Raw genomic sequence first — 112,679 nt, 5'->3', positions numbered from 1 at the left:
CGAAACCGCCGCCGCGGCCCGCGATATCGCCGCCGAGCACGGTCTGCGCACCGTCGTGCACCCGCATGTCGGTACCCAGATCGAAGCCGAGGCGGAGGTGGAGCGCTTCCTGGCCGACTCGGATCTGGACCTGTGCCTGGACACCGGGCACATGCTGATCGGCGGGACCGACCCGCTGGGCCTGGTGCGCCGCCATCCCGGGCGGATCGGGCACATCCACCTCAAGGACGTGCGCGCGGACCTGGCCGGTGAAATCCGGCGCGGGACTCTCGAATACAGCCAAGCGGTGCGCCGGGGGCTGTATGTTCCGCTGGGTGAGGGCGATGTCGATATCGCGGCGCTGGTCCGCGGCCTGCGCGAAAGCGGTTACCGCGGTTGGTATGTCATCGAACAGGACACCGCCCTGGCAGCCACCGGTCCGGCCGATCAGCCGCGCCGGGACACCGAACACAGTCTGCGCCATCTCGCGGGTATCGCGGCGGCGCCGGGTGGAAATCTAGTTGGGAAGTGATGACAACGATGTCGATACAGCGCATACGACGGCTGGTGCCGTGGATCGCCGCGGCGACGATTCTGGCGGCCTGCAGCGGGCCCGGCTCCGACGAGCCCGCCAAGACCGAATCGCCGGGCGCCCAGGGCAAGCTGGAGTCGGTCGCCGTCGTCACCCACGGCAGCGCCGGCGACGCGTTCTGGAATGTCGTCAAGAACGGCGCGGAACAGGCGGGCAAGGATCTCGGCGTCCGCGTCGACTACAACTCCTCCGGCGACCCGGGCCAGCAGGCGAAGCTGATCGACAACGCGGTCGCCCAGGGGGTCGGCGGCCTGGTGGTCTCCATGGCCAACCCCGACGCGCTGCGCACCTCCATCGAAAAGGCGGTGGCGGCGGGGATTCCGGTGGTCACCATCAACTCTGGCGAGAGCGACAGCGCGAAGTTCGGCGCCATCACCCACGTCGGGCAGAGCGAGACCCTGGCCGGTACCAACGCGGGCAAGCGCCTGGCCGACGCCGGAAAGAAGAAGTTGCTCTGCGTGATCCACGAGGCGGGCAATATCGGCGCGAACCAGCGCTGCGACGGCGCCACCAAGGCGTTCGGCACCGGCAGCACGTTGCAGGTCGACATCAACAACCCGACCGACGCCCAGGCCCGGATCAAGGGCGCGGTGGAGGCCGACCGCTCCATCGACGCGGTGCTGACGCTCAATTCGCAGGTGGCCGCGCGCGCCGTCGACGCCGTCAAGGAGGCGAGCTCGGCCGCGACCGTGGCCACCTTCGACCTGAACGCCGATGTGGTGGAGGCGATCAAGGCGAACAAGCTGCTCTTCGCGGTGGACCAGCAGCAGTACGAGCAGGGGTATCTGCCGGTCGTGCTGCTGAAGCTCTACCAGACCAACCGCAACACCCTCGGCGGCGGCGCCCCGGTGCAGACCGGCCCTGCCTTCGTCGACAAGAACAACGTGGAAGCCGTCGCCGCGCTCGTGCAACGCGGCACCCGCTGATCCGAGAGAGGCGATGACATGACCGTTGCCACCCCGGCTTCGGATGACGAGTCCAGCGCGGTGGCAGCCGGTCCCACCCTGCTGCACCGGCTGCTGGTGCGCCCGGAGGTCGGCGCCGCGCTGGGCGCGCTGCTGGTGTTCGTGTTCTTCTCGATCATCACCGAGCGCTTCCTCAGCCCGATGGGCATCGCGAACTGGCTCGACGACGCCTCCACCCTCGGCATCATGGCGGTGGCGGTGGCGCTGTTGATGATCGGCGGCGAGTTCGACCTGTCAGCCGGTGTGATGACGGCCTCCACCGCCCTGGTCACGGCGTTGCTCGCGGTGCACGCGGGCTGGAATGTGTGGGCGGCGCTGCTGGTTTCGCTGCTGTTCGCGCTGGCGGTCGGCGCCTTCAACGGCTGGCTCGTGATGCGCACGGGCATGCCGAGTTTCATCGTCACCCTCGGCACCTTCCTGGCGTTGCAGGGCCTGAACCTCGGCGTCACCCGGCTGGTGACGGGAACCGTTCAGGTGGCGGGCATCCGGAGCGCTCCCGGATACGAGTCCGCGGGCTCGGTGTTCGCCTCGACGCTGAAGATCGGCGGCACCAGCGTGCAGGCGTCGGTGCTGTGGTGGATCGTGCTGACCGTGCTGGCGTCGTTCGTGCTGACCCGCAGCAAGTTCGGCAACTGGATCTTCGCCGTCGGCGGTTCGCTGCCCAGCGCCCGCGCGGTCGGCGTCCCCGCCGACCGCACGAAGATCATCCTGTTCATGACCACGGCCTTCGCGGGGTGGGTCGTCGGATCCTGCATGATTCTGCGGTTCTCCAGCGTGCAGGCCAATCAGGGCATCGGACTGGAACTGCACTACATCATCGCGGCCGTCGTCGGCGGCTGCCTGCTCACCGGCGGATTCGGCTCCGCGGTGGGCGCCGCGATCGGCGCGCTCATCTTCGGCATGGCCCGGCAGGGCATCGTGTTCGCGCGCTGGGACAGCGATTGGTTCATGCTGTTCCTCGGGGTGCTGCTGCTGGCCGCGGTGCTGGTGAACAATCGTTTTCAGAAGCGAGCCGAAAGGGTCAGACGGTGACAGCATCGCGCGGCGATTCGATGGGGGGTGGTGGTCGGGCGGCGGGCGGGCTGAGCGTGCCCCTGATCGAGACGGTCGGCATCGGCAAGAGTTACGGCGGAGTCGTTGCGCTGCACGATGTTTCGATGACGGTGCGGGCCGGCGAGGTGACCTGCGTGCTCGGTGACAACGGCGCGGGTAAATCGACGCTGATCAAGGTTCTCGCGGGTGTGCACCAGCACGACCGGGGCGAGTTGCGGCTCGACGGCGAGGCGACCCGGCTGGCCTCGCCGCGGACGGCGCTGGATCACGGCATCGCGACGGTCTACCAGGACCTCGCGGTGGTCCCGCTGATGAGCGTGTGGCGCAACTTCGTGCTCGGGTCGGAGCCGACCGTCGGCGTCGGCCCGTTCCAGATGCTCGACATCCGCAAGGGCCGCGAGATAGCCCGGAAAGGGCTGTCGGACATGGGGATCGAGATCCGCGACATGGAACAGCCGGTGGGCACGCTCTCCGGCGGGCAGCGGCAGTGCGTCGCCATCGCCCGGGCGGTGCACTACGGGGCGAAGGTGCTGATCCTGGACGAGCCGACGGCCGCGCTCGGAGTCAAGCAGGCCGGTGTCGTGCTGCGCTATGTCGTCCAGGCCCGCGACCGCGGCCTCGGCGTGGTGCTGATCACCCACAATCCGCACCACGCCTACCCCGTCGGCGACCATTTTCTGCTGCTGAAACGCGGTGCGGTGCTGGGCTCCTACGACAAGGCCGAGATCGATGTCGCCGATCTGACCCGCCAGATGGCGGGCGGCGCGGAACTCGACGCGCTCGAACACGAGCTGCGGCGGGTGGTGGACCAGCCGTGAGCGCGCTCGAGGTGCTGACCATCGGCCGGGTCGGGGTCGACCTGTATCCGCAGCAGAGCGGGGTGCCGCTGGCCGAGGTGGCGACGTTCTCGAAGTTCCTGGGCGGCACCGCGACCAACGTGGCGGTGGCCGCGGCCCGGCTCGGCCGCCGCAGCGCGGTGCTCACCAAGGTCGGCGCCGACGGCTTCGGCGACTATGTGCGGTCCGCGCTGGAGCGATTCGGCGTCACCGCTGAATACGTCGCCACCGCCCGGAATCTGCAGACGCCCGTGGTGTTCTGCTCGCTCGACCCGCCCGAGGATCCGCCGCTGGTGTTCTATCGCGCGCCCCTCGCGCCCGACCTGACCCTCGAATCCCGCGACGTCCCCTGGGACGTGGTGGACGATGTGCCGCTGCTCTGGGTGACCGGCACCGGCGTCAGCGCCGAGAACAGCCGCAGCACCCAGCGCGCAATCCTGCGCCGCCGCGCCCGGCGTGGTCACACCGTGCTGGACCTGGACTACCGGCCGATGTTCTGGCCCGACCCCGCCCTGGCGCGGCCGGAGATCGCCTGGATGCTGGATCACGTCACCGTGGTCGTGGGCAATCGCGCCGAAACCGAAGTGGCCGTGGGCACTTCCGATCCGGACACGGCCGCGGACCGGATCCTCGCCCGGGGGGTGCGGCTCGCGATCGTCAAGCAGGGCGCCGAGGGTGTGCTGATCGCCACCGAGGCCGGGCGGTGGACGGTGCCGCCGTGCCCGGTCGAAGTGGTGTGCGGGCTGGGCGCGGGTGACGGTTTCGGCGGCGCGCTGATCCACGGATTGCTCGCGGGCTGGGAGCCGGAACGCCTCGCCGTGTACGCGAACGCCGCCGGGGCGCTGGTCGCCGCCCGGCTGGCCTGCGCGGACGCGATGCCGACGCACGAGGAGATCGAAGCGCTGGCCGCGCGGTGAGCGCCCACAGTTCAGGAGGCGTGATGTATCTGACCGATGCCCGCTGGCGGGAACTGCTGCGCATCCGCGCCACCGACCCCGGCGCGGTCGAGCGGGCCTACGCGCGCCGCGTCCGGCGGCCGACCCTGATGCCGGACAAGCGCACCCTGTTCCTGGTGGCCGCCGACCACCCGGCCCGGGGCGCGCTCGGCGTCGGCGCGGACCGCACCGCCATGGCCGATCGCCGCACGCTGCTCGAGCGCCTGCTCATCGCGCTGTCCAACGACGAGGTCGACGGCGTGCTCGGGTCGCCGGACGTCGTCGAGGAATTGCTGCTGCTGGGCGCGTTGAACGGCAAGGTCGTCATCGGCTCGATGAACCGCGGCGGGCTGGCCGGGGCGGAGTGGGAGATCGACGACAGATTCACCGGCTACGACGCGGACTCCCTGGTGCGGTATCGCCTCGACGGCGGCAAAATGCTGCTGCGACTGGTGGATTCGGATCCGGGAACGGTGCCGACACTGCACGCGTGCGCGCAGGCGGTCTCCGAGCTCGCCGCCCACGGGCTGCTGGCGATGGTCGAACCGCTGCCGTACCACCGGGACGATTCCGGGGCGCTGGTGATGAGCAAGGACGCGCCCGCGCTGTCGCGCGCCATCACCGTCGCCTCCGGGCTCGGCGTCACCTCGGCCTACACCTGGCTGAAAATACCCGCGCCCGAGAACAATTCGGTGCTCGACGCGACGACGCTGCCGGTGGTCGTCCTCGGCGGCATCCCCTCCGGCGACCCGGCCGCCGACGTCGCGGCCTGGGGCGGGGCGCTGACCCACGAGGTGGTGCGCGGCCTCGTGGTCGGGCGCTCGCTGCTCTACCCGCCCGACGGTGATGTGGCCGCGGCCGTCGATGCCGCGGCGCGGGTGCTGAAGGCGGCGCGATGAGCGCCCGGAATCCGCTCGCACCCGCGAGGCCGCGCGCCCGGAAACGGCTGACCCGCGGTCATCCCGCCGATCGGTCGGGACGGCAAACGCGCGATCTGGAGGTACCGCGATGACGCTGCATCATTCCGCCGGGACGCTCGCCGACGGCGCCGATCCCGTGCTGCTCACCCCGGAACAGGCGCACTGGAACTTCACCGGGTTGCGGGTGCTGACCGTGCCCGCCGGGACCCGGCGTACGGTGCACACCGGCGAGTTCGAGGCGTTCGTCCTGCCGCTCGCCGGTTCCGGCGCGGTGCGGGTCGACGGTCAGAGCTTCGAACTGCGCGGCCGGGATTCGGTTTTCACCCGGGTCACCGACTTCGCCTACGTTCCGCGCGATGCCGAGGTCGAACTGTCCAGCCGCGACGGCTGGGAGGTGGCGCTGCCGATGGCGCGCTGCACCCGGCGGCTGACGCCGAAATACGGCCCGGCCGAGGATGTTCCGGTCGAGCTGCGCGGCGCGGGCCAGGCGACCCGGCAGGTCACCAACTTCGGGGTGCCCGGGGTGTGGGACCACGCCGACAAGCTCATCGCCTGTGAGCTGCTCACGCCGGCGGGCAACTGGTCCTCCTATCCGCCGCACAAGCACGACGAGGCCACCGGCTGTGAGGTGGTGAACGAGGAGATCTACTACTTCCGGATCGCCGATCGGGACGGAATCACCCCGTCCCGCAACGGCTTCGGGTTGCATCGCACCTACGCCGGCACCTTCGAGGAGAACGTCGCCGTCCGCGACGGTGACGTCTTCCTGATCCCGCGCGGTTATCACGGCCCGTGCGTCGCCGCGCCGGGCTATCCGATGTACTACCTGAACGTGCTCGCGGGCCCCGCCGAACAGCGCTCCATGGCGTTCTGCGACGACCCCGCGCACAGCTGGGTCCGCGAGAGCTGGACCACCGAACCCCGCGACCCCCGCTGCCCCGTGACCACCCACGAGGGCCGCCTGTAGAGGACGGTTCCGATGAAGTCGACCACCGCGCAAGCCCTCGTCTCCTGGTTGATCGCCCAGCGCTCGGAGACCCTCGACGGCGCCGAAGTCCCCCTGTTCCCGGCAGTTTTCGCGATCTTCGGGCACGGCAACGTGCTCGGTCTCGGCACCGCGCTGCAGGAGCGGCGCGCGGAATTGCCCACCTGGCGCGGGCACACCGAGCAGGGGATGGCGCTCGCGGCGGTCGGCTACGCCAAGGCCACGCAGCGCCGGCAGGTGGGTGTGGCCACCTCCTCGATCGGGCCCGGCGCGCTGAACATGATCACCGCCGCCGGAGTCGCGCACGCGAACCGGCTGCCGCTGCTGTTGCTGCCCGGCGACACCTTCACCAGCCGGGCGCCCGACCCGGTGCTGCAGCAGGTCGAGCACTTCCACGACGCCACCGCCACCGTGAACGACGCCTTCCGCGCGGTCAGCCGCTATTTCGATCGCCTCACCCGGCCCGAGCAACTGCTGGCCACCCTGCCGCAGGTGGCACGGGTACTCACCGATCCCGCCGACACGGGGCCGGTCACCCTGGCGCTGCCGCAGGACGTGCAGGCGGAGGTCTTCGACTTCCCCGACGCCCTGTTCGAGCCGGTGCTGCACCGGATCATCCGGCCGCGCCCCGACATCCGGGTGCTGGCCGAGGCGGCGGCGGCGATCCGCGCCGCCCGCCGCCCACTCCTCGTGCTCGGCGGCGGAGTCCGCTATTCGGGCGCGATTTCCCAGATCCTGGAATTCGCTGAGCGCCACGGCATTCCGGTCACCGAAACCACCGCGGGCCGGACCCTGGTCGCGCACGAGCACCCGCTGCACGCGGGCCCGCTGGGCATCACGGGATCGGCATCGGCGAACGCCCTTGCGGCCGAGGCGGATCTGGTGCTGGCCGTGGGAACGCGGCTGCAGGACTTCACCACGGCGTCCTGGACGGTCTTCGCCCCGGGGGTCCGGCTGGTCACGGTCAACACCGCCCGCTTCGACGCCGTCAAGCACGGCGCGCTGGCCGTGGTCGGCGACGCCCGCGCCACGATCGAAGACCTCGCGCGGCACGTGCAGCAGGACTGGCGGGTCGAGCCGGCGTGGACGCGGCGGGCCGCCGATCTGCGCGCGGCCTGGGACGCCCGGATCGACGAACTCCGTGCGCCGAGCGCCGGTGCGCCCAGCTACGCCCAGATCGTCGGCGTGGTCAACGAGCTGAGCGAATCCGGGGACTACGTCTTGACCGCTTCCGGCGGCCTGCCCGGCGAACTGGTCGGCGGCTGGCGGGCGCACGGGACCGTGCCGACGATGGACGTCGAGTACGGCTTCTCCTGCATGGGCTACGAGATCGCCGGGGCGTGGGGCGCCGCCATGGCCCACACCGGCGGCCTGGTCACCACGCTGCTCGGTGACGGCTCCTATCTGATGGCCAATTCCGAGTTGTTCTCCGCGGCGTTCGCGGGGCATCGGTTCGTCGCGGTCGTGTGCGATAACGACGGCTATGCGGTCATCGCGCGCCTGCAAGAAGGGCAGGGCGGAGTTTCGTTCAATAATTTCTACGCGGATTGCCGGAGCACACTCGCCGACCCGCCCCGGGTGAATTTCGCCGCGCATGCCCAGGCCCTGGGTTGCACGGTGTATACCGCCACTGACCTGGCAGAATTCCGCGCCGCGTACGCGCGCGCCCGGAAAGCCGCCGGGCCGGTGGTGGTGGTGGTCCGCACCCTGCCCGCAACCTGGACCGAGGCCGGGGCCTGGTGGGAAGTCGGTGTGCCGCAACACCTTTCCGGCCGGTCCGACTACGAGCCGGGCAAGGCTGCCCAGCTCCGCTACCTCGATCCGGCGGACTGAGATCTGCTCAGCTGCGCCATCGGCCTGCTCGGGCATAATTTCCGGATGGAAATGGCCGCTGAGCGGCGGAAATGCCCGGTTGGAGGTCGTCACCACAGCCTGGGACCAGGGTTGGTTACCTCACAGTCCACCCCTTCGGATGTGGCCGAATTCGTCGGATCATGGCATCGTTGATCACGAGACCAGGGCATTCCGTTTGCCAGAATCTGGCTCGTCTACAGAAAGTATGAAATGGCTCAGGGTGTAGTTAAGTGGTTCAACAGCGAGAAGGGCTTCGGCTTCATCGCGCAAGACGGCGGAGGCCCCGACGTCTTCGTGCATTACTCGGCTGTTAGCGGCTCGGGTTTCCGGTCCCTCGACGAGGGGCAGCGCGTGGAGTTCGAGATCGGCCAGGGCCAGAAGGGCCCGCAGGCGCAGGACGTCCGCGTTCTCTGATCTCGCGATCTAAGCTTCGGCAGCCCCCGCACCGGCAACGGTGCGGGGGCTGTCTCATGTTCGGGCCCCTCTAGGATGGGCAGCGTGGCGCACGGCACTGTGAAGTGGTTCGACACGAAGAAGGGTTTCGGGTTCATCGCCCAGGACGGCGATGGTCCGGATGTCTTCGTCGACTATCTGGAGCTCGACGGCTCCGGTTTCCGGCATCTCACTGAGGGGCAGCGCGTGGAGTTCGAGATCCGCACCGCCAAGGCCGGGCCGGAAGCCCTCGGCGTACGCCTCATCGACTGAGCACCGCGGCCCGGAAGAACTCCGTCGTCAGCTCCCGGACCCGCGCCGGGTCCGTCGGCGGGCGCTTCGGGAAAGCGGCTGCCGCGCCGTCGAATTCGGCCTCGATGAAGGCCGCGATCGGTGCGGGCACCGCACCGCTGCCCATCTCCCGGGTCCGTGCCTTGAGCTCGGTGAGCTCTCCGATCGAGGACACCAGGGCGGCGGGCAGTTCGCACTCGGCCAACAGGGTCGGCAGGTGCATCGGCGCCACGGCCGCCGCCGGATGCTCGCGCAACCAGCGCAGCGCCAGGGCGGGCCGCAGCGAATAGAACACCTTCTTCAGCGACCGGTTGCTCTCGAAGAGCGCCCACTGCTTGCTGCCCAGGTGCAGATAGTGCCGCGCCACGCGGTCACGGTCGGCGACCTGTGCGGCCAGGGTGCGCAACTCGTCGCGGAAGCCGGCGTCGCCGCGATAGACGATCGGTGACATGAGCCACTCGATCAGGACGGCGTTGCCCGCCACCAGCAGCCGCAGCGCCTTGGCGAGATCCCAGCCGTTCACGTCGAGCAGGCCGACCAGCGGCGTCTCGATGACATCGCGGGCGGGCCACGGCGTCAGGTAGGTGTCGAGCGCGCCGACGTAGACGAACCGGCAGTCGTAGTCCGAATCGGGGGAGGGGAAGCCCCAGGCGCGGCTGCCGCTCTCCACCGCGAGCCGCACGGTGACGCGGTGCTCGCGCTGCACCCGATCCAGCTCGGCGTCGATCTGCCCGACGACGGTCGGGTCCATCGCGGCGGGAATCGTGCGCAGGGTCATGGACGCCGATGCTAGTGAGGGCGGTGTTCGATCGGCCACATCTTTTCGGTCCTCCGGCGCGGGCCCGGACGGTGGCCGGTGGCGGGTGCCCGGTGTGCGATCGGTTTGTTCCCCGACCACGTCACCCGTTGCCTGTTCCGGTCTATATGTCCGAATTCAGCGAGGGTTCGAAGTAGTGGCATCCGATGCTGCCGGAAGTTTGCGGATGCACCCCTCGTGAACGATTACGTGCGTATCACGGGTGCATCTCCCGGAGTTTTCGGCAATGCGTTCCGGGGAGCCACAACGGCCGGTAATCAGCCTGCCGATTGCCTATTCAACACTGCCGACCTACATTTCTTAAGGCGCTGCCAGAGTTCTCACAGGGATAGCCAACAGGATTCGAGTTGGTCGACCGACCAGCCCGCATTCACAGCGTTCTCCCAGGTAGCGCCCCTGATTTTGGGGGCATTGCGCCGATTTTCCAGTGACGGGAGCCACGTGAAAGCGCAAAATGTGTCCTGCGTCACTATTGTTCGCAATTCCGTAACCGCATTCGATCCGGCCCCGATGTGCCATGTGCAAGCCAGTTCACTGGAAATACTTCGACCGAAGAGGTTCTCAAATGATCCCCGTTATCATCGACACCGGTTCCGCTGCCCTCAACGGCCTGTTCAGCACCTTCGGCGCTGCCTTCCGCGGCATTGTCGACACCCTGTGGACCGGCTCCTTCGGCGGCTGAGTCGAAATTCCGATCGAATAATACGATCGGACCCGCGCCGCCCGATCGGCGCGAAATGTGGGAAGGCCTCTCGCCCCTGTGGCGCGGGGCCTTCCGCCGTCTCCGGGCCCGCCCGCGGAGTGTCACACTGACGGCGGCCGCCTACCGGGGGGTAAGGGTGGCCGGAATCGATCCCACTAAGCTAGGCGGCGGTAAATGCCGACCACCATTCCCCAGGAGTACTCCATCGTGAGCCAAGCAGGCCGTCCCGTTGTCCTGATCGCCGACAAGCTCGCCCAGTCGACCGTCGACGCGCTCGGTGATGGAGTCGAGGTTCGTTGGGTCGACGGCCCGAACCGTCCCGAACTACTCGCCGCGGTCCCGGAGGCCGACGCGCTGCTCGTGCGCTCCGCGACCACCGTCGACGCCGAGGTGCTCGAAGCCGGCAAGAACCTGAAGATCGTCGCCCGCGCCGGCGTCGGCCTGGACAACGTCGACGTGCCCGCGGCCACCGAGCGCGGCGTCATGGTCGTGAACGCCCCGACCTCCAACATCCACACCGCCGCCGAGCACGCCGTCACGCTGCTGCTCGCCGCCGCCCGCCAGATCCCCGCCGCCGACGCCACCCTGCGCGAGCACACCTGGCAGCGCAGCAAGTTCAACGGTGTCGAGATCTTCGGCAAGACCGTCGGCGTCATCGGCCTGGGCCGCATCGGCCAGCTCTTCGCCCAGCGCCTGGCCGCCTTCGAGACCAAGCTCATCGCCTACGACCCCTACACCTCCCCGGCCCGTGCCGCCCAGCTCGGCATCGAGCTGGTGACCTTGGACGAGGTGCTCGAGCGCGCCGACTTCATCTCGATCCACCTGCCCAAGACGCCCGAGACCAAGGGCATGATCAACGCCGAGACGATCGCCAAGACCAAGAAGGGCGTCATCATCGTCAACGCGGCGCGCGGCGGTCTGATCGACGAGCAGGCGCTCGCCGACGCGATCACCTCCGGTCACGTGCGCGCCGCCGGCATCGACGTGTTCGAGACCGAGCCCAGCACCGACAGCCCGCTGTTCGAGCTGCCGCAGGTCGTGGTGACCCCGCACCTGGGCGCCTCCACCGCCGAGGCCCAGGACCGCGCCGGCACCGATGTCGCCAAGTCCGTGCAGCTGGCCCTGGCCGGCGAGTTCGTCCCGGGTGCGGTCAACGTCACCGGCGGGTCGGTCACCGACGAGGTCGCCCCGTGGCTGGAACTGGTCCGCAAGCAGGGCGCGCTGCTCGGCGCGCTGGCCTCGGAGCTGCCGGTCAGCCTGGAGGTGCAGGTGCGCGGCGAGCTGTCGGCCAGCGAGGTCGCGGTGCTGGAGCTCTCGGCGCTGCGCGGGGTCTTCTCCGCGCTCATCGAGGACGCGGTCACCTTCGTCAACGCGCCGTCGCTGGCCAAGGATCGCGGCCTCGAGGCCACGGTCACCACGCACACCGAGAGCCCGACCCACCGCAGCCTGGTCGACCTGCGCGCCGTGTTCGGCGACGGCCGCACCCTGAACGTGGCCGGCGCGCTGACCGAGCCGCACCAGGTGCAGAAGATCGTCAACATCAACGGCCGCAACTACGACATGCGGGCCGAGGGCCTGAACCTGGCCGTGCTCAACTACGAGGACAAGCCGGGCGCGCTGGGCAAGATCGGCACCAAGCTCGGCGAGGCCGGCATCGACATCCTGGCCGCGCAGCTGAGCCAGGACGTGGACCAGGACGGCGCCACCGTGGTGCTGCGCGTCAACCAGGACGTGGCGGCCGAGGTGCAGGCCGCGATCGCCGAGGCCGTGGGCGCGGCCAAGGTCGTGCTGGTCGACCTGGCCTGATCGCTTTGTCGCCGCGCCCCTTCCGCTGCCTGCGGAAAGGGCGCGGTGCTGTTCAGGGCCGGTTGCGCTCTCTGGCCTCGACCGCGTCCTTCGCCTCCACCAGGCTCGCCCACGGGTGCAGATCGCGATACGCCTTGATGGCCTGGATCTTCTTGCCGCGCGCCAGCAGGGCGTCGATCTCGCCGAAGTCGACGGCCAGGCTCGGGTCGTCGATGCCGAGGTGCTGGATGATCAGGTCGAGTTTCTGTTCGAGGCGGTTGAGTTTGAGCTCGAGGCGATCGTTGACGAACATGGCCCCGAACATACGGGTGCGCGGTCCGTCCCACTGTGTGAGAGCGATTCGCCCTGGTGGCGGGGGTGATCCGGACACCGGATAGGGTGGCTGCCGGACTCTTCGCAGGGCTACATCCGAACGGAGCTTGCTTACATGAAACTCGCTGTCATCCCCGGCGACGGTATCGGTCCCGAGGTCATCGCCGAGGCGCTCAAGGTGCTCGACGTGGTGCTGCCCGGCGTCGAGAAGACCGAATACGACCTGGGCGCCAAGCGGTTCCATGCCACCGGCGAGATCCTTCCGGACAACGTGCTCCCGGAGCTCAAGGAACACGACGCCATCCTGCTCGGCGCGATCGGCGATCCCTCGGTGCCCAGCGGCGTGCTGGAGCGGGGGCTGCTGCTGCGCACCCGTTTCGCGCTGGACCACCACGTGAATCTGCGCCCGTCCAAGCTGTTCACAGGGGTCACCAGCCCGCTGGCCGGCAACCCCGAGATCGATTTCGTCGTCGTCCGCGAAGGCACCGAGGGGCCCTACACCGGCACCGGCGGCGCGATTCGCGTCGACACCCCGCACGAAGTCGCCACCGAGGTCAGCACCAACACTCGCTTCGGCATCGAGCGGGTCGTGCGCTATGCCTTCGAGACCGCGCGGTCCCGGCGCAAGCACCTCACCCTGGTGCACAAGAACAACGTGCTCACCTTCGCGGGGTCGCTGTGGCAGCGCACCGTCGACGAGGTCGCCGCCGAATACCCGGATGTGACAACGGCTTACCAGCACATCGACGCCGCCACCATCCACATGGTCAACGACCCGGGCCGGTTCGACGTCATCGTCACCGACAACCTGTTCGGCGACATCATCACCGATCTCGCCGCCGCCGTCTCCGGCGGCATCGGCCTGGCCGCCTCCGGCAATATCGACGCCTCGGGCGCCAACCCGTCGATGTTCGAGCCCGTGCACGGCAGCGCCCCGGACATCGCGGGCCAGTCCAAGGCCGATCCGACCGCCGCCATCCTGTCGGTCTCGCTGCTGCTGAACCACCTCGGTCACACCGAGGCGGCGGCGCGGATCGAGGCGGCCGTGGCCAAGGATCTCGCCTCCCGCTCGGGAGCGTCCTCCACCGTCGAGATCGGCGACCGGATCGCCGCCGCCGTCTGAGTGTTCGACCCACCGTGAATCCCCGGCCGGTTCGGCCGGGGATTCACGTTTTTGTGGCGACTCCTGTGCGCGATGCCGTGGCGGGGACTACCTTGGCGTGCGGATTCGAATGAGCGGGAGGTGAGATGGCACGGCAGAAGCCGCTGACCCGGCCGGCCCGCGGCCCGTACTCCGTCGCGGATCTGCACGGGCTGCGCGACGGCAAGGGTTTCGAGCTGGAAGACGGCTGGCTGATCGAGGTCGACTACGGCGCCCGGCACAATTTCGTCGCGCAACGGCTCTCGCGTCTCATCGATGTCGCGGTCGGCACGCGGGAGATGCACGTCTGCCTGTGCGGCGGCTGGGAAATCGCCACGGCCAGCGGTATCCGCAAACCCGACATCATCGTGCTGCCCCGGGATGTGGTGCGCCAGGCCGTCGTCGCGGATTCCAACCTCGTGCCCGCCGAGCAGGTGCTGCTCGCCGTCGAGGTCCTCGCCCCCGGCACCGACAGCGAGCGCACCGACCGGGTGCGCAAGGTCCGCGAATACGCGGCGATCGGCATCCCGCAGTACTGGATCGTCGAACACCACCCCGAACCGCGAATCCACCGGCTCGTTCTGGTCGAGGGCGGCTATCGTGCCGATCCGGCCGTCGGCCCGGGCGCTGTCTTCGACGCGGAAGTTGCGGCGGAACAGGGATTTCGCGTCCGGTTCGACCCGGCCGCCCTGCTGGAGATCTGACCCGCGAGGCCGGCCGGCCGTCGAACGTGTTGCGACGCGGAATAATTCGGGCGATGTAATCAGCGTCGATGTACCGGAATCGGCAAGACTTCGGCCACCTGCATCCGGTCGGCGTCGAAGGTTGTCGTCAGCGGTGGTCCGCCGCTCGACTCCATGACGCTGATCGTGTCACCGCCCGTGAACGACGCCCGCGCCTCGCAGGGCCCGTTGAACACCTCCCACACCAGGGCCTGTCTGCTGAACGGGCCGCCGCGTTCCCGAAGCATGATGCGGCACCGAGTGTCGATCGTCCAGAACGACTCCAAGACGGCTTCGAATCGCCCGTCCGGACTCACCTCGACCGACACCACCTTGCGGTCCTCGGCGAAATACCGCTCCAGAACCAGCGCGGCACCCCAGCAGATCATCGTCGCCGAGGCCCAGACGGCGACCAGGATCAGTCGCACCCATCGGTGGCGGGGCGGGGCCGCGTGGAACGCCAGGGTGATCAGAGCGCCCGTCCAGCACAGCGGTAGAGCCCACGACGGAATCCAGGCGAACTGATAGAAGCGATCCGAGTGCCACCACGCGGCCACCGCCGCGACACCGAGCACCGACAGCACGAGCGTCGCGGCCTGCCACCGCCGGCTCGGTTCACGCCGCCGCGTGTGTGCGCTGGAAAGCCCGCCCGCGGTCGTCTGCATCTGTGCAGGATAGGTGCACGGCGGAGTTCGTCGGAACGGTTCGCCGCCGACGATCTCGGGTCGGCCGCGATGGGTGTCCTAATCCTGGCCGGGTTCGTGATCGACTGGCGGAGCGGGTCTTTCGTGCCGAGGGTGCGTCCGCCACGAAGTATCCGGCCGTCGTTCCGCTGAATTCGGGTGCGGCGGAGGAACATGCCGCTGATCAGGTCGGAATCCCGGGCTGTGCGGCGGCGGAGGCCACGGTGCGCCCGGCGGTGGCGGTGGGTGGGGTGGTCGGCCGATCGGGGCATCGGGTTCGGTGGACATCCTGCTCTCCTTGTCGCGCGGTGAGATTCAGAACGGGTGGTCTGGATGGGGCGGGGGCGGGGGAGTGATGCGGTCGGGTGTTTGCGGGTGCGGGGGCGAGGACTGCGCAGGTCGTTCCGGGGTGCCGGGTGGGCGCTCCGGGGGTGGGGGAGTGCGGAAGGGGGGTGCTCCCGGCGGGCCGGGCGGGGGTGGTGGCGAGGGGAAGTGTCCGGGCGGGCCCGGCGGGAAAGGCGGCCGCGGTGGGTGCGGGAGCGGGCCGAGTGGCGGCATGGGGCCGCTGAAGCGCTGGAAGGCGGCTTGGCGGGTGGTGCCGAGGATGTCGCCGAGCTCGGCCCAGGTGTGGCCGTCTTCGCGAGCCTGGCGGGCCAGGGTGTGCAGGATGTCGTCGACGAGGCGGCTCAGGTTGCGGGTGGCGGTGAGGGCGGCCAGGACCGGGACCCTGGGTTCGCCGGCCGCGGGGCGGAGGACCTCGACCACCAGATCCGCGTTGGCGGACAACAGCATTCCGAGGGTCGCCCGCTCGTCCTGCGGGTCGACGCGTTGTTCTTCGGTCATATGTCAAGGCTGCCTTGACATCGAGCCTGTGTCAAGGCAGCCTTGACGCAACGAAGCGACGGCCCGCGGGCCGTCGCTTCGGATGCGGGGTGCTCAACCCACCAGTGCCGCAGCGAAATCGAAGTCCTGCGGATCACCCGCCCAGGCGATGTACCCGTCGGGCCGGACCAGCAGCGCCTCGCGCCGCGGTTCGGCGGGCGTGACCACCCGCACCCGCTCCGCCGAATCGCCGAGCGGGACGGGCGTATTCGTCACCAGCACGAACTGCCCCGTGCGCAGCGCCGCGTAGAGGCGGTCGCCCCCGGCGAGCGCCAGGTCGGTGGCGCGGGTGCCGACCGCGTGGTGCGCGCCGTGCGGGCGCGGATAGGTGAAGCCGATGCCCGAGATCGACCCGGCGATCTTGTGCGCCACCGGCGGCAGCGAAAGCGCCCCGCCGGCAACGGCGTTGCGGGCCAGCCGCCCGGCCCGCGATTCCAGCATGGCGGCGCGGATGATCGCGCCGCTGCTGCGCAGCACCTCGCGGCCGACCGGATGCCGCTCGGCGTGGTAGGTGTCGAGCAGCCGTTCCGGCGCCCAGCCCTGCACCACCGCGGCGAGTTTCCAGCCGAGGTTGGCCGCGTCCTGCAAGCCGGTGTTCATGCCCTGGCCGCCGGCCGGCGAGTGGACGTGCGCCGCGTCGCCGGCCAGGAACACCCGGCCCACCCGGTACTGCTCGACCTGACGCTCGTCGCTGTGGAAGCGCGAGAGCCAGCGCGGATCGTGCATCCCGAAATCGGTGCCGAGCGCGCGCCGCACCACCTCGCGCAATTCGGCCAGCTCCACCGGTGCCGAATCCGGCACCTGGTTGCGCCGGTTCCAGGCGAAGATCCGGTACCAGCCGTCGCCGAAGGGGGCGACGAAGGCGAACGCGTCGCCGACGCCGTTGACCGCCAGCACGTCCTGCGGCGGCTCGCTGAGCCGCACGTCCGCCAGCATGATCGACTTCAGCACCGACTTTCCGGGGAAGTCCAGGCCGAGGACCTCGCGCACCCGGCTGTGATACCCGTCCGCGCCCACCAGGTAGCGAGCGCGGATCGTGCGCGTCGAATCCTCGTGCCGCACGCGGGCTTCGACCTCCGTGCCGGTGTCGGTGAACCCGATCAGCTCGGCCGCCGGGACCAGATTCACCCCCAGTTCCACGGCCCGCTTGCGGAGCACGGTTTCGACGTGGGTCTGCGGTGTGATGAGCAGGAACGGGAACCGGCCGTCGAGCAGCTTGCCGAGGGCGAGGTGGACGCCGCCGAACAAGCGCAGTTCGTCGATGGTGGCTCCGCCCTCGAGCACCTGCTCGGCGATGCCGCGCGCGTCGAACTGCTCCAGGGTGCGGGCGTGCACGCCGAACGCCCGGGTGAGCTGGGAGCCGGTCGCGTGCTTCTCCACCAGCGTCACTGTGACGCCGGCCCGGGCGAGATCGCCGGCCAGCAGCATTCCGGTCGGTCCGCCGCCGATCACGAGCACGTCGGTCTGTTCGGGAATCATGGTGTTCTCCAAGCTCTTTCCGGGTCAACAACTGTTGGCCAACGCTTGTTGACGAGAATAGAGCTGGGCGCCGCCGGAAGTCAACAGTTGTTGGCTTCCGGCGGCGAGCCGGTGCGGACGGCGGTCGGTCTAGCTCCCGTGGAACGGGTAGCGATCCGCGAGCCGGGTGCGGTCCCGGTAGCCGAAGTTGACCACCAGATCGTCGGCGACCTGCAGGATCACGTCCCGTCCCTCGACCTCGGCGACCCAGTCCAGCGGCAGGGCGTTGAGCCCGTGCACGGCGCCGAGCAGGTTGCCCGCGACCGCTCCGGTCGAATCGGAATCCCCGGAGTGGTTCACCGACAGCAGCAGAGCGGCGCGCACGTCCTTGGTCTCGCCGGCGCGCAGCGCGCAGTAGACGGCGATCGCGAGGCATTCCTCCGCGATCCAGCCCGCGCCCACCCGCTCGACGGTCTCGGCCGACGAGTCCCCGGAATCGGCCAGCTGGACAGCGTTTTCCAGCGCAGCGACGGTTTCCTCCCCGCCGGACACGCCGCCGAGCTGCTCGATGGTCTGCCGCAGGGCGGTGCGCAGATCCAGTCCGCCCAGGATCCGGTCGAGCAGGGCGGCGAACGCGCCCGCCGCCAGATAGCCCGTGGGATGACCGTGGGTCAGCTGCGCGGCCTGCGCCGCCACGGTGAACGCGGTATCCGGGCCCAGGCCGGACAGGCCGAAGGGCGCCGAACGCATCACCGTCCCACAGCCTTTGGACTCGCTGTTGACCTCGCCGGGCCGGCCCAGCGGCGCGGGCGGCACGTACTGCTTGCGCTGGGTGCGCAGTCCGCTCATGCACGCGTTGCCGGGTGCGCGCGCGGCATAGAGGAACTGCTGGGCCGCCAGCCAGCCGTCGGGCTCGGGGCCGGGCCCGGCATCGTGCTGGGTGACCAGCCAGCGCAGGTAGGCCCGGCGCAACTCCGGGACGGGATCGGCGCCGGCGGGGCTGCGCAGCAGGCCCTCGGCGGTGAACAGCGTCATCTGGGTGTCGTCGGTGATCCGGTGCGGCAGCGGCTGCCCGGGCGGGAACCCGGTGACGCCGGCCTCGCCGTGCTCCGCGCGAATCTGGTCCAGCGTCTGGAATTCGATCGGCCACCCGAGCGCATCCCCTACGGCCCCGCCCAGCAGTGCGCCCCGGACCTTGTCGACGATTTCTGCGTACTCCTCCACCCCGCCGATCCTGTCAGCTGACCGGACTCCCGGCCAGCCGCGTGTGCGGCCGGCCGGGGGGAACCTCAGCGGTGCGGCCGATCGGCGGGCACCAGCGGCACCGCCGCCACGGCCAGCGCCGCCGCCGCCAGATAGGCCGCCGGGAACCCGCTGACGGTGATCAGAGCGCCGAAAACCGGTGGGACGGCCGCGATCATCAGATTCTGGCCGGTGTTCTGGACACCCAGGCCGCGGCCGCTCCAATACGGCCCCGCGATCTCCGCGACCGCGGTGAACGCCAGCCCGTTGTCGGAGACGGTGATGACCGAGGCGATCACCAGCAGCGGGACGGCGGCCCACCACCAGTGCGTCCAGGCGGTGAATCCCAGTGCGGCCATCGAGATCACGGCCGCGATCGCCACCGTGCGCAACGGGCCCATCCGGCTGCCGACCCGGTCCGACCACGCGCCCGCGCCGATGCGCCCGAACGCGCCCAGGATCTGGGTGAACGTCACCAGCAGGCCGGCCGCCGCCAGCGACCAGCCCAGGTCCCGGTGCAGCCACAGCAGCGCGAAGGTCCACACCGTGGCCTGCGGCACGACCAGCAGCACCGACACCGCGTGGATGCGCCACAGCGTGGAGTCGCCGCGATAAGGGTTGGCGCGCAACGCCGGATCGGCGTCGGCGATCTTGGGGCGCGGCGGGTCCACGATGCCGGCCAGGCACCCGATCGCGGCGATTCCGGCCATCACGGCCGGCACCAGGATCGCCGCCGCGACGCCGTACGCCGCGGCGATCGGCGGAATGGTCAGCGCGCCGACGCCGACCCCCAGTGGCTGCGCGGTCTGCCGGATTCCCATCGCCAGCCCGCGCCGCTCCGGCGGGAACCAGCCGACGATCACCCGCCCGCTGGCGCCGTTGGTGCTCGCCGCGCCGACGCCGCCGGCGAACAGCAGTGCGCCCAGGGCGATGTCGCTGTGTGTGGCCGCCGCCGCGCAGCCGGCGGCGAACATCAGCAGCGGGCCGCCGATCAGGACCTTGCGTTCGCCGATCCGGTCGACCACGTAGCCCCAGGCGATCAGGGTGCAGACCAGGCCGACGGTCGGCATGGCCACCAGCAGGCCCGCCGTCGGAAGCGTCATGCCGCGCGCGGTCAGCGCGGGCAGCAGGAATGGGACGCCGTGGATGAAGACCGAGCTCGACGCCTGGGCGAAGACGCCGAGGCCCAGCATGGACCACCGCCGGACCTCGCGGATCTCCGTCGTGGTAGCCATCGGCCTCACCTCTTCATCTCATAATTTGGGATGCAATTCCCACTTTGTGAACTCGTAGGAGGGACGTTACACCGCCGGGTCCGGATTCGTTCCCGCGGCCGGCTGTCGGACTTGTCACAGCACCCGCGCGGCCGGCCCGGTGCCGGTCCGGGTGGGGAACAGGTTCGGCCGCACCCGGATTCGCAGCGCCCGGCCGAGCCCCGCCCGCCCCGGTCTCGGCCGCATTCGAGCAGGTCGAAGCCGGTGGATAGACTGCCGGACATGCGCCTAGGTCGAGTTGCAAGTCCCGATGGGGTCGCGTTCGTCGGCATCGACGGGCAAGGAAGCGACACCATCGCGAAGGAAATCGCGGAACACCCGTTCGGAACCCCCACTTTCACCGGGCGGAGCTGGCCGCTGGCCGACGTCCGCCTGCTGGCCCCGATCCTGGCCAGCAAGGTGATCTGCGTCGGCAAGAACTACGCCGCGCACGCCGCGGAAATGGGCGGCCCCGCGCCGGAGGAGCCGGTCATCTTCATGAAGCCGAGCACCGCCATCATCGGGCCGAACGCCCCGATCATCCTGCCGCCCAGCTCTTCTCAGGTCGACTACGAGGGCGAACTCGCCGTCGTCATCGGCCGCCCGTGCAAGGACGTGCCCGCCGCCCGAGCCAAAGACGTCATCCTCGGCTACACCGTCGCCAACGACGTCACCGCCCGCGATCAGCAGCGCAAGGACGGCCAGTGGACCCGGGGCAAGGGCTACGACAGCTTCTGCCCGATCGGTCCCTGGATCGAAACCTCGCTGGACGCAACGGATGTCGAAATCGTCACCGAGCTCGACGGCGAGGTGCGGCAGCGGAGCCGGACATCGCTTCTGCTGCACGACATTCCGAAACTCATCGAATGGATATCCACGGTGATGACCCTGCTGCCGGGTGATGTCATCCTGACCGGCACCCCCGAGGGCGTCGGGCCGATGCAGGACGGACAGCAGGTGTCCGTCACCGTCGAGGGTCTGGGCACCCTCACCAATCCCGTTGCCGCCAAGCGCTGATCGCGAAAGAGAGCCATGAACGACGTCCGCGTCCGTTTCTGCCCGTCCCCGACCGGAACGCCGCATGTCGGCCTGATCCGGACGGCACTGTTCAACTGGGCCTACGCCCGCCACACCGGCGGTAAGTTCGTCTTCCGGATCGAAGACACCGACGCCGCACGCGATTCCGAGGAGTCCTACCAGTCGCTGCTGGACGCGCTGCGCTGGCTCGGCCTCACCTGGGACGAGGGCCCCGAGGTCGGCGGCCCGTACGAGCCCTACCGGCAGTCGCTGCGCAAGGATCTGCACCGCGAGGTGGTGCGCAAGCTGCTCGAGGCGGGGGAGGCCTACGAATCCTTCTCCACGCCTGAGGAAGTGGAGGCGCGCCACAAGGCGGCCGGCCGCGATCCCAAGCTCGGCTACGACAACTTCGACCGGGATCTCACCCCCGAGCAGATCCAGGCCCACCGCGACGCCGGCCGCCCCGCGGTGATCCGGCTGCGCATGCCCGACGCGGACCTCACCTGGCACGACCTGGTCCGCGGCGAGACCACGTTCAAGGCGGGCACCGTGCCCGACTTCGCGCTCACCCGCGGCAGCGGCGACCCGCTCTACACCCTGGTCAACCCGGTCGACGACGCGCTGATGAAGATCACCCATGTTTTGCGGGGCGAGGATTTGCTGTCCTCCACGCCGCGGCAACTCGCGCTTTACGCGGCGCTGCAGCGCGTCGGCGTCGCCGACTTCACGCCCGAGTTCGGCCATCTGCCGTTCGTGATGGGAGCGGGGAACAAGAAGCTCTCCAAGCGCGATCCGGAATCGAATCTGTTCGCCCATCGGGATCGCGGATTCATCCCTGAAGGTTTGCTGAATTACCTCGCGCTTCTCGGCTGGGGTATCTCCGATGATCACGACGTGTTTTCTATGACGGAGATGGTCGAGGCATTCGATATTTCGAAGGTCAATTCCAATCCGGCGCGTTTCGACCAGAAGAAGGCGGACGCGATCAACGCCGAGCACATCCGATTGCTGGAAAGCGGCGATTTCGCGCGCCGGCTCCGGGAGTTCCTCACGGCGGCCGGTCATATTGGCGCAGATGTCGACGAGAAGATCTTCGCGGCAGCCGCCGAACTGGTGCAGACCCGCATCGTCGTCCTGGGTGACGCGTGGGATCTGCTGCGATTCCTGTTCGTGCCGCAGGCCGAATTCGCGATCGATCCCGCGGCGGGTGCGAAGAATCTCGGTGGCGACGCCGTGCCGGTGCTGGACGCCGCCATTGCCGCGCTGGAGCCGCTGACCGAGTGGACCACCCCCGCCATCGAGGAGGCGCTCAAAACCGCGCTTATCGAGGATTTGGGCCTGAAACCGCGCAAGGCCTTCGCGCCGGTGCGGGTCGCGGTGACCGGGTCGCACATCAGCCCGCCGCTCTACGAGTCGATGGAGCTGCTGGGCCGGGGCGTCACGCTGGACCGGCTGCGGGCCGGCCGGGAGTGGACCACAACGGCGTAATTAGCCCGAAAACGGGCCTCTGACCAGGCGATTTGTAGTTTACCGGGAGTGGTGCGGTACTCTTCTTCTCGTTCGGAACACGGCCTCACAGTCACCCAGACGGTGGGGTCGAGAGTTCTGGTCATTGGGGTATGGTGTAATTGGCAACACAGCTGATTCTGGTTCAGCCATTCTAGGTTCGAGTCCTGGTACCCCAGCTGGAGAATGTTGTTCGTCTCTCGGTTCGCGACCGAAAGTTGTTCAGCAACCGGCGATTTGGTCGCCGGGCTTCGGTCAGCTAAGCTAACCGAGCTCCTCCCGATCACCAGATTGAACCTCTGGAGATCACACGGATGATCCACACGGAAACGTGGGAGATCAGTCCTGGCCCCGTCGTCTAGCGGCCTAGGACGCCGCCCTCTCAAGGCGGTAGCGCGGGTTCGAATCCCGTCGGGGCTACACAAGATGGAAGGCCCGTGCTCGCGAAGAGCGCGGGCCTTTTCTTGTTCCGCATATCTTGTGGGGGCGAAGCCCCCACGCCCCACCCGGAGGGGCGGAGCCCCCCGGACCCCCGATGGTGCGGGGTGCGTCACAATGTCAGGTTCGGGTCCGGTTTGGTTTCATCGTGGGCGATGGATGTCGGGTCACCTATATGGGTGGGCTTGGGTTTGGTTTCGAGGTTTTGTGTATAAAAGGCCCTCCCGGCTTGTTGCTGGGAGGGCCTTTTGGTGGTTGCGGGGTTGTTTTTTAGCCGCTCTTGCGGCGGAATTCGCGCTTGTGGCTGGCGTTGCTGTGGGCGCCGGTGGCCTTGGAGTGGCCGTCCAGGTGGGCGCTGGACTTGGCTTGCTGGGTCTTCTTGCGTTCCAGGGCCTCGCGGAACTTGCGCTTCACCTCTTCGGCGCTGCTGGCTGAACTATCCGAATCCGTCATCGCCTGCTCCTCGTCGTCGCGGCCGGAGGCCGCCGCGCCGCGGCGATGCTCCGGCCCATCCATGTCGAACTACATGACGCTAACGTGCGCGGTGGGCCGTGTCATTCCGCTTTCAGTCCAGCGGGTCGGCGGTGGTGCCGCCGACGGGCAGGGCGGGGAGGCCGAGCTTGCGGTGGTCCCAGGAGCGGACGCGGTCGGGGACGACGCGCACGGCGACGCGCTTGTGCAGCATCTGCTCGACGAAGGGGCGCATTTCCTCGCTGTAGGGGCCGGTGTAGCGCTCCCAGACGCTCACGCCGACGGCGAACAGCTTGTCCGCGTCGTCGATGATCTCGGCGGTGCCCTCGAACGAGACGCCGCGCAACTGGTCGTAGGTGTCGCCGGCCTCGATCATCACGGTGACTCGGGGATCGCGGCGCAGGTTCACCGCCTTCTGCGACTTGGCCTTGGTCTCGAACCAGATCTCGCCGTCGATCAGGGCGTACCACATGGCGGTGAGGTGGGGTGCGCCCTGCGCGCCGAGGGTGGCCAGGGTCGCCACCCGGCTGCGCCGCAGGAACTCGGTGATCTCGGTCTCGGACATGACGATGGCTGCCCGCTGATTGACTCCCATTCGCCCACTCTAAGGCCGCCGACCTAGAACGCGTTACAGACGTTTGTGCAAGGCTTCCGCGGCGGCGACGAGATCGGCGGCCCAGCGGGCGCCGGGGCGGCGGCCCATGCGGTCGATGGGTCCGGATACCGAGACGGCCGCGATGATGGTGCCGCCGCCGTCGCGCACGGGCGCGGACACGCTCGCCACACCGGCGGCGCGTTCGGCCGCGCTCTGGGCCCAGCCGCGCTTGCGGACCTCGGCCAGGGCCCGCTCGCCGAAGACGGCGTCGGCCAGGACGGTGCGCTGCAACTCCGGGTCGGCCCAGGCGAGCAACACTTTGGCGGCGGACCCGGCGGTGAGCGGTAGCCGGGCGCCGACGGGCACGGTGTCGCGCAGGCCGACGGGCGGCTCCATGGAGGCGATGCAGACCCGGGAGTGGCCGTCGCGCACGTAGATCTGCACGCTCTCGCCGGTGATCTCGCGCAGCCGCGGCAGAATGGCCGACGCTGCCTCCTGGAGCGGATCGGAGGCGCCCGCGGCGAGCTCGGCCAGGGCCGGGCCCGGACGCCAGAGGCCGTTGCTGTCACGGGCCAGCAAACGGTGCACCTCCAGCCCGACCGCCAGCCGGTGCGCGGTGGCCCGGGGCAGGCCGGTGCGGGTGCAGAGCTCGTTGAGACCACAGGGGTGCTCGGCGACGGCGTAGAGCACCGCCACTGCTTTGTCGAGAACGCCGATACCGCTATGCTGTCTCATAGAACGATATTAGCGTCTCGGATGTTGAGATGGTCAACCCTGGGGTGATCACGGACTCCGGTGTCGCGGCTATGCAAACTCTCGGCGGCCGCCGTTCGCGTACTCAGCCCTGGAACGCGGGCGGGCCGGTCGCTCGTCGGAAAGGTGATCGAACATGGCCGACCGCCCACGCACACTGGCCGAAAAGGTGTGGGAACAGCACGTCGTCGCCCGCGGAGAAGGCGAAGGCGCCGCGCGGGAACCCGATCTGATCTATATCGACCTGCATCTGGTGCACGAGGTGACCAGCCCCCAGGCCTTCGACGGCCTGCGCGCCGCCGGCCGCCCGGTGCGCCGCCCCGATCTCACCATCGCCACCGAGGACCACAACGTCCCCACCGTGGATATCGATAAGCCGATCTCGGATCCGATTTCGCGCACCCAGGTGGAAACGCTGCGCCGCAATTGCGCGGAATTCGGCGTGCGGCTGCACCCGATGGGCGATCTCGATCAGGGCATCGTGCACGTGGTCGGCCCGCAGCTGGGCCTGACCCAGCCGGGCATGACGGTGGTCTGCGGCGACAGCCACACCTCCACCCACGGCGCGTTCGGCGCGCTGGCCATGGGTATCGGCACCTCCGAGGTGGAGCACGTGCTGGCCACCCAGACCCTGTCGCTGCGCCCGTTCAAGACCATGGCCATCACCGTGGACGGCGCGCTGGCGCCCGGAGTCACCAGCAAGGACCTGATTCTCGCCGTCATCGCCGAAATCGGCACCGGCGGCGGCCAGGGCTACGTCCTGGAGTACCGGGGCGAGGCCATCCGGGCCCTGTCGATGGAAGCCCGAATGACGATCTGCAACATGTCGATCGAGGCGGGCGCGCGGGCCGGCATGATCGCGCCCGACGAAATCACCTATGAATTCCTGAAGGGTCGCCCGCACGCGCCCCAGGGCGATGACTGGGATGCCGCTGTGACCGCCTGGAAGGCGCTCGCGACCGACGAGGGCGCCGTTTTCGATCGTGAAGTCCACATCGACGGCAGCGCGCTGACCCCGTTCGTCACCTGGGGCACCAACCCGGGTCAGGGTGCGCCGCTGGGCACTACGGTGCCGAATCCGGCCGATATCGCCGACGAGACGGCGCGCGACGCCGCGGAGAAGGCGCTGCGGTACATGGATTTGACCCCCGGGATGCCGCTGCGCGAGGTCTCGGTGGACACCGTATTCGTGGGTTCCTGCACCAACGGCCGCATCGAGGATTTGCGCGCGGTGGCCGGTATTTTGGAGGGCCGCAAGGTCGCCGACGGGGTCCGAATGCTGGTCGTACCGGGGTCCATGCGGGTCCGGGCGCAGGCGGAAAAAGAAGGACTCGGCGAGATTTTCACCGCCGCGGGCGCCGAATGGCGCCAGGCCGGCTGCTCGATGTGCCTGGGAATGAACCCCGATCAGCTGGATCCGGGGCAGCGCTGTGCTTCCACCTCCAACCGCAACTTCGAGGGCAGGCAGGGCAAAGGCGGCCGTACGCACCTGGTTTCCCCGCTCGTAGCGGCCGCGACGGCGGTCCGTGGAACGCTCTCCTCGCCTGCCGATCTGGACTGAGCCCTGCCTAATCTGCGGCGCTCGCAAGGCCCTACATGGTTACGCGTTGCTGCCTCCTCCGGGCCCTGAGCTCGCGCCGCGCGCGAAACCCTACTCAATCAGGAGAATCTCAATGGAAGCCTTCACCGTCCACCAGGGCGTCGGGGTGCCGCTGCGCCGGTCCAACGTCGACACCGACCAGATCATCCCGGCCGTCTACCTGAAGCGGGTGACTCGCACCGGATTCGAGGACGGGCTGTTCGCGGCCTGGCGATCGGATCCGGACTTCATTCTCAACACTGAGCCTTACAAACACGGCAGTGTGCTGGTCGCCGGTCCGGATTTCGGCACCGGTTCCTCACGTGAGCACGCCGTGTGGGCGCTGTCGGACTACGGCTTTCGGGTCGTGATCTCGTCCCGGTTCGCCGACATCTTCCGGGGTAATGCGGGTAAGGGCGGCCTGCTGGCCGCGCAGATGTCACAGAATGATGTCGAAATGCTCTGGAAGTTGATCGAGGAACAGCCCGGCCTCGAATTGGTAGTAGACCTCCGAACACGCACCGTGACCGCTGGAACGGTCGTGTTGCCGTTCGATATTGATGACTACACGCGGTGGCGTCTGCTGGAAGGATTGGACGACATCGGGCTGACGCTACGGCGTAGCGAGGTCATCACCGAGTTCGAAAAGGCAAGGCCGGCTTGGAAGCCCACCACGCTCCCGGCACGTATTTCGCAGGCGTAATCACACCGGACAGATAGCTGGGTACCACGGGAGAGGGTAGCTAGACGTGTGCTAAACCACGATGAATTTTGGCGTGGCACATAGACTCTTGCCCAATGTGGGTTTACCGTGGTACCTAGTCGGTCCGACGACGGGCCATTAGTCTGCGGAGGATTCAATGAACAAGGCGGAACTGATCGACGTTCTGACCGAAAAGTTGGGTACGGACAGGCGCACGGCTACCGCGGCAGTCGAGCATGTTGTCGACACCATCGTTCGCGCGGTTCACAAAGGCCAGAGCGTCACCATCACCGGTTTCGGTGTCTTCGAACAGCGCAAGCGTGCGGCCCGTGTGGCCCGGAACCCGCGCACCGGTGAAACCGTCAAGGTGAAGCCGACTTCGGTGCCCGCGTTCCGCCCCGGCGCCCAGTTCAAGGCGGTCATCGCGGGTAAGCAGAAGCTGGCCGCGAGCGGCCCGGCGGTCAAGCGCGGCGTGAATGCGCCTGTGGCGGCGAAGAAGGCGGCCAAGAAGACGGCGGCCAAGAAGACCACCGCCAAGAAGACCACCGGTCCGGCCAAGAAGACGGTCGCCAAGAAGGCTCCGGCCAAGAAGACGGTCGCCAAGAAGGCTCCCGCCACCAAGACCGCTGCCAAGAAGGCTCCGGCCAAGAAGACGGTCGCCAAGAAGACCGTCGTCAAGAAGGCGGCCCCGGCCAAGAAGGCGGTCGCCAAGAAGACGGTTGCCAAGAAGACCGCTGCCAAGAAGGCGCCCGCGAAGAAGACCGCTGCCAAGAAGGTCACCGCGCGTCGCTCTCGCTAACAGCGGCAGGCAATACCGTTCGAACATATGCGGAGTGGTTTAGGCTGCGCCGCTAGGGAATTCGCTGCCATGGCAGTCGAATCTCCCGTTGCACGGCCCAAAAGCGGCCCCGAGGTCCAACCTCGGGGCCGCTTTCATTTCGTAAGTTTGGAACCGAATCAGCTTGCGGCGTCGGACTTCACGACGCCGGTCGAGAGCGACCGGTCCATATGATCGGCGGCCACCATCTTCCCGTCGACGAAGGAGAGCACCCAGGCGCTGCCCTTGCGATTGCGCGCGGGCGGCAGTGTGAGGCCGTCCCGCTCGGCCCACCAGCTCAGCAGGTCCGGAATCACCTTGCCCTGACTGCACACAACGCGCACCGCGGAATCTGAAACGAGACCGACCATCCGTTTCCGCGCGGCGTCCGGGTCTGCGGCATAACCGGTTTCGGACAGCAGGGGTTCCAGAGTTATTGGTACGCCCAGTTTCTCGGCCAGCGGCTGCACAGTCTGTACACATCGGGCCGGATCGGCGGAGAACACCTCGGATGCGCCGAACGCCAACAGGTTCGGCACCAGGCCCTGCGCCTGGCTCGCACCGGCCCGCTCCAGCGGGCGTTCCTCGTCCGGTCCGTCGAAACGATCCCGCCGACCGGCCTTCGCGTGCCGCACCAGCAGCAGCGTGCTGGTGCGGGCCGGCAGCCGGATGAACGAGCGCAGCACCTGCCGGTCCATCGGATAGGACAGCTGATCCTGCACCTTGTCCAGCGCGTACCAACTCAGCTGGTCCACTTCGGAATTGGCGCTGAAGGCGCCGCCCGCGACCTCGGCGGCCCAGTAGTCCACCCGCTTGAGCTTGCGATGACCGGGAATCGGATAGGTGACGTGCCCGAGGTACCGGCCCAGCCGGCAGTCCAGGCCCGTCTCCTCGCCGACCTCGCGCACCGCCGCGATCACCGGGGTCTCACCCGGATCGAGCTTGCCCTTGGGCAGCGACCAGTCCATGTACTTCGGGCGGTGCACCACGGCGATCTCCACCGCCCCGGCCTTCGACCGCCGCCACAGCACCGCGCCCGCGGCGTGAATATTGGCGTGTACTCGAGGATCCCAGAACGGTGTGCCGTCGTCTTCGTATCCGGTCGAACCTTTCACGGCTGATCAGGTCTCCGCAATCGCATCAGGAACTCTTGGTGGTCACGTACTTCGACGCCGTCGGTCCCGCTGCCCTCGGGCCAGGCCTGCCAACCGCCGTCGGACTGGAGTACCCAGCACCGGGTCGCGGGATGCAGGGCCGAGTCGAACACCTCACCGAGCTGTTCACACAGCCGGGGGTCCTTGACCTGCGCCATGACCTCCACCCGGCGGTCGAGGTTGCGGTGCATCATGTCGGCGCTGCCGATCCAGTACTGGTCCTGGGCCTGGAAGTGCATGACCCGCGAGTGCTCCAGGAAGCGGCCGAGAATCGAGCGCACCTCGATGTTGTCGCTCATGCCGGGCACGCCGGGGCGCAGGCCGCAGATGCCGCGTACCACGATCTGCACCGGCACGCCGGCCTGGGAGGCGCGGTAGAGCGCGTCGATCACCTGCTCGTCGACGATCGCGTTGGCCTTCATGCGGATTCGCGCGGTCGCTCCCTGCCGCGCCAATTCGGTCTCATGTTCGATTCGTTCGATGATGCCCTGGCGGACACCCTGGGGTGCGACGAGCAGATTGCGGTAGTTCGCCTTCCGCGAGTAACCCGTCAGCGAATTGAACAGGTCGGTCAGGTCGGCGCCGATTTCCGGTGCGGCGGTGAGCAATCCGACGTCCTCGTAGAGCCGGGCCGTCTTCGGGTTGTAGTTGCCGGTGCCGATGTGGCAATAGCGGCGGATGGTCGCGCCCTCGCGCCGGACCACCAGGCAGGTCTTGCAGTGCGTCTTCAGGCCGATCAGGCCGTAGACCACGTGCACGCCCGCCTGCTCCAGCTGGCGCGCCCATTTGATGTTGGCCTGCTCGTCGAAGCGGGCCTTGATCTCGACCAGCGCCACCACCTGCTTGCCGGCCTCGGCGGCGTCGATGAGCGCGTTGACGATGGGGGAGTCACCGGAGGTGCGGTACAGCGTCTGCTTGATGGCCAGCACCTGCGGGTCCGCCGCGGCCTGCTCGATGAAGCGCTGCACGCTGGTGGAGAAGGAATCGTAGGGGTGATGCACCAGCACGTCGCCCTCGCGCAGGGCCGCGAACACGTTGCGCGGGGTCTCGCGTTCGCCGAAGGCGGGCGGGGTGGCCGGAACGTAGGGGAAATCCTTGAGATTGGGCCGGTCGACGCTGTACACCTGCCAGAGGCAGGAGAGGTCGAGCAGGCCGGGCACCTGGATGACATCGCCCGGGTCGACGTCGAGTTCGCGGAGCAGCAGATCGAGCATGTGCTCGGTCATGTCGTCGGAAACCTCTAGTCGGACCGGGGATCCGAAGCGCCGCCGGGCCAGTTCGCGCTCCAGCGCCTGCAGCAGGTCCTCGTCGCGGTCCTCGTCGACCTCGAAGTCGGCGTTGCGGGTGATCCGGAACGAATGGTGTTCCACCACTTCCATTCCGGGGAACAGCAGCTCCAGGTGGGCGGCGATGAGCGCCTCCATCGGCAGGAAAGCCGCGATGGGGGAGCCGGATTCGGTGCGCCGCACGCGGACGAAGCGGTCCACGTTGTCGGGGACCTTGACGCGGGCGAAGTGCTCGCCGCCGGTCGCCGAATCCTTCACCGTGACGGCCAGATTCAGGCTCAGGCCGCTGATGTAGGGGAACGGGTGCGCCGGATCCACCGCCAGCGGGGTGAGCACCGGGAAGACCTGGTCGTGGAAATACCCGGACAGGCGGCGGCGCTCGTCGTCGTCGAGATCGGACCAGTCGATGATCGCGATGCCCTCGCCGGTCAGGGCGGGCAGCACCGAGTTCATGAAGACCCGGGCGTGCCGGTCGGCGATCTCCTGGGCCCGGGACGCGATCAGCTCCAGCTGCTCGCTGGGCGAGCGGCCGTCGGCCGACCGCACCGTCAGGCCGGTCTCAGCCCGGCGTTTGAGGCCCGCGACGCGCACCATGTAGAACTCGTCCAGGTTGGAGGCGAAGATCGCGAGAAACTTCGCGCGCTCCAGCAAGGGCAGCGAGGCGTCTTCGGCCAGGGCCAGCACCCTGGCGTTGAAGTCCAGCCAGCTGAGTTCACGGTTGAGGTAGCGATCACGGGGCAACCGCCGCGCCTCGGGGTCGGCCGACAGCGGCGTCACGGCCGGCGGCGGCGTCGGCAGCAACGCCTGCTTGACGATATCCGTATCACTCACGCCCACGATCATCCCTCACATCGGCCGCTGTGTGCAGGTCGACACCCGCCAATGCAGCGCGTCTCACGCTGGTCGGCGATCAACTAGCACACGTTGCGAACGGCTTCGTGAACCTCGGTGGACCAGCCGATTTCGCGCAGGAGGCGACGAGTGGCCGGGCCGGGCCCCAGCGCGACGGCGGCGTCCAGGTCCGCCGCGGTGTCGACATCCAGACGTAGCCCTGGCCAGTCACCGGCCAGATCGACCGCGCCGGCGGCGCGATGGGCGCGGGCCGAATCCGGCCCGAAACGCGGCTCCAGGGCCAGGGTGCCGTCGCCGGCGAACAGGGCGGCCGTGCCGGTGCCCGCGTGATCGACGATGACCGAACGCTTCCCGGCGGGCGCGACGGTCAGCATGTGGGCGAGTTCGGACGGGCGCAACGCGGGCAGATCGGCCTGCAGGGCCAGGAGTTCGACGGGGCCGTGCCGCTCGCGCAGCGCGGCGGCGGCCGCGCCGAGCGCGCCGTTGAGATCCGGGGCGGCCGCGGGCTCGGGATGATCTTCCGCGCCGAGCGAGCGCGCCAGCTCCGCGACCGCCCGATCCGGGGTGACGACGGTGACCGATCCGATCCGCGGCACCGCCAGCGCGGCGGTGACGGTGTCGGCGAGCATGGCCAGCACCAGCCGCGCCCGCTGCTCGGGGCGCAGACGGTCGGCCAGGCGGCTCTTGGCCAGATCGAGGTTCTTCACGGCGATCACGGCGTGCACGGAGTGCGGACGCATGAGCCCAATCCTTCCATGCCGTCCCTCGTGGCATATTGGGCAGATGACAAGGGCGGCAGTAATGGGTGCGGGTTCGTGGGGGACCGCGTTCGCGAAGGTATTGGCAGACGCGGGCACGGACGTGACGATCTGGGCGCGCCGGCCCGAGGTCGCGCAGGAACTGGCCAGCACGCACCGCAATCCGTCCTATCTGTCCGGCGTGCAGCTGCCCCCGGTCTCGGCGACCGCCGATCACGAGGCGGCGCTGGACAGCGCGGAGATCGTGGTACTGGCGGTCCCGTCTCAGACCCTGCGGGCAAATCTCGAGAAGTGGAACGGTGCACTGGAGCGCGCGGTCGCCGGGCAGGACGCCACACTGCTGAGCCTGGCCAAGGGCATCGAGACCGGCACCCTGCTGCGCATGAGTCAGGTGATCGAGGAGGTCACCGGCAGCGATCCGAGCCGGATCGCGGTGCTCTCGGGCCCGAACCTGGCCGGGGAGATCGCGGCCGGACAGCCCGCGGCGGCGGTGGTCGCCTGCTCCGACGCCGAACGCGCCGCCGCGGTTCAGCACGCCTGCGCGACGGGGTACTTCCGGCCCTACACCAACACCGATGTCATCGGCGCGGAACTGGGCGGGGCCTGCAAGAACGTCATCGCGATCGCCACCGGGATCGCCTCGGGCATGGGCCTGGGCTACAACACGCGGGCTAGCCTGATCACCCGCGGTCTCGCCGAGATCATGCGCCTGGGCGTCGCGGCCGGCGCCGACCCGGTCACGCTGGCCGGCCTGGCGGGCGTGGGCGACCTGGTCGCCACCTGCACGTCCGCGGATTCGCGCAACTACTCCTTCGGATACGTACTGGGCCAGGGCAAGTCGATGGAGGCCGCCCAGGAAGCTACCCATGGCCAGGTCGCCGAGGGTGTGAAGTCCTGCACATCGGTGCGGGCACTGGCCGAGGTGCACCAAGTGGAGATGCCGTTGACGAATGCCGTGCACCAGGTATGTCATGCGGGTGTGTCGGTGGCCGAGGCGGTCGGGAATCTGCTGGGCAGGCAGATCAAACCGGAGCGCTGAGGGCCGCCCACCAGGCGTAGCGGCGGCTCGGAACGGGTACGGTTCCAGCCATGACGAAGCGGATCAGGGTGGCTGTGGTCTTCGGCGGGCGCAGCGACGAGCACGCCGTGTCGTGCCGATCGGCCGGCAGTGTGCTGCGCAATCTGGATCCGGAGAAGTACGAGCCGGTGCCGATCGGCATCACGCGCGAAGGCAGCTGGGTGCTGGGCGGTTCCGAGGTCGCCGCGATGGGGCTGCCGGACGCGAGCGGCAAGACCGCGCTGCCCTCGGTGGACGCCGCCGGCGCCGCGCTCACCCTGACCACCGATCCGAACCGGGCCGGTCAGCTCGTCGCCCTCGACGACGCGCCGATCGCCGAACTCGGTGCGGTGGACGTCGTTTTCCCGATCCTGCACGGCCCGTTCGGCGAGGACGGCACCCTGCAGGGCATGCTCGAACTGGCGGGCGTGCCCTACGTGGGTCCCGGCGTGCTGGCCAGTGCCGCGGGCATGGACAAGGAATTCACCAAGAAGCTGTTCGCCGCCGAGGGGCTGCCCATCGGGGTGCAGGTGGTGCTGCGGCCCGGCGTCAAGACGCTCAGCGACGCCGAGCGCGAGCAGCTCGGGTTGCCGGTGTTCGTCAAGCCGGCGCGTGCCGGATCCTCGATCGGCATCACCAAGGTCACCGACTGGGACGATCTGGAGGCCGCCATCGGCCTGGCCCGGGAGCACGATCCGAAGGTGATCGTCGAGGCCGGGATCGTCGGCCGCGAGGTGGAGTGCGCGGTGCTGGAATTCCCGGACGGCCGGGTCGAGGCCAGCGTGGTCGCCGAGATCCTGATGCCCGAGGCCGACGCGTCGACGCCGCAGTTCTACGACTTCGACACCAAATACATCGACGACGTCTGCGAATTCGACGTGCCCGCCAAGCTGGACGACGAGATGTCGGATCGGATCCGCGAACTCGCGGTGCGGGCGTTCCGCGCGCTGGACTGCCAGGGCCTGGCCCGCGTCGACTTCTTCGTCACCGCGGACGGCCCGGTGCTCAACGAGATCAACACCATGCCCGGGTTCACCTCGATCTCGCTGTACCCGCGCATGTGGGAGGCGACCGGAATCGGCTACACCGCGCTGATTTCCACGCTCATCGACACCGCGATCGCCCGCGGCACCGGCCTGCGCTAGTTCGGCAGCGGGCCCGGATCGATCGGCCGTTCGGGCAGTTTCGCCTCGATCGCGTCGGAGACCGCCTGCAGCGGCGTCGGCCCGGACCCGTCCGGGACGGTCAGCGCCACATAGGTTTCCCGGTCGACGGCGAACCAGGTGCTCTTCTTCGCGGTCTCGTCACGCGCCTCGAACCACTGCACGCCGTTGACGATCTGCAGTCCGGAGGCGCGGTTGAAGTCCAGCGGGCGGTCCAGGCCGCAGCGCAGCACGATCGGATCGCCGCCCTCGGCGCGCTGCCAGGCGCGGGTGCCCGGCGGCTGCGGGTCGACCAGCTGGGCGTGGGTGTAGTCGCCGAGATCGGCCGGGAGCGCGGGGAGCAGTTCGGTGCAGGCGGGCCCCTCGGCGCCGGGCGCGGGGACCGGGCCGAGCACCAGCGGTTCGCGGTCCACCGGGGCGCGGCTCGCCATGAACGCGGCGACGAGCACACCGACGACGAGGACCACCGGAAGCGCGACCGCGGTGGCGATCAGCGCGGGCGGGTAGGAGTGGGCGCGACTCTCCTCGGCGGCCTCGTGTCGCAGGGCGGGATCCGTGGCCCGGCTGTTCGGTTCCTGCTCCGTCGCGTCGCCGGAATCGGCGGCTTGATCGCCCGCTCCCTCCGGCGCGGTGGCCTGATCGCCCGGGGTCGGCAGTGGCGCAGCATCGGGAGTCCGGTCGCCTGACGTCTGCTCCGCCGCGTCGCTGGTCCGTGCTGTCGGAGTTCCCGGCTTCGGCTGTGCCGTATCGCCGGATTCCGCCCCCTGGTCGTCCGGCTCCTGCGCCGCCATGTGTGCCGGTCCTTCCCTGCTCGGTAGTGTCGATCGCCCTGGACAATGTACCGTCGTCCCGATTTCACCCAGTACGACGCCGGAAGGGGCGCGACATCAGCGACAGCAGCGAAGTGGCGGATCCGACCGAGCCGCTGGGCCGGGTGCGCCCGCAGACGGTGCGCGACCTCGGCGAGTTCGCGCTCATCGAGCGCATCAACGCCGGGCGGGTGCAGGCGCCGGCGGTGCACCTGGGTCCCGGCGACGACGCGGCCGTGGTGGCCGCGCCGGACGGCCGTTTCGTCGTCAGCACCGACATGCTCGTCGAGGGACGGCATTTCCGGCTGGACTGGTCCAGCCCGCACGACATCGGCCGCAAGGCGATCGCGCAGAACGCCGCCGACGTGGTGGCGATGGGGGCGAAGCCGACCGCGTTCGTGGTGGCGCTGGGCTGTCCCGCCGATACGCCGGTCGAGGTGATCGACGGTCTCACCGAGGGCATGTGGAGCGAAGCGGGCCGCGCGGGCGGCTCCATCGCGGGCGGTGACCTGGTACGCAGTCCACGCCTGGTGATCTCGGTGACGGCCTTCGGTGACCTGCGCGGTCAGCCCGCGGTCACCCGATCAGGGGCGCGCGTGGGCGATGTGATCGCGGTGGCGGGCCGGCTCGGCTGGTCCGGCGCGGGCCTGGCGATCCTGGCCTCCGGCGCGGATCGCGAGGCGGCGCCGGAACTCGTTGCGGCCCATCGATCCCCGCGCCCGCCCTACGGCGTCGTACTGGACGAGCCGTCCCGGCCCAACGCCCTGACCGATGTCTCCGACGGTCTGCTCGCCGATCTCGGCCACCTCGCCGACGCCTCCGGCGTGGCCATCGATCTGGACTCGGCCGCGCTGTGGGATCCCGCGCTGGAGGCGCTGGCCGAACGGCTCGCGGTCGAGGTCGCGCTGGATGTCGAAGCGGCGCAATGGGTTCTGGCCGGCGGGGAGGATCACGCGTTCGTCGCGGCCTGGTCGCCGGATTCCGAATTGCCGCTGGGCTGGCGGCGGATCGGCCGGGTACTCGCGGGTAACGGTGTCACCGTGGACGGCCTGCCGCAGTCCGGCGACGGCGGCTGGGAATCGTTCCGCGCGGCGGACTCCGAGCACCGCTAGGGCCGGTTGGACTTCGGTCGGCCGCGCCGATTAGGTTGTGCGGTCATGGGCGCGAAACCATTGGCGGAAATCATGGATCCGGGCTGGGCGCAGGCGCTGGAGCCGGTCGCGGAACAGATCCGGGCCATGGGGGAGTTCTTACGAACCGAGAACGCCGACGGCCACGGCTACCTGCCCGCCGGGGAAAACGTTCTGCGCGCCTTCCAGCGGCCCTTCGCCGACGTGCGCGTGCTGATCGTCGGCCAGGACCCGTACCCGACCCCGGGTCACGCGATGGGCTTGAGTTTCTCGGTGGCGCCGGACGTTTCGCCGATCCCGCGCAGCCTGTCCAACATCTTCGCCGAACTGGCCAAGGACCTCGGCCACCCGGCGCCGTCCTGCGGCGACCTGAGCCCCTGGTCGGATCAGGGCGTGCTGCTGCTGAACAGAGTGCTGACGGTGCGTCCCGGCGCGCCCGCCTCGCACCGCGGCAAGGGCTGGGAAGCCGTGACCGAGCAGGCCATTCGCGCGCTCGTCGCGCGCGATGAGCCGCTCGTGGCTATTCTCTGGGGCCGGGACGCTTCGACTCTGAAGCCGACCCTGACCGCGGCCGAGGTGCCGTTCATCGAGTCCGCGCACCCCTCACCGCTGTCGGCCTCGCGCGGGTTCTTCGGCTCCCGGCCGTTTTCGCGGGTGAACGAACTGCTCGACGAACTGGGAGCCGAACCCGTCGACTGGCGGCTGCCCTGAACAAGGTAGATGTGGGGGGACCGCACCACCGATAACCGAATGAGGAGCTCTTTGATGCAGACCCGAACCACCCTGCGCAGCGCCACCGCCGCGTTCGCCCTGGCCGCCGCCGTGGCCGGTGGCAGCGCCGCCGCGAACGCCGAGCCGCTGAAGCTCGAGCCGGCCGCGCCCGAAACCTCGGCGCCGGTCGCGGAGGAATTCACCTCCTCCGGTTCCTCGACCATCTCCGCGTCGGTGAACGCGAAGGTCGCCTGCATCTTCCAGAACACGCTGAGCGGCTTCAAGCTCGACTGCTGAGACCGCGCCGCTGTTCGCGGCCCCGGAGGTCTCATGTCGGAGCGGCCGAAGCTCGCGCGTTCGCGCCTGCGCTTCGGCCGCTCCGTCGTGCGACGGGCCGCGAACGAGTCGGTCGTACGATTCCCTCTATGTGGGCTGATTCGGGTCTGGAGGGTGGGGCATCGCGATGGTGTGCGATGCTCGGATCGTGAGTAACGCGAACAATCTGCTGGAGCCGGGGCGGTTGCGGCTGGCCGGGGCCGGTGGGATCGAGCTGGCGGCGGATCAGTTCGGGCCTGCCGACGGGCCGCTGGTCGTCTTCCTGCACGGCGGCGGACAGACTCGGCACTCCTGGAAGCAGACCGGGGCCAAGCTCGGGGCGGCCGGAATGCGCGTGGTCACGCTGGACGCGCGCGGGCACGGCGACAGTCAGTGGGCGCCGGATCGCGATTACACCCGGGCGACGATGGTCGCCGATCTGCTGGCGGTGCTGGCGCAACTCGGCGCGACACCCGGGCACGGCGCGGTGGTCGTCGGCGCGAGCATGGGCGGCATCACCGGGCTGATCGCCACCGCGGTGCCGGACGCGCCGATTCGCGCGCTCGTGCTCGTCGACATCGTGACCCGGCCGGAGCAGGAGGGCGTTTCGCGGGTCCTGGACTTCCTCGGCAAGCACCGCGACGGCTTCGACTCGCTCGACCAGGCCGCCGACGCCGTCGCCGAGTATCTGCCGCACCGGCCGCGGCCCGAGAACACCGACGGCCTGCTGCGCAATCTGCGCGAACGCGACGGCCGCTTCTACTGGCACTGGGATCCGGACATGCTGCGCGACCGGGTCGAGGACCCGACCGCGATGATCGGCGACATGGAAGCCGCCGCGCGCCGGCTCACCATGCCGGTGCTGCTGGTGCGGGGGCTGCGCTCGGACGTGGTCAGCGCCGAGGGTGCGGCCCAGTTCCAGGAACTGGTGCCGCACGTGCGCATCGCCGAGATCGGCGGCGCCGCCCACACCGCCGCCGGCGACGACAACGACGCCTTCACCGACGCCGTCGCCCAGTTCGTCCTGGAGACCTCGGCCTGAGCCGCGCCGGTCGTCGGCCCGCCCGAAAAATGAAGTGTCAGTTGGCTTTCGTGTAATCCGGCTTGCGCTTCTCCGCGAACGCGTCGACGCCCTCGCGACCCGCCGGGGTGCTCGCGGCGGCGGCGATGGCGTCGCGCTCGGCATCGAGCTGATCACTCAGCGTGGCCGAGACCGACTGTGCCAGTAGCGTTTTCATGGTGGCATAGGTGGAGCGGGGGCCGGTGGCGAGGGTGCGGGCCAGGGCCAGTGCCTCGGTGCGCACGTCCTCGTCGGCGACCAGCCGGCTCAGCACGCCCAGCCGCACCGCGGTGTCGGCGTCGAGAACCGCGTCGGTGAGCAGGATTTCGCGGGCCCGGCCGAGCCCGACGATGCGCGGCAGGGTCCACGACATGCCGCCGTCCGGGCTCAGGCCGATGCCGGGGTAGGCGGGGCGCAGCTTGGTGGACGGCCCGCCCAGGGCGATGTCGGCGGCGCACACCAGGCTCATGCCCGCGCCCGCCGCCCAGCCCTGCACACCGACCACGACGGGCACCGGCGCCGCGTCCAGCGCGCGCACGAAATCGTGCAGGCTGGTCGCGAGGGCGTGGATGTGGGCGGAGCGGTCCTCGGCGGCAGCGAAGCCACGCACATTGCCGCCGGCGCAGAAGTTCGCGCCGGTGCCGGTCAGCAGGATCGCGCCGACCTCCGGGTCGAGCGCCTTCAGCGCGGTGGCGCCGGCGCTGATGCCGTCGAAGTCCATGGAGGTGCCGGCGGCGGCGGTGGCGATGGTGATCTGCAGGACGCCGTCGGCGATCGACACGTACTCGGCTTGCTCGGTGCTCATACCAGCACCATAACCGGCGCGAGCTCGGCGCCCGGGGCGCACCATCCGAACCTGCACGGCGGGGCTGAACTCCTCGACCTTGCGCGCACCGTCGAGGTCGAAGCCGTGCTTGCGGTAGAAGGCCCGCGCCCGGGGGTTCTCCTCGAACACCCACAGCGAGCAGGAGCGCGCCGGATCGACGGCGGCGCGCAGCAGTTCCGCCGCGAGCCCGGTGCCGTACCAGGGTGCGCGCACGTAGAGCGAGTTCAGTTCGAGCTCGGCCACGGCGGCGTCGCGGCCGGGGAGGGACCCGGCGAATCCGATCACCACCCCGTCCGCGAGCGCGACGTGGATGTGGCCCGGGTAGCGCTCGGCGTTGCGCCGCCAACGGTCGGTCAGCGGCTCCACCTGGAAGGCGTCCAGCAGGTGCGCGGGCACCAGACCCTGATACGCCTCCCGCCAGCACGCGATGTGGCACTCGGCCAGACCGCGCGTGTACTCGGCCGTCAGCGGGACGATCTGCCAGCGTGTCATGGCCGATAAATACCGCAAAATGCGATCGCTGTCACTCTCCCGAGCGCCTCCGGCTGCCCGAATTGCCTGACCTATAAGGAAATTGGTTAATGGAAGGTTACTTCCATCTGAAAGATGCACTTCTGAGATATACGGGCGCCGGAAACCGGTTGTAGTGTCCCAGCATCGCAGCGCAGCGATTCTCGATCTCCAATTTCACCGGGCGGCGAAGTGAGCAGGACCACTGCCGAAAACCCTTGCCACGGTAAGCGAAAAGTGCGAATCCGCGATCCGTCCGGTGACTCCCCGAAAGCGTCTCTTTTGATAGGTGGTCGAAATGGCCGATCTGTTGATGAATGAGTTTCACGGCGATATCCGAACCTGGTCCGCGCCGCAGTGGAGCGCGCACGACCTGATCGCCGCGAAACGCGGGCGGACGGTGTCGGTGGTGCTACCGGCCCTGAACGAGGAAGCCACCGTGGGCGAGGTCGTCCGCGCGGTGCGCCGCCTGCCCGACGGGCTGGTCGACGAGCTGATCGTGATGGACTCCGGCTCCACCGACGCCACCATGCGCGTCGCCGCCGCGGCCGGCGCGACGGTGGTCAGCCGGGAATCGGTGCTGCCCGAGCATCCACCGGTCCCCGGCAAGGGCGAGGTGCTCTGGCGCTCGCTGGCGGTGGCCTCGGGCGATCTGGTGATGTTCATGGACTCCGATCTGATCGATCCGGATCCGCAATTCGTGCCCAAATTGCTCGGGCCGCTGTTGCTCGATCAATCGCTGGTATTCAGCAAGGCCTATTACCGGCGCCCGCTGCTGGTCGGGGACACCGTCGACGAATCCGGCGGCGGGCGGGTCACCGAACTCGTGGCGCGTCCTTTGCTGGCGGCGCTGCGGCCTGGATTGCGGCACGTGGTGCAACCCCTCGGCGGTGAATACGCCGCCACCCGTGCCGCGCTCGAAAGGCTTTCCTTCGCACCGCATTACGGCGTCGAAATCGGCCTGTTGATCGATGTGTACGACACCTACGGCGCGGGCGCCATCGGACAGGTGGATCTCGGTGTGCGCAAACACCGCAACCGGCCACTGCACGAATTGGGCGTGATGAGCCGCCAGATCATGGCGACCGCGCTGGAACGCTGCGGGCTGCCCGATTCGGGGGCGGGCATCGTCCAATTTCCCCTCGGCGCCGACGGTTTCGCGCCACGCGAGGCCGGCCTGCACACCCAGCATCGGCCGCCGATGCGTTCCCTGCTACCCCTCGCGTCCTGAACGACATCACGACAAGGAAGGAGGACCACCCCATGATGCAGAGCGGGCTCATCGACGACTGGCGGCCCCGAGGCGGCCGATTGACGATCATCCGACCCACCGAATCCGCCCGCGCGGCCGCGTTCCGCGCCGGCGCCGACGCCACGCCGCCCTCGTTCCAGCAGGACGCCTACCTGGACATGGCGCGCAAGGCCAAGCTGACGGGCCGTCGATTCGATCGGCTGATCCTGTGCGCGTTCACCCTCGACGGCACCCCCGACATCGCGGCGCTGGTCCGGGCCGTGACCACGGTGGTGCGCCGGCACGACGCCTTCCACAGCTGGTTCGAGATCGACGGGGCCGCGCGGCCGCAGCGGCGGGTGCTGGACCCGGCGGACATCGAGCTGACCGCCGATTCCTGGGGCGAGATCGACGGCCTGCTGATCAGCCGGATCGTGCAGCGGGTCACCCCCGGCCCGGCCAGCTGGGACTGCTTCAGCTTCGGCGTCATCGATCACGGCGGGTCGTTCACCGTGGTGGTGGCCTGCGATCACCTCAATACCGACGCGGTGTCGGGCTGCATCATCAGCGCCGAGGTCGTCCAGCACTACTTCGACCCCACCGCGGCGACGCGGCTGGCGGAGACGCCGGTGGGCAGCTATCGGGAGTACTGCGCCCGCGAACGCGCGCAGGCCGCCCAGCTCGAGGCGCGCTCGCCGCAGATCACCCAGTGGGCCGACCGCATCCTGGCCAACGGCGGCAAGCTGCCCAGTTTCCCGCTGCCGCTTCAGGAATCGGCGGGTCAGGTGACTACGGCGGCCTCGGATCGGCGGGTGCTGCTGGCGGGCCCGCTCGCCGCGGCGTTCGAGGACGAATGCGCCCGGGCCGGAGTGCGGCTGGTGGCAGGCGTTTTCGCCGCCGCGGCCTACGCCGACTACCGATTGTCCGGTCGCACCAGGTATTTCAACCTGTCGCCGAAGAGCACCCGGGTCGGCCCGGCCGAGCAGCGCACGGTGGGGTGGTACGCCAGCCTCATCCCGGTGGCGTTCGAGTTCGACCCCGCCGAGGGCTTCGCCGTGACCGCCCAGCGGGCCGAAGCCGCGTTCGCCGCCGGGAAAGAGCTGTCGAACGTCTCGCTGCACCGGGTGGTGGAACTGCTCGAGGCCCGGGAGGGGTTCCATGTCCGGCGCGGCTGGGTCGCGCCCATGCTCTCGTTCCTGGACATGCGGAAACTGCCCGGCGCGGAACTGTTCTCGGCGCTCGACTTCTCCTTCTTCGGCAGTCGCGGCACCTCCGAGGAGGTGTACACCTGGGTGCAGCGCACCGACGACATGATCTGGGCCGCCTCGCTCTTCCCGGACACCACACCTGCCGGGGCCGCGATGGCGCGCTACAGCGACGCGCTGACCAGCGTCATGGAAGAGGTGGCGCACGCCGCTACGGGCGCGCTCACCCGGGATGTGGCCTGAGTTGACCGCCCTCGACGTGCGCCTCGAAACCCCGCGTCCCACCCGGAATGTCACCGTGTGGGCCGGGGTGGCGGCGGTCTTCGTCGCCGTCTTCATGCAGATGGTCGATGCGACGATCGTCACGGTCGCGATCCCGGACATCGTCCGGGATCTGGGCGCGAGTTCGGCCGAGTCGTCGCTGATGCTCACCGGGTACACCGTCGCGCTCGCGTGCGCCCTGCTGCCGAGCGCCCGGCTCGGAATGCGCTGGGGGCGTGGCGGTTTCTTCACCGTCGCGCTGGCCGTGTTCGTCGGGGCGTCGGTGCTGTGCGGGCTGGCGCCGACACCGGTGGCGCTGATCGCCGCGCGGGTGCTGCAGGGGGCCGCGGCCGGGGCGGTCTCGGCGCAGCCGATCGCGATCATCAGCGCGCGCTTCACCGACCCCCGCCGGCGCGACCTCGCCTTCGCGCTGTACGGCGCGACGGCGGGGACCGCGGCGATGCTGGGCCCGCTGATCGGTGGCGTGCTGCTGGGCGCGAATCCCCTGGAGCTGTCCTGGCGTTCGATCTTCCTGGTGAACCTGATACCGGGCGCGGTGGCGCTGGCACTGGCCGTGCGGCACCTGCGCGGCTCGGTGCGCCGCGAGCGGTGCGCGCTGGACGGGACGGGCGCGGTGCTGGCCACGGCCGGGCTGTTCCTGCTCATCTACGGGCTCTCGATCGGCCGGGAGCACCGCTGGGCGGCGCCGATTCCGGCGATGCTCGCGGGCGCGTTGCTGATCCTGGTGGTCTTCGCCCTGCACGAGCGCCGGCTGGCCGCGCGGGGCGGCATGCCGCTGCTCGATCCCGGATTGTTCGCCGCACCACGGTTTCTCGGCTGGATCCTGGCCTGCCTGGTGGTGTATGGGGTGTTCGGCGCGTACCTGTTCACCATGTCGGTGTCGCTGCAGTTCGGGCTGGGCTACAGCGCCCTGCGGACGGGTCTGGCGACGCTGCCGTTCTCGGCGGGCGCGGTGCTCGGCGCGCTGGCCGCGCCGCGCCTGGCCGAGCGATTCGGCAATCGGCTCGTCGGACTCGGCTGCGCGCTGTTCGCGGTGCTGCTGCTCGGCTGGCTGGGCGCGCTACAGCCGGCGCCGGCCGCGCTGTCCTGGCCGGTGCTCTGGGTTCCGCTGATCCTGGGCGGCGTCGGGGTGGGCGCGGCGGCGGCGCGATTGCAGATCGCGGTCGTCGACGCGGTTCCGCCGCGCGCCATCGACTCGGCCTCGGGCTTGGTGCCGACCGCGCAGCAGGTCGGGAACTCGCTGGGCGTGGCGCTGATCGGCATCCTGTTCTTCCATGCCGTCGCGGTCGCCGCCCCGGCGGCCGTGGACCGCGAGCACGCGCGGGTGCGGCAGGAGGTCGCGGCGGTGACGCCCTTCGCGCCGAAGATCGCCGACGAATTCGGCCGGTGCGCGACCCTGCAACTGCAATCACCGACGCCGGAGCGCACACCCGCGGGGTGCGACCGTTCGGCGCATCCCGGGGCCAACGGTCTGGCTCAGCAGGTGACCCCGGTCGTGGAATCGGCGGCGCGCGGTCTCGCGGGTACGGTCTTCGTCTCCGCCTTCCGGGTGACGGTGGCGGTGCTGTTCCTGCTCGTCGCTTCGACCAGCGTGGCGCTTCTGGTCCGGCGGCGCGGCCGCTGAAGACAGCGAAAAGGGCGAGTGCTCCGGGGAGCGCTCGCCCTTTTCAGGTCTCGGTACGCCTCAGCGCGTGACCTTGCCGGCCTTCAGGCAGGAGGTGCACACGTTCATGCGGCGGGTGTTGCCCGGGGCAACCTGGGCGCGCACGGTCTGGATGTTCGGGTTCCAGCGACGGTTGGTACGCCGGTGCGAGTGCGAGACCGACTTCCCGAAGCCGGGGCCCTTGGCGCAGACGTCGCAGACGGCAGCCATAGTCGCGAACTCCTTCATGTCTAGTGGGGGACCGCTGCGAGCACCGCAGCATGTCCGGAAACAATGTCGTTATGCCTTGTCGGCTGACGCCGACCAGCGCGAACCGGCCAGGGCCGCGCGAGGCAACCCTGCAAGGGTAGCTGGCACGGCCCGGATCCACCAAACCGATGGTCCGGGGAGGTGGGCCGAAACGGCCGATATGCGGCCTCCATCGTAACCGGCGCCGATTCCCGTCCCGCCGGCCCCCTCGCCCGGTCTACGGCCCGCGCTGTCGGACACGCCCGCTAACCTGGCGGGGAGCATGCGGCAGCAGGGGAAAGTGAGGTGACGGTGCGCGGAGCGCGGGATGTGATCGATGGCGCAGTTCTGCTGCGCTGGGCCCGTACCTGCGTCGAGGACCTGGCGTCCCGGCGCCCCGAGATCAACGCCCTCAATGTCTTCCCCATCGCCGACGCCGACACCGGCACCAACCTCCTCGCCACCATGCGCGCCGCGCTGGATGCCGCGGAAGCCGTGGCCGGTGCGCTTCCCGCGCCGGGAGCCGGAGTGGGGCACGACGCGGCCACGCGAACCAGTCCGTCCGTCGGAGGAGCATCGGTCAGCGGCAGCTCACCCACCGACGCGGAGGGTCGAGAGCACACCACCGGCGCGGGGCCTAGCGCGGGCGCGGTCGCCGCGGCGCTGGCCCGGGGCGCGACGGCGGGGGCGCGCGGGAACTCGGGCATCATCCTCACGCAGGTCCTGCGGGGCATCGCCGAGGCAGTGCGAGAAGGCCCGCTCACCGCCGACACGCTGCGCTTGGCGCTGCGCCGGGGAGCGTTGCTCGTGCGCGGCTCGCTGAGCGTGCCGGTCGAAGGCACCATGCTCACCGTGCTGGACTGCGCGGCCCAGTGCGCGGCCGAATGCCCGGAGAACAGCCTCGCCGAGGTGGCGATCGCCGCGGCGGACGGTGCGGCCAAAGCCTTGGCGGACACCACCGCCCAGCTCGGCGTGCTGCGCGAAGCGGGCGTGGTCGACGCGGGCGCGCGCGGCCTGCTGGTGCTCTTGGATGCCCTGGTCGGCCTGGCCACGGGCGAAGCGCCCGCCCGGCCCGCGTACCCGCCCGCCGACCAGCGCACTCCGCCGGTCGACACCGAACCTCGACCGCACGCCGTCGAGGCGCGCGGCGATTCGGATGCGCAGGGCGTGGTCGTAGTCGTCCCGGACGACCCGCATTTCGAGGTCATGTACCTGCTCACCGGCACCGATGAGGAGCGCGTCGCCCAGCTCCGGGTCCGGCTGTCCGAGCTCGGCGATTCCGTCGTCGTGGTGGGTGACGGCGCGGGCACCTGGTCCGCGCACGTGCACTGCGTCGACGCGGGCGCCGCCGTGGAGGCGGGTCTGGCCACGGGCGCGCTGAGTTCGATTCGCATCGAGAGTTTCGCCGTCACCGCGCACGGCCCGGATTGCCGGGCCGAGGCGACGGCGGGCCCGGTCGATCGCGGAATCCTCGCGGTGGCCTTCGGGCCGGGCGCGGCGGCGCTGTTCCAGGCGGCCGGCGCGGTCGTCCTGGACGAGGGCCCGGTGACGGCCCGGTCCCTGCTGGCCGCGATCCGGCGGATGCCGCACCGCGAGGTCATGGTGCTGCCCAACGGCGCCCTGCCCGCGCACGAACTCGTCGCGGTCGGCGTCGCCGCGCGCGACGCGCACCGCGACGTGCTGCTGCTGCCCAGCGGATCGATGGTGCAGGGCCTGGCGGCCGCCGCCGTGCACGACCGCGGCCGGATCGCCGTCGACGACGCCTTCGCCATGTCCGAGGCCGCCGCCGCGACCCGCTGGGGCTCGCTGCGCGCCGCGCGCGAGCGCGCCCTCACCATGGTCGGCACCTGCGCCGCGGGTGACGGCCTGGGTCTGGTCGGCCACGATGTCGTGGTGATCGATCACGATGTGCGCGCGGCCGGGCGCACCCTGCTGGACCGGATGCTCGGTCTCGGCGGGGAATTGGTCACGCTGCTGATGGGCGCGGACGCCCCGGAGGATCTGGCCGAGGAGCTGGCCGCGCACATCGGCCGCGGTTTCCCGGGTGTCGAGGTGACGGTGTATCCCGGTGGGCAGCACGATGATCTGGTGCAGATCGGTGTGGAATGAAAGGGACGGGATTGCGGCATGGCGACACTTGCTGACCGGCTGGACCACGTCCTCGGCGTGAAGGCGGCCGAGAAGCTGGGCGAATCCTTCGACATGACCACGGTCGAGGATCTGCTGCGCCACTATCCGCTGCGCTATGCCACCCAGGGCCAGCCGCTGACCGAGACCGAGCCGGAGGACGGCGCGCACATCACCGTGGTGGGGCGCATCGCCAAGACCGAGCTGAAGCCGATGCGCAACCGGCGCGGCTCGCTGCTGAAGGTGCAGCTCGACACCGGCGCGGGCAAACCGGTCGAGGTCACCTTCTTCAACGGCGACAAGGTGAAATACGTTGTCAAGGAAGGTCTCCGGGCGATGATGTCGGGCACCGTCAGCTACTGGCGGCCCGGCAGCTGGAACCTCAGCCACCCCGGCTACCTGATCTTGCCCGAGACCGAGGACGAGACGGTCACCGGCTTCACCAGGGTGCGCGGCGGCGGCGCGTTGCGCGGGCTGGCCGAGAGCGCGAAAGGCGCCGAGGGCGTGGATGTCTCGTTCATGGAGCGCGAATTCATCCCGGTCTATCCGGCGACGGCGAAGGTGCAGAGCTGGGATCTGCTGGCCTGTGTGCGCCAGGTGCTCGAGCAGCTCGATCCGATCGATGATCCACTGCCGGAGGGAATTCGGCACGAGCGGTCGCTGCTGGCGGTCTCGGACGCGCTGCGGCTGGTGCACCTGCCGGACCGGCAGACCGACATCGATCAGGCCAAGGAACGCCTGCGCTTCGACGAGGCGCTGGCCTTGCAGCTGGTGCTGGCCGAGCGCCGGCACGAGATGTCGGGCCGGACCGCCCGGCCGTGCCCGCCGCGCACCGACGGCATCGCGGCGGCGTTCGAGAAGAAGCTGCCGTTCGAGCTGACCTCCGGTCAGCAGCAGGTGATCTCGGAGATCTCCGACGATCTGTCCCGGACCCGCCCGATGCATCGCCTACTGCAGGGCGAGGTGGGTTCCGGTAAGACCATCGTCGCCTTGCACGCCATGCTGCAGGTGGTCGACGCGGGGCAGCAGTGCGCGCTGCTCGCGCCGACGGAAGTACTCGCCGCCCAGCACTATCGCTCGCTGCGCGCCATGCTCGGCGAGCTCGGCACGGCCGGTGAGCTGGGCGCGGCCGACCAGTCGACGAAGGTGGTCCTGGTGACCGGCTCGATGTCGGCGTCGGCGAAGAAGGCGGCGCTGCTGGACGCGGTGACCGGCGAGGCGGGCATCGTGATCGGTACGCACGCCCTGATCCAGGACGCCGTGGAGTTCTTCGATCTGGGCATGGTGATCGTCGACGAGCAGCACCGGTTCGGTGTCGAACAGCGAGACGCGTTGCGCGCCAAGGCCAAGCCGGGCGTCAGCCCGCATCTGCTGGTGATGACCGCGACCCCGATCCCGCGCACCATCGCCATGACCACGCTGGGCGATCTGGAAACCTCCACCCTCACCGAGCTGCCCCGCGGCCGCTCCCCGATCACCTCGAAAGTCGTTCCGCGCAAACAGCATCCGAACTGGGTGGACCGCGCCTGGGAACGCATTCTGGAGGAGGTCGAAGCCGGGCGCCAAGCGTATGTGGTGTGCTCCCGGATCGGCGACGACGAGGAGCCGGGTTCCGGCAAAGGCAAGGGCAAGAAGAAGGCCGAGGAGAAAGAGGCCCCCAAGACGGCGGCCGCCCTCGACGTCTTCGACGTGCTGCGCACCGGTGCGCTGGCGAACGTCCGCGTGGGTCTCCTGCACGGCCGCCTGCCGTCCGACGAAAAAGACCAGGTGATGCGCGATTTCAACGCCGGCGACATCGATGTGCTGGTGTGCACCACCGTGGTCGAGGTCGGCGTGGACGTGCCGAACGCCACGGTGATGGTGATCGTCGACGCCGATCGCTTCGGCGTCAGCCAGCTGCATCAGCTGCGCGGCCGGATCGGCCGCGGCAAGCACGCGGGCCTGTGCCTGCTGATCACCGACGCGGCCCCGGGCGGCTCGGCGATGGTGCGCCTGCAGGCGGTCGCGGGCACCACCGACGGTTTCGAACTGTCCGTGCTGGACCTGCGTCAGCGCCGCGAGGGCGACGTGCTCGGCGCGGCCCAGTCCGGCACCGCTCGCTCGCTGCGCCTGCTCTCGCTGCTCGACGACCTCGAGGTCATCACCGCCGCCCAGGATCTCGCGCGCGAACTGGTCGAAGCCGATCCGGGCCTGCGCAACCATCCGGGCCTGGCCGGGATGATGCACGCCGCGGTCGACGCCGAACGCCTGGAGTACCTGGCCAAGTCGTGAGGGCTCAGCGGACCGCGCGCGGATAGGGCAGGTCGGTGCTGGTGTGCTCGGCGACCGAGAGCGGCGCGCCGATCTGCGGGAACGCGCGCTGCGGGCAGGCCGGGCGCTCGCACACCTTGCAGCCCGACCCGATCGGGACCGCGGCGGCCGGTTCGTCCAGTTGCAGGCCGGTGGAATACACCAGCCGGTCCGCGTATTCGATGTCGCAGCCCAGCCCGATCGCGAAATTCTTTGTCGCCGCGCCGAATCCGTGCGGCGTGGTGGCGGTGGTGCGGGCGACCCAGAGGTAGCGGCGGCCGTCCGGCATGGCCGCGACCTGGGTGAGTACGCGCCCGGGGTGCGCGAAGGCCTCGTGCACCACCCACAGCGGGCAGCTGCCGCCGACGCGGGAGAAGTGGAAAGCGGTGGCGGACTGGCGTTTGGAGATGTTGCCCGCCCGGTCCGTGCGGACCAGGAAGAACGGCACGCCGCGCTGGCCTTGGCGTTGCAGGGTGCTCAGCCGGTGGCAGATGGTCTCGAAGCCGACTTCGAAGCGCAGGCTGAGCAGATCGATGTCGTAGCGCAGTTCCTCGGCCGATCTCAGGAAGCGCCCGTAGGGCAGCACCACCGCGCCCGCGAAGTAGTTGGCCAGCCCGATGCGGGCCAGCGTCCGGGATTCGCCGGACAGCGACGGTGTTTCGTCCAGGACGGCGTCCAGATCGTCGCCGTAGAGCAGGAATCCGAGGGTGGTGGCGATCTGGAAGGCGCGCTGACCGGGGCGCAGGCGGCGGGCGAGTGTCAGGGTGCGGCTGTCGGGATCGTAGTGCCGTTTCGGGATGCCGGGGTCGGCGCCGTCGCCGCGCACCAGCACGGTGACGCCCGCGCGTTCGTCGGCGATGCGCGCCAGTTGCCGGTCCAGCGAGCCGATGGCGAGCCCGGATTCCTCGAACAGGTGCTCGGCGGCCAGGTCCAGGTGCGGGATGTGATTGTGGTGGTCGTAGAAGAAGTCCCGGACGTCCTCGTAGGGCATCGGCACGCCGGGCGCGCCCGTCGGCGCCGAGACCCGCGAGGACAGCAGGTCGAGCTGATCGGTCGCGGCGCGCAGCCGCCGGTGCATCGCGACCAGGATGCGGGCGACTTCGGGCTGCCGGGTGGCCAGCTCCTCGACTTCGGTGAGCGGCGCGCTGTCGCCGCCGGCCGCGTCGACCAGGACCTCGTGTAGATCGGAGACCAGGCGCGCGTCGGAGTCGGCGGCGAAGAACTGGACATCGAGGTCGAAGGTCGAGTTCAGTTTCAGCAGCACGGGAATGGTGAGTGGACGTTGATCGCGCTCCAGCTGGTTGAGGTAGCTGGGCGAGAGATCCAGCGACTTGGCCAGGGCCGCCTGCGTCATTCGCCGTTCCTCGCGCAATCGCCGCAATCGGGCACCCGCGTACATCTTGCGCACGAAACGCCATGGTAGTCCGATGGCTTCGCAAACATTGCAGAATGGGCCGTTCTCCTGCGCGAAAATCTGCCTGTGCGAGGTGATTTGCCGATTCTACTCGTGCGTAGCGTGCGAAGGGCAGCGTGCGACGCGACCGGAGAAAATCGCGGACGGAGGAAAACTACTATCCTACGCGCACAGACTGCGGCGGAACAGATTCCGCGTTCCGGAACATCCGGCAACCACGATTGCCGAGGTTGCTGCGGGCGCGCCCGGCTACTCCATGAATCCGCCGAGGACCAAGGCTTGCGCGGCGATGACGTCGGTGCCGTTGAAGGTCACCGAGGGGGGACCGTGCAGGCGATAGCCCTCGTCGAGCAGATCGCTGACACGTTTGCAGAAGGCGGCATCGTCGACGCCGGTGATCAGCCGGTAGCGCAGCGGTTGGTCGGCGGGCATGCGATCAGCCTAGAGCGCGGCCGGCGGCGGGCGCGTTCGTGGCCGCGCTGCTCGGCGTGCCGGATCTCGGCGATCCGGCACTCGACCAAGCAATTGTTTGGTTGAATGCGGTATCCGCACCGAGGAAAGCGAGCCCGCCCATGTCCAGCCCCGAGGAACTCGTCCGCGCCATGTGCCAGGCGTGGTCCGATCCGGATCCGGCCGAGATCGCGAAGTGCTTCGCCGAAGACGCCGTTTACCACAACATTCCGATGGAACCGATCGTCGGCCGCACCGCGATCGCCGAGTTCATCGCCGGTTTTCTCGCGGTGTTCACCGCCATTGATTTCGAGATCCATCATCAGGTCGCCAACGGCGCCGTCGTCATGAACGAGCGCACCGACACCCTGCGCGGCAAGGACGGCCGCGACACGCCGCTGCCGGTGGTGGGCGTCTTCGAGGTGCACGACGGCCTGATCACGGCTTGGCGCGACTACTTCGACATGGCCGCCATCAACCGCGCTTTCGGACTCTGAGTCCGCGGATATAGCGGAACCGTATCGCCGGTGCGTGCGTCGAAGGATGGCAAAGGGGACGACCGGTTCCCGGTGATCGAGGAGCGTGGCACATGACTTGCTGCCCGGGGAATCCGGAATCGTGGCGGCGGGGGCTCGGGGCGCGCGGGCGCACGCGGCCCGTGCTGCGGGCCGTCGCGGTGTGTGACAGCTATGCCTCGCGCCGCGGGTGGCGGCCGCGGCCCAAGCCGGACTCGGAGTGAACCGCTTCCGGAAGTAGATGCGCGAGCAGGAGTTTGATCAGCAGCACCGGCGCGAACCAGGCAACGACCAGCGGCACCGTGAGCAGACCGGTGGTGATCGCGATCCCGAAGACGGTGCAGGCGAACGCGATCGGGCGCCGCAGGGGCGGGGGAGTGGCGGTCACCGCGCACGCGCCGAGCAGGGCGACGGTGTAGACGACGGTCGCGGCGAGCCAGGTGAAGCCGGGCAGGACCAGCGCCAGGAGGAACGGCTGCACGTGGATGGCGACGAAGCCCAGGTGGTGCCGGTGCGTGCGGCCGGGCCGGTGATACCAGAGCTTGGCGGAGCCGGTCGCGTTGACGACCGCGCCGCCGAACAGATCGAAGGCGACCAGCGCGAGCACGGCCACGCGCCACGGCTCCAGGCCGGCGCGCAGCCCGAGCGCGCAGACCAGCGCGGCCCCGGCGAACGCCGCGCCGAAGCCGGCGCGCACCTCGCCCCGGGTCGCGTTCGGGGCGATCAGCCGATCGGTGAGCGTCATCGCCGGATCCCCTCGACGCAGATCTCGAGGACCGGCCCGGTCAGCTCCCGCAACGACAGCGCGGGATCGACCAGCGCCTGCACCAGGCAGCCTTCGATGACACCGACCAGCACCGGCGCGTGGCTCGCGCCGATACCCGCGCGCAGTTCGCCCGCGGCGGCGGCCTCGGTCAGCAGCTCCGCGATGACGGCCCGGTGGTCGCGGTACATCGCGGCCAGGTCGAGCGGGGGATTCGAGGCCCACACGTCCAGCAGCACCCGCGCGTGATCGGGATGTGCGGCCAGTAGCTCCAGGGTCGCGCGGATCAGCCGGCGCAGGCGGTCCAGCGGGCCGCCCGGGCCGAGATCCGCGAGGGTCAGCGCGGATTTCGCGGCGTAGCTCTCGAAGACGCCGGTGAGCAAGGCGTCCCGGCTCGCGAAGTACAGATACACGCTGCCCTTGGCGATTCCGGCTTCGGCCGCCACGTCCTCGATGCGGGAGGCGGCGAAACCCTTGCGGGCGAACACTTTCGCCGCGGCGTTCAGGATTTCCTCCTGGCGTGCGGCTTTGTCCACGATCTTCGGCATGGCTTCGATTATGAATGACCGGTCAGTCATAAACAAGCCCGCATCGCGCACCACGAGGACCGCGGCGCGGTGAGATGTGACGCCAGGATTTCCGCAACTTCGCAAGCCTGCTAGGCCGCGTTGTGAAGATGACTGCGAAGGCTGTATCAGTGTCGGACCTGTGCTCTGCGGCAGGTACCTTGGGTCAATGTTCTCGAAAGTCTTGGTTGCCAATCGCGGCGAAATCGCCATCCGCGCCTTCCGGGCGGCCTATGAACTGGGCATCGGGACGGTCGCCGTCTTTCCGTACGAGGATCGCAACTCGGTCCATCGTCTGAAGGCCGCCGAGTCGTACCAGATCGGCGAGGAGGGGCACCCGGTCCGGGCCTACCTGTCCATCGACGCGATCATCGATGCCGCCAAGTCCGCGGGCGCCGACGCCATCTACCCCGGCTACGGCTTCCTCTCCGAGAACCCCGACCTGGCCGCCGCGTGCGCCCGCGAGGGCATCACCTTCATCGGGCCGTCGGCCGAGGTGCTGGAGATGGCCGGCAACAAGGCCACCGCCATCGAGGCCGCCAAGGCCGCCGGGCTGCCGGTGCTGAAGTCCAGCGCGCCCTCGGCCGATGTGGACGCACTGCTGGCCGCCTCCGAGCAGCTCGAGTACCCGATCTTCGTCAAGGCCGTCGCCGGCGGCGGCGGGCGCGGCATGCGCCGCGTCGCCGAACCGGCGCAGCTGCGCGAATCGATCGAAGCGGCCTCCCGCGAGGCCGAATCCGCGTTCGGCGACCCGACGGTCTTCCTCGAGCAGGCCGTGGTGAACCCGCGCCACATCGAGGTGCAGATCCTGGCCGACCAGCACGGCAACGTCATGCACCTGTTCGAGCGCGACTGCTCGGTGCAGCGCCGGCACCAGAAGGTGATCGAGCTCGCCCCGGCCCCGAACCTGGATCCGGCGCTGCGCGAGCGGATCTGCAACGACGCCGTCGCCTTCGCCCGCCAGATCGGCTACAGCAACGCGGGCACCGTCGAGTTCCTGCTCGACGAGCGCGGCAACCACGTCTTCATCGAGATGAACCCGCGCATCCAGGTCGAGCACACGGTGACCGAGGAGATCACCGATGTCGATCTGGTGCAGTCCCAGCTGCGCATCGCCGCCGGGCAGACGCTGGAAGAGCTGGGCCTGAGCCAGGATTCGGTGTCCATCCGGGGCGCGGCGCTGCAATGCCGGATCACCACCGAGGATCCGGCCAACGGCTTCCGCCCCGACACCGGCCGCATCACCGCCTACCGCACCCCCGGCGGCGCGGGCATCCGGCTCGACGGCGGCGCGAACCTGGGCGCGGAGATCGGCGCCTACTTCGACTCGATGCTGGTGAAGCTGACCTGTCGCGGCCGCGACCTGCCCGCCGCGGCCGCCCGCGCCCGGCGCGCGCTGGCCGAGTTCCGGATCCGCGGCGTCACCACCAATATTCCGTTCCTGCTCGCGGTGCTCGACGATCCCGATTTCAAGCAGGGCCGGGTCACCACCTCCTTCATTGAGGAGCGGCCGCAACTGCTGGCGCTGCGCGGCTCCGCCGACCGCGGCACCAAGATCCTCAACTACCTGGCCGACATCACCGTCAACAAGCCGCACGGCGAGCGGCGCAGCGCGGTCTACCCGCACGACAAGCTGCCCGCCCTCGACCTGTCGGTGCCGCCGCCGGACGGATCCCGCCAGAAGCTGCTGCGGCTGGGCCCGGAGGGTTTCGCGCAGGCGCTGCGTGAGCAGAAGGCCGTCGGCGTCACCGACACCACCTTCCGCGACGCGCACCAGTCGCTGCTGGCCACCCGCGTGCGCACCAGCGGCCTGCTGGCCGTGGCCGGGCACGTGGCGCGGCTGACCCCGGAACTGCTCTCGATCGAGTGCTGGGGCGGGGCCACCTACGATGTCGCCCTGCGGTTCCTGTTCGAGGATCCGTGGGAGCGCCTGGCCGCGTTGCGCGAGGCCGTGCCCAATATCAACCTGCAGATGCTGCTGCGCGGGCGCAACACCGTCGGGTACACCCCGTACCCGGAAAAGGTCACGCGCGCTTTCGTTTCCGAGGCCGCCGCGACCGGTATCGACATCTTCCGCATCTTCGACGCGCTCAACAACGTGGACCAGATGCGCCCGGCGATCGACGCCGTCCGCGAAACCGGCACCACGCTGGCGGAGGTGGCGATGAGCTACACCGGTGACCTGTCGGACCCGAACGAGACCCTCTACACCCTCGACTACTACCTGAAGCTGGCCGAGCAGATCGTCGACGCGGGCGCGCACGTGCTCGCGATCAAGGACATGGCCGGGCTGCTGCGCGCGCCCGCCGCCGCGAAACTCGTGACGGCCCTGCGCAGCAACTTCGATCTGCCGGTGCACGTGCACACTCACGACACCCCCGGCGGTCAGCTGGCCACCTACCTCGCCGCCTGGCAGGCCGGGGCCGACGCCGTCGACGGCGCCTCGGCCGCCATGGCGGGCACCACGTCCCAGCCCGCCCTGTCCGCGATCGTGGCCGCCGCCGCGCACAGCGAATACGACACCGGGCTGAACCTGCAGAACGTGTGCGACCTGGAGCCGTACTGGGAGGCGCTGCGAAAGGTGTACGCCCCCTTCGAATCCGGGCTGCCCGCGCCCACCGGCCGGGTCTACACCCACGAGATCCCCGGCGGTCAGCTGTCCAATCTGCGGCAGCAGGCGATCGCGCTCGGCCTCGGCGACCAGTTCGAAGAGGTCGAAGCGAAATACGCCGCGGCCGACCGGCTGCTGGGTCGCCTGGTCAAGGTCACCCCGTCCTCGAAGGTGGTAGGCGACCTGGCCTTGGCACTGGTCGGCACCGGCGTCAGCGTGGACGAATTCGCCGCCGACCCGGGCCGCTACGACATCCCCGATTCCGTCATCGGTTTCCTGCGTGGCGAACTCGGCACGCCGGCGGGCGGCTGGCCGGAGCCATTCCGCACCAAGGCGCTGGCCGGGCGCAGTGCCGCCAAGCCGGAAACCGAGCTCGGCGCCGACGACGAAGCGGGCCTGAACGGCTCCTCGCTGGAGCGGCGCGCCACCCTCAACCGGCTGCTGTTCCCCGGTCCCACCGCCGAATTCGAGGCGCACCGCGAGAAGTACGGCGACACCACCGGCCTGTCGGCGAACCAGTTCTTCTACGGTCTGCGCCACGGCGAGGAGCACCGGGTGCAGTTGGAGAAGGGCGTCACGCTGCTGATCGGGCTGGAGGCCATCTCCGAACCCGACGATCGCGGCATGCGCACCGTGATGTGCATCCTCAACGGTCAGCTGCGTCCCGTCGCGATCCGCGACCGGTCCATCGCCAGCGAGGTGCCGGTCGCCGAGAAGGCCGACAAGTCCAACCCCGGACACCTGGCGGCCCCGTTCGCCGGCGTCGTCACCCTGGCCGTGTCCGAGGGCGACACCGTCGCCGCCGGCGACACCATCGGCACCATCGAGGCCATGAAAATGGAGGCCGCCATCACCGCGCCCCGCGCCGGCACCGTCGCCCGGGTCGCCATCACCAAGGTCCAGCAGGTCGAAGGCGGCGACCTCCTCGTCGAACTGTCCGTCACCGAATGACACGCATCGTCGCGGGCACAGCCGGCGGGCGGCGCCTCCGCGTCCCGCCCGCCGGCACCCGCCCCACCTCCGACCGCGTGCGCGAGGCGCTCTTCAGCGCCATCGACGCGCGGTTGGATCTGGAGGGCGTCCGCGTCCTGGACCTCTACGCGGGCTCCGGCGCCCTCGGCCTCGAAGCCCTCTCCCGCGGCGCCGCCCACGCCCTGCTCATCGAATCCGACCGCAAGGCCGCCGCCGTCATCCGCGGCAACATCACCGACCTCGCCCTCCCCGGAGCCGAACTCCGCCAGGGCTCGGTCGCCACCATCCTCCAAGCCGGCGGCAAAGCCGACTACGACCTCGTCTTCTCCGACCCGCCCTACGACCTCGACACCCCCACCGTCACCACCGACCTCCACCACCTCGCCACCCACCACTGGCTCGCCCCCGGCGCCCTCATCATCGTCGAGCGCTCCATCCGCTCCCCCGAAATCCCCTGGCCCCCAGGCTATTCCGTTGCGAAGCCGCGCAAGTACGGCGAAACCCGCCTAGAACTAGCCGAATACGACCCGGATCGCTAATCCAGCGCGATCGTCGGGTGATTCTCGAACATCGTCCAGACGACCCGCACCAGCTGGTCCGGCACGTTGCACGCAACCTTTGGCGCCGGCCCGGAAACTGGGAAAGTTGAGTACGGCAAACCTCGACCCTGAGCCGGCACCCGTCGTAACCCAGAAGGCCTTTGTGGCAATTCTTTGAAGTCTATTTATTCGGTTTGATCGTCTGTGGTAACGTTCCAGAGGTCCACTTCTTGTCAAGGTCTTCCAGTACGCCTTGTGGGCTTTTGCGTTCGGCCCGCGCTTGTAATTCGGTCCCGTCCAGAGGATCGATAATCTGATGACCTATCGACAGTGGAAGTATCATTGACGACGAGAAACGACGGCATGGCCTGCACCAGAGGGCGAGTTTCCCTCGCAGTTCGCCGATGACGGTTTCGGCGTAGTACCAGCGCAATGTGTTTTTACCGCAGACAGGGCACTGAGCGCTGGTACCTCTGTAGAGCATGGGCAGCAGTGGCTCGTTCTTTCTGCGAATAGCCTCCTCGTCTGGGCTGTACAGATGCCATCGAACAAAACTCATCTCGCCCCTGTTCGCCGTAAGAATTCCGTGTACATTTTCTCTCCATATTTCTCGGCGTCATCATGTGAACCGCCGACCGATTTATCATTCATCTTAAAGTATTCGTGATGCCAGACCTCGTGGAAAATTGTCTTTATCAGTTCGCCCTCGGATCTGAAGGCGATGTCGCCTACTTCGATCAATGGACGACCGGTAGGCCCGACTAGTGGCTTGCCGGCTACATGTGGTGAATTGCCATATTTGAGATCTTCATTCAATGACGGAGTGTAGACGATATCGTAATCGCTGACGCTCATTCCGGCCCGTCCGAGCATTCGCTTTATTCTTTTAATCTCGCTGCACGGTGTCAGACCCAGGGGATCCAGCCCGACAACGGGGTTGCGAGGGTAAGTGTTGGGGTTGGGTGCGGGCGGTAGGCCGAGTGGGTCCTGAGTGAGGTAGCGACCCGTGTGTGCATCGTAATAGCGATGGAGATTATAGTGCAGACCGGATTCATGGTCGTAGGTTTGGCCGGGGAAGCGAAGAATTGTGCTCGTGACGCCCCGCCACGATGTTTCGCCCCAGAGATCAGTGACGGCGGTGGCCAGAACTCTACCGTCGGTAGGATCTATGAGATCGGTGGGGGTTCCTACGAGATCGGTTGCGATAACAACGAATTCACGCTTGCTGCTGGTTCGTTTTTCCTGTGTTAGCGGGGTGTAAGTGTCCGGCTGGTACGTCCAGCGGGTAGTGGAATCTTCCGATTGCTCTTCGATGAGGGTTGTTGCATCCCAAGAGTATTCGGTGGACTCGAGGATATGTCCGTCTCGGCTATGACGAGATTTCGTCAGTCGTCGACCGAAACTATCGTAGGTATAGCGCCACCATTGCTGGTCGGGGGTAAATATATCGGTGAGGTGATCGAACGCGTCATAACGGTAATGCCAGATATCGGGTTGCCGGGATATTCGGGCCTTCTCCTTACGGATGAGGCGTCCGGCAGCGTCGTAGAAGTAGCGGGTGCGACCGTCGCGAATAAGGAGGTTGTTGAGGTACTCGCGGTTGCCAGCGGCGGGCGACGCAGCCGCGGAATCGTGGTCATTCTGGTTACCGTAGTGGCGATTGACGAGGGCGCTCGTAATATTGGCGAGTGCGTCGTAGGAGTACTTCTCGGTGGTGTGGCCGTTGGTGTCGAGGGTAGTGACGCGGCCATTGAGATCGAGTTGATATTCGCGGTGGACGGGAGCGAGGGCCGGACGGGTAGTTGTTTGACTGGTGATGTATCCGTCTGCGCGCCGCGTGTATGCGTCGTGACGGATCTGCCGTGAGCCGGGTGACTGCGGGGTCAGCCGCGTAGTGATTTCACGGCTGACGACTCGTCCGGCCGGCGTGAGCGTCTGATGTTGGGACAGCGCGCCTAGTTGCCAGCCCGTGCGGCGGTTCGAGGCATCATGAGTGAAGACGATCGTATGTTCATCAACTGATTGCGTGGTGACACGGCCGCCGATGTCAAGGCTCCACTGTGTAGTGGCGCCTCCGGCAGTTGCTCGTGCCGTGCGACGGTCGTGAATATCGTAGCTATAGGTGGTAATCGGCCGACTATCGACCTGCACGGAGGAGAGCTGGCCGCTCGGGGTGTGGGTGTAGTCGAGTCGGTGGGTAGTGTCGTGCCCAGTCCCGTTGGATGTCTGTGTTATTCGACCGACTCGATCGTGTTGATAGCGAATCCATTCGCCGGTGGTGGCGTGTATTTCGATAAGTCGGCCGAGAACGTCATAGGAGTGATGAAGTGTGACTCCGGTGGGTGTCGTGCTGGTGCTGAGGCGTCCGGTTGAGTCGTACGAGTAGCGGGTTTCTGCTCCGGTGTAGTCGACTTCAGCGTTGACACGTCCCACTGCGTCGTAGCGGTAGGCCCAACTGCGTCTGAGCGGGTTGACCACGCCGATCAGCTGGCGTTCTGTGTCCCAGACGTAGTGGGTCACAGATGCATCGGGTTCCGCTCGGGTGAGCAGCTGGTCGAATGCCCCATAGCGGTAGCGGGTCACACCACCAGCCTGGTCGACATGCGTAAGCAGGTTGCCTTCGCCGTCCCACTCCCATTGCTGGGTATGACCGTCTGGGTCTAGCCGACTCAGTAGCTTCCCTTCACTCGACCATTCGAGATGCGTTGCACCGCCCAAGGCGTCCGTGACAGTTGTTGGCCGGCCGAGATGGTCGCGAACGACGTGGGTTGCTGCCCCATAAGGATTGGTAACGGTGGTTGGGAGGCCTGCAGCGTCGACCTCGAAAAGTGTCCGCGCGCCGGTGGATTCGGTAATCGATGCGAGCGCCCCACCGGGATGCACAATGTACGAGGTTCGGATGCCGCCGTGATCAATAGTGGCGGTGAGATCTCCCTGTCCATCGTATTCGTGGCGAGTTACTTTGGCGTCGACGTCGGTTACCGCCACGGCTCGACGCGGTTCTGCATACTCGACGCTGATCGTCGCATCGTCTGCGCGAGTGAAAGTGAGGAGGTCACCGTCCTCGCTGTACTCGTAGCTGGTGATTGCGCCATCAGGAGTTACATGTCGAGTGGGCTGGTGGAACTCATTGAAGTCGGTGGATGTTGAAGCGTTGGACGCATCGATCGTTTCACGCAGCCGCAGTTGGTCGTCGAAGGTGTAAGTAGTTGCGGCGCCGAGGGAGTTGGTGAACTTGGTGCGGCTGCCCTCCGGCAGTGAGGTGTATTCGAAGCGGGCGGACAGGAACCCGTTGGTGCCCTCCTGCGCGACGACTCGCCCAGCGGTGTCATAGGTGTTGTGCAGGGTGTTGGCGTTGGAGTCGGTCCAGGACAGCATCCGGCCCGCGTCGTCGTAAGTGAAGGTTGTGGTCGCACCGACCCCGTTGGTGACTGCTGTGAGTTGGCCTGCGGTGTACCCGAATTCGCGGATTAGGGTGGCGATCTCGGTGCCGTCGGGGTTTGTGCCCAGGACGGTCAGGGCGGTGACTCGGTCTTCGGCGGTGTCGATGCGGACGTGGTAGCCGCCGGAGTGAGTGATCTCGGTGGGTGCGCCGTCGGCGTTGTAGTGGAACTGGATGCGGTTGTGGTGGCGGTCGGTGATCGCTGTGATGGCGTAGTTGCCGAGGCGGGTGTCGAGGCCGTTGAGAGCGGGGGCGGGGGAGAAGTGCCAGGTGAGTTCGCGGTCCGGGTCGAAGACCTGATAGGCACCGGTTTCGGTGCGGGACATGGTCATTCGCTGGCCGGGGCTGGTGGTGCGGATCGGCTGGTCGGGGACGGTGTGGGGGAAGACGAGGAGGAGGCCGTCTTCGCCGAGGAAGGTGATTCCTCGTTGTTCGATCACGATCCGCATGTCGAGGGTGGCCGACCATGTGGGGCCGAACCAGCGGCCGAAGGCGTAGGCGGATCGGTGGCGTCGGCCCAGGATCAGCGGCAGGACGCCGGGCAGTTCGAGATCGGTCGCGGGGAGCAGGAATTCGCCGGTGGCGGTATCGACCGGGTCGCCGCAGGTGGTGGTGATCTCGGGCTTGCGGGTGTTGTTGGTGCCGTTTTCCTCGGCCTTGGACAGGACCTTCTTGTCGGGGTCGGAGCGGTTCTCGGGTGTGCCGTTCTTTTCCTTGGTGGTGTTCGCCGGTGTCGTGGGGTTGCCGTCGCCGTCGTTCTTGGCCGGGTTGGTGGGGTTCGTGTCCTGTTTGGGGTTGTCGGTTTTCGACGGGTCGGTCGAGGCGGGTTTGGTGGTGTCTGTCGAGGCGGGCTTGGTCGAATCGTCGGTCTTGTCACCGGTTTTGGTGTTCTTTTTCGACCCGGTGGTCAGGTCGGTCTTGCCGTCCTTGCCTTTGAGCTTCTTCACGATCGACTGGAACGCGGTCTTCAACCGAGCCAGCAGCGGTTTCAACTTGGACATGGTCTTGGCCAGGCGGGCGAACAGTTTCGAGATGGTGGCGGTGACTTTGGCGATGTAGGCGGTGGCCTGCACGGCGATCAGGGGTGCGGCGGTGCCGAGGGAGAACAGGGCTTCGGCGGCCCAGACCGCGAGGCGGCCGACGGTTTGGGCGATGAGGTCTTTGACGGTGTCGCGGACCGCGGAGACGACCATGCCGGCCATCTCGATGGCGGTCGAGGCGGCCGAGGCGGCTTGAACCGCGGCGTTCAAGGCGTCCGAGGTCTCGGCTGCCCGGGTTTTGTAGGCGGTGGCGGCCGCGCCGGTCCAGGCGGCGATGTCGGATTCGACGGCGGATTTGTGCGTGGCGGCGGCTTCGGCGATTTTGGCGGAGACGTTGGACCAGGTCTTGGCGTAGGCGGCGATTTGCTCGGGATCGCCGGCGATCCAGTCGAGGGCGTCTTGCAGGGGCTGGCAGTGGTCGATGAGCCAGCCGACGCCGTAGGAGGCGAGGGTGCCGAGGGGGTCGACGACCAGGGCGACGCCTTCGGCGGCGAGTCCGGCCATGCCGAGTCCGGCGTCGAGCCAGGAGCCGGAGGAGATGGCTTCGGAGAGGTCGGAGACGGTGTCGAAAAGGCTGACGCCGGAATACCATTCGGTGGCGGACTCTTCCTTGGCGGCGATCAGCGAGTTCTCGCTCACGAAGCGGTGTCCTGGATTTTGGCGGTCTGCGCCTTCGTCTTGCCGGCATTCGCCTCGTCGGTGGCGGTGAAGCTGTCGGCGATCTGCTCCAGCTTGCCCGCGTCCGTGCCGACCGCGTCGATGGCGGCCTGGATCGCGGCGGCGCCTTCGGATTCGACGGAGTCGATGAACAGGGGAGGCAGGAAGGAGCAGAGCTTTCCGTTAGGCATCGGTGTCGACGGAGACCGATTTCGCGGCGTCCAGCGCCAGGGCCAACGGGTCGCTGAGCTTCTTGATATTCGTGGCGTGGGTGTGGACCGCTGCCGGGTCCACGCTCGCTGAATCAGCCATCTCTGTTGTACCTCCCCCAGCCGGGAACCGGCCCCGAACAACGACTTCCGCGGCACGAGCCGCTGGGCCCGATGGTATCCGGCGGCAAAGCGAGGGGCCAAGGCGTTGCGGCGGGGAAAGGGCGGTAGCGTCGCGGCATGGCTGGAGCACTGTGCCCGGGGTCGTTCGATCCCGTGACCAATGGGCATCTCGATATTTTCGCGCGGGCGGCGGGGCAGTTCGACGAGGTCGTGGTGACCGTGTCGATCAACCCGAAGAAGCAGGGCATGTTCAGTGTGGACGAGCGGATGGAGATGCTGCGGGAGACGACCGCGCATCTGCCGAACGTCCGGATCGCGGCCTGGCAGGGACTCACCGTCGATTTCGCCAAGCAGGAGGGGATCGGGGCGATCGTGAAGGGGCTGCGCGACGCCAACGACTTCGGCTACGAACTGCCGATGGCGCAGATGAACAAGAAGCTCACCGGGGTGGATACGTTCTTCATCGTCGGTGATCCGGCGTTCAGCTTCGTGTCCAGCTCGCTGGTCAAGGAGGTGGCGGCCTACGGGGGCGAGGTCGCCGACATGCTGCCGCCGCTGGTGCACAAACGGCTGCTGGCCCGGCTCGCCGAGAACCGCGCCTGATACGAGAAAGCCCCGGTTCCATCCGGAACCGGGGCTTTGTTCTCAGCTCAGAACACCAGGCCGCGCAGTGCGAGGAAGCGCAGCCCGCCGACCGCGGCGGTCAGCGCCAGCACCGCTCCGGCCTGGGCCGCGCCGCCGAGCCCGGGCGCCCAGATCTCCAGGGCGGCCAGTCCGGCCGTGCTGATGCCGAGTCCGATCAGGGCCAGCCCGCCGCCTTCCCACTGTGCGGTGAACCAGCCGACCCGGCCGGCGGCGTGGAAGGTGAGCTGGCGGTGCAGTTCGTTGGCGATGACGGTGGAGACGACCGATCCGGCGACGTTGGCGACCAGCGGCCCGATGCCGTGCATCGCGAAGAACAGCAGCACGTAGGCGATATTGCTGGAGCCGCCGACGAGGGCGAAGCGGATCAGCTGCGCGAAGGCGCGGTCACCGCGCAGGTAGCGCAGCAGGTGGCCGAACCCGACGGTGGTCAGCTCTCCCATGCCCGGGTAGGCGACAGCCCACGGGGTGTACATGCTCGCGGGGAGTACCGGCTGCCGTGGAGCCTCGAGAACCGTCATGGTGTTTCCGATCGAACGTGAGTCCCGGGGGACTCCTATCTGTTCCTCGTGTACTGCTTGTTCAGTATGTACTGAACAACTAAAACGAGTCAATCATCAGCTCAGTGTGCTGGTCAGCGCCTGCCGTGTGCTTAAGAAGTTCTTTCTCAGGGTCGTCTTGTGCTTCTTTAAGAATGTAGCACCAAGCGGAGGGTGGTTCTCCACTTCTTTTGTGTGGCGTTGCAGACACTGGCGCGACACACCGGTACGGGTCTCGGCGTGAGCCGTGATCGCAGGCACACTGGCAGAGGTAGACACGGCAGAGAAGCGGGAGTGATCCATGTATCGCGTATTCGAAGCACTCGACGAGCTGGTGGCCATCGTCGAAGAGGCGCGCGGCATCCCGCCCACCCGTAATTGCATCGTGCCGCGCGGCGACGTCCTGGAACTGCTCGACGACGTGCGCGACGCGCTGCCCGGCGAGCTCGATGATGCCCAGGACGTCCTGGACCACCGGGACAAGCTGGTCTCCGACGCCAGATCCGCGGCCGAGACCACCGTCGCCACCGCCAATGATCAGGCCGAGGAAACCGTCGGCTCCGCCCGTGCCGAGGCCGATCGCATCCTCGCCGACGCCAAGGCGCACGCCGACCGGATGGTCGCCGAGGCCGGCGCGCACGCCGACCGGCTGGTGGCCAGCGCTCAGGCCGAGGCCGACCGCGTGATCGCCGACGGCAACGCCGAATACGAATCCGTCACCGGTCGGGCCCGGATCGAATCCGAGCGCATGATCGAGGCCGGGCAGGCCTCCTACGACCGCTCGGTGGCCGACGGCCAGGCCGAGCAGTCCCGCCTGGTTCAGCAGACCGAGGTGGTGCGGGCCGCGCACGCGGAATCGGCGCGCCTGATCGACAGCGCCCAGGTCGAAGCGGACCGGATGCGCGACGAATGCGACCACTACGTCGACTCCACGCTCGCCGATTTCGAGGAAACCCTCAACGCCACCCTGCGGACGGTCGGGCGCGGCCGGCACCAGCTGCGTTCGGGCGTCGGCTCGCCGGACTACGTCTCCGAGTACCGCCGCTGACCAACGAGCGCTGACCTGGTCGGTTTTGGGCTGGACCGGCCGCTCCAGTACTGTGGAGTGGTTGCCCATCCTCTTCTTCCGATCGTGAGGTGAGTTCGTGATGTCCGCTGACAGCGGTCGTATGTCGCGTTCGCGTGCGGCCTCGCGCCGCGAGCCCGACGGTGCCTTCGTGCTCGACACCCGCAGCCTGGGGCGTCGCCCCGGTGATATGCGGGAGTTGCGGCGCACCGTCACCCTCGCCGATCGGCTGGGGCTGGAGATGGTCGCCGCGCCCGCGGGCGCCGAGGTGCAGCTCGATCTGATGCTGCAGTCGGTTTCCGAGGGTGTGCTGGTCACCGGCACGGTGACCGCGCCGACCGAGGGGGAGTGCTCGCGCTGCCTGGAGCCGTTCACCGGTGAGGTGCAGCTGTACCTCACCGAGCTGTTCGCCTACCCGGACAGCGCTACCGAGCAAACCACCGAGGAAGACGAAGTGCACCGCCTGGTCGACGACACCGTCGATCTGGAACCGGTGATCGTCGATGCCATCGGGCTGGAGCTGCCGCTGCAGCCGACGTGCACCCCGGATTGCCCCGGGCTGTGCGCGCAATGTGGTGTACGGATGGCGATTGCGGGATCTGATCACTCGCATGAGATACTTGACCCTCGCTGGGCCAAGCTCGCGTCGTTTGCCGCCGAATCGCCCAAGCAACAAGACCAGTAGTAGTACAAAACCCCGTTAAGAACTAGGAGAGTCAGTCGTGGCCGTTCCCAAGCGCCGGATGTCCCGTTCCAACACCAGGTCGCGGCGCAGCCAGTGGAAGGCTGCCGCGCCGACCCTGATCACCTGCCCGAACCGCGCCTGCGGCCAGCCGACCCTGCCGCACGTGGCGTGCCCGTCCTGCGGCACCTACAAGGGCCGCCAGGTCACCGCAGCCGTCTGACGGTTCGATCTCCACGTACCGACGTGACTGCCAGCAAGGACGCCATCGGCGCGACCGGTGACCACGCGAGCCTGCTCACCGCGCTCGGAGTCGACGTACGACCGGATCTGCTTCGGCTCGCGCTGACGCACCGGTCGTACGCCTACGAGAACGGTGGGCTGCCGACGAACGAGCGCCTGGAATTCCTGGGCGACTCCGTGCTCGGCCTGAGCATCACCGAGCGCCTATACCACGAGCACCCGGACAAGTCCGAGGGCGAACTGGCGAAGCTGCGCGCGAGTGTGGTGAACATGCACGCGCTCGCCGAGGTGGCGCGTGGCCTGGGCCAGGGTGGGCTCGGCCCGCACCTGCTCCTCGGTAAGGGCGAAGAGCTCACCGGCGGCCGGGACAAGCCCAGCATTCTCGCCGACGGCATGGAATCGCTGCTGGGCGCCGTGCACCTCGAGCACGGCATCGAGGTGGCGCGCGGCGTCGTGCTGCGGTTGTTCGCCGAACTGCTCGAGCGCGGCCCCCGCATGGGCGCCGGCCTGGATTGGAAAACCAGTCTGCAGGAGCTCACCGCCGAGCGCGGGATCGGTGTGCCGGCCTACGAGATCACCTCGACCGGCCCCGATCACGACAAGGAATTCACCGCGACCACCGTGATCGGTGGCCGTTCCTACGGTCAGGGCATCGGGCGTTCCAAGAAGGAAGCCGAGCAGAAGGCGGCGGGCGCCGCCTACCAGGCGCTGACCGCCGAATCCTGACCCCTGGAGCCTGATACGTGCCCGAACTTCCCGAGGTAGAGGTGGTTCGGCGCGGTCTGGCCGAGCATGTCGTGGGCCGGGTCATCGACGCGGTGGCCATCACCCATCCCCGGTCGGTGCGCCGGCATCTCGAGGGCGCCGCCGATCTGGCCGCCCGGATGCAGGGCCTGAAGGTCGAATCCGCGCAGCGCCGCGGCAAATTCCTCTGGCTCACCTTCGACGACCCCGATGCGGCTCTGGTCGTGCACCTGGGCATGAGCGGCCAGATGCTGGTGCAGGCCGCGGACGCGCCGGTCGAGAAGCACGCCCACATCCGCGCCACCCTGCACGACGGCACCCAGCTGCGATTCGTCGACCAGCGCACCTTCGGCGGCTGGGCGCTCGCGCCGATCGTCGAGGTGGACGGCACCCGGCTGCCGGAGCCGGTCGCGCACATCGCGCGGGATCCGCTCGACCCGCTGTTCGACCTCGAGGCCGCGGTCGCGGCGATCCGTGCCAAGCAGACCGAGATCAAGCGGGTGCTGCTCGATCAGACGGTGGTTTCCGGCGTCGGCAACATCTACGCCGACGAGGCGCTGTGGCGGGCGAAGATCCACGGCAACCGGACAGCGTCCGGGCTGACCCGACCGGCCGTGCGCACCCTGCTGACCGAGGCCACCGCCGTGATGAGCGACGCGCTGGCGGCCGGGGGCACCTCCTTCGACGCGCTGTATGTCAACGTCAACGGGCAGTCCGGGTACTTCGAGCGATCTCTGAATGTCTACGGGCGCGAGGACGAACCCTGCCGCCGCTGCGGCGCCCCTGTTCAGCGCATGAAATTCATGAATCGGTCGTCGTTTTTCTGCGGGCGCTGCCAACCCTCGGGGGACGGCAGGCGGCGGAGCCGCCGGGGTGGGTAGGCAAAGCCTCGCGGGTTGTGAGCCAACCGAGCTACCGTTTCTTCTAGGTGGCCGGGCATGAGGCCGGCCGTCGGGAGGAAGGACCACATGCGCAAGCTCACGTATTACGTCGCATCGACGATCGATGGCTTCATCGCCACCGAGGAGGGATCGGTCGATTTCTTCCCGGTGGGGGGCGACCACGGTCCGGCGATCACCGCGCAATATCCGGAGACGCTGCCGACGAAGGTGCGCGAGGCCAGGGGCATCACCAAGAAGGCCGCCTACTTCGACACGGTGCTGATGGGGCGTAAGACGCACGACTTCGGGGTGCGGACCGGCACGTCGAGCCCGTACGCGCATCTGCGTCAGTTCGTGGTGTCCACCACGCTGCCCGAAAACCCGGACCCGGCGGTGGAATTGATCGCGGCCGATCCGGTGGCGAAGGTGCAGGAGCTCAAACGTGAGCGGGGGCTGGGGATCTGGCTGTGCGGCGGCGGCGAACTCGCGCAGGTGCTGCTGCCGGAGATCGATCAGATCTTCCTGAAGCTGTATCCGATCCTGCTGGGCCGCGGTAAGTCGCTGTTCGGCGCCGGGCCGCGGCTGCCCGATCCGGCGCGGTTCCGGGTGATCACCAGCCGGGTGTTCGAGGACGGCGTCGCCTTCGTGAAGTACAGCAGGATTCGGTAAAGCGCCGTGGCCGACCAGGATCCGACCGTGACGGGCTCCGCACCGGGCCCGGTGGAGGCCCTGCGCGAGATCGGGTTCTGGTTGGAACGCGAACGCGCGGAAACACATCGGGTGAAGGCCTACCGGCGCGCGGCCGACGTCGTGGCCGGGCTGTCCGACGCCGAGCGCGCGAAACACGAACGCGCGCACAGCTGGCAGGAGCTGGCCGGGATCGGCCCGAAGACCGCCGCGGTCATCGAGCAGGCGGCCTCCGGCACGCTTCCGGTCTACCTGGCGGACCTGCGCGCGGCCGCGAAGCCGATCGGCGTGCCCGGCAAACCGCTGCGCGCCGAGCTGCGCGGTGATCTGCACACGCACTCCGACTGGTCCGACGGCGGCAGCCCGATCGTCGAGATGATGAGCGTCGCAGCGGCTCTGGGGCACGAGTACTGCGCGCTGACCGACCACTCGCCGCGCTTGACCGTGGCCAACGGGCTCTCGGCGGCCCGGCTGCGCAAGCAATTGGACGTCGTGGCCGAGCTGAACGAGCGCCTCGCGCCGTTCCGGATCCTCACCGGCATCGAGGTCGACATCCTCGACGACGGCGCCCTCGATCAGCAGGCCGAGCTGCTCGCCGAGCTGGATATCGTGGTGGCGAGCGTGCATTCGCATCTGCGCGCCGACAGCGAGACGATGACCAAGCGCATGGTCTACGCGGTCGCCAACCCGAATGTGGACGTGCTCGGCCACTGCACCGGTCGCCTGGTGACCGGCGGCCGCGGCACCCGGCCCGAGTCCACGTTCGACGCCGAGGTGGTGTTCGAGGCGTGCAAGCAGTACGGCACCGCCGTCGAGATCAATTGCCGCCCGGAGCGCCGTGATCCGCCCTCGCGGCTGATGAAATTGGCTGTGGAGACCGGCTGCTACTTCTCCATCGACACCGACGCGCACGCCCCCGGTCAGCTGGATTGGCAGGGCTACGGCTGCGAACGCGCGGTCGCCAACGGCGTTCCCGCGGAACGGGTTATCAATACCTGGCCGCTGGCGGATCTGCTGGCCTGGACTCGCTAGTCCGGTCCGGTGGCGGTGCGATGAACTGTTGCCGAACACTGTCGTAGCGCCGTGGCGTGCCGCGCACCGCCGCCGACAATGGGGGAAAGTGCCGTCACGGCCGAATCTGTGGGGGAGTGGGAACACAGGTGGGCGATTTTCCGCTCGATACCGTCCTGGCGCTCGTCGGTATCGCGGTGCCGGTCGGTGCGTTTCTCTGGGAGTTCGTCGTGGTCGGGCGGCGACGACTCGGCTACCGCGTGCAGATGGACACGCCCGTCACCGGCGAGATCGCCTCGGCGTTCCCGGGCGTGCTCGAGCAACTGCGCCCGAGCCGGGCCGAACTGCGGGATCTGTCGGTGGTGCTGGTCCGGATCGAGAACAGCGGCGCCACCACCGTCGAGCCCGGCGACTATCTGCTGCCGTCCCCGAGAATCGGTCTGCACCTGCGTTTTCCGCAGCGCCGCGTGGTCGGGATGGCGGTGACCGAACTCAGCGATCCGGCGCTGGCCGACAGTCTCGGGAGCACCTCGGGCCTCGGGGTGCGCGAGGACACCGCGGGCCATATCGGCGTGATCGATCTGCCCCGCGTGCTGCTGAATCGGTCCGACCACTACAAGATCCTCGCGATCCTGCAGCGCTCGGAGGGCAACGGGGAGTATTCGCCGCCGGTGCTGGTCGGCGGCATCAAGGGCGGGCGCGTCACCGAAACCCGCAGCCGCACCGGCGCCTCGCGGATGATGCTGGCGCTCACCGCGTTCCTGGTGCTGGTGATCGTGGTGCAGTTCGCCGTCGCCGCCCTGGAACCCGCGCCCGCGCCGGCGGATTGCGCCGCGGGCCGGCTCACCCTGGTCGGGTCCTCGGCGTTCGAGCCGGTGATCCGGCAGGCGGCGGCGCAGTACGCGAGCCGCTGCCCGCGTGCGGAATTCGATTTCGGGTTCGAGGGTACCGAGCGGGGGCTGGATCGAGTCACGGTGCAGGGCAGGGACAATCGAGAACTGCTGACGATCAGCGACGGTTCCAAGGGCGCGGCCTACCCCGCGCTGCGGCATCGCGCGCTGGCGCTGTCGCTGTTCTCGGTGATCGTGCACCGGGACGTGGGGGTGCGCGACCTGACCGTCGCGCAGGTCCGCGACCTCTACCAGGATCGGATCACCAACTGGAAAGAGCTGGGCGGCAGAGATATTCCGGTCGTGCTGGTGAACCGGCTGCCCGGCTCCGGCACGCGTGACACCTTCGATCGGCGGCTGCTCGACGCCGCCGGGCAGCCGCCGCGCCGCCACGTCAGCTGCACCGGCATCAAGGATCTCATCGGCACCCGGCCCGAGCACTGCGACGTACAGGTGACCGGCGACATGATCGCCGCGGTGGCCGAGTTGCCCGGCGCGGTCGGGTACAGCGCGTCGTCCGAGGCGAGCAAGGCCGACCTGGTGCCGGTCACCCTCGGCGGGGTCCCGGCCGAGCGGGACGCGGCGATCGAGCGGACCTACCCGTTCTGGGGCGTCGAGTACGCCTACAGCTACGGCGACCCGCCCGGTGATTCGCTCGCCGCGGCGTTCCTGCGGTTCCTGACCGAGCAGACGGGGCAGGAGGTCCTGCGCGCGTTCGGCAACGCGCCCTGCGCCGATCTGCCCGACCGGGATCGCTGCCTGCCGGACTGATGTCACAGTTGCCGGTGCTGTCTCGTCCACCTGGTGGAACCCACCGACGAAAGGAGACGCCACCATGGCACGTCTGAACCTGCCCGAACTCGCCCCCGAGGTCTACAAGGGCTGGTACGAGGCGGAAATGGCGATCCGGCGCGGGCCGCTGGACGCCACGGTGCGCGAACTGGTCAAGATTCGCGTGTCCCAGCTCAACGGCTGCCTCTACTGCATCGACATGCACACCACCGATGCGCGCCTGCACGGGGAGACCGAGCAGCGCATCTACTACCTGAACGCCTGGCGCGAGTCGGTCAAGTTCAGCGCGGCGGAGAAGGCGGCGCTCGCCTACGCGGAGGAGGTGACCGCCCTGGGCCCGCACGGTGTGACCGACGCGGTCTGGGCCGAGGTGCAGGCGGAGTTCGAGGAGGGCGCGCAGGCCGGGTTGGTGGCGGTGACCGCCATGATCAACCTGTGGAATCGCATCGGCGTGCCGCTGCGGATGGAGCCGCCGAAGCCCTGAGGCCGCCCGGCCGGCCGATGGTGGAATCGGCCGGCCGATCCGATCCTCGGTCGTGAAGATGTCGGTGGCCTGAGCCAGGATGGAGGCATGACCGAACTATCGCTACGGGAATTGAACCGGACGCTGCTGGTGCGTCAGATGCTGACCGAGCGGGTCGAGCTGGCGCCGCTGGAGCTGATCCGGCATCTCGTCGCGGTCCAGGGGCAGGAACCGAACTGGCCCTACGTCGGCTTGTGGACGCGCCTGGCCGGATTCACCCACGCCGATCTCGAAGGTCTGTTGCGCGAGCGGAAGCTGGTGCGCTCCACCATGATCCGGCGCACCGTGCATCTGGCCACCGCCGAGGATTTCGGCTGGCTGCGTCCCACGGTGCAGCCGTGGATCGATGCGATGCTCAAGGCCGCCTACTACCGCGACGAGATCGAGGGCGTCGATCTGGCGCGCTTGGCGGCCTCGGGGCGCGAGCTCCTGGCCGGGAAGGCGCTGTCTCGCAGCGATTTCGGCCGATTACTGGCCGAGCGGTTCCCCGACCGGCATGTGCGCCGGCTCGCGGAATCGGTCGAGGTGATGGTCCCGATGGCGCACAGCGCCGAGACGGGCGCGTGGGGCCGCTGGCGCAACCGCTATGTCACGGTCGGGCTGGCCGAGGAGTGGATCGGCGCACCGCTGGGCCCCGCCGATCCCGAGCAGCTGATCCGCCGCTATCTGGCCGCCTTCGGCCCGGCCACCGTCGCCGATATGCAGGCGTGGTCCGGCACCACCAGGCTGGCCGAGGTGATCGACGGAATGCGTTCGGAGCTCACCGTTTTCACCGACGATCAGCACAAGGTGCTCTTCGATCTGCCCGGCGCGCCGCTGGCCGATCCGGAGCTGGCCGTCCCGGTCCGCTTCCTGCCCGCCTTCGACAACGCCGTGCTCGGGCACAAGGATCGCCGCCGCATCATCAGCGAAACGGATCGCCAGCGCATCGCCAAGGAGGCCTCGGCGGGCATTCCGATGTACCTGGTGGACGGTTTCGTGCACGGCCGCTGGGCGCTGGACGGCGGCACCGTCCGGATCACCCCGTGGCATCCTCTGAGCAGCGCCGACGAGGCCGCGGTGCGGGCCGAGGCGGAGGCGCTGCTGCCGTTCGTCGCGGCGGAGGAAGAGCACAAGGTCGTCATCGAGGGCTAGTCGTTCGCGGGCGGCGGGTGCGCACCTCGCCCTGCTGGATCCGGACGGTGGTGCCCGACGGGTCGCGGAACGCGGAGTCGCGCGGGCCCCACGGGCGATCGACCGGCTCCTGCAGCACCGTGGCGCCGGTGGCGCGCACCCGCTCGAAGGTGCTTTCGAGGTCCTCGGTGGTGAACACGAGCATGGGCAGGATGCCCTTGACGAGCAGGGCTTGCAGGGCGTCGCCGTCTTCCTGGGAACGGCCCGCGTGCGGGCGGGACAGCACATATTGCAGGCCGGGCTGGGCGGGACCGGCGAGGTTGACCCAGCGCTTGTCGCCGGCGCCGACGTCGGAGACCACCTCCAGGCCGAGCCCGTCCCGGTAGAAGGCCAGCGACTCGTCGAAATCGAGAACGGTGACCTGGTAGTACTGCAGAGCCAGGGCCGCGCGGGGCGGTTGAAACGGTGTGTTGCACATGAGAATTACGGTAGGCGCGGGGCCGGGGCGCGGGCTTCTCGATTCCTGATCACCTCGCGGGCGATCGATGTGCTTGGGTGGGGTGATGCGGAAGCGGACGTGGTCGGCCGGTCTGGTGGGCGTGCTGCTGTGGGGCGAGTGGGTGAACTGGCGCGCCTCGCTCCGGAGTGTCGGCCCCGGGCGCGGCGGCTCCGAGGCGGTCGTGGTGCTCGGTTTTCGCAACGGCGGTGCGCGGGCCAACGCGATGAATCGCTGGCGGATGCGCGCCGGGTTGCGCTCGGTGGATACCGGTGCGGTGGACAGCCGGCTCGTGCTCTGCGGCGGGGCGTGCGCGGGCCCGCGAAGCGAGGCGTCGCTGCTGGCCGATTACGCCCGGGAGCGCGGTTATCGCGGTGTGCCGTTGCTGGAGGAACAGAGCCGGAATACCTGGGAGAACATCGCTTTCGCGATACCGCTGATCCAGGACGCCGACCGGATCAAGATCGTGTCGGTGCCCCTGCACGCGGCGAAGGCACGGCGCTATCTGGCGCGGCAGCATCCGGAGCTGGCGGAGCGGCTGGTGCGGGGTGCGGAGTATCGCTTCGGCGAATGGCTGCCGCTCAAGCCTTTGCTCGCGCTGTACGGGTTGCGCGCGGACGCGACCGGCGGGTGAATCAGCGACCGGGTGTCGGCGGCGGGGTGGTGGTGGTCGTCGGATACTGGGTGGTCAGAACCGGTAGTCGATAGGGCAGCTGCTGGTTGGGCGGTTGCTGGTTCGTCGGGGTCCGCGGGGAGTCGAACGCCGTCACCCCGGCCAGCACCACGCACAGCGCGCCCACGCAGCCGAGCAGCGGCCGTAGCCACATGCCGGGCCCCCGCCGGGCGGACCCACCCGCCCCCTGCTGACCCCGCATGCCGACTCCCACCACTCGATCCCCTTGCCGATCAGATCGGCGGCGGTCGCCCGATAGTTACGGCGGCACTAGGCTCGCGCGCATGAGAGCTGTGTTGGTGACCGGGGCGGGTCGCGGTATCGGTGCGGCGGTCGCGCTGCGGCTGGCCGAGCGGGGCTGGCGTGTCTACGCCGGTGTACGCAAGATCGCGGACGGCGAGGCGCTGGCCGAGCGGCACGCGGGCATCGTCCCGGTCGTGCTCGACATCACCGACGCCGGTCAGATCGCGGCGCTGGACGAAATCCTGCCCGAGGAACTGGACGCGATCGTCAACAACGCCGGGATCGTGGTCGACGGGCCGGTGGAGACGCTGACGGTGCCGGCGCTGCGCGAGCAGTTCGAGGTCAACGTGTTCGGCACGCTCGCGGTGACCCAGGCCGTGCTGCCGCGACTGCGGAAAAGCAAGGGGCGCATCGTTTTCCTGTCCTCGTTGAGCGGCCGGATCTCCACGCCGGGGACGGGCGCCTACAACTCCTCGAAGTTCGCGCTCGAGGGCCTGGCGGACGCGCTGCGGATCGAGCTGCGGCCGTGGCGAATTCCGGTGTCGCTGGTGGAGCCGGGGCCGACCGACACCGATATGTGGGGCGGGGCACTGGACATGGTGGACGCGGGCCTGGAGCGCCTCACGCCCGCCCAGCGCGCGCTGTACGGGTCGCAGCTGACGGGCATGCGCAGGATGGCGGCCCAGGTGCAGAAGGTCGCGGCCCCGGTGCGCACCGTGGTCGACGATGTCGAGCGCGCGCTCACCGCGCGCCGGCCGCGGGCCCGCTATGTGGTCGGCGTCGCGGGCAAGGCGCAGGTCGTGGCCACCGCGCTCACGCCGACCCCGGTGCTGGACCTGCTGCTCGCGTTCGCGAGCGGCATCAGGCGCAGATGAACGGCGTGACGATCGGTCAGGCGGCGGCGTTCGCGGGCGTCACGATCAAGACCGTGCGGCACTATCACAAGCACGGTCTGGTCGCCGAGCCCGAACGGGACAGCTCCGGCTACCGGCGCTACGGCTCGGCGGACCTGCTGCGGCTGGTGCAGGTGCGCACGCTGGCCGCCGCCGGGGTCCCGCTCGCCGATGTCGCGGCCCTGCTCGACGCCGACGCCGCGGCGTTCGCCACCGCGCTGGCCGACGTCGAGCACCAGCTCACCGCGCGGATCGAGGAGTTGATCGCACGGCGCGACACCCTGCACCGGCTGGCCGACGGCGACCGCACCCTGCTGCCCGATCGCGCGGTCGCCGTGCTGCGCCGGATGCCCGAACTCGGCTTCGCCGCGGACGACGTCGCCGCGGCCCGCGAGGGCATGGTGCTGGCCAGGGCGCTGGTCCCGGAGGGCTTCGACGATTACCTGACCAATGTCGAGCCCGCCCTGGAGGATCCGGAGTTCGTCGCCTTGAGCAAACGGGCCGCCGAAGCCGCGACCTGGGCGCCCGACGACCCGCGCCTGGTCGAGATCGCCGACGCGATGGCCGAGCACTACCTCGCCAACCCGGCGCATTTGAAGATCGTCACCGGCTTGCAAGCCCGCACGGAAGCCGGGACCAGATACAAGATGATCGCCGACCACGGCGGTGAGCAGGCGCCGGGCGGTGTCCGGTTGGTCGCGCTCGTGGAGGCGCGGCTGCGGGCCGCGGGCGTCTACATTCCCCGGCCGGACACGCACTAGCGGTTTCTTGTCGCCGCGCGGGCAGAGGGCCGGCCCCCTGCCCGCGCAGAGATCAGCTTCGCACCGGGAAGCGGCTGTCCAGCTCCACGTTCAGCCCCAGCACGTCGACGCGCGGTTCACCGAGAAAGCCGAGCGTGCGGCCCCGGGTGTGGGCGGCGACGACCTCGCGGAGTTGGTCGGCGGTGATACCGCGCGCGGCGGCGACCCGCGCGACCTGGATGGCCGCGTACTCCGGCGAGATGTCCGGGTCCAGGCCGCTGCCGCTGGCGGTGACCGCGTCGGCGGGCACGGCGGGCACGGCCGGGACGTCACCGGGGATCGGGATGATCCGGCCGATCGAGTAGTCCACGCCGGGCTGCGCGCACTCGACCGCGACCCCGCGGTAGGTGTCCAGGAACGGCTTGGCGGGGCACGCCTGATTGACGCTCACCACCTGCGTCGGCCGGGAGATCTCGCCGTCGCTGTCGCGCGGGCCGATGACCGAGAGCACCGCGCCCAGACCGTCTTCGGTGCAGAACGCCCGCCGTCCGTCGACGCCTTCGCGGGCGCCGATCTCCTTGCTGCGGGTGCAGATGACGCTGAGCAGACCGGCGCGGCCCTCCGGGTCGAAGACGTTCTGATCGACGATGTCCTCGGGTCCGAGGTTGCTCGCCGAGGACGACATCGGGTCGTACCCGTCGCCCGCCGCGGACGGCCGGCTCTGGAAGTACCGGGGCAGGGCGACGCCGTCGGCGTCGGTGAAGGATTGCCCGATCAGGCTGGAGCCCACCACCTTTCCGTCGACCTCGAGCAGCGAGCCGTCGGCCTTGTCCTTCAGGCCGGGCAGCTGTCCGACCGCGAAAACCGCCAGGGGGTAGACGATTCCGGTGATCACGGTGAGCACGAGCAGTGCCCGCAGGGCGGCGAGGTGCTGCCGGAGCCAAGTAGACATACGCATTTCAGGACATCCCGGGGAGGTGTTGGATGATCAGATCGATCAGCTTGATGCCGAGGAACGGGGCGACGATGCCGCCGACGCCGTAGATCAGCAGGTTTCGGCTCAACAGTGACGACGCGTCCGCCGGGCGATAATTCACGCCGCGCAGCGCCAGCGGGATCAAGGCGACGATGACGAGCGCGTTGAAGATGACCGCCGACAGGATCGCCGACTGCGGGCTGGCCAGCCGCATCACATTGAGCAGGCCCAGGCCGGGGAACAGCGACACGAACAGCGCGGGAATGATCGCGAAGTACTTGGCGATGTCGTTGGCGATGGAGAACGTGGTGAGCGCGCCGCGGGTGATGAGCAGCTGTTTGCCGATCTCCACGATCTCGATCAACTTGGTGGGATCCGAATCCAGATCGACCATGTTGCCGGCCTCTTTGGCCGCCGAGGTGCCGGTGTTCATGGCGACGCCGACGTCGGCCTGCGCCAGGGCGGGTGCGTCGTTGGTGCCGTCGCCGGTCATGGCGACCAGCCGTCCGCCGTCCTGTTCCTTCTTGATGAGGGCGAGCTTGTCCTCGGGGGTGGCCTCGGCGAGGAAGTCGTCGACACCGGCCTCGTCGGCGATCGCCTTGGCGGTCAGCGGATTGTCGCCGGTGATCATGACGGTGCGGATACCCATGCGCCGCATCTCGTCGAAACGTTCACGCATGCCCTGCTTGACGACGTCCTTGAGCTGAATGACGCCGAGCACCTTCGCTTTTCCGTCTTCGGCGACGCCGACCACCAGCGGTGTGCCGCCCGTGGCGGAGATGGCGTCCACGGCCGCGCCGAGTTCGTCGGGCACCTGGCCGCCCTGCCCGCGCACCCATTCGGTGACCGCGCCGGCCGCGCCCTTACGCAGTTGCCGGCCACCGACGTCGACGCCCGACATGCGGGTCTGGGCGGTGAATTCCACCCAGTGCGCGTCGGTCAGCTCACCCGGGGTGCGCTCGCGCAGGCCGAAAGCCTGTTTGGCGTAGACGACGATGGAGCGGCCCTCGGGCGTCTCGTCGGCGAGGCTGGACAGCTGGGCGGCATCGGCCAGTTCTTCGGCCGAAACACCGGGCACCGGAACGAAATCCGAGGCTTGCCGGTTGCCCAGGGTGATGGTGCCGGTCTTGTCCAGCAGCAGTGTGTTCACATCGCCGGCGGCTTCGACCGCGCGACCGGACATGGCCAGCACGTTGCGTTGCACGAGCCGGTCCATGCCCGCGATGCCGATCGCGGACAGCAGCGCGCCGATGGTCGTGGGAATCAGGCAGACCAGCAGCGACACCATGACGATGCCGGTGATGCCGTTGACGTTCAGGGCATGGGTGTCGGGCACGCCGGGGTTGTTGGCCTTGGAGAAGATCGCCAGCGGCTGCAAGGTCACCACCGCGAACACGAAGATGATGGTGAGCGCGGACAGCAGGATGTTCAGCGCGATCTCGTTCGGCGTCTTCTGCCGGGACGCGCCCTCGACCAGCGCGATCATCTTGTCGATGAAGCTCTGGCCGGGCTCCTGGGTGATCCGCACGACGATTCGGTCCGAGAGCACCGTGGTGCCGCCGGTCACCGCCGAGCGGTCGCCCCCGGATTCGCGGATGACGGGCGCGGATTCGCCGGTGATCGCCGACTCGTCCACCGAGGCGATGCCCTCCACGACATCGCCGTCGCCGGGAATGACCTGCCCGGCTTCGACGACGACGTGGTCACCGCGCTGGAGCTCGGGTGCACCCACCTTCTCCTCGATGATTCGCGCGCCTGGCGACCAGTTGGCCAGCCTCCGGGCCATGGTGTCGGTCTTGGCTTTTCGCAGGGTATCGGCCTGCGCTTTACCGCGCCCCTCCGCGACGGCCTCGGCCAGATTCGCGAAAATCACGGTCAGCCAGAGCCAGACGACGATCGCCCAGGCGAAGAAGCTCGGGTCGGCGACGGCCAGCACCGTCGACCAGAGCGCGCCGATCTCGACGATCAGCATCACCGGATTGCGCCACAGGGTGCGCGGATCCAGCTTGCGCACCGCGTCCGGCAGGGAGGTGAGCAGCAGCTTCGGGTCGAGCACGCCCCGGCGCACACCGGGTGCCGGGCCCGGCTCCGCGACAGGCTTTTCGGTTACGGAAGTGGTCATGTCAGTGGATTCCCTCGGCGAGCGGCCCGAGCGCGAGCGCGGGCAGGAAGGTGAGCGCGACCAGGATCAGCGTCACGCCGACGACCAGGCCGACGAACTGCGGCCGGTGCGTCGGCAGCGTGCCGATCGAGGCGGGGGTGCTGCCCTGCCGGGCCAGCGATCCGGCCAGGGCGAGCACGAAGATGATCGGCAGGAACCGGCCGAACAGCATGGCCAGGCCGAGCGCGGTGTTGTACCACTCGGTGTTGCCGCTGAGGCCGCCGAAGGCGGAGCCGTTGTTGTTGGCCGCGGAGGTGAAGGCGTACAGCACTTCCGAGAGCCCGTGCGGGCCGGAGTTCGTCATCGACGCGCGCTGCCCCGGCATGGCCATGGCGATCGCGGTGCCGACCAGCACGATCAGCGGACTGACCAGGAAATACGAAGCGGCGAGCTTGATTTCGCGCGGCGTGATCTTCTTGCCCAGGTATTCCGGTGTGCGTCCGACCATCAGCCCGGCCACGAACACGGTGATCACCGCGAGGATGAGCATGCCGTAGAGCCCCGAACCGACACCGCCGGGCGCGACCTCGCCCAACTGCATGTTGAACATGGTCATCATGCCGCCGAGGCTGGTGTAGGAGTCGTGGAAGGAGTTCACCGCGCCGGTCGAGGTGAGCGTGGTCGCGGCGCCGAAGGTCGCCGAATCCGCCACGCCGAAGCGCTGTTCCACGCCCTCGAGGGACGCGCCCACCGCGCTCGGCACGGTGCCGTGGTGCCGCAGCTGGAAGAAGTTCGTCAGCGCGACGCTGCACAGCGCGATCGTGCCCATCACCGCCACGATCGCGTAACCCTGCTTGCGGCTGCCCACCATCCGGCCGAAAGTGCGCGGCAGCGAGAAGCTGAGCACCAGCAGCAGGAAGATCTCGAGCCAGTTGGTCCAGGTCGCCGGATTCTCGAACGGGTGCGCCGAATTCGCGTTGAAGAAGCCGCCGCCGTTGGTGCCGAGTTCCTTGATCACCTCCTGGCTGGCGACCGGTCCGCCGGGGATGGTCTGCTCGGCCCCGGCCAGGGTGGTCGCGACCTGGTCGTGCAGCTGGAAATTCTGGATGACGCCGCCCGCGACGAGGACGATCGCGAACACGAACGAGATCGGCAGCAGGATCCGCAGGGTGCCGCGCACCAGGTCGACCCAGAAGTTGCCGAGGTCGCCGGTGTGGCGCCGGGCGAACCCGCGCACCAGCGCGATCGCCACCGAGATGCCGACCGCCGCCGACACGAAGTTCTGCACCGCGAGCCCGGCCATCTGCACCAGATGGCCCTGGGTGGACTCGCCGGAGTAGTTCTGCCAGTTGGTGTTCGTGACGAAACTGACCGCGGTGTTCCAGGCCAGCGCGGGCGTCATCTCGGTGCCCGGATCGTTCAGGTGCAGCGGCAGTTTGCCCTGCACCAACTGGAAGAAGAACAGGAACAGCAGGCCGACCGCCGAGAATGCCAGCACACTGCGGGCGTAGACCGGCCAGGTCTGCTCGACCTCCGGCTGCACGCCGATGGTCTTGTAGATCAGCCGCTCGGCGCGGGAATGCTTGCTCGCCTGGAACACCCGGTACATGTAGTCGCCGAGCGGCACGTGCACGAGGGCGAGCGCGAGGACCAGGGAAACGATGAAGACGATCCCTGCGGTAGTCGTGTTCACCTAGAACCTCTCGGGAAACAGCAGTGCGGCCACCATGTACAGGGCGACGCCGATGGCCAGGATCAGACCGATAAGGTTCGCGGTCACAGCTTCTCCACCCCTCGCTGGATAACGCCCAGCAGGGCGAAGATCGCCACGGTGAGCACCGTGAACACCACGACAGACATGAATCACAACCTCCGTACGGCGCTCGGAACGGGTGAGCGCGTCGAGCCGAGTCAAGCGCGCGAATACCGCGAATCGGCCCGCCCTTACGACTCCTTAGCGCCCCGGCCGGGCGCCTTTGCGCTTCGTTTACGCCGGGTCGCAGGCGCCTCGAACGAATGCCGTCAAAGAATTCGACACGGCCGTCAACAAGTCGTAAAGACGCCGGTTATCGCCCGAGCGGACGGTAGAAACGACACAGCCGGCCAGGCGGATCCGCTCCAGCGCAACCGGTATCCGTCGTCGCCAGGAAGGTATTGGGCATGTCCGCTGTCACGGTCGCGGTCCTCGTGGGGTTTCTCTGTTGTGCGCTGGCCATCCGCGTGGTGGCGTTGCGTCAGGATCAGGCTCGCCCGCCCGGGTCGGCCGACCAGCGCGTCCGGGTGCGGGTTCGGAGTTCGGGCTTCGGCGATGCCTGACGGTCGCGCCGCCGCTCCGGCGCGCGCATCGCGCGTGATGATGGACGCGTGAAGCGCGGCCAGCTCCGCATCTACCTCGGCGCGGCCCCCGGAGTCGGCAAGACCTACGCCATGCTCGGCGAGGCGCACCGCCGGCTCGAGCGGGGCCGCGACGTGGTGGCGGCGGTAGTCGAGACGCACGGCCGGACCAAGACCGCCGAATTGCTGGACGGCCTGGAGCGGATTCCGCCGAAGCTGGTGTCCTATCGCGGGACCGAAATACCCGAACTCGATGTCGAGGCGGTGCTGCGCCGGGCCCCGGCGGTGGTGCTGGTCGACGAGCTCGCCCACACCAATGCGCCCGGCAGCAAGCACGAGAAGCGCTGGCAGGATGTGGAAGAGCTGCTCGACGCGGGCATCGACGTGGTGTCCACCGTGAACGTGCAGCATCTGGAAAGCCTCAACGACGTGGTCGAGCAGATCACCGGCGTGCAGCAGCAGGAAACCGTGCCGGACGCCGTGGTGCGTGGCGCGAGCCAGGTCGAACTGGTCGACATCACGCCCGAGGCGCTGCGCCGGCGCATGTCGCACGGCAACGTCTACAAGGCCGACAAGGTCGACGCCGCCCTGCGCAACTATTTCCGGCCCGGCAACCTGACCGCGCTGCGCGAACTGGCGCTGCTGTGGCTGGCCGATCAGGTGGACGCGGCGCTGGCGAAGTATCGCGCCGATCACCGGATCACCGAAATGTGGGAGGCGCGCGAACGCGTCGTCGTCGCGGTCACCGGCGGGCGGGAATCCGAGACCGTCGTGCGCCGGGCGAGCCGCATTGCCACGAAGTCCAGCGCCGACCTGGTGCTCGTGCACGTGGTGCGCGGCGACGGCTTGGCCGGGGTGTCCACCGAGCGGCTGCACCGGCTGCGTGAGCTGGCCGCCAGCCTCGACTCCAGCCTGCACACCGTCACCGGCTCCGACGTGCCCGCCGCGCTGCTGGAATTCGCGCGCGAGGTGAACGCCACCCAGCTGGTGCTCGGCACCTCCCGCCGGTCGCGCTGGGCGCGCATGCTCGACGAGGGGATCGGCGCCACCGTCGTGCAGCGCTCGGGCAAGATCGACGTCCATATGGTCACGCACGAGGAAGCCAACCGGGGTGTACGCCGATACTCCATCGCGCCGCGGCACGGGCTACTGGCCTGGGTCGGCGCGCTGCTGATCCCGCTCGCGGTCTCCGGGGTCAGCGCGATCCTGGACCGCTACCTGGAACTGGGCGGGCTGAGCGCGCTGTTCTTCGTCGGCGTCGTGGCCGTGGCGCTGCTGGGCGGTGTCATTCCGGCCGCGTGCTCGGCGCTGCTCTCGGGCATGCTGCTGAACTGGTTCTTCACCCCGCCGCGGCGCAGCCTCGCCATCGCCGAACCGGACAATTTCGTCACCGTCGTGGTGCTGCTGTTCGTCGCCGTCGCGGTGGCGGCCCTGGTCGACGTGGCGGCCGCGCGGGCCCGGCAGGCGCGCAAGGCGTCCCGGCAGGCCGAGCTGCTCACCATGTTCTCCGGGGCCGTGCTCTCCGGCGCCGATCTGCCCAACCTGCTCGAGCAGATCCGGGAAACCTATGGTCAGCGGGCAGTCAGCCTGCTGTGCGGTGACCGCGTGCTGGCCGGAGTCGGCGAGAATCCGCCGCAGCGCGCCGGCGACGCGGAAACGGTGATCGAGGCCGGGGATTCCTCCAGCCTGCTGCTGTTGTCCGGGCGCGGACTGGCCTCGGCCGACCGGCCGGTGCTGAACGCGGTCGCCAACCAGGCCGCCGGACTCGTGCGGCAGTCCCGGCTCGCCGAGGAAGCCAGTGCGGCCGCCGCGCTGCTCGAGGCCGACCGGCTGCGCCGGGCGCTGCTCTCCGCGGTCAGCCACGATCTGCGCACGCCGTTGGCGGGGGCCAAGGCCGCCGTGTCGAGTCTGCGCAGCGACGACATCGAGTTCTCCACCGAGGACACCGCCGAATTGCTGGAAACCATCGAGGAATCCGTCGACCAGCTCACCGCGCTGGTCGGCAACCTGCTCGATTCGTCCCGGCTGGCCGTCGGCGTGGTGACGCCGCAACTGCGCCGGGTCTACATGGACGAGGTGGTGCACCGGGCGCTGGTGAGCGTGGGCATGGGCGCGCGTGGCTTGCGCCGGGCCGCCATGAACCGGGTGCGGGTCGAGGTGGGGGAGGCGTCGGTGCTGGCGGACGCCGGACTGCTCGAGCGCGTGCTCGCCAACCTGATCGACAACGCGCTGCGGCACGCCCCGCGCGACAGCTCGGTCCGGGTGACCGCCGACACCACCGGCGCCCTGGTCTCGATCGCGGTGATCGACACCGGCCCCGGCGTCGCGCCCGGCTCCGAGGAACAGCTCTTCGAACCCTTCCAGCGGCTCGGCGACCGCGACAACTCCACCGGTGTCGGCCTCGGCCTGTCGGTGGTGCGCGGATTCGTCGAGGCGATGGGCGGCACGGTGCACGCCGAGCCGACGCCCGGCGGCGGGCTGACCATGCTGGTGGAACTGCCCGCCGGGCACACGGCCCCCGCCGAGACCGCGACCGGGATCGCCCCGGCGTGACAGCGACAACGACAGCGAAGGTGGTGCACAGTGGCGAAACGGCCCGGTCCGCACGGGAATTCGCGATGACCGACCGCAAGAACGAGGCGCCGCCGATCAAGGTGCTCGTCGTCGACGACGAACCCCAGATCGTGCGCGCGCTGCGGATCAATCTCTCGGTGCGCGGCTACGAGGTGATCACCGCGGGCAACGGCGCCGCCGCCCTGCGACTGGCCGCCGACAAACACCCCGACGTGATCATCCTCGACCTCGGCCTGCCCGACATGGACGGCATCGAGGTGCTCGCCGGGCTGCGCGGATGGACCTCGACCCCGGTGATCGTGCTCTCCGCGCGCACCGACTCCACCGACAAGGTCGAGGCGCTCGACGAAGGCGCCGACGACTACGTCACCAAACCGTTCGGCATGGACGAGCTGCTGGCCCGGCTGCGGGCCGCCGTCCGGCGCGGCTCCGCCGATCCCGGCGCGCACGAGCCCGTCGTGCAGACCGAATCGTTCACCGTCGATCTGGCCTTGAAGAAGGTCACCAAACACGGTGTGCCCGTGCATCTGACGCCGACCGAGTGGGGGATGCTCGAAATGCTGGTCCGCAACAAAGGCAAACTCGTCGGCCGGCGCGAGCTGCTCCGTGAAGTCTGGGGGCCCGCCTACGCCACCGAAACCCATTATCTGCGGGTGTATCTGGCCCAGTTGCGCCGCAAGCTCGAGGATGATCCGGCGCGGCCGAAACACCTCATCACCGAGGCGGGGATGGGGTATCGGTTCGTGGTGTGAGGTGGGGCACGGTGGACCCGGCAGCGTGGGCTGCCGGGTCCTTTGTGTTCGGGGGTGAGCCCGCACGGCTGGGTGGGGCTCGTGGGTGAGTCGGGTTGTCAGACAGGGTTTCTGGGTGCTGGCGCGGGATGCGGTTGCGGTACGGGCTGTGTTCTGGGCTCTGGCTGAGGGCAGGGCTCGAGTTCTGGCTCGGGCTGCGGTTCCGGGTTCAGCTCGGGCGCTGGGGCTCGCTCGGGCCACGGCTCCGGCTCGGGCCACGGCTTGGGCTCCGGCTACGGCTGCGGCTCTGGTTTGGGCTCCGGCCACGCCTGCGGCTCCGGCTTGGGCCCCGGCCCCGGCCCCGGCCCCGGCTGCGGCTCCGGCTCGGGCTGCGGCGCGGGTTCGGGCTGCGGCTGTGGCGTGGGTTCCGGGTGCGGCTCGGGCTTGGGCTGTGGCTGCGGCTGTGGCGTGGGTTCCGGGTGCGGCTCCGGCCTGGGCCCCGGCCATGGCTGCGGCTCGGGCTGCGGCTGCGGCGCGGGTTCGGGCTCGGGCTGCGGCTGCGGCGCGGGTTCAGGCTCCGGGGGCGGTGCGGGTTCGGGATTAGCTTCGGGTGGTGGGCTCGGGGTGGTGCCGGGTTGCCATACGGATTCGTCGGGTGCGGCTGCCGCCCTGTACTCCGGGATCGGAGGGACTCCGAAATACCTCGGTGTGTAGGGAATCTTCGAGGTGGTGTCCGGAGCGTCGCTCGGAGTGGGCGCATCCGGGTTCGTGTCGCCCAGGGCTTCGGTTGTCGGTGCAGGCTGAGCGTCGGGCCGGGGCGTGGCGGTTTGCGGCCGCGCGAGCGATTCTGTGCCGGTATGCGCGTTCGAGGACGCGGGCAGGTTCGGGGCCGCCGGCGGGTTCGAGGCCGTGGGCGGGTTCGGGGCCGTGGGCGGGTTCTGGGCCGCGGGCGGACTGCCGGTGCTGAGCTGATCGAGATCGGTTCGCAGCGCCCGCCGCAGCGCGAGGAACTCCTCGATCCGGCGCTGCAACGCCCTGCGCTCGACGGCGAATTCGCCCGGCCGCAGCCCAGCGCCTTCCAGTGCCGCCGTCTGGTCCGCGTACCCGTCGACAGCGCGCGCCAGCGCGGTATCCCCGGCCTGGCGCAACTGCTCGGGCGTCATCCCGTCGGCATCGACACCAAACTGGCGCAACGTATCCCGGACCGAATCCACTACCGGATCCTGCGATCGTTCCCCGGACGCTTCCGCCCGAGGTCGGGCTGCGGGATTGCGTAAGGCGTCGCCCTGTCCGGGTCCTCCGGTCTCGTGCAGCCCGGTGGCGATATTCGGGCCGGCTGGTTCAGCTGCTCGGGTCGCGGCGGGCGTCTCGCGCGACGCCGGCTGTTCCACGGTTCCGTTCGATGCGGAGGCCGCCGCTTCGCTGGCTGTAGAGGCCGTTGCTTCGCCGGCTGCGGTGGCCGTTGGTTCGTTGGCTGTGGTGGCCGTTGGTTCGCCGGCTGCGGTGGCCGTTGGTTCGTTGGCTGCGGTGCCCGTTGGTTCGCTGGCTGCGGTGGCTGTCGCTTCGCTGGCTGCCGGGGACTCTGCGTGGGGTTCGGCTGCGTGGGCAGGCGAGGCGTCGCCCTGTCCGGGTCCTCCGGTCTCGCGAGGCCCGGCGACGATGTTCGGTTCACCCGGGCGGGCCTGGTTGGTGGACGCTGTCCCGGCCTCCACCGAAGAGATCGAGGCCCCGGCCCTGGCGGGTGTGGCCGTGTCTCCGGCGACGACGGGAGCCGAGGTGTTCGGGTGCGAGGGCCCGGTGCCGTTGTCGCCCTGGGGATTCGGTGACGCGCCGCCGCCGTCTGCCGCGACAGCGGGGCGGGCGGCGTCCTCGCCGGTAGTCGGGCGTGCCGGTGTGGCGGATTCCTGGCGGTGCGCTCCGATTTCGTTGGCGAGGGGACGCGGGGACCCCTCGGCGGAGATGCGTGCGCCCGGCGACCCCGTGCCGGAGGCCGCCGATTCCCTGTATTGCGCTGCGGGGGAGCTACTTTCGGATGCCCCACCTGGTTGGCGTGTGGACGAGCCGCCTGCCGGATCGGTGATCCGGATCGCGGGTTGCGGTGCCGCGCCAGGTTCGTGCGTGGACGAGCCGCCTACCGGATCGGTGATCCGGGCTGAGGGTTGCGGTGCCGCGCCGTGTTGGTGCGGGGACGAGCTGCCTGCCGGATCGTTGATCCGGATCGCGGGATGCGGTGCCGCGCCGTCGCCGAATCGGGCCGAACCGGCGGCTGCGAAGCGACCTGCGCCCGGCCCGCGGCCGAACGCGGAGTGGCGGAAACCCTTGCTGCCGCCGGTGAGAACGCCGTACGCGGCACCGCTGGTGAGCAGACGGGGATCCCAGGTCCAGCCGTTCTCGATGCCGCCGACGCCCCAGGCGCCGAGCGCGCCGGCCATTCCGGATCCCGCGCCGACCACCATGCCCTTTCCGGCCGCGGCCCAGCGCCCACCGGGAAGCGGGACTTTCGCGGCACCCTTGGCCAGCAGTCCGCCGACCGGTCCGCCCACGGCACCGGCCGCGGCGGCGGTGTAGGCGGTGGTCGTGACGCGATCCCAGTCGATGTCGTCGCGATGACCCGCGCCGACCTGGTACGCCTGGATCGCGAGGTCCTGCCCGGCGCCGAGCGCGGTGCTCACCGCCACATGCTTGGCGAGGAATTTGGTGAGGGCGGCGATGCCGGTCTTGGCGGCGAACTGCGCGATCGCGCTGACGGCGCGCTGTCCGAGCAGGCGCACCGCGAGCCGGGTGGTGGCGATCGCGACGGCCTCGGCCAGTGGTGCGGTGGGTGGAAAGATCCAGGCCGCGGCGATTTCCACGGCCAGCATGGCCAGGGAGGTGAGCACCAGGATCTTGGTGTACTCGATCTCGGTGGCGAGGGCGTCGGCGGACTCGCCGACCAGGTCGAGCAGTTCGGCCAGGCGTTCCAGTGATTGCGGGCCGTGGTCGAGTTCGTCGAGCCGGGCGGTGATGGCTTCGATGCCCGCGCCCCACGGATACGCCTCGAGCGTCGCCGAGCGCGCGGCGGCCAGTTCGGGCAGCAGTTCGCGCAGGTCGGCGGCGGCCGTGCGCCACTCGGCGGCGATCGCCCACATTCTGTCTTCGTCACCGTCGGGCCAGTCCGAGCCCGCCACCCAGCCCAGCCACTCCAGTTCGCCGGGAATCGAGATCGACATGCGCTACCGAATGCCCTGTGCCATGGCCAGATCCATGCGCTCCAGCAGTTTCGCGGCGGCGTACTGCCCGTCCGAATACGAGTCCAGGGTCGTGGCCGTGTTGCTCAAACCCTCGGTCAGGTTCTCCCGGGCGGCCAGGTAGCCCTGCGGTCCGTCGGCGAAGGTGCTGCCGTAGCCGTCGCCGCCCCAGGCCGCCCCCTGCGCGGCCAGCGCGTGCTCCAGCGTGTCGAGAATGACGTGCACCCGATCTCGGAGATCGCCCATTTGCCCTGCGGCGCCGCGCAATCGACCGGGGGTCACTTCCAACTTCCGCATTACCGGCACCTTCCACGATGAATCGGTGTCCGACGATGGCACGGCGACGAAACCCGCGGCCAGAGGCCGGAATCCGATTTTGCGACTCACTGACAGTCGGCGGGCCTGGGCTTTCCCGCGAATCGGCTGGCCCGGCGACCCCACGGCGGTAGCGCCCGTTGACAGATCCTTGACGCCGCGGCGACCGTCCGGGCCGCCGCGGCACGAGCCCGGTCAGATCACCGGCACGCGCAGATGACAGACCACCGTCCCGGGCTGCCGGCGCAGCTGCTTGCCCAACTCCCGGCCCCGATGACTCGGCAGCACCCGCCGCCACCCGACCGGCGGATCGAGCTCGGCGATCAGCACGATCCGCCGCCGCTCCGGATAGGTCTCGCGCAGGTAGTGCGCGACCGGCCCGCCGACGCTGGCATCCCGGTCGGCCAGCATCACCAGCGGCACCTCGGGATGCCAGATCGCCCAGGCCGCAGCGAATTCCGCACTGGCTTCCGCCTCGAGGCAGACGTGCACAGCGACGACGTCGCGGCCGATCGAGAGCGCGGCGGACAGTGCCTGACAGCTCAGATCCGAGACCTCCGACACCGGGACCACGACCACGGCGGCACCGTCCGGCCGCGGGCGCTCCGGCATCGCACCGGCGCCGCCCGGGGTGACCGCGCGGCGACTGACGCCGATCCGGCCGTACGCGCGCCGCACCCGCTCCATCGCGAGCACGAGCGCGGGCAGCACGACCACGATCAACCAGGCGCCCTCGGTGAACTTCATCGCGGTGGTGACGATCGCCGCGGCGAAGGTCAGCAGCGCGCCGAAGCCGTTGAGCGCCAACCGCCACCGTCGTCCGGGCGCGGCGGTGCGCAGCCAGTGCCGGACCATCCCGGCCTGGGCGATGGTGAAGCCGACGAACACGCCGATCGCGAACAGCGGCACCAGCGTGTTCATCTCGCCGCCCGCGCCGATCAGCAGCACACCCGCGGCGAGGCCGAGGGTCAGCACGCCGTACCGATACACCAGGCGCGGCGAGCGCACCGCGAACCGGTGCGGCAGGCAGTTGTCGTCGGCCAGGATCCGGGTCAGCGTCGGTAGTCCGCCGTAGGAGGTGTTGGCGGCCAAGGCCAGCAGCACGACGGTCGCGAACTGGACGACGTAGTAGCCGACGCCGTCACCCAGCGCGGCGGAGGTCAGCTGGGACAGGACCGTCGTGCCCTCGACCGGCCGCACCTCGAACTTCTGGATCAGCACCGCCAGGCCGATCAGCATGACGCCGAGCAGCGCGCCGAGCGCGACCTCCGCCCGCTGCGCCCGGCGCACCCGCGGCGGCCGGAAACTCGGCACCGCGTTGGCGATCGCCTCGACGCCGGTCAGCGCGGCGCAACCGCTGGAGAACGCCTTGAGCAGCAACAGGATTCCCACGGTCTGCACATCCCCGAGCGGGGCGACGTGCGCGGGCGCGACGGCGGGCGTGCCGCGCACCAGCCCGGCCACGATCACCAGCAGGATCCCGGCGACGAACACGATGGTCGGCGCCATGAAGACCCGGGCGCTCTCGGTGATGCCCAGCAGGTTCAGCGCGGTGATGCCTGCCAGCACGGCCAGGCACAGCTCCACCGTGTATCCGTGCAGGACGGGAAAGGCCGAAGTCAGGGCCGCGATACCGGCGGCGATCGACACCGCCACGTTGAGGACGTAGTCGACGATCAGCGAGGCCGCCGCCGTGAGACCGGTCCGCCTGCCCAGATACGCCTTGGCCACCGCGTACGCGCCGCCACCGTCCGGGAAGGCCGCGATCACCTGCCGGTAGGAGGCGACCAGCACCGCCAGCAGCGCGGCGATGGCGAGGGTCACCGGGACGGTGAACCCGAGTCCGGCGCCGCCGGCGACGGCGAGAACCAGCACGATGGCCTCGGGGCCGTAGGACACCGAGGCCATCGCGTCCAGCGAGAGTCCGGCCAATCCGGTCGGCACCGTCAGGCCGCGCCGGCCGGGATCCTGCTTCCGCTCCGGCGCGCTGGGCGCCGGGGACAACAAATCGGTCATGGGCGGAGTCTCGGGGGACGACCGCGCGGCCACCAGTGGCCCTGACGCAATACTGACGGCCGGGTGAGATCGGTCATACCGGGCCCGTGCGGAATGCCGCCCGCGCACCCGGCGTTCCCCCGCGTGCAGTGCAGGACCACCTCGAGATGGCAGGATCGTGACCATGGCTGAAGAGAACCCGACCGCCCTGTGGGTCGAGCGCACAGGTACCCGGGCCTACACCGGCCGCAGCTCACGCGGCGCGGAAGTGAAGATCGCGAGCCAGGGCGTCCCCGGCGCGTTCACCCCGGGTGAGCTGCTCAAGATCGCCCTGGCCGGTTGCTCCGGGCTGAGCGCCGATTTCTCGCTCTCGCGCAAACTCGGCGACGACTTCGACGCGACCATCCGCGTCTCCGGCGACGCCGACCGGGAGAACGAGGTGTATCCGCAGCTGGACGAGTCGTTCGAACTCGATCTCAGCGAGCTCGACGAGGCCGCCCGGGAGCGTTTGCTGGTCGCGGTGCAGCGCGCCATCGACAAGGTGTGCACCGTCGGCCGGACGCTGAAGGCGGGCACCAAGGTCAACCTGAACTTCGACGTCGACGCCTAGATGGACGCCGTGCGGCTGAGCGCCTGGGTGCACGGCACCGTGCAGGGAGTGGGCTTCCGCTGGTGGACCCGCTCCCGCGCACTGGAACTCGGCCTGACCGGGTACGCCCGCAACGCGCGGGACGGACGCGTGCACGTCGTCGCCGAGGGGCCGCGCGAGGCGGGGGAGAAGTTGCTCGGCCTGTTGCGTTCCGGTCAAACGCCGGGACGCGTCACCCTGGTTGTGGAAAGCTGGGAGCCCGCGCGGGGTGATATGTCCGGATTCGAGGAGCGGTAGTGAGGGCGGATCGGTGAGTACACAGCACCCGGGTGACGGTGAACGCCGCCCCGAAGAACCAGCGGAGCTACCGCGACCGGAGCTGGCGCTGCCCCCCGAGCAACCCGAGGACCTGCCGCAGCCCGAACTCGCGCTGCCGCCGCCGGAACCTTCGCCCGGCCGCATCCAGCGCCAGGAACCCGGCGTCACCCGGCCGCGGCCGCCGACGGTCGCCGAGTCGCGCGCCCGCGACAAGGCCCGCAAACGGGCCGACGAGGAGCGCCGGGCCGCCGCGGCGGCGGAGGCCGCCAAGAAGAAGACCCGCAAGCGGGTGCTGATCGGCGGCGTCGCCATCGTCGGCGTCGCGGGCTTGGTCGGCGGCGGGTATCTGGCCTACCGGGCGGTCAGCAAGCCCGACCAGGTCACCGCCTCCTGTGTGCAGATCGATCAGAACGGCAAGGAAGTCGTCGTTCCCGACGACAAGTGCGGCCCCGGCAAACAGAACTTCAGCGACAGCGACAACTGGCACGGCGGACTGGGTGGCCTGATCATCCTCGGCGGCTGGCCGCAGTACCGCTACTACTACGGCGGCACCCCGACCATCGGGCAAACTCCGGTCGGCGGCACCACCGTCAAACCCAAGGGCGCCGATATCAAAACCAAGAGCGGCACCACGATTCAGCGCGGCGGCCTCGGCAGCAAGAGTTCGGGCGGGGGGTCCTGATGCGGCGGGTCCGCGGCACGCCCCGGCCGGGCTGGAAGCAGATCATCGAGGAACAGGGCCTGGTCTATGGCGCACCCGGCCGCGACGCCAGCGGTCAACCGCGTCCGTACTGGGACGAGTCGGTGCACTACGAATTCGACATGGCCGAGATCCTCGCGCTGGAAGCCGATGTCGAACTGCTGCATTCGATGTGCCTGAACGCGGTCGAGCAAGTCATCCTGACCGAACGGTTCCGCGATTTCGGTCTGCCGGAATGGACGTGGGAACCGATCACCGAATCCTGGCGGCGCGGCGATCCGTATGTCTACGGGCGCTTCGATCTGCGCTACGACGCCCGCCGGCCCGCGAAACTGCTGGAATACAACGCGGATACGCCGACCTCGCTGCTGGAAGCCGGAATCATCCAGTGGCACTGGCTGACCACCCAGTTCCCCGACGACGATCAGTGGAACTCGCTGCACGAGAAGCTCGTCGAGCGCTGGACCGAACTGCGCGACCAACTGCCCTCGGCCCAACTGCATTTCGCGTGGTCCGGGGCCGACGCCTCGGGTGAGGACAACGTCACCACCGCCTACATGCAGGAGACGGCCGCCGAGGCCGGCTTCGACACCATCGCGCTGCCCATCGAGGAAGTCGGATTCGACACCGAGCTGGATCGTTTCGTGGATCTGGCCGAGGCGCCGATCGAATCGATCTTCAAGCTCTACCCCTGGGAGTGGATCCTCGACGACGATTTCGGCAAGCGGGTGATCGCGAGCCTGCCCGCCACCATGTGGGTCGAGCCGCTGTGGAAGACCCTGCTCAGCAACAAGGCGATTCTCGCGGTGCTGTGGGAGATGTATCCCGGGCACCCGAATCTGCTGCCCGCCTATCTCGATCAGCCCAACGAGCTCACCGAGTACATCCGCAAACCCAAGCTGGGCCGCGAAGGCGCGAACATGACGATCGTCGGCGCGGGCCTGGAAACCGCGACCGGCGGCGTGTACGGCGCGGAGGGCTTCGTCTACCAGTTGCTGGACCCGCTACCGGAATTCGACGATATGCGCCCGGTGCTCGGCGCCTGGATGGTCGGCGACCGCTCCGCGGGGCTCGGCATCCGGGAGACCGCGGGGCTGATCACCGACGACGGCGCCGCCTTCGTCCCGCACCGTATCCCCACCACCTGAACTCGTTCCCGGAAGGACATTCGATGACCACACTTGCCCTCGAGCAGGACTACTGGCGCCTGCTCGGCGAAGGCGTCGGGGCCATCATCCTGTACGCGATCGTCGGCCTCGCGCTGATGCTCATCGGCTTCTACGCCATCGATCTGACCACGCCCGGCCGGTTGCGCGGGCTGGTCGCGGCGGGCAAGCCGAACGCGATCGTCGTCACGGCCGCGGGCATCATCAGCATGGCGTTCATCGTCGTGGTGGCCATCTACACCTCCGGCGGCGATCTGCTGGGCGGGCTCATCCGCACCGCGGTGTTCGGCCTGATCGGCATTATCGCCCAGGTGATCTCGGTGCGGGTGCTGGAGCGCGTCATCGGGATCCACATCGGCAACGCCCTGCACGCCGACAGCTACAGTCCGGCCGCGCTGGTCGTCGCGGGGGCGCATTTCGCCCTGGGTCTCGTTGTCGCGTTCGCCGTTTTCTGAGTCGCGCGCCCGGGGCGCCGGGTTCCTGCTCGCCTGGAGCGCGACGCTGGCGGCCGCGGCCGGGGTAGCGCTGCACTTCAATCCGTGGGACGCGGAACCGCTGGTGCTCGCGGCGTCGGTCGCGCCCTACCTGATGGCGACCGCGGTGCTCGCGGTCCTGGCGTTCGCGGTGTTGCGCCATCGGGTCGGCGCGGCGGTGGCGGTCTCGGTGCTGGGCGCGGGGATCTGGACGCAGGCGCCGCTCTACGCCGGGGCCGGCGCGGACGGGCACCCGTTGACCGTGATGCAGTCCAATCTGCTGTTCGAAGGGGCGGATCCGCGGGCGCTGGTCGAGGAGGTCCGGGCCCGGGGCGTCACCCTGCTGACCGTCAACGAGCTCACCCCCGCGGCCCTGGCCGAGCTCGGGCGGGCCGGACTCGACGAGTTGCTCCCGCACCGCCATGTCTCGCCCGGGCGCACCGCGACCGGCACCGGGATCTGGAGCGGCTACCCGCTCACCGACACCGTCGAATACGACGGCTATGTGCTGAACCAGCTTTCGGCGACGGCGACGATTCCCGGCGTCGGGCCGGTGTCGGTGTACGCCTTCCATCCGGTCCCGCCGATCTACGGCGTCGGCGTCTGGTCCCGCGAATTGTCCGGCCTGCGCGCTATTCTCGACCGCGCGCCCGCCGACCGGCCCGCGATCGTCGGCGGCGACCTCAACGCCACCTTCGACCACGCCCGGTTCCGGGCCCTGCTCGGTGGCCGATTCCGCGACGCCGCCGAGCAATCCGGCGCCGGGCACCTGGTGACCTATCCGACCGACAAGCGGTATCCGCCGCTGGTCGGCATCGACCACATCCTGGTCGCCGGCGGTCACACCGACCAGGTCGGCACCGTGCCGCTACCCGGCGCCGATCATCGGGCGCTGGTCGCACGGCTGCGCCTGAACCGCGCCCAGCCGTAACCGCATTGCCGCCGGTTTCGGCGGACGCTCCGGGCGCCACCTCGTACCCTGGGTGTCCGCGGCGATGCGATCCGGGAGAAGCGGTGGCTTACGAACTCAGCGCAGTGATCGGCGAATTGGCGTTATTGCAGGCGATCGGCCGGGAGCACGACGTGCCGGTGGTGCCGCTCGCCCAGGGGCTGGGCCTGATTCCGCTGACCGACGAGATCGTCGCCGCGCTGTTCGAACCGGGCCGCCGCTTCGAGGACGTGCTGCGCGCCTGGTCGACCCGGGGCCCGGTCATGTACGCCTGGTCGGAGATGCACGCCGGGCTGGGCGTGCAATCCGCGACCATCTGGGCCGACGGCGTCGTCACCTATCACGAGACCGGCTATCCCAGCCACGGGCCGATCTCGCTCGCGCTGCGACGGCTCGGCCTGACCGGAGCCACGGACCGGCGCGACGAATTCGACATCGCCGGTCTGGGCCGGCATCGCCGCACCGGTGCGTGGATCCCGTAGGCGCCCGAATGACTCAGTGCCCGCGGGCGATCCAGTCGGACAGGGCCGGTTTCTCGGCGCCGATCGTGGTGGTGTCGCCGTGGCCGGTGTGGACCGTGGTCTGCTCCGGCAGCGTGAGCAGGCGGTCCCGGATCGAATCGATGATGGTGTCGAAATCCGAGAAGGAACGGCCGGTCGCCCCGGGGCCACCGGTGAACAGGGTGTCGCCGGTGAACAGGGCCGCCAGTTCCGGCGCGTGCAGCGAGACCGAGCCGGGGGAGTGGCCCGGCGTCGACAGGATGTCGATGTCGGTGCCCGCCACGGTGATCCGCTCCTTGTCGGCCAGCGACTGGTAGTCGACGTCCGGGTGCGTCATCCGCCAGAGCACGTCATCGGCGGGATGCAGCAGGATCGGGGCGTCGAACTGGCGCGAGAGCTGCGGGGCGACGGTGATGTGATCGTTGTGCGCGTGCGTGCACAGCACGGCGACCACACGCCGGTCGCCGACCGCGGCGACGATCTGTTCGGTGTCGTGGGCGGCGTCCACGATCAGCACCTCGGTGTCGTCGCCGATCAGCCAGATGTTGTTGTCTACATCCCAGGTGCCGCCGTCGAGGGCGAACGTGCCGGAGGTGACGACGCGGTCGATGCGAGTCACCAGACCACCACCGAACGCAGCACCTCACCGGTGTGCATGGCGTGGAACGCCTTCTCGACCTCGTCGAGGGCGATCCGTTCGGAGACGAAGCGCTCCAGCGGGAGCCTGCCCTGCCGGTACAGGTCGATGAGCAGGGGGAAATCGCGTTCCGGCAGGCAGTCGCCGTACCAGGAGGACTTCAGCGCGCCGCCGCGGGAGAACAGATCGATCAGCGGCATCTCCAAGGTCATGTCCGGGGTGGGGACGCCGACGAGGACGACGGTGCCCGCCAGGTCGCGGCCGTAGAACGCCTGCTTCCAGGTTTCGGGGCGGCCGACCGCCTCGATGACGACATCGGCGCCGAAACCCTCGGTCAGCTCTTGGATGCGCTCGACCACGTCCTCGGTGCCGGCGTCGATGGTGTGGGTGGCGCCGAAATCCTTGGCCCACTCCAGCTTCCGGGGATCGCGATCGATGGCGATGATGGTGCGGGCCCCGGCCAGGCGGGCGCCCGCGACGGCCGCGTCACCGACGCCGCCGCAGCCGATGACGGCCACCGTGTCGCCGCGCGAGACGTTGCCGGTGTTCACGGCCGCGCCGATCCCGGCCATCACGCCGCAGCCGAGCAGCCCGGCCACGGCCGGATCGGTGCCCGGCTCCACCTTGGTGCACTGCCGCTCGTGCACCAGGGTCTTGTCGGCGAACGCGCCGATGCCCAGCGCCGGGCTCAGCTCGGTGCCGTCGGTGAGCGTCATCTTCTGGCCGGCGTTGCTGGAATCGAAGCAGTACCAGGGGCGGCCGCGTTTGCAGGCGCGGCATTCACCGCAGATCGCGCGCCAGTTCAGCACCACGAAATCTCCGGGCTCGACATGGGTGACCGCGCTGCCGATCGTCTCCACGACGCCGGCGGCCTCGTGGCCGAGCAGGAACGGGAACTCGTCGTTGATGCCGCCCTCGCGGTAGTGCAGATCGGTGTGGCACACCCCGCAGGCCTGTACCCGCACCACCACGTCGTGCGGCCCGGGATCGGGGATCACCACGTCTACGAGCTCGACGGGCGCGCCTTTGCTGCGGGCGATGACGCCGCGCACGGTTTCCGACACTGAAGCCTCCTCGGTCCTGTGCCACCCCGGCACGCGAACCATATTGCCGTGCGCATGCGAGGACGTCACGCCGATCCCCCGTGCGTTGTGCAGAAGTCGTCTGGGATCAGCGGGGTTCCGCGTAGTGTCGGGACGTCGAGAAAGGAAGCCGCTCATGGGAACTCTGGACGGGAAGGTCGCCCTGGTCTCCGGCTCCGGGCGGGGCATCGGCCGCGAGATCGCGCTGAAACTCGCCTTCGAGGGTGCGCGCGTCGTGGTCAACGATCTGGACGCCGAACCGGCCGCCGAGACCTTGGCGGCCATCGATTCCGGTGGTGGACAGGCGGTTTCCTGCGTCGGCAGCGTCACCGAGGAGGGGTTCGCGGACCGCTTCGTGCAGACCGCCGTCGAGGAGTTCGGTGGTCTCGACATCATCGTCAACAACGCCGGTTACACCTGGGATTCGGTGATCCAGAAGATGACCGACGAGCAGTGGGACGCCATTCTCGACGTGCACCTGAAGGCCCCGTTCCGGATCCTGCGCGCCGCGCAGCCGGTGATCAGCGGCCTGGTCAAACAGGCCGCGGCCGCCGGTGCCCCGGTGCCGTGCCGCAAGGTCGTCAACATCTCCTCCCTCGCCGGTACGGGCGGCAACGCCGGTCAGGCGAACTACTCCGCCGCCAAGGCCGGGATCATCGGGTTGACCAAAGCGATGGCCAAGGAGTGGGGCCGGTACAACGTCACCGTCAACGCGGTCGCGTTCGGCATGATCAAGACCCGCCTCACCGAAGCGCCCGCGGGCGGCAGCACCATCGACATCGACGGCAAGGAAATCAAGGTCGGCGTCAACCCCCACCTGCTCACCGCCATGGAGCAGATGATCCCGCTCGGCCGCGCCGGCACCCCGCGTGAAGCGGCCGGGGCCGTCTATCTCTTCACCCTCCCCGAATCCGATTACGTCAGCGGCCAGACCCTGGTCTGCGGGGGCGGCTTCAACCTGTAACCGCCGGTCGCGGGCCTGATCCGCGCTGTGCGTGGTAGGCCACATTATCTATTGACATTCCAATGTGGAGGGTTCATGCTGGGATATACCTTCCAATGTGGAACATAGATCGAAGGAACCCGACATGGACATCAGCACCGGAACCCGCGCTTCCGACGCGGAACGAGACGAGATCGTGCGGCAGCTCGGCCGGCATCTCGCCGAGGGCCGGCTGGACCTCGGCGAATACGACCAGCGCGTCGCACAGGTGTATGCGACCGCGCTTCGAGAAGAGCTGACAGCGGTCCTCGCCGACCTGCCGAAGGAATCCTCCGGGTTCACCAAAAAGCAGAGCGGTCAGCGGATCCCGATCTGGCAGCGCATCGAAGCCGGCTCCTGGTTCGGCGTCAGCCTCCTGGTCCTGGTCATCTGGGCCGCCATCTCGATCGGCGTCGGCGAATTCACCTACTTCTGGCCGATCTGGGTCATCGGCCCCTGGGGCGCGGTACTCGCCTTCCGCATGGTCACCGGATTCGAAGCCGGCACCTGCCGGCCTGCCCGGCGCTGATCGCGGCCGACGCGCGAGCCCTTCGCGACTGGTGCGCTGTGGGCCGCCCTCGGTGCGTCGATTGGGCGGACAGCGGAATAGGCTCCTCGCGACTGGTCTGGTGGGCGCGACCGTGTTCGGTGCCCTGATCGTCGTTTGGCGCGGCTGGCGGCGGAGGCTCTTCCGTGAGTGATCCCTGGGGAGCGGACCGAGTGCTGTTGTCGGTGGTCGCGTTCAGCGCGCTGGACATTTCGCGCCAGGAACGGTGGGCAGCGTGCGTCGGGGCGTCGGTCGGCGCGGCTGGCGGAGGTCGTGGTTGGCGTGCTGAACGTTGTTCGTAACTGGCGAAGTAGGCGTAGGCCGCTCCGGGCGGACTGCCTTGTCAGCGGTTGCGGCGGCGACTGGCGCGGGGGAGGTCGTAGTCGCTGTCGTACTCGGCGTCGTGGTCGCGGCGGGAGTTCAAGCGGTTCAACGGGACCTGGACCGGGCGGTCGGTGACCGCCTGGCCGCGGCGGGCGGCGCGTTCGGTGGCGGAGCGGTCGGAGTCGCCGCGGGAGGGGCGGTCCCGGCGGGTGGCGGAGCGGTCGGTGGTGCGTGGGAGCGGATCGGGCTGGGTGCGGCGGGTGCGGCGTGCCGGGTCGTCCGCCGCCTGCTCGCGGCGTGACGGTGCGGGCTGATCGAGCGACGGACGCGCGGCCGACGACTCGCCGGGGCGCACACCACGCTCGCGGCGTGCGGGAATGCTGTCGTAGTCCGGTGAACGCCTGCGCGGTGCGGTGCGGTCGGGCGCCGAGCGCTCCTCTGATCGTGCAGCGCGTTGCTGCTCGGCATCGGCTCGGCCCCGTGACGCTCCGGACCCGCGCTCAGATCGCGTGTCGCGAGGATTGAAACTTGCACCGCGGGAATCGGTCCCGCGTGCGGCCCGCGACGCGGACTCCCGGCTACGTGGATACGAATCCGAATCATCCGCGCGAGGACGCGTCTCGAAGTCCGCCTCGTACCGCTCCCGGCCGCGCCCGCGCGATGCGGAGCCGCGTGCGCGCGACGAGTCGCTATAGGGGTCGGAATCCCCTTCACGCGTGCTCGATTCGGACCCGGTGGCGCGAGATCGTAAGGATTCGTAGCCAGTCCCGCTTCCACGCCGCGACCCGGATTCCGTCCCGCTGCGACGGTGCGATTCGGATTCTGCCGAGCTGCGACGATGCGACTCGGAATCCGCCCTACCACGACGCCCCGAGGCGATGTCCCTTGTGTGCGCGTTCGATTCGGCTTCGCTGCGGCGGGCGCGTGAAGAGTCGTTGGCAAGTCGCGAGTCGACTCCCCGCCCGCGCGTGCTCGGGCTGTCGAAGGATGACGGTTCGGCGCCTGGCCCGTGCCGCGAGTCGGTATCCCGAGCGCGCGGGTTCGATTCGGTATCGCTGCGGCGGGCGCGTGCAGAGTCGTTGCCACGTTGTGAGTCGAGCCCCCGCCCGCGCGTGCTCGAGCTGTCGAAGGAGGACGATTCGGACCCCTGCCCGTGCCGCGAGTCGGTAGCCCCGCCGTGCATACCCGACTCGGTTTCCTTACGTCGATAACGTAAGGAACCGCCTCGCGACTCGACTCCTCTTTCGCGCGCGCCCGATTCGGCACCTGCCTCACTGCTGGTGCGCCACGATGCGGAACTTTCCCGAACCCGCGGCTCGGCATCCCCGCCGCGCCCGCCTGCGGTGCTACCGCGCGCCGAAGCCGGGCCGTTCTTCCGCGCGGTCTGCGCCTCGGCGTCCCTCCCACGTCGGTTGGACTCGGCGTTCTTCCAGCGTCCGCTGGGGTCGGCGCTACTCCCGCGTCCGCTGGGGTCGGCGCTACTCCCGCCTCCGCTGGACTCGACGTCCCACCCACGCTCGCTCGGCTCGCTATCCCTCCCACGCACACCGTGCTCGCTGCCCCGCCCACGCGCACCCGGTTCGGCGACCGCACCACGCATCCGCGATGATTCGGACCGCGTCTCCCGGGACCGCCGCGATCCGCTCGTCCGCGACCGCGCGGATTCCTGGCTCGCCCCGCGCGAGGAGTCCGAACCACCGCGCGAGGATCGGACGCTCCGGGATCCGCCGCGCGCGGAGGGCGGTCCGACCTTCAGCACCGGCAACTCCCGGGTGACTTCGGTCGGGTTGTCCCCCTTTTCGCGATACGTCGCGGGGATGTCGTGTGCGCGCAACCACGCGCCCGGGTCGGTGCGGGCGTCGCGATCCAGGTGGGGTATCAATTTTTCCAGGAGTTCCAGCAGCTCACCGTCGTCGTCGCCGAGAGCGGAGCAGATCGCGGGGAAGGTGGGCGGGCGGAAGGTCCAGGACCATTCGTAGTCGGTGTTCAGGTCGCGTCCGTGCAGAACCAGGTTGCCGGAGCGGGCGATTCGGGCGCGGATGACGCGTTCGCTGGTCTCGTGGTGCAGCCCGGCGTCGGAGGCTTTTCCGTTCCGCGCGGCCCGCTCGTCCATCATGATCTCGAACCAGGCCGCGCCGATTCCGGCCATGCCGAAAGCGGCCGCGAGCAGGATCTCCACCCACACGTCGGAGAGCATGGTGCTCCGGCTCCGCTCACAGGCGTAAAGGAACAGCAGGCTGCCGACGACGAGCGCGGCGATCCGAGCGAGCCGGTAGCTGGTGCTGGTCCCGAACAGGGGTGGCATCGGCGGATACTCCCGAATGGCGTGCGCTGGCAAATCAGGGTGGATGGTATGTGCCACGGGTGTCCGGCGTCGGCATTTGGTGATCACGTCTTGGCATCGAATCCGGCCGTCGCGGCTGACCGGTTTCGGCTAACCACGGGCATACTGAAATGTGCGGGGAGCCGGACGAACTCGATACTGTGGACCGTGGCGCCGTCGCCGCGGCCCCGATGCGCTGCCCGCGTACCAGACGGCTGCCGCCGGGTGGATATCATGGCTGGTCGCCCGCCCCGATCATGCCGACTGCCAGCATGCGCGGTCAGGCCCGGAGGAGTCGAAACCACGCAGGGCCCGATCATGCAGAGAGAACGCAGAAAGGTCGTCGAATTGCATTTGAAGAGCCTGACGCTGAAGGGATTCAAGTCCTTCGCGTCCGCGACGACCCTGCGCTTCGAGCCCGGCATCACCTGCGTGGTCGGCCCGAACGGCTCCGGCAAATCGAACGTGGTGGACGCGCTGACCTGGGTGATGGGCGAGCAGGGCGCGAAAGCGCTGCGCGGCGGCAAGATGCAGGACGTGATCTTCGCGGGCACCTCCGGTCGCGCGCCGCTGGGCCGCGCCGAGGTCACCCTGACCATCGATAATTCCGACGGCGCGCTGCCCATCGACTACGCCGAGGTCTCGATCACCCGGCGCATGTTCCGGGACGGCGCGGGCGAATACGAGATCAACGGCAGCACCTGCCGGCTGATGGATGTGCAGGAACTGCTCAGCGACTCCGGCATCGGCCGGGAAATGCACGTCATCGTGGGGCAGGGCCAGCTGTCGGCGATTCTGGAGTCGCGCCCGGAGGACCGGCGCTCGTTCGTCGAAGAGGCCGCGGGCGTGCTCAAGCACCGCAAGCGCAAAGAGAAAGCGGTCCGCAAACTCGAGGCGATGCAGGCGAATCTGGCCCGCCTGACCGACCTCACCACCGAACTGCGCCGCCAGCTCAAGCCGCTGGGCCGCCAGGCCGAGGTGGCGCGGCGGGCGCAAACCGTGCAGGCCGACCTGCGCGACGCGCGCCTGCGCCTGGCCGCCGACGATTTGGTGACCAGGCGCGGCGAACTGGCGAGCCAGCAGAGCAAAGAGGCGTACGCGCGCGAACAGCACATCACGGTGCAGACGGAGCTCGACGCCGCCAATGCCGTGCTCGCGCAGCAGGAATTCCAGCTGTCGCGGCTGACACCGAGCGCGGAGGCGGCGGCCCAGATCTGGTTCCAGCTCTCGGCGCTGGCCGAACGCGTGAACGCGACCATCCGCATCGCCGGCGACCGGGCCCGGCATCTGGACACCGAGGTGCCGGTCGGCACGGGCCGCGATCCGGAACAACTGGAAGCCGAGGCCGCCCGCGTGGAGGCCGAGGAAGCCGAACTGCGCGAGGCCGTCGAGATCGCGGCCGAGACCTTGGAGGCGGCGCGGGACGCGCTGGCCGAACGCGAATACGCGGCCAAGGCGGCCGAGCAGGCGCATCTGGCGGCGGTGCGCGCCATCGCGGACCGCCGCGAGGGCCTGGCCAGACTCTCGGGTCAGGTCGACACCCTGCGCACCAAGGCGCAGTCGATGGACGCCGAGATCGCCCGTCTCTCGGTCGCGATTTCCGAGGCCCGCCACCGCGGTGAGGCCGCGCAGGCCGAATTCGACGGCGTGCAGAGCGAACTCGGCGAACTCGACGCCGGCGAGGAGGGCCTGGACGCGCAGCACGAGCACGCGGTGCAGGCGCTGGAGCTGGCCGACCAGCGGGTCAAGGAACTGCGCGAACAGGACCGCGACGCGAGCAAACTGGTCGCGTCGCTGACCGCGCGCATCGAAGCGCTGAGCATGGGCCTGGCCCGCCGCGACGGCGCGGCGTGGCTGCTCGAGCACCAGACCCAGGGCCTGCTCGGCCCGCTGTCGGGATTGTTGCGAGTGCACAGCGGTTTCGAGGCGGCGGTCGCCGCGACGCTGGGCCCGCTGGCCGACGCGGTCGCGGCCGACAGCGCGGGCAACGCGCACGCCGCCGTGCGCTCGCTGAAGGAAGCCGACGGCGGGCGCGTCGCGCTGGTCTTCGGGGCCGACACGGCCGCGCCGTCGGCGCACGCCCCGCTGCCGGGGTCCGCGCGCTGGCTGGTCGACGTGGTCGACTGCCCCGAATCGGTGCGCGGCGCGGTCGCGGCGCTGACCGCGGGCGTCGCCGTGGTCGACCAGCTCGCCGACGCCGCCGACCTGCTGCGCACCCGCCCCGATCTGCGGGTCGTCACCCGCGATGGCGATCTCACCGGCACCGGCTGGATTCTGGGCGGCTCCGACCGTGCGCCCAGCCAACTGGAGATCCAAGCCGACATCGATGCCGCCAAGAGCGACCTGATCGCCGGTCAGCGCCGCGCCGAGGAATTGGAGGCCGCGCTCTCCGGCGCGCTCGATGAGCAGTCCGACCGCAAGGACGCCGTCGACCAGGCCCTGCTCGCGCTGCACGAATCCGATCAGGCGCTGATGACGATCTACGACCGCCTCGGGCGCCTCGGCCAGGCCGCCCGCGCCGCCACCGGTGACAGCGAGCGTCTCGCCAAGCAGCGCGCCGACGCCGAAGCCGGTCGCGAGGAATCCCTCACCGCCCTGGCCGAATTGGAAGACCGGCTGCGCGCCGTCGAACTCGAACAGGACGATTCGGAGCTGGCGTCGGCGGGCACCGAGTCCGCGGGCCGGGACCGGGAGGAGGCCGCCGCCGCGCTGGCCGAGGCGCGCGCGATGGAGGTGGAGGCGCGACTGTCCGTGCGCACCGCCGAGGAGCGCGCGGAATCGGTGCGCGGCAAAGCGGATTCACTGCGCCGCGCGGCGCGCGCCGAACGCGAGAACCGTGCCCGCGCGGAACGCGCGCACGCGGCCCGCCGGCAGGCGGCCGAGGTGGCGGCGGCCGTGGCCGAATCCGGCACGCGCATCGCGGGCGAGCTGGAGAAGGTCGTCGCCGAGGCGAGCGCCCGGCGCGACGATCTGGTGCGCCGGCGCACCGAGGCCGCGACCCAGGTCGAGCAGGTGAAGGAGCGCGTGCGCGCGCTGAGCGCCCAGCTGGCGCAGCTCACCGACGCCGTGCACCGCGACGAAGTCGCGAAAGCGCAGGCGGCGCTGCGCATCGAGCAGCTCGAGGCCACCATTACCGAGCAGTTCGGTCTCGCGCTCGACGACCTGATCGACGAGTACGGCCCGGAGGTGCCGCTGCCGCCCAGCGATCTGGAGTGGCAGGAGTACGACCAGGCGCGCGAGCGCGGCGAGCAGGTCACCGCGCCGGTCGCGATGCCCTACGACCGCGCTACCCAGGAGCGCCGCGCCAAGCGGGCGGAAAAGGATCTGGCCACGCTCGGCAAGGTCAATCCGCTTGCGCTGGAGGAGTTCGCGGCGCTCGAGGAGCGGTATACCTTCCTGTCGACCCAGCTCGAGGACGTCAAGAACGCCCGCAAGGATCTGCTGGACGTGGTCGCCGAGGTCGACGCCCGCATCCTCCAGGTGTTCACCGAAGCCTACGAGGACGTGGAACGCGAGTTCGTCGGCGTCTTCGCCAAGCTGTTCCCGGGCGGCGAGGGCCGGTTGGTGCTCACCGATCCCTCCGACATGCTCACCACCGGCATCGAGGTCGAGGCCCGCCCGCCGGGTAAGAAGGTCAAGCGTCTCTCGCTGCTGTCCGGCGGTGAGAAGTCGCTGACCGCGGTCGCCCTGCTGGTGGCGATCTTCCGCGCCCGCCCCTCCCCGTTCTATGTCATGGACGAGGTCGAGGCGGCTCTGGACGACACCAACCTGCGCCGCCTGATCGGCCTGTTCGAGCAGCTGCGCGAGAAGAGTCAGCTGATCGTCATCACCCACCAGAAGCCCACGATGGAGATCGCCGACGCCCTCTACGGCGTCAGCATGCGCGGTGACGGCATCACCCAGGTGATCTCCCAGCGCCTGCGCGGGGAGAACCTGGTGGGCGCCGGTCGCTAACCGAGCGCCCCGGCCGCCGGGTCCGGGGTGCGCAGCGCCCGCCGGAAGACGGCGGAGTGGCGAAACATGGTGGGCAGCATGCGCACCGCGAACGCGGTCAGCGACAGCCAGGGCCGCAGGTGCGGTGCGATGCGGCGGATCCGGCCCTCGGCGTCGAGGTCGACGACCATCGCGTCGGTGATCCGGAACCGGCCGAGCCTGGCGTGCGACAGGACGACCCGCCGCTGCCCGGTGCCGATCTGCGGTTCCCAGCGGGTGTCGGAGAGCCCCGAATACACCGCGGTGAGCAGGACCCGCAGATCGTCGTGCCCGGCGAAGACCGCGCGCCCGGCCAGTGGCGAGACGAGAACCGCGTCCGGCGCAACGGTTTTCATCAGGGTGTCGAAATCGCGCGCCGTGGCCGCGGCGCAGAACTGGGCCAGGTAATCATCCATCGGTGCGTCCTGACGTCGAGTCGATCACCGTTCCAACCTACGCCGCGGGATCCGGGTGGCGGACTCAGCGCGCGGGCAGGGCCTTGATCTGCGCGGATCCGGTTGTCGTCAGCCAGGATTCGAGGGTCTGCAAGCCCGGGTGGATTGCGCGCAGGGCGTGGATGTCGGCGTGCCAGCCCTCACTGGCGCGGCTGACCCGCCAGACGTTCCCGATCTCCGGGCCGATGGCCTCGGCTTCGGCCTCGGTGTACTCGTGGTAGCGCACCGCGACCCCGGTGTGCGCGCTGATCAGCTCCGCCGCCGCGACCGGCGTGATGGCCTCGCCCGCCAATTCGAGGGTGAGGCCGTGGAAGCGGTCCGGGTCGGCGAAGGCGAGGGCGGCGAATTCGGCGACGTCGGCGACCGCGATCATCTGCAGTGGACGGTCCGCGGCGAACAGGTGCCGGTGCACGCCACCGTTGATGCCGTCCACCGGAAAGCCCTGCATCAGATAGTTTTCCATGAACCGCACCGGCCGCAGGACGGTGTAGCGCAGGCCGCTGTCGCGGAGGGCCTGTTCGATACGGCGTTTGCCGGTGGCGCCCCAGTTGGCCTCCTGGCGCATCGAGGCGATACCGGTGAAGACCAGGTGGTCGATCCCGGCGGCGCGGGCACGTGCCACGAAACCCTCGCCTCGGTTCGCTTCCAGTTCGACATCCCAGCCGCCGGAGCCGTAGGCGGCGGGCGGCACCAGGAGCGCGGCGCCCACGCCGGTGAGCGCGCGGTCGATGGTCTCCGGTGTGTCGAAGTCGCCGACCGCCAGTTCGGCTCCGGCGGCGGACAGTGCCTGGGCGGCGGGGGTATTCGGGTCGCGCACCAGCGCGCGGACCTGGGCGCCGCCGGCCAGCAACCGGTGCGCGGTGGCGTTGCCCTGCTTGCCGGTGGCGGTGCTGACGAGAATCGGGTGCTGCGGGAAGGACATGCGCTGCCTGCTCCTGGGGAGAACTCGATACAATCGGGTCGGTCGACCCGCTTTCGGACCATACGGGTGCACCATCCCGCTCGACCAGGCACGAAAATGGAAGGCCGTAACGAAATGCCCACTGCGCCCGCCGCTCCCGGCCCCGTTTCCCGCACCGACGCCAAGCGCAACCGCGCCCTCGTGCTGGCCGCCGCGCACCAGGCCTTCGGCGAGCACGGCATGTCGGTGTCACTGGCCGAGATCGCACGCCGCGCCGGGGTCGGCGCGGGCACCGTCTACCGGCATTTCCCCACCAAATCCGATCTGCTGGAAGCGGTCATGCAGCAGCGGGTGGACCGGCTGGCCCGCCTGGCCGCCGATCATCTGCACGCGCCCGATCCCGGCGCCGCCTTCTTCGCGGTGTGCACGGAGGTGATCGCCTCCACCCCGGGCAACCAGGATCTCTGCGACGTCGTGCAATCCAGTGACGGCTGGCCGCGCGCCCTGATCCAGAGCGCGGGCGCGCGCTTCCATCGCGCGATGGAAGCGCTGCTGGTCGCCGCGCAGCGCGACGGCGCCGTCCGCGCCGACATCACCCTCGCCGACGTGCTCGACGTCTTCACCGGATGCGTTGCGATCCAGCGGTATCAGCGCCCGGATCGCCGCCTGGTGCGCGGCGCGGCACTGGTGCTCGACGCGCTGCGCGCCACCGCCGCCCCGGCCTCCGTAACGAAACTCCCGCCGGACTCCAACTCGCAGAACGAAACTCCGCCGCGTAACGAAACGGGGGCCGCGCCGCGGTGCCCCATCTGCGCGGCCGAACTGCACCGCCCGCCCACCGGCCGCCCCGCCCGCTACTGCTCCGCCGCCTGCCGCCAGAAGGCCCATCGCCGTCGTGCCGCACGCGTGTGACCGAGGCCATTCGCCTCGGCAGGACGGGGGGAGCCGGTCGGGACCGGACCTCGCGGACCAGGTGGCTAGAGCAGATCGCTGACGTCGTCGGGCACGTCCACCGCGTATTTTCGCAGGATGTCCATGGAGATGACCTCCAGGGCGTTCTCGTGGGTGGCGGCCAGCACCACCGGCGCCGCGACGCCGTCCTCGTGGGCGTGCAGCCAGCGCACGGCGACCACGCACCATCTGTCGCCGGGTTGCAGGCCGGGGAAATTGTTGTCGGGGCGCGGGGTGGAGAGGTCGTTGCCGATGGAGGCCTGATGCTCCAGGAACTCGGCCGTGACGACTGTGCACACGGTGTGGCTACCGAGATCCTCCGGCCCGGTGCTGCAGCAGCCATCCCGGTAGAAGCCGGTCACAGGATCGGCGCCGCACTCTTCCAGCGGCCCCCCAAGCACGTTTCGGTCGGTCACGCTGCCGATCCTATTGTCAGTTCGCGAGAAGTTCCGCAGGACAAGAAATCTCGCTGGTGGCGTCCGGTGCGCAACCGCCCGCTGCCTGCGACGCGACCGCGGATTGCCGGACTCGTCCGGTTATGCCTCATCGGCGGCGTGTCGGTGTTCTGCAAGGATGGTGCCCGTGAGTGCCGAAGCCTGGATTCTGATCGCCGCGATTGCCGCCCTGCTGCTGGTGGTGCTGGTCGCCGGTTCCGTCCGGTACAAGCGACGCCGTGTATCGCTGACGCCGCCGACCCCGGACAAGGAGGTGACCGACCGGTCCGGCGGCTACACCGCCCAGGGCGGATTCAGCTTCAGCCAGGGCGGCGGCACCTCCACCCTGGAACCGGTCCCGCTGGAGCGCACCGACGACGAGGGGCAGCCGCACGTCGGCGACGACGCGGCTATCCCGCGCGACGCCCCGAAGCGGGGCATCACCAATGTCCGGCTGCCCGAGGCCGATGTCGAGTCGGTGGAGACGGCCGAGGTCGTCGAGGCACCCGACACCGTGGAAACCGTCGAGACCGTGGAAACGGTCGAGGTGGTCGAGACGCCGGAGTCCGTCGAGGCCCCGGCGGGCCCGCGCGAGGACATCGAGCCGACCGAAGGCCGGCTGTTCCGTCTGCGCGGCCGGCTGAGCCGGTCCCAGAACGCGGTCGGCAAGAGCCTGCTGGGCCTGCTCGGCGCCGGCGACCTGGACGAGGACTCCTGGGAGGAGATCGAGGACACCCTGGTCCTCGCCGACCTGGGCACCGCCAGCACCGCCGCCGTGGTGAGCCGCCTGCGCGAGGAGATCGCCGCGCACAGCGTGCGCAGCCCCGAGGAGGCCCGCGCCATCCTGCGCCGGGTGCTGATCGAGGCCCTGCGCCCGGAACTGGACCGCGCGGTGCGCGCCCTGCCGCACGACGACCACCCGTCGATCCTGCTGGTCGTCGGCGTCAACGGCACCGGAAAGACCACCACCACCGGCAAGCTCGCCCGGGTGCTGGTGGCCGACGGCCGCCGCGTGCTGCTCGGCGCGGCCGACACCTTCCGCGCCGCCGCCGCCGACCAGCTGCAGACCTGGGGCGATCGCGTGGGCGCCGAGACGGTCCGCGGCAAGGAGGCCGCCGACCCGGCCGCCGTCGCCTTCGACGCGGTCACCGCGGGCATCGACCGCGGCGTGGACGTCGTGCTGATCGACACCGCGGGCCGCCTGCACACCAAGACCGGCCTGATGGACGAGCTCGGCAAGGTCAAGCGCGTGGTGGAGAAGAAGGCCGCGGTCGACGAGGTGCTGCTGGTGCTCGACGCCACCGTGGGCCAGAACGGCCTGATGCAGGCGCGGGTGTTCGCCGAGGTGGTCGACATCACCGGCGTCGTGCTCACCAAGCTCGACGGAACCGCCAAGGGCGGCATCGTCTTCCAGGTGCAGCACGAACTCGGCGTGCCGGTGAAACTGGTCGGACTGGGTGAGGGCGCGGACGACCTGGCTCCGTTCGAGCCGGGCGCCTTCGTCGACGCGCTGCTGGGCTGACACGTCATCCAACGGCCGGGCGGTGCGACCGCCCGGCCGTTGCTGTCCCATAACCGATGGTTTGCCGCTCTTCAGGCCTCACACCAGGACTTATTCCAGTGGTCGGCGGCACGAAACGTAGACGCAACACAACTGGCGCATCCGTTCACGCACGCGAAACCTCGCGGCACGCCAGACGAAACACCGAGTGAGGAACCTTTCTGTTCAGGTCCATTTCGCCGTTGGTCGGCTGGGCCCGAGATGAGGAGGACTTCAAGGTGGCATTTCCCGCAATCGGCGCACCGGACGCCGGTGATACCGCATGGATGCTGACCAGCTCAGCACTCGTGCTGTTGATGACACCCGGACTAGCGTTCTTCTACGGCGGCATGGTCCGTAGCAAGAACGTGCTGAACATGATCATGATGAGCATCAGCGCCATGGGCCTGATCACCATCCTGTGGTCGCTGTACGGTTTCTCGATCGCCTTCGGCGAGGACAAGGGCAACCTGATCGGCGATCCGGGCCAGTACTTCGGCCTGAAGGGCATCTTCGGCGGCCAGTACCTGGCCACCAGCGAGCCCGCCACCACGGCGGCCGTCCCGATCGCCGGCACGGTTCCGCTGTCGGTGTTCGCGGCCTTCCAGCTGATGTTCGCGATCATCACCGTCGCCCTCATCTCGGGTGCGGTCGCCGACCGCCTCAAGTTCGGCTCCTGGCTGCTCTTCGCGGGCGTCTGGGCCACCGTGGTCTACTTCCCGGTCGCGCACTGGGTCTTCGCCTTCGACGGCATCACCGGTGAGGAAGGCGGCTGGATCGCCAACAACCTCAAGGCGATCGACTTCGCGGGCGGCACCGCGGTGCACATCAACGCCGGTGTCGCCGGTCTGGTGCTCGCCATCGTCCTGGGCAAGCGCAAGGGCTGGCCGAAGACGCCGTTCCGGCCGCACAACCTGCCCTTCGTGATGCTCGGCGCCGGTCTGCTGTGGTTCGGCTGGTACGGCTTCAACGCCGGTTCGGCGGTCGGCTCCAACGGCATCGCCGGTGCGACCTTCCTCACCACCACGATCGCCACCGCCGCCGCGATGCTGGCCTGGCTGCTGGTGGAGAAGCTGCGCGACGGCCACGCCACCTCGCTCGGCGCGGCCTCGGGCATCGTGGCCGGCCTGGTCGCGATCACCCCGGCCTGTTCCTCGGTGAACGTGGTCGGCGCCATCGCCATCGGCGTCGCCTCCGGCGCGCTGTGCGCCCTGGCGGTCGGCCTGAAGTTCCGCTTCGGCTTCGACGACTCGCTCGACGTGGTCGGCGTGCACCTGGTCGGCGGTCTGGTCGGCACCCTGATGGTCGGCCTGGTCGCGACCGAGGAAGCTCCGGCGGCGGTCAAGGGCTTGTTCTACGGTGGAGGCATCGAGCAGTTGAAGCTGCAGGCCGTCGGAGCGTTCGCCGTCCTCGCGTACTCGCTGGTCGCGACCGCTGTGATCGCCTACATCATCAAGTTCACAATCGGGCTGCGAGCCAGCGAGGAGAGCGAGTCGGCGGGCCTGGACGAGTCCGAGCACGCGGAAACCGCATACGATTTCGCTGCTGTGGGTGGCACGGCACGCTCGGCCAGCTCGGTCCCGAGCTCGCTCGTCAAGGAGGCATGACGACATGAAGTTGATCACCGCGATCGTGAAACCGTTCACGCTGGAGGACGTCAAGAGCGGCCTCGAGCAGGCGGGCGTGCTCGGCATGACCGTCAGCGAGGTGCAGGGTTACGGGCGGCAGAAGGGGCACACCGAGGTCTACCGCGGTGCCGAGTACTCCGTCGACTTCGTGCCGAAGGTCCGGGTCGAGGTCGTCGTGGACGACGCCTCGGTCGACAAGGTCGTCGAGGTGATCGTCGAGGCCTCGCGCACCGGCAAGATCGGTGACGGCAAGGTCTGGGTCACCCCGGTCGAGTCGATCATCCGGGTCCGGACCGGCGAACGCGGTACCGACGCTCTGTAATTCCGTACGACAATCGAGCGGCGGCCTCGCTCCTTCCGGTTCAGCCGGTCGGGGCGGGGCCGCCCGCATTGAACGGGTGGTGGGTTGTGGTTCAGTCGAATGGTGCGGCCGATCTGGTCGCGGCACGGAAGCAACTGCTCGAAGGGGGCTTGCCCAGGAACCCGCGGCTGGACACCGAGTCGCTGCGCGCCGCGCTGGTCGATCTCTACGAACTCTGGCTGACCACCAAGGGCCAGGAGCTGGGGATCACCGCCGACAGCGGCTTGGCCGTGGTCGCGGTGGGCGGGCTCGGGCGCAAGGAGATGCTGCCGTACTCGGATCTGGATCTGGTGCTGCTGCACGACGACGTCGACCCCGCCCGGGTCGCCGAGGTCGCCGATCAGCTCTGGTACCCGCTCTGGGACGCCCACATCAAGCTCGACCACAGCGTGCGGACGGTTCCGCAGGCCCTGCGGGTCGCCGCCGACGACCTGATCGCCGCGATGGGCATGCTCGAGGCCCGGCACATCGTCGGGGACGCCGCGCTGAGCACGCTGCTGATCGGCGGGGTGCGCCGGGAGTGGCGCACCGGCATTCGCGGCCGGTTCGACGAGCTGATCGCCCAGGCCGAGGCCCGCTGGCAGCGCAGCGGCGAGATCGCCCACCGCGCCGAGCCCGATCTGAAGAACGGGCGCGGCGGGCTGCGCGACATCCAGTTGCTGGACGCGCTGGCTATCGCCCAGCTGACCGACGCCATGCCGGGGCTCGGTCCGGACGTGCCGGGTGGCGGTCTGAAGACCGCGCACCGACGTTTGCTGGATGTTCGCACGGAGCTGCATCGCGTCGCCGGGCGAGCACGCGATCAGCTGCGCGCCCAGGACGCGGACGAGATCGGCGGCGCGCTGCGCATCGGCGACCGTTTCGATCTGGCCCGCACGCTGAGCGACTCCGCCCGGACGGTGAGCTACTCGGTCGACGTCGGCCTGCGCACCGCCGCCAACGCGCTACCCCGGCGCGGCCTGGCCCGGCTGCGCCGGATGCCGGTGCGACGACCACTCGATGAGGGGGTGGTCGAGCACGCGGGCGAGGTGGTGCTGGCCCGGGACGCGCGACCACAGCGCGATCCCGGGCTGATCCTGCGCGTCGCCGCGGCCTCCGCGCAGACCGGACTGCCGATGTCGGCGACCACGCTGAACCGGCTCTCCGAGGACGCGCCCGAATTGCGCGAACCCTGGCCCAAGGACGCGCTCAACGATCTGCTCGTCCTGCTCGGCTCCGGTCGCGGCGTCATCAACGCGATCGAGGCCCTGGACCGGACCGGGCTGTGGGGCCGGCTGCTGCCGGAATGGGGTGCGGTGCGCGATCTTCCGCCGCGCGACGCCATGCACACCTGGACCGTCGACCGCCACCTGATGGAGACGGTCGCGTACGCGAGCGCGCTGAGCACCCGGGTGGCCCGCCCGGACCTGCTGGCCCTGGGCGCACTGCTGCACGACATCGGCAAGGGCCGAGCCGGGGACCACAGCGTCGTCGGCGCGGAACTGGCCACCCACATCGGCCGGCGACTGGGTCTGTGGCCGCAGGACGTGCGGACCCTCTCGGCGATGGTGCGCCACCATCTGCTGCTGCCCGACACCGCGACCCGCCGCGACCTGGCCGACCCGGACACCGTGCAGTACGTCGTCGACGCGCTCGAGGGCGACATCCAGCTGCTGGAACTGCTGCACGCCCTCGCCGAAGCCGATTCGCTGGCCACCGGGCCCGGGGTGTGGGGCGATTGGAAGGCGTCGCTGATCGGCGATCTGGTCCGGCGCTGTCGCCTGGTGCTGACCGGCGAGGCGCTGCCGGTGCCGGAGCCGATCGCGGCGGAACTGCTGACCAAGGCCGAGGCCGGCGGCGTGCACGTCGACCTGCGGCCGGCCGACGGCAAATACACCTACACCGTCACCGTCATCGCGCCGGACAGTCCGGGGCTGCTGTCGGATTCGGCGGGCGTGCTGGCCCTGCACTCGCTGCGGGTGCTGGCGGCGGCGGTCGGCGGGGCGGGGGAGTCGGCGATCAACACCTTCGTGGTCTCGCCGAAGTTCGGCGATCCGCCGGACCCGGGTCTGCTGCGCCAGGAACTCATCCGGGCGATCGCGGGCGATCTCGATCTGCCCGCGCTCTTGGCCAAGCGCGAGCGCGACGCCGCGATCGGCCCGAAGCCCTTCGCGCAGGCGGAACCACGGCTGATCTGGTCCTCGACCAGCACGCCGGGGCAGGTGCTGCTGGAATTGCGCGCCGAGGATCGCATCGGGCTGCTCAGCCGGCTGGCCACCGCGTTCGCGGCCTGCGAGGCCAATGTGCGCTGGGCCAAGGTGGTGACCATGGGTTCGGCGGTGGTGGACGCGTTCTGCCTGGACCTGGGCCCCGACGACGGCGCGAGCCGCCGGGCGCGCATCGAGAAGGCCGTGCTCGAGGTCGTCCCGAGGCCCGCCCCGAAGAAGCCGGAAGTGACGAGCACCACCTGATCTCGGCCCGCGCTATCAAACCGTTGCACGCTATTTGCTAGAACCCGTAGGCAGGGGTGTGTCCAGCGACCTAGTATCAGAGCGTCTGGCTATCGCGAGCATGAGGGGAGTGGTCGGTGGCAATTGAGGTCGTTTCGGCGTCGATGATGACGAGCAACGAGACAACGCACATGGCGCGCTGTGTCGGCGGAGACCGCTGGGTCGTCTCCTGGCTACCCGGGCGAACCCTCACCGGCCAGCAGGCGGTTACCGCCATGACGATCGCCGTGACCGCCGCCTGCACCGAGACGCCCACCGACGCCGATTACGCCCTGCTCGACGATCTGGCGCTGGAGCTCGGCCTCACCGGCCGGGAGGCGATCTTCATGGTCGGTGCGGAGAATCACGACTACCGCAAGACCGCCAAACCGCGCCGCCGCTCGCTCAGCTGACCCCGGTTCCGGCAGCCCCGCCCGCGCATCCGCAACGGCGGGGCTTTGTCCTGCCCAATCCCCGTGCACGATCACGCGCATTCTCCGATTACGCTTGGGAAAGAAATAAAGACGTCCCCTCGAGATTCAGGAGCGCGATCGGTGTTCGAATCACTGTC

The 112,679-nt window shown here is 69.3% G+C and carries 105 protein-coding genes, 2 tRNA genes and 1 pseudogene (2 of these 108 cut by a window edge); 68 read left to right on the top strand and 40 right to left on the bottom strand.

Annotated features, from left to right (window positions below):
- The 10 genes from AB0I43_RS34045 to AB0I43_RS34000 all read left to right on the top strand — a co-directional run.
- Positions 1-511: the 3' portion of a TIM barrel protein gene (locus AB0I43_RS34045; protein ID WP_356977716.1), read on the top strand. 398 nt of this gene lie to the left of the window's left edge; the window shows 511 of its 909 coding nt (coding positions 399-909); the start codon falls outside the window, past its left edge; its stop codon occupies positions 509-511.
- A gap of 8 nt (positions 512-519) precedes the next feature.
- The gene (locus AB0I43_RS34040; RefSeq protein WP_356977714.1) at positions 520-1,497 is read left to right on the top strand and encodes a sugar ABC transporter substrate-binding protein; all 978 of its coding nucleotides are present in this window, start codon (positions 520-522) and stop codon (positions 1,495-1,497) included.
- An 18-nt stretch (positions 1,498-1,515) separates the two neighbouring features.
- Complete coding sequence (locus tag AB0I43_RS34035; RefSeq protein ID WP_356977713.1) at positions 1,516-2,568, top strand: ABC transporter permease; 1,053 nt, start codon at positions 1,516-1,518, stop codon at positions 2,566-2,568.
- Positions 2,569-2,588: 20 nt separating this feature from the next.
- On the top strand, positions 2,589-3,407 hold the full coding sequence (locus tag AB0I43_RS34030) for an ATP-binding cassette domain-containing protein (protein ID WP_356977957.1): 819 nt from the start codon (positions 2,589-2,591) through the stop codon (positions 3,405-3,407).
- On the top strand, positions 3,404-4,342 hold the full coding sequence (gene iolC, locus AB0I43_RS34025) for a 5-dehydro-2-deoxygluconokinase (RefSeq protein WP_356977711.1): 939 nt from the start codon (positions 3,404-3,406) through the stop codon (positions 4,340-4,342). The genes AB0I43_RS34030 and iolC overlap by 4 nt, the downstream gene beginning before the upstream one ends.
- A gap of 23 nt (positions 4,343-4,365) precedes the next feature.
- The gene (locus tag AB0I43_RS34020; protein ID WP_356977709.1) at positions 4,366-5,259 is read left to right on the top strand and encodes an aldolase; all 894 of its coding nucleotides are present in this window, start codon (positions 4,366-4,368) and stop codon (positions 5,257-5,259) included.
- Between the two features lie 109 nt (positions 5,260-5,368).
- Positions 5,369-6,247 (top strand): 5-deoxy-glucuronate isomerase, encoded by an 879-nt coding sequence (iolB, locus tag AB0I43_RS34015; protein WP_356977707.1) that lies wholly within the window; start codon positions 5,369-5,371, stop codon positions 6,245-6,247.
- Positions 6,248-6,259: 12 nt separating this feature from the next.
- Positions 6,260-8,098 carry a 3D-(3,5/4)-trihydroxycyclohexane-1,2-dione acylhydrolase (decyclizing) gene (gene iolD / locus AB0I43_RS34010; RefSeq protein ID WP_356977705.1) on the top strand — a complete coding sequence of 613 codons (1,839 nt, stop codon included), beginning with the start codon at positions 6,260-6,262 and terminating at the stop codon, positions 8,096-8,098.
- Positions 8,099-8,329: 231 nt separating this feature from the next.
- Entirely contained in the window at positions 8,330-8,533 is a 204-nt protein-coding gene (locus tag AB0I43_RS34005; protein ID WP_040708909.1) for a cold-shock protein, read from the top strand.
- An 84-nt stretch (positions 8,534-8,617) separates the two neighbouring features.
- A complete protein-coding gene (locus AB0I43_RS34000) occupies positions 8,618-8,824 on the top strand; it encodes a cold-shock protein (RefSeq protein WP_356977703.1) in 207 nt (68 codons plus the stop codon).
- Here AB0I43_RS34000 and AB0I43_RS33995 read toward each other — a convergent pair.
- Positions 8,814-9,620 (bottom strand): nucleotidyltransferase domain-containing protein, encoded by an 807-nt coding sequence (locus AB0I43_RS33995; protein WP_356977701.1) that lies wholly within the window; start codon positions 9,618-9,620, stop codon positions 8,814-8,816. The genes AB0I43_RS34000 and AB0I43_RS33995 overlap by 11 nt on opposite strands.
- 949 nt (positions 9,621-10,569) lie before the next feature.
- Here AB0I43_RS33995 and serA point away from each other — a divergent pair.
- Positions 10,570-12,168 (top strand): phosphoglycerate dehydrogenase, encoded by a 1,599-nt coding sequence (serA, locus tag AB0I43_RS33990; RefSeq protein ID WP_356977955.1) that lies wholly within the window; start codon positions 10,570-10,572, stop codon positions 12,166-12,168.
- A gap of 52 nt (positions 12,169-12,220) precedes the next feature.
- Here the strand turns inward: serA and AB0I43_RS33985 are convergent, their stop codons facing one another.
- Positions 12,221-12,460: a hypothetical protein gene (locus AB0I43_RS33985; protein ID WP_356977699.1), complete on the bottom strand. Its 240-nt coding sequence runs from the start codon at positions 12,458-12,460 to the stop codon at positions 12,221-12,223.
- 135 nt (positions 12,461-12,595) lie between these two features.
- Between AB0I43_RS33985 and AB0I43_RS33980 the strand changes: the two genes are divergently transcribed.
- Both AB0I43_RS33980 and AB0I43_RS33975 read left to right on the top strand, forming a co-directional pair.
- A complete protein-coding gene (locus AB0I43_RS33980) occupies positions 12,596-13,603 on the top strand; it encodes a 3-isopropylmalate dehydrogenase (RefSeq protein WP_356977697.1) in 1,008 nt (335 codons plus the stop codon).
- Positions 13,604-13,728: 125 nt separating this feature from the next.
- The gene (locus tag AB0I43_RS33975) at positions 13,729-14,325 is read left to right on the top strand and encodes a Uma2 family endonuclease (RefSeq protein WP_356977695.1); all 597 of its coding nucleotides are present in this window, start codon (positions 13,729-13,731) and stop codon (positions 14,323-14,325) included.
- A gap of 59 nt (positions 14,326-14,384) precedes the next feature.
- On the opposite strand, the gene AB0I43_RS33970 is transcribed toward AB0I43_RS33975, so the two are convergent.
- The 5 genes from AB0I43_RS33970 to AB0I43_RS33950 form a co-directional block, all read right to left on the bottom strand.
- Positions 14,385-15,008 carry a hypothetical protein gene (locus AB0I43_RS33970; RefSeq protein ID WP_356977694.1) on the bottom strand — a complete coding sequence of 208 codons (624 nt, stop codon included), beginning with the start codon at positions 15,006-15,008 and terminating at the stop codon, positions 14,385-14,387.
- Positions 15,009-15,341: 333 nt separating this feature from the next.
- Positions 15,342-15,869 (bottom strand): hypothetical protein, encoded by a 528-nt coding sequence (locus tag AB0I43_RS33965; protein ID WP_356977692.1) that lies wholly within the window; start codon positions 15,867-15,869, stop codon positions 15,342-15,344.
- Positions 15,870-15,962: 93 nt separating this feature from the next.
- Complete coding sequence (locus tag AB0I43_RS33960) at positions 15,963-17,387, bottom strand: FAD-dependent monooxygenase (RefSeq protein ID WP_356977690.1); 1,425 nt, start codon at positions 17,385-17,387, stop codon at positions 15,963-15,965.
- Positions 17,388-17,516: 129 nt separating this feature from the next.
- Positions 17,517-18,590, bottom strand: coding sequence for an ADP-ribosylglycohydrolase family protein (locus tag AB0I43_RS33955; RefSeq protein ID WP_356977688.1), 1,074 nt, complete (start codon positions 18,588-18,590; stop codon positions 17,517-17,519).
- Between the two features lie 65 nt (positions 18,591-18,655).
- Positions 18,656-19,843, bottom strand: a complete 1,188-nt coding sequence (locus AB0I43_RS33950) for an MFS transporter (RefSeq protein ID WP_356977686.1) — start codon at positions 19,841-19,843, stop codon at positions 18,656-18,658.
- Between the two features lie 261 nt (positions 19,844-20,104).
- Here AB0I43_RS33950 and AB0I43_RS33945 point away from each other — a divergent pair, with 261 nt between their 5' ends.
- The 4 genes from AB0I43_RS33945 (at position 20,105) to AB0I43_RS33930 (ending at position 22,804) form a co-directional block, all read left to right on the top strand.
- The gene (locus tag AB0I43_RS33945; protein ID WP_356977683.1) at positions 20,105-20,878 is read left to right on the top strand and encodes a fumarylacetoacetate hydrolase family protein; all 774 of its coding nucleotides are present in this window, start codon (positions 20,105-20,107) and stop codon (positions 20,876-20,878) included.
- A gap of 15 nt (positions 20,879-20,893) precedes the next feature.
- Positions 20,894-22,366: a glutamate--tRNA ligase gene (gltX, locus tag AB0I43_RS33940; protein WP_356977681.1), complete on the top strand. Its 1,473-nt coding sequence runs from the start codon at positions 20,894-20,896 to the stop codon at positions 22,364-22,366.
- Positions 22,367-22,491: 125 nt separating this feature from the next.
- Positions 22,492-22,563: transfer RNA gene (locus AB0I43_RS33935), tRNA-Gln, on the top strand.
- A gap of 168 nt (positions 22,564-22,731) precedes the next feature.
- A tRNA-Glu gene (locus AB0I43_RS33930) sits at positions 22,732-22,804 on the top strand.
- Between the two features lie 288 nt (positions 22,805-23,092).
- On the opposite strand, the gene AB0I43_RS33925 is transcribed toward AB0I43_RS33930, so the two are convergent.
- The 3 genes from AB0I43_RS33925 to AB0I43_RS33915 form a co-directional block, all read right to left on the bottom strand.
- Positions 23,093-23,275, bottom strand: a complete 183-nt coding sequence (locus AB0I43_RS33925; RefSeq protein ID WP_356977953.1) for a DUF5302 domain-containing protein — start codon at positions 23,273-23,275, stop codon at positions 23,093-23,095.
- 112 nt (positions 23,276-23,387) lie between these two features.
- Positions 23,388-23,888, bottom strand: a complete 501-nt coding sequence (locus AB0I43_RS33920) for a PPOX class F420-dependent oxidoreductase (RefSeq protein ID WP_356977679.1) — start codon at positions 23,886-23,888, stop codon at positions 23,388-23,390.
- A gap of 33 nt (positions 23,889-23,921) precedes the next feature.
- On the bottom strand, positions 23,922-24,623 hold the full coding sequence (locus AB0I43_RS33915; protein WP_356977677.1) for an IclR family transcriptional regulator: 702 nt from the start codon (positions 24,621-24,623) through the stop codon (positions 23,922-23,924).
- A 154-nt stretch (positions 24,624-24,777) separates the two neighbouring features.
- Between AB0I43_RS33915 and leuC the strand changes: the two genes are divergently transcribed.
- The 3 genes from leuC (at position 24,778) to AB0I43_RS33900 (ending at position 27,722) form a co-directional block, all read left to right on the top strand.
- Complete coding sequence (gene leuC / locus AB0I43_RS33910) at positions 24,778-26,202, top strand: 3-isopropylmalate dehydratase large subunit (protein WP_356977675.1); 1,425 nt, start codon at positions 24,778-24,780, stop codon at positions 26,200-26,202.
- Positions 26,203-26,314: 112 nt separating this feature from the next.
- Positions 26,315-26,923 carry a 3-isopropylmalate dehydratase small subunit gene (gene leuD, locus AB0I43_RS33905; protein ID WP_356977673.1) on the top strand — a complete coding sequence of 203 codons (609 nt, stop codon included), beginning with the start codon at positions 26,315-26,317 and terminating at the stop codon, positions 26,921-26,923.
- A 157-nt stretch (positions 26,924-27,080) separates the two neighbouring features.
- Positions 27,081-27,722 carry an HU family DNA-binding protein gene (locus AB0I43_RS33900; protein ID WP_356977671.1) on the top strand — a complete coding sequence of 214 codons (642 nt, stop codon included), beginning with the start codon at positions 27,081-27,083 and terminating at the stop codon, positions 27,720-27,722.
- A gap of 158 nt (positions 27,723-27,880) precedes the next feature.
- On the opposite strand, the gene AB0I43_RS33895 is transcribed toward AB0I43_RS33900, so the two are convergent.
- The 3 genes from AB0I43_RS33895 to cofC all read right to left on the bottom strand — a co-directional run bounded on the left by AB0I43_RS33895 (position 27,881) and on the right by cofC (position 31,772).
- Positions 27,881-28,855 (bottom strand): bifunctional NUDIX hydrolase/histidine phosphatase family protein, encoded by a 975-nt coding sequence (locus AB0I43_RS33895; RefSeq protein WP_356980049.1) that lies wholly within the window; start codon positions 28,853-28,855, stop codon positions 27,881-27,883.
- The gene (locus AB0I43_RS33890; protein ID WP_356980050.1) at positions 28,852-31,023 is read right to left on the bottom strand and encodes an RNA degradosome polyphosphate kinase; all 2,172 of its coding nucleotides are present in this window, start codon (positions 31,021-31,023) and stop codon (positions 28,852-28,854) included. The genes AB0I43_RS33895 and AB0I43_RS33890 overlap by 4 nt, the downstream gene beginning before the upstream one ends.
- A 71-nt stretch (positions 31,024-31,094) precedes the next feature.
- The gene (gene cofC, locus AB0I43_RS33885) at positions 31,095-31,772 is read right to left on the bottom strand and encodes a 2-phospho-L-lactate guanylyltransferase (protein ID WP_356980052.1); all 678 of its coding nucleotides are present in this window, start codon (positions 31,770-31,772) and stop codon (positions 31,095-31,097) included.
- Positions 31,773-31,815: 43 nt separating this feature from the next.
- Here cofC and AB0I43_RS33880 point away from each other — a divergent pair, with 43 nt between their 5' ends.
- Both AB0I43_RS33880 and AB0I43_RS33875 read left to right on the top strand, forming a co-directional pair.
- A complete protein-coding gene (locus tag AB0I43_RS33880) occupies positions 31,816-32,829 on the top strand; it encodes an NAD(P)H-dependent glycerol-3-phosphate dehydrogenase (protein WP_356980053.1) in 1,014 nt (337 codons plus the stop codon).
- 50 nt (positions 32,830-32,879) lie between these two features.
- Positions 32,880-33,992 carry a D-alanine--D-alanine ligase family protein gene (locus tag AB0I43_RS33875; RefSeq protein ID WP_356980055.1) on the top strand — a complete coding sequence of 371 codons (1,113 nt, stop codon included), beginning with the start codon at positions 32,880-32,882 and terminating at the stop codon, positions 33,990-33,992.
- Here the strand turns inward: AB0I43_RS33875 and AB0I43_RS33870 are convergent.
- Positions 33,989-34,801, bottom strand: coding sequence for a DUF3515 family protein (locus AB0I43_RS33870; RefSeq protein ID WP_356980057.1), 813 nt, complete (start codon positions 34,799-34,801; stop codon positions 33,989-33,991). The genes AB0I43_RS33875 and AB0I43_RS33870 overlap by 4 nt on opposite strands.
- Positions 34,802-34,959: 158 nt before the next feature.
- Here AB0I43_RS33870 and AB0I43_RS33865 point away from each other — a divergent pair, with 158 nt between their 5' ends.
- From AB0I43_RS33865 to AB0I43_RS33850, 4 genes are all read left to right on the top strand, one after another.
- On the top strand, positions 34,960-35,931 hold the full coding sequence (locus tag AB0I43_RS33865; RefSeq protein WP_356980213.1) for a thiamine-phosphate kinase: 972 nt from the start codon (positions 34,960-34,962) through the stop codon (positions 35,929-35,931).
- 45 nt (positions 35,932-35,976) lie between these two features.
- Positions 35,977-36,660: a uracil-DNA glycosylase gene (locus AB0I43_RS33860; protein WP_356980058.1), complete on the top strand. Its 684-nt coding sequence runs from the start codon at positions 35,977-35,979 to the stop codon at positions 36,658-36,660.
- A gap of 54 nt (positions 36,661-36,714) precedes the next feature.
- Complete coding sequence (locus tag AB0I43_RS33855) at positions 36,715-36,957, top strand: hypothetical protein (RefSeq protein WP_356980060.1); 243 nt, start codon at positions 36,715-36,717, stop codon at positions 36,955-36,957.
- Between the two features lie 187 nt (positions 36,958-37,144).
- The gene (locus AB0I43_RS33850) at positions 37,145-38,017 is read left to right on the top strand and encodes an alpha/beta hydrolase (RefSeq protein ID WP_356980062.1); all 873 of its coding nucleotides are present in this window, start codon (positions 37,145-37,147) and stop codon (positions 38,015-38,017) included.
- Positions 38,018-38,054: 37 nt separating this feature from the next.
- Here AB0I43_RS33850 and AB0I43_RS33845 read toward each other — a convergent pair whose 3' ends face one another.
- Both AB0I43_RS33845 and AB0I43_RS33840 read right to left on the bottom strand, forming a co-directional pair.
- Positions 38,055-38,840, bottom strand: coding sequence for an enoyl-CoA hydratase-related protein (locus tag AB0I43_RS33845; RefSeq protein WP_356980215.1), 786 nt, complete (start codon positions 38,838-38,840; stop codon positions 38,055-38,057).
- Between the two features lie 69 nt (positions 38,841-38,909).
- A pseudogene (locus AB0I43_RS33840) lies at positions 38,910-39,353 on the bottom strand (GNAT family N-acetyltransferase); the annotation flags it as partial.
- A gap of 316 nt (positions 39,354-39,669) precedes the next feature.
- Here AB0I43_RS33840 and AB0I43_RS33835 point away from each other — a divergent pair.
- Genes AB0I43_RS33835 through AB0I43_RS33825 form a run of 3 tightly spaced genes read left to right on the top strand, consistent with a single transcriptional unit; the run spans position 39,670 to position 43,713 of the window.
- The gene (locus tag AB0I43_RS33835; RefSeq protein ID WP_356980064.1) at positions 39,670-40,602 is read left to right on the top strand and encodes a glucosyl-3-phosphoglycerate synthase; all 933 of its coding nucleotides are present in this window, start codon (positions 39,670-39,672) and stop codon (positions 40,600-40,602) included.
- A 32-nt stretch (positions 40,603-40,634) separates the two neighbouring features.
- Positions 40,635-42,050 (top strand): condensation domain-containing protein, encoded by a 1,416-nt coding sequence (locus AB0I43_RS33830; RefSeq protein ID WP_356980065.1) that lies wholly within the window; start codon positions 40,635-40,637, stop codon positions 42,048-42,050.
- A gap of 1 nt (position 42,051) precedes the next feature.
- A complete protein-coding gene (locus AB0I43_RS33825; RefSeq protein WP_356980067.1) occupies positions 42,052-43,713 on the top strand; it encodes an MFS transporter in 1,662 nt (553 codons plus the stop codon).
- Between the two features lie 60 nt (positions 43,714-43,773).
- Here the strand turns inward: AB0I43_RS33825 and rpmB are convergent, their stop codons facing one another.
- Complete coding sequence (gene rpmB, locus AB0I43_RS33820) at positions 43,774-43,962, bottom strand: 50S ribosomal protein L28 (RefSeq protein WP_209889521.1); 189 nt, start codon at positions 43,960-43,962, stop codon at positions 43,774-43,776.
- 324 nt (positions 43,963-44,286) lie between these two features.
- On the opposite strand from rpmB, the gene AB0I43_RS33815 reads away from it, so the two are divergent.
- Positions 44,287-46,089 carry a DAK2 domain-containing protein gene (locus AB0I43_RS33815; RefSeq protein WP_356980069.1) on the top strand — a complete coding sequence of 601 codons (1,803 nt, stop codon included), beginning with the start codon at positions 44,287-44,289 and terminating at the stop codon, positions 46,087-46,089.
- An 18-nt stretch (positions 46,090-46,107) separates the two neighbouring features.
- The gene (gene recG, locus AB0I43_RS33810) at positions 46,108-48,378 is read left to right on the top strand and encodes an ATP-dependent DNA helicase RecG (RefSeq protein ID WP_356980071.1); all 2,271 of its coding nucleotides are present in this window, start codon (positions 46,108-46,110) and stop codon (positions 48,376-48,378) included.
- A 4-nt stretch (positions 48,379-48,382) separates the two neighbouring features.
- Here the strand turns inward: recG and AB0I43_RS33805 are convergent, their stop codons facing one another.
- Both AB0I43_RS33805 and AB0I43_RS33800 read right to left on the bottom strand, forming a co-directional pair.
- Complete coding sequence (locus tag AB0I43_RS33805) at positions 48,383-49,804, bottom strand: short-chain fatty acyl-CoA regulator family protein (RefSeq protein ID WP_356980073.1); 1,422 nt, start codon at positions 49,802-49,804, stop codon at positions 48,383-48,385.
- Between the two features lie 255 nt (positions 49,805-50,059).
- Entirely contained in the window at positions 50,060-50,242 is a 183-nt protein-coding gene (locus AB0I43_RS33800; RefSeq protein WP_356980074.1) for a DUF1737 domain-containing protein, read from the bottom strand.
- 140 nt (positions 50,243-50,382) lie between these two features.
- Here AB0I43_RS33800 and AB0I43_RS33795 point away from each other — a divergent pair, with 140 nt between their 5' ends.
- Positions 50,383-50,757 (top strand): SgcJ/EcaC family oxidoreductase, encoded by a 375-nt coding sequence (locus AB0I43_RS33795; RefSeq protein ID WP_356980076.1) that lies wholly within the window; start codon positions 50,383-50,385, stop codon positions 50,755-50,757.
- Positions 50,758-50,947: 190 nt separating this feature from the next.
- On the opposite strand, the gene AB0I43_RS33790 is transcribed toward AB0I43_RS33795, so the two are convergent.
- Positions 50,948-51,520 carry a hypothetical protein gene (locus AB0I43_RS33790; RefSeq protein ID WP_356980078.1) on the bottom strand — a complete coding sequence of 191 codons (573 nt, stop codon included), beginning with the start codon at positions 51,518-51,520 and terminating at the stop codon, positions 50,948-50,950.
- Entirely contained in the window at positions 51,517-52,086 is a 570-nt protein-coding gene (locus AB0I43_RS33785; protein ID WP_356980080.1) for a TetR/AcrR family transcriptional regulator, read from the bottom strand. Before AB0I43_RS33785 ends, AB0I43_RS33790 begins: the two co-directional genes overlap by 4 nt.
- A 187-nt stretch (positions 52,087-52,273) precedes the next feature.
- On the opposite strand from AB0I43_RS33785, the gene AB0I43_RS33780 reads away from it, so the two are divergent.
- A complete protein-coding gene (locus AB0I43_RS33780) occupies positions 52,274-55,666 on the top strand; it encodes a pyruvate carboxylase (protein ID WP_356980082.1) in 3,393 nt (1,130 codons plus the stop codon).
- Positions 55,663-56,226 carry a 16S rRNA (guanine(966)-N(2))-methyltransferase RsmD gene (rsmD, locus tag AB0I43_RS33775; RefSeq protein WP_356980084.1) on the top strand — a complete coding sequence of 188 codons (564 nt, stop codon included), beginning with the start codon at positions 55,663-55,665 and terminating at the stop codon, positions 56,224-56,226. The genes AB0I43_RS33780 and rsmD overlap by 4 nt, the downstream gene beginning before the upstream one ends.
- Before the next feature lie 555 nt (positions 56,227-56,781).
- Here rsmD and AB0I43_RS33770 read toward each other — a convergent pair.
- The 3 genes from AB0I43_RS33770 to AB0I43_RS33760 are packed head-to-tail and all read right to left on the bottom strand — an operon-like array spanning position 56,782 to position 61,677.
- The gene (locus AB0I43_RS33770; RefSeq protein WP_356980086.1) at positions 56,782-61,347 is read right to left on the bottom strand and encodes a DUF6531 domain-containing protein; all 4,566 of its coding nucleotides are present in this window, start codon (positions 61,345-61,347) and stop codon (positions 56,782-56,784) included.
- Entirely contained in the window at positions 61,344-61,556 is a 213-nt protein-coding gene (locus AB0I43_RS33765) for a hypothetical protein (RefSeq protein ID WP_357433350.1), read from the bottom strand. Before AB0I43_RS33765 ends, AB0I43_RS33770 begins: the two co-directional genes overlap by 4 nt.
- Positions 61,549-61,677, bottom strand: a complete 129-nt coding sequence (locus AB0I43_RS33760) for a hypothetical protein (RefSeq protein ID WP_357433348.1) — start codon at positions 61,675-61,677, stop codon at positions 61,549-61,551. The genes AB0I43_RS33765 and AB0I43_RS33760 overlap by 8 nt, the downstream gene beginning before the upstream one ends.
- 137 nt (positions 61,678-61,814) lie before the next feature.
- Between AB0I43_RS33760 and coaD the strand changes: the two genes are divergently transcribed.
- Positions 61,815-62,300: a pantetheine-phosphate adenylyltransferase gene (coaD, locus tag AB0I43_RS33755; protein WP_356980089.1), complete on the top strand. Its 486-nt coding sequence runs from the start codon at positions 61,815-61,817 to the stop codon at positions 62,298-62,300.
- A 47-nt stretch (positions 62,301-62,347) separates the two neighbouring features.
- Here coaD and AB0I43_RS33750 read toward each other — a convergent pair whose 3' ends face one another.
- Complete coding sequence (locus AB0I43_RS33750; protein WP_356980091.1) at positions 62,348-62,860, bottom strand: GtrA family protein; 513 nt, start codon at positions 62,858-62,860, stop codon at positions 62,348-62,350.
- A 319-nt stretch (positions 62,861-63,179) separates the two neighbouring features.
- Between AB0I43_RS33750 and AB0I43_RS33745 the strand changes: the two genes are divergently transcribed.
- The 10 genes from AB0I43_RS33745 (at position 63,180) to AB0I43_RS33700 (ending at position 71,531) form a co-directional block, all read left to right on the top strand.
- Entirely contained in the window at positions 63,180-63,926 is a 747-nt protein-coding gene (locus AB0I43_RS33745) for a DivIVA domain-containing protein (RefSeq protein WP_356980093.1), read from the top strand.
- A gap of 100 nt (positions 63,927-64,026) precedes the next feature.
- On the top strand, positions 64,027-64,629 hold the full coding sequence (locus tag AB0I43_RS33740) for a DUF177 domain-containing protein (protein WP_356980095.1): 603 nt from the start codon (positions 64,027-64,029) through the stop codon (positions 64,627-64,629).
- Positions 64,630-64,666: 37 nt separating this feature from the next.
- Positions 64,667-64,849, top strand: a complete 183-nt coding sequence (gene rpmF, locus AB0I43_RS33735; protein ID WP_356980097.1) for a 50S ribosomal protein L32 — start codon at positions 64,667-64,669, stop codon at positions 64,847-64,849.
- A 23-nt stretch (positions 64,850-64,872) separates the two neighbouring features.
- Positions 64,873-65,595: a ribonuclease III gene (gene rnc, locus AB0I43_RS33730; protein WP_356980099.1), complete on the top strand. Its 723-nt coding sequence runs from the start codon at positions 64,873-64,875 to the stop codon at positions 65,593-65,595.
- A gap of 17 nt (positions 65,596-65,612) precedes the next feature.
- Positions 65,613-66,494: a bifunctional DNA-formamidopyrimidine glycosylase/DNA-(apurinic or apyrimidinic site) lyase gene (gene mutM, locus AB0I43_RS33725; protein WP_356980101.1), complete on the top strand. Its 882-nt coding sequence runs from the start codon at positions 65,613-65,615 to the stop codon at positions 66,492-66,494.
- Positions 66,495-66,581: 87 nt separating this feature from the next.
- Entirely contained in the window at positions 66,582-67,163 is a 582-nt protein-coding gene (locus AB0I43_RS33720; protein ID WP_356980103.1) for a dihydrofolate reductase family protein, read from the top strand.
- 27 nt (positions 67,164-67,190) lie between these two features.
- Complete coding sequence (locus AB0I43_RS33715) at positions 67,191-68,213, top strand: PHP domain-containing protein (protein WP_356980105.1); 1,023 nt, start codon at positions 67,191-67,193, stop codon at positions 68,211-68,213.
- Positions 68,214-68,341: 128 nt separating this feature from the next.
- On the top strand, positions 68,342-69,853 hold the full coding sequence (locus tag AB0I43_RS33710; RefSeq protein WP_356980107.1) for a substrate-binding domain-containing protein: 1,512 nt from the start codon (positions 68,342-68,344) through the stop codon (positions 69,851-69,853).
- A gap of 64 nt (positions 69,854-69,917) precedes the next feature.
- Complete coding sequence (locus tag AB0I43_RS33705; RefSeq protein WP_356980109.1) at positions 69,918-70,358, top strand: carboxymuconolactone decarboxylase family protein; 441 nt, start codon at positions 69,918-69,920, stop codon at positions 70,356-70,358.
- Between the two features lie 87 nt (positions 70,359-70,445).
- Positions 70,446-71,531, top strand: coding sequence for a winged helix DNA-binding domain-containing protein (locus tag AB0I43_RS33700; protein WP_356980111.1), 1,086 nt, complete (start codon positions 70,446-70,448; stop codon positions 71,529-71,531).
- Here the strand turns inward: AB0I43_RS33700 and AB0I43_RS33695 are convergent.
- The gene (locus tag AB0I43_RS33695) at positions 71,518-71,988 is read right to left on the bottom strand and encodes a VOC family protein (RefSeq protein WP_356980113.1); all 471 of its coding nucleotides are present in this window, start codon (positions 71,986-71,988) and stop codon (positions 71,518-71,520) included. The two genes, AB0I43_RS33700 and AB0I43_RS33695, sit on opposite strands and share 14 nt — an antisense overlap.
- 85 nt (positions 71,989-72,073) lie before the next feature.
- Between AB0I43_RS33695 and AB0I43_RS33690 the strand changes: the two genes are divergently transcribed.
- Positions 72,074-72,640 (top strand): YdcF family protein, encoded by a 567-nt coding sequence (locus AB0I43_RS33690; protein WP_356980115.1) that lies wholly within the window; start codon positions 72,074-72,076, stop codon positions 72,638-72,640.
- Position 72,641: 1 nt separating this feature from the next.
- Here the strand turns inward: AB0I43_RS33690 and AB0I43_RS33685 are convergent, their stop codons facing one another.
- Positions 72,642-72,881, bottom strand: coding sequence for a hypothetical protein (locus AB0I43_RS33685; protein WP_356980117.1), 240 nt, complete (start codon positions 72,879-72,881; stop codon positions 72,642-72,644).
- Positions 72,882-72,963: 82 nt separating this feature from the next.
- On the opposite strand from AB0I43_RS33685, the gene AB0I43_RS33680 reads away from it, so the two are divergent.
- The gene (locus AB0I43_RS33680; RefSeq protein WP_356980119.1) at positions 72,964-73,797 is read left to right on the top strand and encodes an SDR family oxidoreductase; all 834 of its coding nucleotides are present in this window, start codon (positions 72,964-72,966) and stop codon (positions 73,795-73,797) included.
- Positions 73,794-74,576 (top strand): MerR family transcriptional regulator, encoded by a 783-nt coding sequence (locus AB0I43_RS33675; RefSeq protein WP_356980121.1) that lies wholly within the window; start codon positions 73,794-73,796, stop codon positions 74,574-74,576. The genes AB0I43_RS33680 and AB0I43_RS33675 overlap by 4 nt, the downstream gene beginning before the upstream one ends.
- A 52-nt stretch (positions 74,577-74,628) precedes the next feature.
- Here the strand turns inward: AB0I43_RS33675 and AB0I43_RS33670 are convergent, their stop codons facing one another.
- The 4 genes from AB0I43_RS33670 to AB0I43_RS33655 are packed head-to-tail and all read right to left on the bottom strand — an operon-like array spanning position 74,629 to position 79,412.
- Complete coding sequence (locus tag AB0I43_RS33670) at positions 74,629-75,513, bottom strand: potassium-transporting ATPase subunit C (RefSeq protein WP_356980123.1); 885 nt, start codon at positions 75,511-75,513, stop codon at positions 74,629-74,631.
- A 1-nt stretch (position 75,514) separates the two neighbouring features.
- Complete coding sequence (gene kdpB, locus AB0I43_RS33665) at positions 75,515-77,653, bottom strand: potassium-transporting ATPase subunit KdpB (RefSeq protein ID WP_356980125.1); 2,139 nt, start codon at positions 77,651-77,653, stop codon at positions 75,515-75,517.
- Between the two features lies 1 nt (position 77,654).
- Positions 77,655-79,325: a potassium-transporting ATPase subunit KdpA gene (gene kdpA, locus AB0I43_RS33660; RefSeq protein ID WP_356980126.1), complete on the bottom strand. Its 1,671-nt coding sequence runs from the start codon at positions 79,323-79,325 to the stop codon at positions 77,655-77,657.
- Positions 79,326-79,412 carry a potassium-transporting ATPase subunit F gene (locus tag AB0I43_RS33655; RefSeq protein WP_357433363.1) on the bottom strand — a complete coding sequence of 29 codons (87 nt, stop codon included), beginning with the start codon at positions 79,410-79,412 and terminating at the stop codon, positions 79,326-79,328. It lies immediately after the preceding gene.
- 380 nt (positions 79,413-79,792) lie between these two features.
- Here AB0I43_RS33655 and AB0I43_RS33650 point away from each other — a divergent pair, with 380 nt between their 5' ends.
- The 3 genes from AB0I43_RS33650 to AB0I43_RS33640 all read left to right on the top strand — a co-directional run bounded on the left by AB0I43_RS33650 (position 79,793) and on the right by AB0I43_RS33640 (position 83,292).
- Complete coding sequence (locus tag AB0I43_RS33650) at positions 79,793-79,948, top strand: hypothetical protein (protein ID WP_356980128.1); 156 nt, start codon at positions 79,793-79,795, stop codon at positions 79,946-79,948.
- Positions 79,949-79,996: 48 nt separating this feature from the next.
- Positions 79,997-82,519, top strand: coding sequence for a sensor histidine kinase KdpD (locus AB0I43_RS33645; protein ID WP_356980130.1), 2,523 nt, complete (start codon positions 79,997-79,999; stop codon positions 82,517-82,519).
- A 65-nt stretch (positions 82,520-82,584) separates the two neighbouring features.
- A complete protein-coding gene (locus tag AB0I43_RS33640; RefSeq protein ID WP_356980131.1) occupies positions 82,585-83,292 on the top strand; it encodes a response regulator in 708 nt (235 codons plus the stop codon).
- 272 nt (positions 83,293-83,564) lie between these two features.
- Here AB0I43_RS33640 and AB0I43_RS33635 read toward each other — a convergent pair whose 3' ends face one another.
- The 3 genes from AB0I43_RS33635 to AB0I43_RS33625 form a co-directional block, all read right to left on the bottom strand.
- Positions 83,565-86,480: a hypothetical protein gene (locus tag AB0I43_RS33635; protein WP_356980132.1), complete on the bottom strand. Its 2,916-nt coding sequence runs from the start codon at positions 86,478-86,480 to the stop codon at positions 83,565-83,567.
- A gap of 3 nt (positions 86,481-86,483) precedes the next feature.
- A complete protein-coding gene (locus tag AB0I43_RS33630) occupies positions 86,484-86,795 on the bottom strand; it encodes a hypothetical protein (protein ID WP_356980133.1) in 312 nt (103 codons plus the stop codon).
- Between the two features lie 213 nt (positions 86,796-87,008).
- Positions 87,009-88,829, bottom strand: coding sequence for an APC family permease (locus tag AB0I43_RS33625; protein WP_356980134.1), 1,821 nt, complete (start codon positions 88,827-88,829; stop codon positions 87,009-87,011).
- A gap of 163 nt (positions 88,830-88,992) precedes the next feature.
- Between AB0I43_RS33625 and AB0I43_RS33620 the strand changes: the two genes are divergently transcribed.
- The 7 genes from AB0I43_RS33620 (at position 88,993) to AB0I43_RS33590 (ending at position 93,485) form a co-directional block, all read left to right on the top strand.
- Positions 88,993-89,418, top strand: a complete 426-nt coding sequence (locus AB0I43_RS33620) for an OsmC family protein (protein WP_356980136.1) — start codon at positions 88,993-88,995, stop codon at positions 89,416-89,418.
- Positions 89,419-89,694 carry an acylphosphatase gene (locus AB0I43_RS33615; protein ID WP_356980137.1) on the top strand — a complete coding sequence of 92 codons (276 nt, stop codon included), beginning with the start codon at positions 89,419-89,421 and terminating at the stop codon, positions 89,692-89,694. It begins immediately after the preceding gene.
- A 13-nt stretch (positions 89,695-89,707) separates the two neighbouring features.
- Positions 89,708-90,397, top strand: a complete 690-nt coding sequence (locus tag AB0I43_RS33610) for a hypothetical protein (RefSeq protein WP_356980138.1) — start codon at positions 89,708-89,710, stop codon at positions 90,395-90,397.
- A complete protein-coding gene (locus tag AB0I43_RS33605) occupies positions 90,397-91,563 on the top strand; it encodes a glutathionylspermidine synthase family protein (protein ID WP_356980140.1) in 1,167 nt (388 codons plus the stop codon). The genes AB0I43_RS33610 and AB0I43_RS33605 overlap by 1 nt, the downstream gene beginning before the upstream one ends.
- A gap of 23 nt (positions 91,564-91,586) precedes the next feature.
- Positions 91,587-92,036, top strand: a complete 450-nt coding sequence (locus AB0I43_RS33600) for a DUF350 domain-containing protein (RefSeq protein WP_356980142.1) — start codon at positions 91,587-91,589, stop codon at positions 92,034-92,036.
- The gene (locus tag AB0I43_RS33595) at positions 92,014-92,985 is read left to right on the top strand and encodes an endonuclease/exonuclease/phosphatase family protein (RefSeq protein WP_356980144.1); all 972 of its coding nucleotides are present in this window, start codon (positions 92,014-92,016) and stop codon (positions 92,983-92,985) included. The genes AB0I43_RS33600 and AB0I43_RS33595 overlap by 23 nt, the downstream gene beginning before the upstream one ends.
- Before the next feature lie 83 nt (positions 92,986-93,068).
- On the top strand, positions 93,069-93,485 hold the full coding sequence (locus AB0I43_RS33590; RefSeq protein ID WP_356980146.1) for a hypothetical protein: 417 nt from the start codon (positions 93,069-93,071) through the stop codon (positions 93,483-93,485).
- Between the two features lie 13 nt (positions 93,486-93,498).
- Here the strand turns inward: AB0I43_RS33590 and AB0I43_RS33585 are convergent, their stop codons facing one another.
- Together AB0I43_RS33585 and AB0I43_RS33580 are read right to left on the bottom strand one after the other, a co-directional pair.
- On the bottom strand, positions 93,499-94,125 hold the full coding sequence (locus AB0I43_RS33585) for an MBL fold metallo-hydrolase (RefSeq protein ID WP_357433361.1): 627 nt from the start codon (positions 94,123-94,125) through the stop codon (positions 93,499-93,501).
- The gene (locus AB0I43_RS33580) at positions 94,119-95,204 is read right to left on the bottom strand and encodes an S-(hydroxymethyl)mycothiol dehydrogenase (protein ID WP_356980147.1); all 1,086 of its coding nucleotides are present in this window, start codon (positions 95,202-95,204) and stop codon (positions 94,119-94,121) included. The genes AB0I43_RS33585 and AB0I43_RS33580 overlap by 7 nt, the downstream gene beginning before the upstream one ends.
- A 154-nt stretch (positions 95,205-95,358) precedes the next feature.
- Between AB0I43_RS33580 and AB0I43_RS33575 the strand changes: the two genes are divergently transcribed.
- Positions 95,359-96,186 (top strand): SDR family oxidoreductase, encoded by an 828-nt coding sequence (locus AB0I43_RS33575; RefSeq protein WP_356980149.1) that lies wholly within the window; start codon positions 95,359-95,361, stop codon positions 96,184-96,186.
- Between the two features lie 124 nt (positions 96,187-96,310).
- Positions 96,311-96,733, top strand: coding sequence for a DUF1707 domain-containing protein (locus AB0I43_RS33570; RefSeq protein WP_356980150.1), 423 nt, complete (start codon positions 96,311-96,313; stop codon positions 96,731-96,733).
- Positions 96,734-97,094: 361 nt separating this feature from the next.
- Here the strand turns inward: AB0I43_RS33570 and AB0I43_RS33565 are convergent, their stop codons facing one another.
- Entirely contained in the window at positions 97,095-97,430 is a 336-nt protein-coding gene (locus AB0I43_RS33565; RefSeq protein WP_356980152.1) for a hypothetical protein, read from the bottom strand.
- Positions 97,431-99,746: 2,316 nt separating this feature from the next.
- Between AB0I43_RS33565 and smc the strand changes: the two genes are divergently transcribed.
- Positions 99,747-103,352, top strand: coding sequence for a chromosome segregation protein SMC (gene smc / locus AB0I43_RS33560; protein ID WP_357433359.1), 3,606 nt, complete (start codon positions 99,747-99,749; stop codon positions 103,350-103,352).
- On the opposite strand, the gene AB0I43_RS33555 is transcribed toward smc, so the two are convergent.
- Positions 103,349-103,786, bottom strand: a complete 438-nt coding sequence (locus tag AB0I43_RS33555) for a nuclear transport factor 2 family protein (protein WP_356980156.1) — start codon at positions 103,784-103,786, stop codon at positions 103,349-103,351. The genes smc and AB0I43_RS33555 overlap by 4 nt on opposite strands.
- Positions 103,787-103,850: 64 nt before the next feature.
- Positions 103,851-104,747: an NmrA family NAD(P)-binding protein gene (locus tag AB0I43_RS33550; RefSeq protein WP_357433346.1), complete on the bottom strand. Its 897-nt coding sequence runs from the start codon at positions 104,745-104,747 to the stop codon at positions 103,851-103,853.
- 114 nt (positions 104,748-104,861) lie between these two features.
- Here AB0I43_RS33550 and AB0I43_RS33545 point away from each other — a divergent pair, with 114 nt between their 5' ends.
- Positions 104,862-105,638: a helix-turn-helix domain-containing protein gene (locus AB0I43_RS33545; protein WP_357433345.1), complete on the top strand. Its 777-nt coding sequence runs from the start codon at positions 104,862-104,864 to the stop codon at positions 105,636-105,638.
- 65 nt (positions 105,639-105,703) lie between these two features.
- Here the strand turns inward: AB0I43_RS33545 and AB0I43_RS33540 are convergent, their stop codons facing one another.
- On the bottom strand, positions 105,704-106,093 hold the full coding sequence (locus AB0I43_RS33540; RefSeq protein ID WP_209889680.1) for a DUF2237 domain-containing protein: 390 nt from the start codon (positions 106,091-106,093) through the stop codon (positions 105,704-105,706).
- Positions 106,094-106,250: 157 nt separating this feature from the next.
- Between AB0I43_RS33540 and ftsY the strand changes: the two genes are divergently transcribed.
- The 6 genes from ftsY to ffh form a co-directional block, all read left to right on the top strand.
- Positions 106,251-107,633 (top strand): signal recognition particle-docking protein FtsY, encoded by a 1,383-nt coding sequence (gene ftsY / locus AB0I43_RS33535; RefSeq protein WP_357433343.1) that lies wholly within the window; start codon positions 106,251-106,253, stop codon positions 107,631-107,633.
- A 257-nt stretch (positions 107,634-107,890) separates the two neighbouring features.
- A complete protein-coding gene (locus AB0I43_RS33530; protein ID WP_357433341.1) occupies positions 107,891-109,258 on the top strand; it encodes an ammonium transporter in 1,368 nt (455 codons plus the stop codon).
- 4 nt (positions 109,259-109,262) lie between these two features.
- A complete protein-coding gene (locus AB0I43_RS33525) occupies positions 109,263-109,601 on the top strand; it encodes a P-II family nitrogen regulator (protein WP_040868325.1) in 339 nt (112 codons plus the stop codon).
- Between the two features lie 86 nt (positions 109,602-109,687).
- On the top strand, positions 109,688-112,090 hold the full coding sequence (locus AB0I43_RS33520) for a [protein-PII] uridylyltransferase (protein WP_357433339.1): 2,403 nt from the start codon (positions 109,688-109,690) through the stop codon (positions 112,088-112,090).
- 116 nt (positions 112,091-112,206) lie between these two features.
- On the top strand, positions 112,207-112,521 hold the full coding sequence (locus tag AB0I43_RS33515; protein ID WP_356980167.1) for a hypothetical protein: 315 nt from the start codon (positions 112,207-112,209) through the stop codon (positions 112,519-112,521).
- Between the two features lie 141 nt (positions 112,522-112,662).
- Positions 112,663-112,679, top strand: the 5' portion of a protein-coding gene (gene ffh, locus AB0I43_RS33510; protein WP_356980168.1) for a signal recognition particle protein. It continues 1,552 nt past the right edge of the window; only the first 17 of its 1,569 coding nucleotides appear in the window; it begins with the start codon at positions 112,663-112,665; its stop codon lies beyond the right edge, outside the window.

The sequence above is a fragment of the Nocardia sp. NPDC050435 genome (assembly GCF_040655395.1).
GTDB lineage: Bacteria > Actinomycetota > Actinomycetes > Mycobacteriales > Mycobacteriaceae > Nocardia.
Note: the sequence above shows the minus strand (reverse complement) of the source record. Positions and strands in the feature narration are given on the sequence as shown.

What these genes read in the sequence shown, in the direction of transcription:
- AB0I43_RS34020 (WP_356977709.1), top strand. Translation starts at nt 4,366, where the DNA reads ATGTATCTGACCGATGCCCGCTGGCGGGAACTGCTGCGCATCCGCGCC.
- AB0I43_RS33635 (WP_356980132.1), bottom strand. Translation starts at nt 86,480, where the DNA reads ATGTCGATCTCGATTCCCGGCGAACTGGAGTGGCTGGGCTGGGTGGCG.
- AB0I43_RS33680 (WP_356980119.1), top strand. Translation starts at nt 72,964, where the DNA reads ATGAGAGCTGTGTTGGTGACCGGGGCGGGTCGCGGTATCGGTGCGGCG.
- AB0I43_RS33615 (WP_356980137.1), top strand. Translation starts at nt 89,419, where the DNA reads ATGGACGCCGTGCGGCTGAGCGCCTGGGTGCACGGCACCGTGCAGGGA.
- AB0I43_RS33975 (WP_356977695.1), top strand. Translation starts at nt 13,729, where the DNA reads ATGGCACGGCAGAAGCCGCTGACCCGGCCGGCCCGCGGCCCGTACTCC.
- AB0I43_RS33670 (WP_356980123.1), bottom strand. Translation starts at nt 75,513, where the DNA reads ATGCGTATGTCTACTTGGCTCCGGCAGCACCTCGCCGCCCTGCGGGCA.
- AB0I43_RS33880 (WP_356980053.1), top strand. Translation starts at nt 31,816, where the DNA reads ATGACAAGGGCGGCAGTAATGGGTGCGGGTTCGTGGGGGACCGCGTTC.
- AB0I43_RS33860 (WP_356980058.1), top strand. Translation starts at nt 35,977, where the DNA reads ATGGGCGCGAAACCATTGGCGGAAATCATGGATCCGGGCTGGGCGCAG.
- AB0I43_RS33780 (WP_356980082.1), top strand. Translation starts at nt 52,274, where the DNA reads ATGTTCTCGAAAGTCTTGGTTGCCAATCGCGGCGAAATCGCCATCCGC.
- AB0I43_RS33630 (WP_356980133.1), bottom strand. Translation starts at nt 86,795, where the DNA reads ATGCGGAAGTTGGAAGTGACCCCCGGTCGATTGCGCGGCGCCGCAGGG.
- iolD (WP_356977705.1), top strand. Translation starts at nt 6,260, where the DNA reads ATGAAGTCGACCACCGCGCAAGCCCTCGTCTCCTGGTTGATCGCCCAG.
- AB0I43_RS33900 (WP_356977671.1), top strand. Translation starts at nt 27,081, where the DNA reads ATGAACAAGGCGGAACTGATCGACGTTCTGACCGAAAAGTTGGGTACG.
- AB0I43_RS33705 (WP_356980109.1), top strand. Translation starts at nt 69,918, where the DNA reads ATGGCACGTCTGAACCTGCCCGAACTCGCCCCCGAGGTCTACAAGGGC.
- AB0I43_RS33835 (WP_356980064.1), top strand. Translation starts at nt 39,670, where the DNA reads ATGGCCGATCTGTTGATGAATGAGTTTCACGGCGATATCCGAACCTGG.
- AB0I43_RS33675 (WP_356980121.1), top strand. Translation starts at nt 73,794, where the DNA reads ATGAACGGCGTGACGATCGGTCAGGCGGCGGCGTTCGCGGGCGTCACG.
- recG (WP_356980071.1), top strand. Translation starts at nt 46,108, where the DNA reads ATGGCGACACTTGCTGACCGGCTGGACCACGTCCTCGGCGTGAAGGCG.
- gltX (WP_356977681.1), top strand. Translation starts at nt 20,894, where the DNA reads ATGAACGACGTCCGCGTCCGTTTCTGCCCGTCCCCGACCGGAACGCCG.
- AB0I43_RS33995 (WP_356977701.1), bottom strand. Translation starts at nt 9,620, where the DNA reads ATGACCCTGCGCACGATTCCCGCCGCGATGGACCCGACCGTCGTCGGG.
- AB0I43_RS33945 (WP_356977683.1), top strand. Translation starts at nt 20,105, where the DNA reads ATGCGCCTAGGTCGAGTTGCAAGTCCCGATGGGGTCGCGTTCGTCGGC.
- AB0I43_RS33855 (WP_356980060.1), top strand. Translation starts at nt 36,715, where the DNA reads ATGCAGACCCGAACCACCCTGCGCAGCGCCACCGCCGCGTTCGCCCTG.
- AB0I43_RS33970 (WP_356977694.1), bottom strand. Translation starts at nt 15,008, where the DNA reads ATGCAGACGACCGCGGGCGGGCTTTCCAGCGCACACACGCGGCGGCGT.
- AB0I43_RS33650 (WP_356980128.1), top strand. Translation starts at nt 79,793, where the DNA reads ATGTCCGCTGTCACGGTCGCGGTCCTCGTGGGGTTTCTCTGTTGTGCG.
- AB0I43_RS33690 (WP_356980115.1), top strand. Translation starts at nt 72,074, where the DNA reads ATGCGGAAGCGGACGTGGTCGGCCGGTCTGGTGGGCGTGCTGCTGTGG.
- AB0I43_RS33625 (WP_356980134.1), bottom strand. Translation starts at nt 88,829, where the DNA reads ATGACCGATTTGTTGTCCCCGGCGCCCAGCGCGCCGGAGCGGAAGCAG.
- AB0I43_RS33525 (WP_040868325.1), top strand. Translation starts at nt 109,263, where the DNA reads ATGAAGTTGATCACCGCGATCGTGAAACCGTTCACGCTGGAGGACGTC.
- AB0I43_RS33985 (WP_356977699.1), bottom strand. Translation starts at nt 12,460, where the DNA reads ATGTTCGTCAACGATCGCCTCGAGCTCAAACTCAACCGCCTCGAACAG.
- AB0I43_RS33700 (WP_356980111.1), top strand. Translation starts at nt 70,446, where the DNA reads ATGACCGAACTATCGCTACGGGAATTGAACCGGACGCTGCTGGTGCGT.
- AB0I43_RS33550 (WP_357433346.1), bottom strand. Translation starts at nt 104,747, where the DNA reads ATGTCCTTCCCGCAGCACCCGATTCTCGTCAGCACCGCCACCGGCAAG.
- AB0I43_RS33555 (WP_356980156.1), bottom strand. Translation starts at nt 103,786, where the DNA reads ATGGATGATTACCTGGCCCAGTTCTGCGCCGCGGCCACGGCGCGCGAT.
- AB0I43_RS33800 (WP_356980074.1), bottom strand. Translation starts at nt 50,242, where the DNA reads ATGCCCGCCGACCAACCGCTGCGCTACCGGCTGATCACCGGCGTCGAC.
- AB0I43_RS33570 (WP_356980150.1), top strand. Translation starts at nt 96,311, where the DNA reads ATGGACATCAGCACCGGAACCCGCGCTTCCGACGCGGAACGAGACGAG.
- AB0I43_RS33785 (WP_356980080.1), bottom strand. Translation starts at nt 52,086, where the DNA reads ATGCCGAAGATCGTGGACAAAGCCGCACGCCAGGAGGAAATCCTGAAC.
- AB0I43_RS33575 (WP_356980149.1), top strand. Translation starts at nt 95,359, where the DNA reads ATGGGAACTCTGGACGGGAAGGTCGCCCTGGTCTCCGGCTCCGGGCGG.
- AB0I43_RS33830 (WP_356980065.1), top strand. Translation starts at nt 40,635, where the DNA reads ATGATGCAGAGCGGGCTCATCGACGACTGGCGGCCCCGAGGCGGCCGA.
- AB0I43_RS33695 (WP_356980113.1), bottom strand. Translation starts at nt 71,988, where the DNA reads ATGTGCAACACACCGTTTCAACCGCCCCGCGCGGCCCTGGCTCTGCAG.
- AB0I43_RS34035 (WP_356977713.1), top strand. Translation starts at nt 1,516, where the DNA reads ATGACCGTTGCCACCCCGGCTTCGGATGACGAGTCCAGCGCGGTGGCA.
- AB0I43_RS33720 (WP_356980103.1), top strand. Translation starts at nt 66,582, where the DNA reads ATGCGCAAGCTCACGTATTACGTCGCATCGACGATCGATGGCTTCATC.
- AB0I43_RS33795 (WP_356980076.1), top strand. Translation starts at nt 50,383, where the DNA reads ATGTCCAGCCCCGAGGAACTCGTCCGCGCCATGTGCCAGGCGTGGTCC.
- AB0I43_RS34030 (WP_356977957.1), top strand. Translation starts at nt 2,589, where the DNA reads ATGGGGGGTGGTGGTCGGGCGGCGGGCGGGCTGAGCGTGCCCCTGATC.
- AB0I43_RS33760 (WP_357433348.1), bottom strand. Translation starts at nt 61,677, where the DNA reads ATGGCTGATTCAGCGAGCGTGGACCCGGCAGCGGTCCACACCCACGCC.
- coaD (WP_356980089.1), top strand. Translation starts at nt 61,815, where the DNA reads ATGGCTGGAGCACTGTGCCCGGGGTCGTTCGATCCCGTGACCAATGGG.
- AB0I43_RS33960 (WP_356977690.1), bottom strand. Translation starts at nt 17,387, where the DNA reads ATGATTCCCGAACAGACCGACGTGCTCGTGATCGGCGGCGGACCGACC.
- AB0I43_RS33605 (WP_356980140.1), top strand. Translation starts at nt 90,397, where the DNA reads ATGCGGCGGGTCCGCGGCACGCCCCGGCCGGGCTGGAAGCAGATCATC.
- AB0I43_RS33620 (WP_356980136.1), top strand. Translation starts at nt 88,993, where the DNA reads ATGGCTGAAGAGAACCCGACCGCCCTGTGGGTCGAGCGCACAGGTACC.
- AB0I43_RS33745 (WP_356980093.1), top strand. Translation starts at nt 63,180, where the DNA reads ATGTATCGCGTATTCGAAGCACTCGACGAGCTGGTGGCCATCGTCGAA.
- AB0I43_RS33875 (WP_356980055.1), top strand. Translation starts at nt 32,880, where the DNA reads ATGACGAAGCGGATCAGGGTGGCTGTGGTCTTCGGCGGGCGCAGCGAC.
- AB0I43_RS33870 (WP_356980057.1), bottom strand. Translation starts at nt 34,801, where the DNA reads ATGGCGGCGCAGGAGCCGGACGACCAGGGGGCGGAATCCGGCGATACG.
- leuD (WP_356977673.1), top strand. Translation starts at nt 26,315, where the DNA reads ATGGAAGCCTTCACCGTCCACCAGGGCGTCGGGGTGCCGCTGCGCCGG.
- AB0I43_RS33545 (WP_357433345.1), top strand. Translation starts at nt 104,862, where the DNA reads ATGCCCACTGCGCCCGCCGCTCCCGGCCCCGTTTCCCGCACCGACGCC.
- AB0I43_RS33920 (WP_356977679.1), bottom strand. Translation starts at nt 23,888, where the DNA reads ATGGGAGTCAATCAGCGGGCAGCCATCGTCATGTCCGAGACCGAGATC.
- AB0I43_RS33950 (WP_356977686.1), bottom strand. Translation starts at nt 19,843, where the DNA reads ATGGCTACCACGACGGAGATCCGCGAGGTCCGGCGGTGGTCCATGCTG.
- AB0I43_RS34005 (WP_040708909.1), top strand. Translation starts at nt 8,330, where the DNA reads ATGGCTCAGGGTGTAGTTAAGTGGTTCAACAGCGAGAAGGGCTTCGGC.
- AB0I43_RS33600 (WP_356980142.1), top strand. Translation starts at nt 91,587, where the DNA reads ATGACCACACTTGCCCTCGAGCAGGACTACTGGCGCCTGCTCGGCGAA.
- AB0I43_RS33925 (WP_356977953.1), bottom strand. Translation starts at nt 23,275, where the DNA reads ATGACGGATTCGGATAGTTCAGCCAGCAGCGCCGAAGAGGTGAAGCGC.
- cofC (WP_356980052.1), bottom strand. Translation starts at nt 31,772, where the DNA reads ATGCGTCCGCACTCCGTGCACGCCGTGATCGCCGTGAAGAACCTCGAT.
- AB0I43_RS33750 (WP_356980091.1), bottom strand. Translation starts at nt 62,860, where the DNA reads ATGACGGTTCTCGAGGCTCCACGGCAGCCGGTACTCCCCGCGAGCATG.
- AB0I43_RS33965 (WP_356977692.1), bottom strand. Translation starts at nt 15,869, where the DNA reads ATGACCGAAGAACAACGCGTCGACCCGCAGGACGAGCGGGCGACCCTC.
- AB0I43_RS33790 (WP_356980078.1), bottom strand. Translation starts at nt 51,520, where the DNA reads ATGACGCTCACCGATCGGCTGATCGCCCCGAACGCGACCCGGGGCGAG.
- AB0I43_RS33765 (WP_357433350.1), bottom strand. Translation starts at nt 61,556, where the DNA reads ATGCCTAACGGAAAGCTCTGCTCCTTCCTGCCTCCCCTGTTCATCGAC.
- AB0I43_RS33845 (WP_356980215.1), bottom strand. Translation starts at nt 38,840, where the DNA reads ATGAGCACCGAGCAAGCCGAGTACGTGTCGATCGCCGACGGCGTCCTG.
- AB0I43_RS33640 (WP_356980131.1), top strand. Translation starts at nt 82,585, where the DNA reads ATGACCGACCGCAAGAACGAGGCGCCGCCGATCAAGGTGCTCGTCGTC.
- AB0I43_RS33740 (WP_356980095.1), top strand. Translation starts at nt 64,027, where the DNA reads ATGTCCGCTGACAGCGGTCGTATGTCGCGTTCGCGTGCGGCCTCGCGC.
- AB0I43_RS33980 (WP_356977697.1), top strand. Translation starts at nt 12,596, where the DNA reads ATGAAACTCGCTGTCATCCCCGGCGACGGTATCGGTCCCGAGGTCATC.
- AB0I43_RS34040 (WP_356977714.1), top strand. Translation starts at nt 520, where the DNA reads ATGTCGATACAGCGCATACGACGGCTGGTGCCGTGGATCGCCGCGGCG.
- AB0I43_RS33685 (WP_356980117.1), bottom strand. Translation starts at nt 72,881, where the DNA reads ATGCGGGGTCAGCAGGGGGCGGGTGGGTCCGCCCGGCGGGGGCCCGGC.
- AB0I43_RS33890 (WP_356980050.1), bottom strand. Translation starts at nt 31,023, where the DNA reads ATGATCGTGGGCGTGAGTGATACGGATATCGTCAAGCAGGCGTTGCTG.
- leuC (WP_356977675.1), top strand. Translation starts at nt 24,778, where the DNA reads ATGGCCGACCGCCCACGCACACTGGCCGAAAAGGTGTGGGAACAGCAC.
- iolB (WP_356977707.1), top strand. Translation starts at nt 5,369, where the DNA reads ATGACGCTGCATCATTCCGCCGGGACGCTCGCCGACGGCGCCGATCCC.
- rsmD (WP_356980084.1), top strand. Translation starts at nt 55,663, where the DNA reads ATGACACGCATCGTCGCGGGCACAGCCGGCGGGCGGCGCCTCCGCGTC.
- AB0I43_RS33915 (WP_356977677.1), bottom strand. Translation starts at nt 24,623, where the DNA reads ATGAGACAGCATAGCGGTATCGGCGTTCTCGACAAAGCAGTGGCGGTG.
- rpmB (WP_209889521.1), bottom strand. Translation starts at nt 43,962, where the DNA reads ATGGCTGCCGTCTGCGACGTCTGCGCCAAGGGCCCCGGCTTCGGGAAG.
- ftsY (WP_357433343.1), top strand. Translation starts at nt 106,251, where the DNA reads ATGGTGCCCGTGAGTGCCGAAGCCTGGATTCTGATCGCCGCGATTGCC.
- kdpB (WP_356980125.1), bottom strand. Translation starts at nt 77,653, where the DNA reads ATGACCACTTCCGTAACCGAAAAGCCTGTCGCGGAGCCGGGCCCGGCA.